We start from the raw sequence: 114333 nt of genomic DNA, 5'->3' as shown, positions 1-114333 counted from the left end.
GAAGATGGAGAAAGCCGTCTCGGTGGCGAAGGACGATCTCGGAACCATCCGGACCGGCCGGGCCAACCCCGGCATGTTCTCCCGTGTCGTCGTCGACTACTACGGTTCGCCGACCCCGATCACCCAGATGTCGAGCATCACCGTGCCCGAGCCGCGCATGGTCGTGATCAAACCCTACGAACAGGCGCAGCTCGGTCCGATCGAGACCGCGATCCGCAACTCCGACCTCGGCGTCAATCCGACCAACAACGGCGACATCATCAGAATCTCGGTGCCGCAGCTCACCGAGGAACGGCGCCGCGAACTCGCCAAGCAGGCCAAGGGCAAGGGCGAGGACGCGAAGGTCGCGATCCGCAATGTCCGCCGCAAGGCGATGGACGAACTGGGTCGGATCCAGAAGGATGGCGAGGCGGGTGAGGACGAGGTCGGGCGCGCGGAGAAGGAGCTCGACAAGACCACCGCCAAGTACGTCGGCCAGATCGACGAACTGGTCAAGCACAAGGAAACTGAACTGCTCGAGGTCTGAGGCGCGCCGAGTGTGCGCGGTGCGGCCTGGCGCGTCGGGGCGCCGTGCCCGCCGGATTTCGGTGCGAGCGAAGACCCGCCAGGGCGGGGGATGAACGGAACGACGAGTTGAGCGACGGGACAATCGTGGCCGAGAAAGCCGCCGCGACCGGTGCGGCCGATGAGCCGACGCCGGCCAACGGCACACCGGGAGCGCCGCCCGGAAATTCCGGCGACGCGGCGCGTGCCGGACACCCGACCGACGATCGCACGGGTCGAGAGACCGAATCCATCATCGCGTCCGCGCTATCCCAGACCTCGCCCGAGCCTGCGCCGCCGCCGGGAGCCGCCGCCTCGAGTTCACGTGCCGGACGCAACCTGCCCGCCGCCCTCGCGGTCGGCCTCGGCCTCGGCGTCTCGCTGATCCTGATCCTGCTCTTCGTCCCGAAGGTGTTCATCGCGGTCGCGGGCACGGCGGTCGGCGTCGCGACCTGGGAGGTCGCCAAACGTTTGCGCGAAGCCGATGTCCTGGTACCGAGGATCCCGCTGATCGCGGGCGGCCAGGCGGTCTTCTGGCTCGGCTGGCCGTACGGCGCCAGCGGTGTGGCGGGCGCTTTCGCCGCGACCGCACTGGTGTGCATGGTCTGGCGATTGTTCGACCACGGTCTGCGGACCGCGCCGCGCAATTTCCTGCGCGATACGGCCATAACGATCTTCACCCTGGCTTGGATTCCGCTGCTCGCCTCGTTCGCGACATTGTTGCTGCTCGAATCCGACGGCAATCTGCGCGTGCTGACGTTCATGATTCTGGTGGTCTGCTCGGACGTCGGCGGCTATGTCGCGGGCGTGCTGTTCGGCAAACATCCGATGGTGCCATCGATCAGTCCGAAGAAGTCGTGGGAGGGGTTCTGCGGTTCGCTGGTGTTCAGCGTGATCGGCGGCCTGCTCACGGTGACGCTGCTGCTGGACGCGAACTCGATGATCGGCGTAGTGCTCGGCGTCGGCCTGGTTCTGGTGGCGACGGTGGGCGATCTGATCGAATCGCAGATCAAGCGCGAATTGGGCATCAAGGACATGGGCACGTTGCTGCCCGGTCACGGCGGCATCATGGACAGGCTCGATTCCATGCTGCCCTCGGCGTTCGTCTCGTGGCTGGTGCTGTCCACCCTGCTGTGACGGGCGGTCAGTGCTTGGCGGCGCGACGCAACTGGATGATGCGCACGCCGCCCACCAGCGCCATGACCAGGGCGCCCGCGATCACCGACAGCAAGATAGCGACGCCGACCGGCAGGTTGAACTCCCAGAAGAACAGGCTCAACCGGATGTCCTGCAAATTCTGCAGGATGAAGATCAGCAGGACGACCAGGATGAGCGCGCCCGCCACGAGGCCGGTCCACGCGTAGCCGGTCCGCGAGGAGATCGACTTGCGTCGAGTGACCGGGGGCGGGGTCGACGGCGGAACCGACGGCGCGACGGGCGGTTCGACCGAATCGGCGCCACCCGGCAGATCTTCGGCATTCGTGGACATCACTGCATCATCTCCGACCCCTGTGACCTCGGCGAGCATTTGCGCGCCTACCCGACATCCATGTCGCGGTACCCGCTTCCGGCCGGAATACGCGCCGAGCCCGGCGAATGCGAGAATGGGGGAACTATGACCGTCTCCCTGCCTCTGGTTTTCGACGCTCCACGTCGCGGTATGCCGCCGCGGCACCTCGCCGACCTCGACGCGGAGGCACGCAAGGCGGTAGTCGCCGAACTCGGTCTGCCGAAGTTCCGCGCCGACCAGATCGCCCGGCAGTACTACGCCAGGCTGGAGGCCGATCCGCGCCGGATGACGGATCTGCCCGCCCCGGTGCGCGAGGCGGTGGGCGCAGCGCTGTTCCCGCCGCTGCTGTCGGTGGTCAAGCACGTGGCCTGCGATGACGGGCAGACCCGTAAGACGCTGTGGCGCGCGGGTGACGGCACCCTGCTGGAGAGCGTGCTCATGCGCTACTCCGATCGCAACACCCTGTGCATCTCCAGCCAGGCGGGCTGCGGAATGGCGTGCCCGTTCTGCGCCACCGGGCAGGGCGGTCTCAACCGCAACCTGTCGACCGCGGAGATCGTCGATCAGGTGCGCGCCGCTGCGGCCGCGTTGCGCGACGGTGAAGTCGCCGGTGGACCCGGGCGGTTGTCCAATATCGTCTTCATGGGGATGGGTGAGCCGCTGGCGAACTACAAGCGCGTGGTCGACGCGGTGCGCAGGATCACTTCACCCGCGCCGGACGGGCTCGGAATCTCCCAACGCAATGTGGTCGTCTCCACCGTCGGATTGGCTCCGGCGATTCGCAAACTCGCCGATGAGGGACTTGCCGTCACCTTGGCGGTGTCGTTGCACACCCCCGACGACGAACTGCGCGACACCCTGGTCCCGGTGAACAACCGCTGGCCGGTCTCGGAGGTACTCGACGCCGCCCGCTACTACGCCGACACCACCGGCCGCCGCATCTCGATCGAATACGCGCTGATCCGCGAAGTGAACGATCAGCCGTGGCGCGCGGACATGCTCGGCGAGAAATTGCACAAGGCATTGGGCTCGCGAGTGCACGTGAATCTCATCCCCCTGAATCCGACCCCGGGCAGCAAATGGGACGCCAGCCCCAAACCGGTCGAACGAGAATTCGTGCGCCGGGTGAACGCCCAAGGTGTGCCGTGCACGGTCCGCGACACCCGCGGCCAGGAGATCGCCGCAGCCTGCGGCCAGCTCGCCGCCGAGGGCTGATCGGGCGGTCTCAGGCTCGGTTCTTGGCGGGGCGGTTGGTGGCGGCGCGGCGTTCGGCTTCCTTGGTTTTGATGCGTTCGTTTTCCGCGCGTACCGCTACCAGGGATTCGCGTTCGCGCAGCAACCAGGCCGGGGGATCGGCGAGTAGGGCGTCGATCTGGTCGGTGGTGAGGGCGTCGGAGACGTCGGCGCGGGCCAGGCCGCTGTGCGAGATGCCGAGTTTGCGGGCTACCACGTCGCGCGGGAAGGGGCCGGTGCGGCGTAGTTCGGTGAGCCAGGCGGGTGGGTCGGTGCGCAGTTTTTCCAGGTCCTCGCGTGTTATGGCGGACTCGCGGAACTCTTCGGGCGCCGCAGGCAGGTAGATGCCGAGTTTGTTCGCCGCCGTGAGGGGCTTCATGGTCTGCGGTTTCCGGTCGGGGCTCACCGCGCAAGTTTATGCGAACGCCTGCGCGACCCGAGCCGCCGCCCACCGTTGTGCGGTACAGGTGCGGCTCGATCGCCGGTCGGATGGCCGCCATCGACGCTGCCGTCTGTCGGGAGTCGCGGATGACCAGGCTAACGTTGGTGCGATGAGCCGGTTCGACTCGATCGATCCCACCCGCCTGCGCTGGTTCAGCGTGGTCGCCGAGGAATTGCATTTCGCGCGTGCGGCGAAGGCGCTGAACATTTCTCGTCAGCGACTCAGTCGTACCGTGATCGAACTCGAAGAGGAATTGGGGACGAAACTCTTCGTTCCCGGCGCGCAACCTACGCAGCTCACCGACGACGGTCGGGTGTTGTTGGAACAGGCGCCCGATTTGATCGCGGCCGCCGAGGTCGTGGCGATCGAACCGGAATCGGTGACGGCCGCGTCGCTGCGCGTCGGATTCGTGCCCGGTGTCACCGTTTCCAAATGGACACGGATCTGGGCCGAGCGTTTTCCCGACGCGGCGTTGGAGACGGTGCCGGTCGCGGCGGCCGAGCAGCTCGACGCACTGTGTGGGGAACGCGTTGACATGTGTTTCGTCCGGCTCCCGATCGATCGGGATGGTCTCAGCGCCATACCGCTGTATCGCGAGGTGCCGGTGGTCGTGGTGCCGAAGGACCATCCGGTTTCGGTGTTCGCCGAGGTCGGCATGGCTGATCTGGCCGACGAGCGCGTGCAGGAGGACCACGCGGTCGACGATGCCGCGATCACCTTGGAAATGGTCGCCGCAGGCGTCGGTCTGGCGATAGTTCCGCATTCGATCGCTCGCCTGCATGCCCGCCGTGACCTCGTCTACCGCACGGTCACCGACGCGCCGGACACCGAAATCGCGCTGGCCTGGCTGACCGAGCGCACCCGCGAGACCTTCGAGGATTTCGTCGGCGTGGTTCGCGGCCGCTCCGAGCGTAGTTCGCGGTCACCGGCACGCGTGGAGACTGCCGGGCGCGGGGCGAAGAGCACAGGCGGACGCGGCGGCGTCCAGAAAGCAGTCCCGGCTCGACGGGCCGCGAAAAAGATACCGAAACGCCGCAGCCGCTGAAGCGAAGGTTGTTCCTGCTGTCGGACCGACGCTGTCGTTCACTTCTGCCGACTGGGCGCTGTCCGCCATTCCCCTGACTGCGCGGCGTTCGCACTGCCGCTGACCCGGCGGCGGTTGTGACGACCGCCGCCGGATACGCACGAGTTATTTCTCGACGGTACGGGCGAGAATGCCGAGCGTGGCGCGTAGGCCAGCCTCGGGGATGACCGGGAAGAGGCCCGATTCCCGGTAGACCTGCGCGATCTGGCTCCAGTCGTAGTACGAGGTGACCAGCGTGCCGACGTCGCTGGGTTCCAGTCGGTATCCGTACCGATGCTCGATCGGCGGGTCGATGGCCGCCGCGATCCCCCATTCGAGATGGGCGTCCTGATCGAACCCGGTGATGACGACCGTCACGTCGTATTTGCCCAACGGCATGTCGTTGAGCGATTCCCGATCCATGTGCACGACGAATTGGTCACCCACCGCCGTGACATCTTCGCCTTCCGCCGACTGCAGCATCCCCGAGCTGTCGATCGCCACATGCCCGTCCGGCGAACACAATACGCCGAAGATCTCCGCGGGCGCCGCCGCGATCTGCCGCTGAACTTCGAACCGTTCTTCAGTCATACCCTCCACCATTGCACAGCCGAACCCTCATGCGAGAGTGACATTCTCCGGCCCGATTCATAGGCAACAGGCATGAATTGGGTGCTGGAGCAGATCGTCGGGGAAGAGGCGGAACGCTTTGTGTTCGCTGCCTGGTTCGCCGCCGGGTATCACGTGATCGGGGTGTTGGCGAAGTCGTCGGCGAGGTAATCATCGACGCGTTCGGCGAGCGCGGGGTCACCGCCGGCGAATCGGCGCAGTCGTAGCGGCTCGGTTCTGCGGCGTAGACGCTGTGCGGCCGGATGTATCGCAGCGCGGACGAGTTCCGCCTCGCTGACGTCTTCGCGCGCGGCCGCATCCTTGATCACGGCCAGATCATCGGCATCGGCGTAAACCATCGTCCGCTTCAGAGGTATATGAGCACCGCGACATATATGCCATTGGCGTTCGAGAAAAGCTCACCGGCCCCGTGCGGCACGGGAGCGGCGAGGTGAGCCTGGTTCAGCGGGGTTTGCGGGAGTAGATCTTGTCGTAGATCACGATGCCGATCAGGGAGGCCGCGAAGCCGATGAGGAACAGGTCTTCGATCTTGCCCTTGTGGTTGCCGATGATCATCGCGAGCAGGATGACGGCGACGACGATGGCGGCGATCTTGAAGGTGCGGGGGGATTCGCCGCTCCAGCCCCATTCGGCCGAAGGAACCTCGGCGGTGTCCACGTGGGTGACGACGGCGCGCTCGGTGTTGGCGGGTTCGAGTTCCGTGGCGGCCACGATCGCTCCTTGATTCGAGGTTCGGGTTGGCCCGTATGCGGGGCGCTTCCCGGATATCGTGACATACGACCGTCCGTCGTAGCCAGTGGCCCTGCCACAATGGGGCCGTGTCCGACATCGTGAGAGTTCTGCTGCTCGGCAGCACCGGATCCATAGGCACCCAGGCGCTCGAGGTGATCGCCGCCAACCCCGACAAGTTCCAGGTGGTCGGGTTGGCGGCGCGGGGCGGGAACACCGAGCTACTCGCGGCGCAGATGACGGCGACGGGCACTCGCAATGTCGCGGTGGCCGATCCTGGTGCGGCGCGGGCGCTCGGACTCGAACTCGGCGGCCCGGCGGCGGTGACCGAGTTGGTGCGCCGCACCGAGGCCGATGTGGTGCTGAACGCGCTGGTGGGGTCGTTGGGGCTGGAACCGACTCTGGAGACGTTGCGTTCGGGCACGAGACTGGCGTTGGCCAACAAGGAGTCGCTGGTCGCGGGCGGTTCGCTGGTGACCCGTGCGGCCGCGCCGGGGCAGATCGTGCCGGTGGACTCGGAGCATTCGGCGCTGGCCCAGTGCCTGCGCGGCGGTCGGGCCGAGGAAGTCGATCGCCTGGTGCTCACGGCCTCGGGCGGACCGTTCCGCGGTTGGACCGCCGAAATGCTGGAGTCGGTGAACCCGGCCGAGGCGAAAACCCATCCGACCTGGTCGATGGGCCTGATGAACACGTTGAACTCGGCGTCGCTGGTCAACAAGGGACTCGAGTTGATCGAGACGCACCTGCTGTTCGGCATCCCCTACGACCGCATCGACGTGACCGTGCACCCGCAGTCGATCGTGCATTCCATGGTGACCTTCACCGATGGTTCCACACTCGCCCAGGCCAGTCCGCCGGATATGAAGCTGCCCATCGCGCTGGCGCTCGGCTGGCCGGACCGGGTGCCCGGCGCGGCCGCGGCCTGCGATTTCGGCACGGCCGCCACCTGGACCTTCGAGCCGGTGGACGCCGCGGTGTTCCCCGCGGTCGAGTTGGCGCGGCAGGCGGGGACGGCGGGCGGCAGCGTCACCGCCGTCTACAACGCGGCCAACGAGATCGCGGTGCAGGCGTTCCTGGACGGGAAGATCTCGTTCCCGACGATCGTGGGCACGGTGGCGCGCGCGGTGGAGGCGGCGGATCGGTGGCGAGCCGAACCGGAGAACCTCGCGGATGTACTTGCCGCCGACAGCTGGGCGCGCGACTACGCGCGCGCACTGGTCGAGGGCTGATCCGCCGCGGCGGGGTGATTCGACGCGCGCGTATGACCCCGCCTGGCAGACTGTCGGGTGAGGGCCGGTTGGCCTGCGGCTACTGTGGTCGGGTGCGCTCGATCGAGCAGGTCGCGAGCATCCGGATGTTCGCGGCCGATCCGGCGGCCGGTGTGAGAGGCGAGCCGCGTCACGCAGGAGGGCTGTTCATCAATGGTGTTCGCATTGGGTTTCGTGTTGTTCGCCCTCGGCATCACGATATCGGTCGCGTTGCACGAATGCGGCCACATGTGGACCGCGCAGGCCACCGGCATGAAGGTGCGGCGCTATTTCATCGGTTTCGGCCCGAAGGTGTTCTCCTTCCGGCGCGGTGAGACCGAATACGGGCTCAAGGCGCTGCCGCTCGGCGGATTCTGCGATATCGCGGGCATGACCGCGCTCGACGAATTGGAGCCGGAGGATCTGGATCGCGCCATGTACCGGCAGGAGACGTGGAAGCGGCTGCTGGTGATGTTCGGCGGCATCCTGATGAATTTCCTGCTCGGTTTCATCCTGGTCGTTGTCCTGGCCATCGGCTGGGGACTGCCGCGTTTCGATCAGCCGCCCGCCACCGCGCTGGGCACGATGGGCTGTGTGCCGCAGCAGATTCCGGACCGCAGTACGCAGCCCTGCACGGGTTCGGGTCCCGCGCAGCAGGCTGGTCTGCGGCGCGGCGACGTGGTGACGGCGGTCAACGGCGTCCCGGTCGACACGTGGCAGAAGTTCCAGTCCGAGACCCAGAAGCAGACCGGTCCGTTCACCTACACGGTGCGTCGCGACAACCAGACCCTCACGATTCCGGTCGACCCGGTGCGGGTCATGCGCTACCCGCAGGACGGCGGGCCCGGCCGCGAGGTCAGCGCGGTCGGCGTCGGCGCCGACTACTACGAACCCGAGCAGTACGGCGTCCTCGCCGCGATCCCGGCCTCGCTGGTCTTCACCGGCGACATGTTCGTGCGCACCCTCGAATCGCTGGCCCAGATGCCGCAGAAAGTGTCGTCGCTGTGGACGGCGGTGACCGGGGGCGAACGCGATCCCGAGACCCCGGTGAGCGTCTACGGCGCGAGCAAGATCGGCGGTGAGAGCGCCGAACGCGGACTGTGGAACGTCTTCATCGTCGTGCTCGCCAGCCTGAACTTCTTCCTCGGCGCCTTCAACCTGCTGCCGCTGCTGCCGCTGGACGGCGGCCATATCGCGGTGGTGCTCTACGAGAAGGTGCGCAACAGCCTGCGCATCCGGCGCGGTCTGCCGCCGGGCGCACCGGTGGACTACCTGAAACTGCTGCCGGTGACCTATGTCGCGGTGGTGCTCGGCGGCGCGTACATGGTGCTGACGCTTGCCGCCGACATCATGAACCCGATCAAGCTGTTCTAGGCGCGCGAATAACCCATCGCGAGCGCGCCGAGGCGGGTTTGCGATGGGCAACCGGGGACAGGTCGCTGTCAGCGCGTCTGTCATCGCACTCACACGGTGGTCCCCGCGTCGACGCGACTAAGCTTGGCGGGCGAACGGCACGCTCAGACCGCAGGAAAGAAGGCAGCCGACAGTGACCAGCACAATCGGATTGGGGATGCCGACCGCGCCGGCGGCCGTTCTCGCTCCCCGACGCAAGACCCGTCAGTTGATGGTGGGCAATGTCGGAGTCGGTAGCGATCACCCGATCTCCGTGCAGTCGATGACCACGACCAAGACCCACGACGTCAACGCCACGCTGCAGCAGATCGCCGAGCTCACGGCCTCGGGCTGCGACATCGTGCGCGTGGCGTGTCCGCGTCAGGAGGATGCCGACGCGCTGGCCACCATCGCCGCGAAGTCGCAGATCCCGGTGATCGCGGACATCCATTTCCAGCCGCGCTACATCTTCGCCGCGATCGACGCGGGCTGCGCCGCGGTGCGCGTCAACCCGGGCAACATCAAGGAGTTCGACGGCCGCGTCGGCGAGGTCGCCAAGGCCGCGGGCGCGGCGGGCATCCCGATCCGCATCGGTGTGAACGCCGGGTCGCTGGACAAGCGGATGCTGGAGAAATACGGCAAGGCCACCCCGGAGGCGCTGGTCGAGTCGGCGCTGTGGGAGGCGGGCCTGTTCGAGGAGCACGGCTTCGGCGATATCAAGATCTCGGTCAAGCACAACGACCCGGTGATCATGGTCGAGGCGTATCGGCAGCTCGCGGCGCGGTCGGACTATCCGCTGCACCTCGGCGTCACCGAGGCGGGCCCGGCCTTCCAGGGCACCATCAAGTCGGCGGTGGCCTTCGGCGCGCTGCTGAGCGAGGGCATCGGCGACACCATCCGGGTCTCGCTGTCCGCGCCGCCCGCCGAGGAGGTCAAGGTCGGTGGACAGATCCTGCAGTCGCTGAACCTGCGGCCGCGCAAGTTGGAGATCGTGTCCTGCCCGTCCTGCGGCCGCGCCCAGGTCGACGTGTACACCCTCGCCAACGAGGTATCGGCCGGGCTCGAGGGGATGGAGGTCCCGCTGCGGGTGGCCGTCATGGGCTGCGTGGTGAACGGTCCCGGTGAGGCCAGGGAGGCCGACCTCGGGGTCGCGTCCGGCAACGGCAAGGGGCAGATCTTCGTCAAGGGCGAGGTCATCAAGACGGTGCCGGAGGCCCAGATCGTCGAAACCCTCATCGAGGAGGCGATGCGCATCGCCGAGGAAATGGGCGAGGAGTCGGGTGAACCGGTCGTCACCGTGAGCTGACGCCGCGCCGAACCGGTCGGATCCGGCGGCGCGGAGTGATCTTTTCCGGATGCGCATACCGCGCCGCCGCTTTTCGTGGCAGTCTGTCGATGTGCGGAGTCTGCTGGAGCCCGCGCGCCGGGCGAGGATCGCGCCCGCGCGTCAGCTCGCGAACAAGGACCTGGCACAGGTCCTCCGTGTTTTGGACACCGATCCGGTGGCCTCGTGCATGGTCGCGGCCCGAGTACAGGAGTTCGGTCTCGACACACGCGCGGGCAGCGGCGAATTGTGGACCCGGGGTGGCCCGCAGGATTCGCTCTGCTTCTCCGGGGCCAACCTGGTGCCGTTGCGCGGCGATCACGACGCGTTGCGCGCCTTCGCCGACCGGGCGATCCGATGGCCTCGGATGTGTTCGTCGGTGGTCGGCCGCCAGGAGTTGGCGCTGCCGCTGTGGGAGTTGCTGAGCAGGCGCTGGGGCCCCGCCCGTGAGCTGCGCAGCGAACAGCCGCTGCTCGCGCTCGCCGAGTCGCCGGTTGCGGCGCCCGATCCGCTGGTGCGCCGCGCCAGGCCCGACGAACTCGACCGCTACCTGGTGGCGGCGATCTCGATGTTCATCGAGGAGGTCGGTGTCGATCCGCGCGCGGGCGACGGCGGGCGCGGGTATCGGCGGCGGATCCAGAGTCTGATCGAATCGGGTCGGGCCTGGGCGCGTTTCGTCGACGGCGAGGTGGTGTTCAAGGCCGAGGTCGGGTCGCTGTCCCGGCGCACCGGGCAGATCCAGGGCGTGTGGGTGCATCCCGAGCATCGCGGCCACGGACTCGGCACCGGCGGCACGGCGGCGATCGCGAAGGCGGTGGTTGCGTCGGGGCGTACCGCGAGTCTGTATGTCAACGACTACAACCAGGTGGCGCGGCGGGCGTACGCGCGGGTCGGTTTTCGGCGGGTCGCGACCTTCGCGACGATTCTGCTCGACTGAATCGCGCCGCGCGAGTGCGCAATCCGTGATTTGCCGACAGTTGGCCGATACCATCGGAGTCGATGTCGATTCGTCTGATCGTCGCACCCGTCGTGATCGCGCTCGCCGTGACGGCCGCAGGATGCTCCGCGAGCTCACAGGGGCCCGTACCCGCCGCCGACGCCTTCGTCACCGCGTTCGCCGCCCGTGATCTCGATCGCGCCGCCGGGCTAACCACCGTGCCGGACAAGGCCGTCGCCGCATTGGAATCCGCGTGGGATCACCTGCAGGCGGAGGGTTTGCGCGCCGAGACCGGTGCGGCGAGAGTGACCGGCGACACCGCGACCGTCGAGTACACCTACGAGTGGGCGCTGCCGAGGAACCGGACCTGGCGCTACACCGGACAGTTGCAGCTCGGCCGCAGCGACGGACGCTGGGTGGTGCGCTGGACCTCCTCCGATATCCACCCGAAACTGGGGGATACCCAGACCATGATGTTGCGCGCGAATCCGGCGCCGCGCGCACGGGTGAACGAGTCGTCGGGCAGCGATGTGCTGGTGCCGGGCAAGGTGACTCGGGTGGCGTTCACCCCCGCCGAGGCCGCGGACGCCGGCACGGCGGCGAAGGCGCTTGCCTCGGCGCTGATCCGATTCGACAAGCGGCTGACACCGGAATTCGTCCTGAACTCCGCGCGGGCCGCGGCAGGCGCGTATACCGTGGCCTTGCTGAGCGAGGTCGAATTCGACCAGGTCCGCGATGAGATCCTTGGGCTGCCCGGTGTGCGGCTGACCCAGGAATGGGATCTGATGCCGACCGACCGGGATTTCGCGCCCGACCTGATGACCCAGGTCAGGCAGACGGTGATCGCCGAGGTGGACGGCAAAGCGGGCTGGAGCGTGGTCACCGTCAATGCCAACGGAGTCGACACCGATGTGTTGAAAGAGGTTGCTTCGCAACCGGCTCCGTCGTTCGCGCTGAGTATCGACCGTTTCGTGCAGTCGGCGGCGCAGCGCGCGGTGGACGCGCCCGCCCAGCAGACCATGATGGTGGTTTTGCGTCCGTCGACCGGCGCGATACTCGCGGTGGCGCAGAATCGGGCCGCCGATCGGGACGGGCCGGTGGCGACCATCGGCCAGTATCCGCCGGGTTCGGTGTTCAAGACGGTGACCGCGGCGGCCGCCATCTCGGCGGGTATCGCGACGCCCGACACGGTGGTTCCCTGTCCGAGCCGAATCGTCATCGGCGAGCGGACGATCCCCAACTACAACCTTTTCGGTGTCGGCGATGTGCCGATGGCGACGGCCTACGAACGGTCGTGCAATACCTCCTTCGCCAAACTCGCCAGCGCGCTGCCCGGCCTGGCGCTGCACGAGGCGGCCGCGAAATTCGGTGTGGGGCAGGGGTATACGCTGGCCGGTCTGCCGACGATCTCCGGCTCGGTGCCGCCTGCGGAGGATCTGGTGCAGCGCACCGAGGACGGCATCGGGCAGGGCAAGGTCGTGGTGAGCCCGTTCGGGATGGCGGTGATGGCGGCCACCATCGCCGCGGGCACGGCGCCGGTGCCGTATCTGATCGCCGGTCGTCCCACGATCGTCGACGGTGCGCGTCCGCCCGTCGAACCGGCGGTCATCGATGGTCTGCGGTCCATGATGCGCATGGTGGTGACCGGCGGCACCGCCGAGCGGATCGTCGACCAGGGCGAGGTGTTCGGCAAGACCGGCGAGGCGGAGGTCGAGGGCGGATCACATTCCTGGTTCGTCGGGTTCCGCGGTGATCTCGCGTTCGCGACCTTGCTGGTCAAGGGCGGAAGTTCGGACAACGCGGTGGGCGTGACCCGCGACATGCTCGCCGCGCTGCCTGCCGGTTATTGAGAGATGTCGTTGCCGCGGTCAGCGGGATTCAGACGCGGTGCAGGGTGGCGGCCAGATGGTGGGTCAGTGGCTCGCCGACCGCGGCCATGCGCAGGGTGTAATCGATGGTGTCGCCGACGAGGCTGAAACTGCGGCTCAGCGCGGTGACGAGTTTCGCGGTGCCGCTGCGCCCGATATCGGTGGAGTCGAATTCCATACGCAGCTCGTCGTCGGTGACGGTGAGTTCGCCTTCGCAGATCTCGGTGATCCCGGTGGGGTGGGCGAGGATCAGTTCCAGGCGTCGTGGCCGAGGGCAGCGCAGATATCCGGTCTCGGCGTGCATGGGCCGTCCGCCGTCGGCGGCGCGGGTGCGCTGCTTGTAGGTGAGGAAGGGCCGCCCGAGATGACCGAAGCGGATTTCTTCGAGGTAGTCGAACGATTCGATGGTCGGGTATTCGCCGTGCCCGGCCCCGCGCCACGCGCCGAGCAGCGGTGCGAGCGGAGCGACATCGGGGTGCGGTGCCACGGGCTGTTGGGGTTCGACCACGCGCGACAGCATAGTGCCCTCGAAACTCACCGCCACCGACACACCGGCGACCGCCCGATTGCGTCGCCGTCCCGGAATCGTGAGCATCTGAGCCGAGCAACTCGTTGTTGCCGCCGAGGCGCACCGAGACGCAGCTACCGGGCGTGATCCGGTGGTCGGCGCGGGCGGTCGCGCGAGTCCGGCGGGCGCGGCCGGTGCTGGTGTGGCGCCCCCCACGCCTCGGCTTCGTCACCTCTCGGAGTAGCCGTCCGCCGCGGCGGGACCGGTCTTAGGCAGGTCCCGGCGCCGCGTGCTCACCCGGAGCCGCTGTCCGCCGTGTCGGCCCAGCGACGTGACCAGTCCCATACCGAGGTCAGGGCGGTGCCGAGTTCGGTTCCGGCGAGGGTGAGTTCGTAGATCTTGGCGGGGGTCTTGACGACCAGGTCGGCGGCTTGGAGTTGTTGCAGGCGTACCGAAAGCACGCTCGAGGAGCACTGCCCCATGCGCCTGCGCAGTTCGAGGAAGCCGAGGGGTGCGGGTTCGAGTTCCCAGAGCACGCGCAGGGTCCATGGCCTGCCGAGGAGTTCGATGGCTGCCAGCACCGGTTCGTTCGCCGGGTCTTCGTGACCTCTGGAGGGCTTCGCTCCGCTTGCACTTCTCATTTCGAACTACCATAGTGATTCGAAATCAGAAGCAAATCGCCGGGACCTCCGGTGAGTGAGGAGTGGAAGTGTCGGACACCACCGGACAACGCATCGTCCTCGTCACCGGCGCCGCGCGCGGCATCGGCGCCGAGACCGCCCGCGTCCTCGCCGCCGAGGGCGATCACGTCGTGGTCAACTACCGCGAGAAGCGCAAGCGCGCCCAAGGTGTGGTGGACGCGATCCGGGCGGCGGGCGGCAGCGCGTCGGTGGCGGGCGCCGATATCGCCGCACCGGAGGCCGCGCGGACACTGATCGACGGCGTGGTCGCGGAATTCGGCCGCCTCGACGTGCTCGTGCTCAACGCCTCCGGCGGCCTGGAACGGGGCGCCGACCCCGGATACGCCATGGCCATCAACCGCGACGCCCAGCGGCGACTGGTGGAAGCGGCGGCGCCGCATATGCGTTCGGGCGCCCGCATCGTCTTCGTGACCAGCCACCAGGCGCATTTCCACGGGCGCAAACCGGTCCCCGAGGACTACGCGCCCATCGCCGCGAGCAAGCGCGCCGGTGAGGACGCGCTGCGGGCGATGATTCCCGAACTCGAGGCGCGCGGTATCGAGCTGCGGGTGGTCTCCGGCGACATGATCGAGGGCACCATCATCGTCACCTTGTTGGAGCGGCGGAATCCGGACGCGGTGTCGGCGCGCAAGAGCCACGGGGAACTGCCCACCGTCGCCGAATTCGCGGGCGCGGTTGCCGCCGCGACACGGGCGACGGGCGTGTCCGGGGGCACCGTGTATGTCGGTGGGGCGGACTATCTGGTCGAGGTCGGGGCTGTAGGCGTGGGGGCGGACAAGGGGGACGACCTGGTTGTCCGCATTGGTTCGGGGTTGTCCGCGGCGTCGCTCGAGAGAGAATTCGGTGGCTGATGGGAGGCCGATGGACAGGCGGCGCGAGGCTATGACGAATGTGCGTGGCAAGACCGATGTGCGCGATCGGGCGGCGGTGCGCGAGGAATGGATGCTGCCGGCGAAGGAGCTGATCATCGCGGCCTGCCGGGGACTGCCGCACGACAACCATCCGATGCTGGACGCGGCGGGCGAGCTGGCGCGGCTGCACGAGATCCGGGAGCGCGCACCGCGATTCGATGTTTCGAAGCTGGATCGGCGGCGGACGCAGCTGGTTCGGGCGGTCGACCGGTGGATCACCCTGGTGACGCCGATTCCCTACGAGTCGGTCGGCGCCGAGGACGAGACCGTTGGCCGCGTCGTCGACCGGCTGGCCGAACTCGTCGCGCAGACCCACAGCCCGATTCCGGATCCGCCGGATGTGTCGAGCGCCGAGGCGTGGATGCGGGTGAGCGAGGTCGCCGACAGTTACCAGGGTCTGGTGGACGGCCTGCGCGCGGGCACCTGCTGACCGGCGAAGATCAGCGGCTTCCCCGGCCGAACAGCCGGAATCCGCGCCCGCGCTTACCGGGCAGGGTGGCGTAGACCATGGTCATGTCGGCGAAGACCTCGGCCTCCTGTTCGCGGTCGGCGCCGAATTCCGTGCGCCCGAACACTTGTCGGGAGCCGAGCGAGGGCAGCAGCGCCGCCAGTGACGGGGCGAGCGCCGTCTGCTCGGGTTCCTCGTCGAAGTGGTCGTGGCCGAGCAACATGTGCCCGATCTCGTGCAGGATGATGTGCTCGGCATTGCGGTCGGTGGCGTCGGCGTCGTAGACGATGATGTCGTCGTACGCGCGTGCGACCCACAGTCCCTTGCCGCGACAACCTTTCTCGGCGAGCAGTTCGGCGGACACCGGGCGCAGCGCGATCGAACGACCGCGGTGCGCGGCGACATCGGCGAGATAGGCGTTGAGGTTCCACGGTTTGGGGAGCGGCACCGTGCGGGCAGCGTCACCGAAGTGGGCTTCCATGCTGGTCATCGGGGCACACCTTACCGATCCCGTCGAGCGGCTTCATACCCGCATACCGGACTTCACGCCCGTGAAGTACCCCGATGTCCGTCGCTCAACCTTCCGATGCCGTGACCTCCTCGGTCTTCGGCGGTTCCCGGTGCAGCACCCGGATCAGCACGTGGTTGACGAGCCAGAGAACCATTCCGATGGCGAGCAGGATGCCCGCGATGACGTACTGCTGGGTATTGCGATCGGTCCACGGCGTCACCAGGAATCCGCAGGTCAGCGCGCCGACGACGGGCAGAGCGGTGGGGGTGCGGAAGTGGTCGTGCTCGACCGGGTCGCGTCGCAGCACCAGCACCGCGATATTCACCACGGTGAACACCGCGAGCAGCAGCAGCGCGGTGGTGCCGCCGAGTTCGGGCACTTCGCCGACGAACAGGATCAGGCCGAGGGCGAGCACGGTGGTGAAGGCGATGGCCACGTACGGCGTGCGGCGGCCCGCGTGCACCTTGCCGAGCGGGCGCGGGATCACGCCTTGGCGCGCCATGCCGTAGAGCAGCCTGCTGGCCATGAGCATGTTGATGAGCGCGGAGTTGGCGACCGCGAACATGGTGATGAACGCGAAGATATGCGTGGGGAATCCTGGCGCGCCGACTTCGACGACCTTCAGCAGCGGCGTGTCGCCCGAGCCGAGTTCGCCCGGGGGCACCAGCGCGATGGCGGTGATCGAGACGAGCACGTAGATGAGTCCGGTCACCATCAGTCCGGCGAGCAGGACTTTCGGGAAGATCCGGCTCGGCTCCTTGCATTCCTCGGCCATGTTCACCGAATCCTCGAATCCGACCATGGCGTAGAAGGCGAGGGTGGTCGCGACGATGACGCCGCCGAGCGCGCTGCGGTCACCGGTGTCGAATTCGACCACCCGGCCGAAGTCGCCGTTGCCGAAGCCGAGCGCCCACAGTCCGATCACGATGACGATCAACAGTCCGCTGAGCTCGACGCAGGTGAGCACCACATTGAGTTTCACGCCCTCGCTGACCCCGCGCAGGTTGATCGCGGCGACCACGAGCATGAACGCCAGCGCGACCAGGGTGACGCCGATGCCGGTGCTCAGGTCGAATTCGAAGGCTTCGGCGAAGTTGGCGGCGAAGGCGCGTGCGGCGGTGGCGGCCGAGGTGATACCGGAACACATCACCGTGAAAGCGACCATGAAGGTGAGGAAGTGCACACCGAACGCCTTGTGCGTGTAGAGCGCGGCGCCCGCGGCGTGCGGATACTTGGTGACCAGTTCCAGGTAGCTGAACCCGGTGACCAGCGCGACCGCGAACGCGACGAGGAACGGCACCCACACCGCCCCGCCGACCTCGTTGGCGACCTTGCCGGTGAGCGCGTAGATGCCGGTGCCGAGGATGTCGCCGATGATGAACAGCAGCAACAGGCCAGGACCCATCACACGTTTGAGCGTCGGTTCTGGTGTCTGCCCTGATTCGGCGGTCACATCTGCCATGACGTGTCTCTCCTGGGTTCGGAACGGAATAGGGGGATACCCCGTTCGGGTGCCGAGTAGTCGCCGTGCTTCCGTGCGGTGGCGCCGAATCCGATTCGGGGTGAACCGGTCCGGCCGCTGTCGCGTTTATACCCATAGCGGCCGTGCCCCGTCGCACCGCACCCCTCGCGCTGTACCGCGGGGCGGCTGTCGGGCACGGCCGCGCGGGATGGAGGTGCCGATGCTCGACGTGCTCGTCCCCGCCGCGCGCCAGTGGTGGGTCCTGGCCGCGCGTGCGATCAGGCCATCGCTGCGCAACGGCGAGGTGTTCACCGCGTTGCTCGCGCCCACCGTGTTCACCCTGGGCTTCTATGTGCCGCTGAACATGGTGATGAACGTGTACGGCCACGGGCTGAGCAGTTACGCCCAGTTCCTGATGCCGATGATCGTCATGCAGTCGATCTCGTTCTGCGCGACCTCGGCCGCCTTCCGCGCGGCGGTGGACGCCCGCGACGGGCTCAATCGGCGATTCGGCGCCATGCCGATGCCGACCGCGCTGCCGCTGGTCGCGCGGATCACCGCGGCGATGTATCGTGCCGCGGTCGCGCTGGCGGCGGCGCTGCTGTGCGGATTCGTGATCGGTGTGCGCTTCTACGGAAGTCTCGCCGACACAGTGGGTTTCGTGGCCTTCGCCGGGTTGATCGCGGTGACCCTGTGTGTCGGCGCGGATGCGCTCGGTACGTACACGCGCAGTCCGGAGGCGAGCACCCAGTCGCTGGTGCTGCCGCAGCTGATCCTCGGCATGGTCTCGACCGGGTTCGCGCCCGCCGCGCAGTTCCCGTCCTGGATCAGGGGTTTCGCGCGCGACCAGCCGGTGTCGCAATGGGTGTTCGCGTTGCGCGCGTTCGCGGGCGATCCGTCCGGGAACGCGGGCGAGGTGGGATTCGCTGTCCTCGGTCCGGCGACCGCGTGGGCGGCGGGGTTGCTCGCGGTGTTCGGGGCGGCGGCATGGGGGCTCGCGCGGCGGAGGTCGTGGTGATCGCGCCGCGGGTGGTCGGGCCGACCGAGACCTGGCGGCACGCGACGACCCAGACGGCGGTGCAGACCCGGCGGTTGCTGGTGCGCTGGTGGCGCGACCCGTTCACCGTCGTGCAGTCGCTGCTGTTCCCGGCGTTGCTGCTGGTCGTGTTGAATACCGTGCTCGGCAAACAGATCTCGGCGGCGGCCGGGTCGAACGCGCTCTACGGTTCGGTGCCGATGGTGGTGCTGGTCGGGGTGATGTCGGGTTCGCTGGCGGGCGCGGTGACCCTCGGGCGGGAACGCGACGCCGGGCTGCTCGCCCGGTTCTGGGTGTTGCCGGTGCACAGGGCGTCGGGACTTGCGGCCCGCGTGGTTGCCGAGGGAATCCGAATTCTGTTGTGCACCACGGTTCTGCTCGGCGTCGGCACGGTCCTGGGGTTCCGTTTCGAGCGGGGTGTGTCGGCGGCCGCGGCGCTGTGGGGCGTTCCGCTGATGTACGGACTCGGATTCGCCACCCTGGTCACCGCCGTCGCCACGCTCGGCGCGAAAGCGGCACTGGTCGAGGCGATTTCGCTGGCCTCGTCATTGCTGATGTTCTTCAGCACCGGATTCGCGCCCACGCACGCCTATCCCGGCTGGGCGCGGCCCATCGTCGAACATCAGCCGATGAGCCACGCCATCGACGCGATGCGCGGACTCGCGGCGGGCGGGCCGGTGCGGGAACCGCTCGGCGCCACCGCGATCTGGTCGCTGGGCGCGCTGCTGGTCTTCGCGATTCCCGCGGCCGTCGGCTACCGGCGCGCGAGCCGCCGCTGACCGGTCATCGGCGGCCAGGGGACGCCTCGGCGACGTCGCGGACCAGGGCGATGGAATCGCGCGGACTGAGCGCCATGGCGCGCAGCTGGTCGAATATCACGCCGAAGCGGCGGATCTCGGCATGGCCCTCGATCAATTCGTCGCCTGCGATCCCTTCCACGTAGACCAGTTCGGGATCGTTGGGTTCGGGGAAATCCAGCAGTGTGAACGAGCCGGGCATACCGGGATGCGCGCCCGCGTCGAAGGGCAGGATCTGCAGGATGATGTTCTTCTGTTTGCTCTGCTCCACCAATTTCCCGAGCTGTCCGTACATGACCTCGGGGCCGCCGACCACGCGGCGAATGGCCGCCTCGTCCAGGACTACCCATAATTCGAGCGGCTCCTCCTTGGTGAGGACGATGGCGCGATTCATGCGCGCCGCCACCCTGCTCTCGGTGACCGCCGCTTCGACCTTCGGCATCGAGGTGTCGATAACCGCGCTCGCGTACTGCGGGGTCTGGAGCAGGCCGGGAATATAGGAGGTCTGGTAGTGGCGCGCCGAGAGCGCCTCGGATTCGAAATTGATATACGCGGAATAGACTTCGGTGAGATTGGCCTCGTATGGCCGCGACATTCCGGGCTTCTGCGCGTCCGACAGCAGATCCAGCGCGTATTTGCGCCGATCGGGTTCGATGTCGTACAGGTCGAGCAAAGTCATGAGGGTGCGCCGCTGCGGCCTGGCCTGTGCCGCCTCGATGCGATACAGCGTGGTGACATTGATCCCGGTCTTGCCGCTGACCTCCTCCTTGCTCAGCTCGACGCCCTCGCGCATCTCGAACAACAAGGCGGCCAGACGGCGCAATCCGGCGGTGAGAACGGTGCGCTTGCCTGCCATGTGGCCAATCCTTCCATCCCGAGCGGTATTCGACTCTCATATCGCCGCGTCGTTATGGGTTTCGCGGTGCGGAATATCCGAATTCGGGCCTCGCTCAGGTCTGCGGCATCGGCAATGGGATGACGATGCCCATCGGCAGCGTGATGCTCGGCTGATGCGTGGGCGGTGCGACGGATTCGGGTTGTCGCTGCTGTTCTTCGAGCGGGAACGGTTCGGGGGCCGAGGGCCGACCGGGTTGCTCGGTGTCGGCGGGATCGGAATGCATAGGAGTGCAGAGCACTCCGCATTCGAGGGTGAGGCCGGGCATACTGACCAGCGGTGGTGTCACGCGTGGCGGCGCGCTGACCTCGACCATCGGCTGCAGGGTGAGTGGGCGGTCCTCGGCCCGAGACCCCACGGCGAGCAGTCCCGGATCGGACGAGGTGGCGCGTGGCGGCACGATTTCGGGCGAGAGAGCGACCCTGGTCGGCGCGCCGCCGCCGCGATAGGCCGATGACCAGCTGAGCACGTCGGCGGCGTAGGCCATCGAGTTGTTGTAGCGCAGCACCGCGCGCAGTTCCTGCGCCGGATCGCGGAGGTCGAGGCCGCCCGAGCACAAGTATTTTCCCGCGCCGAGCGCGGCGTCGAAGACGTTGTGCGGGTCGGTTGTTCCGTCGCCGTTGCCGTCGGCGGCGTACCGATTCCAGGTGTCGGGCAGGAACTGCATGGGGCCGAGCGCGCGCACGTAGCCGCCGTTCGCGGCCGGGATCACCTCGTTACCGGGCAGGGTGCCGTCGAGTACGGGACCGAGAATCGGTGTGGTCGTGGCGCCCGAGGCATCCGTGCGTCCGCCGAAGGCGTGGTCGGATTCGATGTGTCCGATGCCCGCCAGCAGGTTCCAGCTCAGCCCGCAGGACGGTTGCGCGGAGGCCATGGCCAACTCGGCATTGCGGTAGGCCGCCAGCACGATTTCCGGAATCCCCAGCGCACCGGTGGAATTCGGGAGGGAGATCTCGTGCACCGCGACGGCGGTCGCGGTCGTCGATGTCGCGTCGGCGGCCGGTGTGACAGCGTTCAGGGTCCGTGCGGCGGCGGGCAGCGCGGGCAGCAGTCCGACGGTCGTCTCGGCGGCGCCTGCGGGCACGGCGGTGATCGCGGGCAGACCCGCCGCGGCGGCGAGGACGCTCGCGGTGGCGGATTCCGGTTCGGGCAGTGGCGCTTTCGCGGCGGAACCCGTCATGACGACGCCCGCCGCCAACAATGCCGACACGGTGATCGGGGCAGATATACGCATGCGGCCACACACCCATCCCGATGGCGCGGGATCGGCGCGTCTCACCTGCGGTGAGGTGCCTTCCCCGAACGGCACCGTCCAGAAATTTGAAGAACAGTCATTAACATAGCGCACTGGATGGCCATGTGGCGAGACTTTTCGAATCGAACACTGTAGTCACATCCGGGCGCGAGGTCGGCAAGCGCCTCGATCCCGGATGTAACGGGGTGTGGTCGGCCTCCGAATGGGTAACTGAATATCTGCTGTCGGAGGTGCGGGAGTCGGGGCGGCAACGCTGTCGGCAACGGCGCGCCTGCGCGGCTCGTCGTCGAAATCTGTGTGAGACGTGCTATCAGACCGCCTAGTCGGTGCGAAATAGCCGTGGTTCGGCCGTGTCCATATTGCGATGGATCGAAATCAATCCGGGTGCGTTCGCGACTCGAATAGTGATTGCTGAATGTTGACTGAACAGAGAGGCTTGGTCACCGAGGTGGTGCTGGATCTGAAAGTGGCGATAGTCGGAGCGGGATTCGGCGGAATCGGCATGGGAGTGGCGCTCAAACAGGCGGGCTACCACGATTTCGTCATCCTGGAGAAAGGCGATCGGGTCGGTGGCGTCTGGCGCGAGAACACCTATCCCGGCTGCGACTGCGATGTGCCCTCGCACCTGTACTCCTTCTCCTTCGCCCCGTACCGCAGTGCGCGACAACGGTATCCGGGACAGGAGCGGATCCTGGACTACCTGATCGGGGTCGCCGACGAGTACGGGCTCACTCCGCACCTGCGCCTGAATTCGGCGCTGACCACCGCGACCTACCTCGATGATCTCGGGCGCTGGGAACTCACCACCGCCGACGGCGCGATCATTCGCGCCGACATCGCGATTTTCGCCCTCGGGCAATTGCACCGGCCCTACATTCCCGATATTCCCGGACGGAACGACTTCGCGGGCACGGCATTCCACACCGCGCGCTGGGATCACCACGTGGACGCGCGCGGTCGCGAGGTCGCGGTGATCGGCACCGGATCCAGCGCGGCGCAGCTGCTGCCGAAGATCGCCTCGATCGCCCGCCGGGTGCACCTCTATCAGCGCACGCCGCATTGGTTGCTGCCCAAGCCATCCCGCGAATTCGGACCGCTGTCGCGGCTGGCCATGCAGGTGCCTGGCGCCCATCAGGCGTATCGCACGGCGCTGCATCGTGGCGCGGACGCGGTACTCGCGCCGATCATGCACCGTGGCTGGTCGGCACTTCCCGCGCAGTGGTTCGCACGCGCGTACCTGCATCGTCGCGTGGCCGATCCGCGGCTGCGCGCGGCGGTGACGCCGGATTATCCGATCGGCGGCAAACGAATCATCTTCGACAGCACGTATTACCCGACCCTGGCGCGGCACAATGTCCGGCTGGTCACCGACCCCATCCAGCGCATCGTCGCCGACGGCGTCGAAACCGTGGACGGCGCGCACCGGCCCGCCGCTATCCTCGTCTACGCCACCGGATTCCGCGCCGCCGAATTCATGGCGCCGATCACCGTACGCGGGCGCGACGGACGGCTGCTGCACGAGCAGTGGCGCGACGGGGCCGAGGCATTCATGGGCCTGGCGGTGCCGGGATTCCCGAACGCCTTCCTCATCGCCGGGCCGAATTCCTTCACGCCCGCGGGCAGCAATCCGACGATGAAGGAATACCAGATCGACTACATCCTCGAATGCCTGCGCTGGCACGAACAACTCGGCGGTCCCGCGGTCGAGGTCGGGCCGGTCGCCATGGCGAATTATCAACGCTGGCTGCGGCGGGCCATCGCGAAAACGGTCTGGTCGGGTCCGGTGCACAGCTGGTACAAGCACGTCAACGGCCGGGTGGTGAATCCGTGGCCAGGCACGACGCGGGATTTCGCCCGCATGCTCGCCCACCATCCGGTCGAGGCGTTCACGGCCGTGGCCCGCGACCGGAATCCGGTGCCTGAGGCCGCGTCGCTGTTCTGATCGCCCACCGCTGAACGGCGAAATCGACCGCCCGAACCCCGGTTCGGGCGGTCGTCGCCTGCGCACTCATTTCCGCTTGTCGCGCACCCCGGATTCGATCCGGTCGCCGAGATCCTTGTCGACGGCGCGCCAGTATTCGAAGGCGCGCGCCAGCACCGGTTCGCTGACTCCGTCGAGCAGGTGGCCGACGATATTGTCGACCAGACGCGCGCGGGCCGCGTCGTCGAGCACGTCGCGCACCAGCGTGCCCGCCTGACCCCAATCGTCGTCGTCACGGCGCGCGGTGTACGCCTGGCGCACCATCTCGCCGTCGGTGTGCCAGCCGACCGGCGGACCCGACACCTGGGCGTCGGCGTGCGGACCGCCCTTGGAATTGGGCACGTACACCGGATCGCCCGGATTGCGGTGGCGCATCTGCCCGTCCTTGGAATAGGAGCGGACGGTGGTCGCGTGCGGCGAGTTGACCGGAAGTTCCTTGTAGTTCACCCCGATTCGGTAGCGATGCGCGTCGGGATAGGAGAACCAGCGTCCGAGCAGCATCTTGTCCGGACTCGGCCCGGTGCCCGGCACGGCGTTGCTCGGTTCGAAGGCGGCCTGTTCGATCTCGGTGTGATAGTCGGCCGGGTTGCGGTCCAGCCGCAGCCGCCCGACCTCGACGAGCGGATAGTCTTCGTGCGGCCACACTTTGGTGAGGTCGAACGGATTGAACCGGTAGGTCTTCGCGTCGTCGAACGGCATGATCTGCATGTGCAGGGTCCAACTCGGGTGTTCGCCGCGCTCGATGGACTCCCACAGGTCACGCACGTGGTAGTCGGCGTCCGCGGCGGCCAGGCGGTCGGCCTCGTCCTGGGTGAGGAATTCGATTCCCTGGTCGGTCTTGAAGTGGTATTTCACCCAGAACCGCTCGTTCTCGGCGTTGTACCACAGGTAGGTGTGGCTGGAGTAGCCGTTCATGTGCCGCCAGGTGCGCGGTATGCCGCGATCGCCCATCAGCCAGGTGACCTGGTGCGCGGACTCCGGTGACAGCGTCCAGAAATCCCACTGCATGTCGTGGTCGCGCAGGTTGTTGTCGGCGCGGCGTTTCTGTGAGCGGATGAAATCCTGGAACTTCATCGGATCGCGGACGAAGAACACCGGCGTGTTGTTGCCGACCATGTCGAAATTGCCCTGCTCGGTATAGAACTTGAGGGCGAATCCGCGCGGGTCGCGCCAGGTGTCGGGACTGCCGCGTTCGCCTGCGACGGTGGAGAAGCGCGCGAGCGCCTCGGTGCGTTTGCCGGGCTGGAACAGATCCGCCCTGGTGTAGGCGCTCACATCGTTGGTCACCTCGAAGGTGCCGAACGCGCCGCCGCCTTTGGCGTGCGGCTGCCGTTCCGGGACGCGCTCGCGGTTGAACGCCGCCATCTTCTCGATGAGGTAGGCGTCGTTCAGCAGGATCGGTCCGTCGGGGCCGACCGTGAGTGAATGTTCGTCACTCGGAACCGGTATGCCCGAGTCATCGGTCGTGAAATTCGACATCGTGCTCCCTTCTACTCGAGGTCGTCAGGAGGGTGGGCGCGGTCGGCGACGACCGGCGCCCCCGTGCGGAGAGTACGCCGCCACGCCGAGTTCAAACATGGAAAGCCAGGTCGGCGGGGTTGGGCCCGCGACCTTGCGATCCGCCTCGAGTGGATCGCAAGGATTCCGTAGGAAAACTCCTAGCGCCCTCGGATTCCATTCACAGGTGCCGACACGACAGTGGGGCGTGCACAACCGGCCCGAAGGTCGGATCGACAGGGAATGGAGAAGACAGTGCCGACGATGCTTTCGACTTCCGTCACCGCCGCGACCGAGGTCGCCGCCGTGGACTACGCCCGCTTCGGGTGGACGGTAGCCGCGACGGCCGACGGACTCCGCCTGATCACCGACGACCAGGTGGCCGGAATCGAACTGACCGGTGCGCTCGCCGCGGGCGTGCGCCGCTTCCTGCGGGCCAACAACCTGTCGGGTCCGGTCATCGAGGTCCCCGGCCCGCTGCGCCGCGAGATCCACCTGGTCACCGGGATCGGCCGGGCGGGCATGGCGGTGGCGGCGCTGCGCGCGGCGGGCGCGGTCGTGCACATGGACGGCGCGGGTATCCCGCTACCGCAGGATGCGCCGGGCGGCGGCGATCCGGCGTGGGGTATCGCGCCCGGCGAGGCGCGCTGGATGCCGCCGCTGGTCGCGGTCGGTGCGGCGGTGCGGGCGGCGGCGCGCCGGGCTCGGCTGCTCGGCGTGGCCTGTTGACCTCGTCGCTGGATCGCGCAACCGGGACGTCGACCGACGACCGCACACCGCGTGCCCGCGTGCCGACCACGACACGGGACACGCCAAGTGTGATGCCGACCGCCGCGGTGTTTCGGTGTGTGGGGCCCGGGTAGTTCGGTGCGTGAGCAATCGCTGGACACGAGAAAGGCGAGCACGATGAGCACTCCGATCACGAGCACTCTCGACCCGGAACAGCAGCGGATAGCGGGCGAGGCGTTGCAGGCCACGGTCGTCGACCTGATCGATCTGACCCTGATCGCCAAGCAGGCGCACTGGACCGTGGTCGGCCGCAATTTCCGTTCGGTGCATCTGGCCCTGGACGAATTGGTCTTGGCGGCAAGGGACTTCACCGATGACGCGGCGGAGCGGGCGACCGCGATCGGCGTCGCGCCGGATGGGCGGGCGCAGACGGTGTCCAAGGAGTCCGGCGCGTCGGGTCTCGCGGCGGGTTGGCAGCAGGACACCGATGTGATCGACGCGATCGTCGGGAACCTGGCTTCGGTGGTGCAGGGCCTGCGGTCGCGGATCGAGGCGACGGAGAAGGCCGATCCGGTGACCCAGGACCTGTTCATCGAGATCGCCGCGCGCCTCGAGCAGTTGCACTGGATGTGGCAGGCGCAGTTGGCCAGTGCCTGATTCGCGCGGCTGACCAGCACCGTCGGCACCCCGATCGGGCGTTGTCCCGAAGGGGTGTCGATGGTACTGTCCGGACACATGTCCGAAAATGTGTCTGCCGCGCATCGGGGGTACGGAGCGGGCGGCCGGAAAGGTGGTCGCGATGGCGATCGTTGAACCGTTGGCGGCCGCGGCCGGAGAGCGTCGACGCTGGGCGCTGACGAGTCCGGTGGACGGTTCCGCGCTCGGCGAGTGGGAGGTGGCCACCGCCACCGACGTGGACGAGGCGCTGGCGCGGGCGCGGCGCGCGCAACCGGAGTGGGCGGCGCGGCCGGTCACCGAGCGGGCGGCCATCATCCGCGGCGCGGTCGACGTGCTGCTCGCGCGCAAGGAAGAGATCGTCGAAGCGCTGCGCGCCGAGACCGGCAAGCCCCGCGCCGAAGCGCTGACCATCGAGATCCTGCCCTCCTGCGACTTCCTCAACCACTGGGGTGCGCGCGCGAAGCGTCAATTGCGCGACGAGCGCAAGCGCCTGCACGGCTACCTGCTGCCCGTGAAGAAACTGACGGTGAACTACCAGCCGCTGGGCGTGGTCGGGGTGATCACGCCGTGGAACGCGCCGTTCGTGCTCTCGCTGAACCCGGTCGTGCAGGCGCTGCTCGCCGGAAACACCGTGGTGCTCAAGCCTTCCGAGGTCACGCCGCGCTCGGGCGAGTGGGTGGTGCGTGTACTGCGCGAGGCCGGTGTGCCCGACGACGTGGTGCAGGTGCTGCACGGCGACGGCGAGACCGGCGCGGCCATGGTGGCGGGCGACATCGACAAGATCACCTTCACCGGCAGTGTCGCGACCGGGCGCAAGATCGCCGAAGTGTGTGGGCGGCGGCTGATTCCGTGCACACTCGAACTCGGCGGCAAGGACGCGATGATCGTGTGCGCCGACGCGGATCTGGAACGCGCCGCGGCGGGCGCGGTGTACCTGTCGATGTTCAACACCGGCCAGGTGTGCTTGAGCGTGGAGCGCATCTACGTGGTCGAGGCCGTCGCCGACGAGTTCATCCGCAAGGTGATCGAGAAGGCGCGCGCGATCACCTACGGCGCCGAGAACAAGGATATGGGGCCGCTGTTCAGCGACCGGCAGCTCGAGATCGTGCGCAGGCACGTCGAGCAGGCCAAGGACAAGGGCGCGGTCGCTGCGGTCGGCGGCGCGCCGGGGGCGGGCGACGGGCTGTTCTTCCAGCCGACGGTGCTCGTCGACGTCGACCACAGCATGGACCTGATGACGCAGGAGACCTTCGGCCCGGTCGCGGCGATCATGCGCGTGCGCGACGAGGACGAGGCCGTTCGCCTTGCCAACGACAGCGAATACGGGCTCAGCGCGAGCGTGTTCACCCGCGACCCGGCCACCGTCGAGCGAATCGGCAAGCGGTTGATCACCGGTTCGGTGGTGCACAACGACGCCGCGACGATCTACGGTGTGGCCGAGGCGCCCTTCGGCGGCCGCAAGTCCAGCGGTGTCGGCCAGGTCAACGGCGTCGACGCGTTGCGCAAATACACGCACGCGCAACCGATTCTGATCGCGAGGTGGGCCACCAAGTCCGAACACGTCTGGTACCCCTACAGCGACAAGACGCTCGAAACGCTGGAGAGCATCCTGCGTTACGCGTTCGGCAACCGCTTCGTGCGCCGTCTGATGTCCTGAGCGGTCCGCGGAACCGACGAGCGCCGGAACCCGAGAAGGATTCCGGCGCTCGGCTTTTCAGTGCGGCGATCAGCTCGCTTCGGCGCCGATCTTCGCCAGCTTGCCCGACAGCCGCTCCAGGTAGGCGCGCACCTCGTCCTCGCTCTTGTCGGGCAGGCCGTAGAGCACGTCGGTGACGCCCTCGGCGGCCCAGGTCGTCAGGCGCTCGGCATCGGGCTTGAAATCGAGCACGACCACGCGCGGGTTGCCCTCGCGGCCCGCGTCCGCCCAGATCTTCTTGAGCAGCGCGAGACGTTCGGAGATGTCGGTCTCGCCGGGCGTGGTGATCCAGCCGTCGCCGGATCGGGCGATCCATTGAAAGGTGCGCTCGGTGCCCGCGGCGCCGATCAGCACCGGCACATCGCGGCGCACCGGCTTCGGCCACGCCCAGCTCGGTCCGAACTGCACGAACTGGCCTTCATAGGATGCCTCGTCCTGCGACCACAGCGCGCGCATCGCCTCGACGTACTCGCGCAGCACCGTGCGGCGCTTGTTCGGCGGGACGCCGTGATCGGCGAGTTCGTCGGTGTTCCAGCCGAATCCGGCGCCGAGCACGACGCGGCCGCCGGACAGGTGGTCCAGCGACGCGATGGTCTTGGCCAGCGTGATCGGGTCGCTTTCGACCGGAAGCGCCACCGCGGTGGACAATTCGATGCGCTCGGTGACCGCGGCGGCCATCGCCAGCGACACCCACGGATCGAGGGTGCGCGTGTAGCGGTCGTCGGGCAGGCTGGCGTCACCGGTCTGTGGGTGCGCCGCCTCCCGCTTGACCGGGATGTGGGTGTGTTCGGGGACGTAGAAGGAGTGGAATCCGGCGTCCTCGGCCGCGCGGGCCGCGGCGGCGGGAGAGATCCCGCGGTCGCTGGTGAAGAGGACGATCCCGAATTTCATCGAGCCCAGTGTCATGGCTTGGCCTTTCAGTTCTTCGCCGCGGCGATACCGGCCCTGCGGCCGTAGAAGCTTCCGTCTCCGAGCGAGGCGCCGCTGACGTAGCCGCCCGCGCAGATGCCCGAGGTGCACCGGCCCGCGGCGAACAGTCCGGGAATCGGTTCACCCGAGACGTGCAGGACGCGCGAGTCGAGATCGGTGCGCAGTCCGCCGAGGGTGAATCCCGCGGTGAAGCCGCGCATGTCGAAACCGGCGACGGGTCCGCTGATCGGCGCGACCCATTCGGATTTCTTGCCGAACAGCGGGTCGACGCCGTCGCCCGCGTGGTGGTTGTACACCTCGACGGTGGACTGGAGCGAACGGGCGGGCAGGCCCATATCGGATTCCAGTTCGGCTACCGTCTCCGCGGCCCAGGTCGGCGGGACGCGGAAGAAGGGGGTCGCGGTCTCGGTCTGCTGCGACGCCTCGTAGGAGGCTTCGTCGATGACCAGGTACACCGTGTTCTCCTGGCGCAGCAGGCTCATCTGCCCGATGCGGCCCGGATAGGTGTCCTCGGGCACGAAGCGCTGTCCCTGGCCGTTGACCAGGATGCCGCGTGCGAGCATCTGCGGGTCGCCGAAGAAGGCGACCTCGGTGGCGTCCATATGCGCGAGTTCGGCGCCGAGACCCTGCGCCAGCCGGATGCCGATGCCGTCGTGTTCCTCGATCGCGGCGCCGGGGCGGCCGATCAGGCGCGGCGCGTAGCTCTCGATCATCGGGTCGTTGTAGGCGAAGCTGCCGGTGGCGAGCACGACGCCGCGCTCGGCGCGCACCGTGATCTCCTCGCCGTAGCGCTTGGCGACGACGCCGACCACGCGGCCATCGGCATCGACCACGAGGCGCTGGATCCTGGTGTCGTAGGCGACGGTGACGCCGAGCGCTTCCGCGGTGTTCGCCAGCGGCTGCATCAGCATGTAGCCGCCGCCCTTCTGGCCGGTGCGCTTGTTCTCCATCTGCGGCACGTGTCCGCGCGGCGCGGGCGTCGCGATCTCGTTGAACGGCGCGGCGTTCTCCCCGCCGGAATACATGAGGCCCTCGTCGTGCGGCGGCTCCCAGCCGGGTTCGCCCCAGAACGCCTCGCGGAACGGGACCCCGTTCGCGACCAGCCATTCGTAGTGCTCGACGCTGCCGCGGCAGTAGTCGCCGATCTTGGCCTCGTCGACGCCGGGGCCGAGCGCCGCGCGCAGGAACGCCTCCATGTTCTCCGGGGTGTCCTCGAAGCCGAGCGCCCGCTGCAGCGGGGTGCCGCCGCCGAGGTAGATGAACCCGCCCGCCTGCGCGGCCGCGCCGCCCCAGCCGCTGGTCCGTTCCAGGATCAGCACCCGAGCACCCGCGCGCGCCGCCTCGATGGCCGCGCAGACGCCCGCGATGCCGTAGCCCGCGACCACGACGTCGGCCTGTTCGTCCCAGTTCTGGATCGAGTCCGCGGGTACCGGACGCAGCGGCGAGCCGCTCCGGGGGTTGCTCTCGGCGCTCATCGGGTGGCCTCTTCTTCCTTCTTCTTCGCCGCCTTGCGGCGCTGCGCGACCACCGAGCCGACGACCCGGTCGAGTTGGGTGCCCGCGGGCCAGCCCGCGTAGTGGCACAGGAACAGGGCGATCTCGCGCAGCTGCTCCTCGTCGAACTCCTCGTTGCCGAGGGCGGCGCCGATCTGGATCTCCGCCACGTCGAACAGCCCTTGCGCGGTGAGCGCGCCGAGCAGCAGCAGGCGTCGTTCGCGCACGGTGAGCGCGGGGCGTGACCAGACGTCGGCGAAGAGGTGGTCGGCGGTCATCGCGAAGTGGTCGCCCGGACCGTCCTGGAATTCCCAGCCGTAGACCTCGGACATCTTCCGCAGTCCCCGTTGGCGTACCTCGCCGCCGGCTTCCGAGGGCGTGTCGGTCATGTGGTGTCCCCTTTCAAGGGCACGTCGTGGTCGGTGAGCCGTACGCCTCGACGGGGGTGCGGTCAGCGCACACGCAGCAAAGGAATGCTGTCTGGACAGGTGTTCGGAATATACGGTGACTTCGCCGTTCGGCGCAAGCGTCGGCACGGGCGTGACATGGCCGACACGAGCCGTCCCGCATTGTCTCGTATCAGTGTCGATGATAGTGTCTGGACACATGTCCGGGCGCATGTCTTCCAGCAAACGGTCGACGCCGCGCCGGGACGTCGAGAATCCCTGAAGGCCCGCTCGGAGACGGAATGCCATGGCCTACAACTTCGCCGACCTGTTCGAACACTCGGTCGACGCCATGCCCGACCGGATCGCACTCGTCGAGGACGGTCGTCGGGTCACCTTCGCCGAACTCGACCGGCGGGCCAACCAGCTCGCCCACCACCTGGCCACCCTCGGGGTCGGCAGCGGCACCCACGTCGGCTACCAGATGCACAACAGCATCGAAACCGTCGAGACCTTGATCGCGTGCTTCAAACTCGCGGCGGTCCCGATCAACGTGGACTGCCGCCGCGGCGTCGGCGAACTCGCCGACCTCTACGCCGACGCCGACCTCGAGGTGCTGATCTACCACGCGGGCTACGGTCCTCGGGTGCGCGCGGCGCTCGACCTGGTCGGTTCGGTGCGCCACACCCTGTGCGTGGACGACGGCTTCGCCACCGCGTGGCCGCCGGCGGGCACCGCCTGCTACCACCGGGTCGTGGCCGAGGCGCCGACCCGGCGGCCCTTCACCCACCGCGGCGGCGACGATCTGGTGCTGATCTACACCGCGGGCGCCGAACCCAAGGGCGTCATGTGGCGTCAGGAAGATCTGTGGCGCGCCTTCGGCGGCGGCATCGACTTCTGCACCGGCGAGCGGGTCACCGACGAATACCAGCAGTCCAGGATCGCGGCCCGCACCCAACCGAGCACCTGGTTCGTACTGCCGCCGCTCACCGACGCCGCAGCCATGATGCCGACCTTCGCGGCGCTGTGGACCGGCAACGCGGTCATGTTCACCCCGCGCTTCGATCCCGCCGCGATCTGGCGCACGGTCGTCCGCGACCGCCCGCAGGTGCTCGTGCTCACCGGCGACGCGATGGTCGGGCCGCTGGTCGACTCCTACCGCGCCTGCCCCGTCGACGCTAGTTCGCTCGTCGCCATCGCCGCGGGCACGGCTTTGCATTCGGAGGCGGGCAAGGCGGCGCTGCTCGCGCTGTTCCCGCACGCGGTGGTCGCCGAGGCGATCGGTTCGGCCGACACCGACTTCGGGCACGTGGGATTCGCGCAGACCGAGGCCGGTTCCGCGCCCGAAGCCAAGGTTAGGCCCGGCAGCGGTGCGATCGTGGTCGACGAGGACGGGCGCCGGGTGCCCGACGGCGTCGAGGGTTGGCTGGCCCAGACCGACGCCGTGCCGATGGGCTACTACAAGGGGGTCGTGCAGTCCGACACCCTGTTCCGCACCGTCGACGGTGTGCACGTGGTCATCACCCGGCATCGCGCGCGGGTCGCCGACGGCGGTGCGATCGTCGTGACCGGCGAGGCGGGTCGCCCGGATCGAATGCCGCCGCCGCGTGAGCCGAGCGCGGGTGTGTCCGTGGTCGACGCCGGGTACGCGCGGCCCGCGCACGAGGTCGCGGTGACGGTGCCCGCGCGCTTCGCCCCGTTCGAATCGGCCGCGTTGCGCGAGCATGTGCGCAGGTCGGCGGGGTACGAACCGCCCGCGAAGATCTGGGTCGCCGAGGTCATAGTGTCGGTACCTGGGCCGTACCGGTTCGCGAACGAGTACCGCACCCGGCGCATCGCCGACCGCTGAACTCCCGGCATCGCGGGGCGTTCAGAACTGGGACGTTACGCCGGGTAGTCCGCCGAACAGGATCTCGAAGACCCTGGGTTGGTTCAGATCCACCTTGGTCGGCGGTACGTACGGCGCTCCCACATTGGTGTCGGTGACGAGGTAGTCGGCGTGACTGCCGGGAACCCGGTCGATCACGCCGTCGCAGCGCGGTCCGCCGGTGGCGTTCACCTTGGGCAGGTCCTCGGGGTATTTGTACGATTCGCCCGCGAGCATGAAGTTGGTGTTGAACGCCAGCCAGGGGTCGGGGCCGCCGCCGAAGAGCAGTTCCGCCAACGGCATCAGCGAGCCGAGTCCGTTGATGACGCAGTTCAGCGTCGGCGCGTATTCGAGCAGCAGTTCCGAGGTCGGGCGCAGCAGGGCGAGGGCGTCGACGAGGTCGCGTTCGCTCGCGCCGAGCACCGCGCGGCCGGAGTTCGCCAGGCCGGTGACGCTGAGCAGCAGCGCGTCCAGATCGCCCTGCGAGGTCGCGATCGTGGTGCTGGTGGCCGCCGCGTTGTCCAGGGTGCGCAGCAGGTCGCCCGCGGTGGCCGAGTACAGGGCGGTGACCTGCGCGGCGGCCGTCACGTCGCGTTGCAGGGCGGGCAGACTCGGATTGAGTTCCCGCAGGTAGGCGTCGGCGCGGGTGAGCAGGTCGCCGAGTTTCGCGCCGCGCCCGTCCAGCGCGGTGCCCAACGCCTCGAGGGTGGCGTTGAGTTTCGCCGGATCGATCTGCGCGAGCACCGCGGCCAGCTGTTCGAAGACGGTGTTGATCTCGACGGTCACCGATTGCGCGTGCACGGTCGTGCCGGGGCGCATCGGCGTGAGCGAGGCGTCCGGCGGCGCCACGAAGTTGACGTACTTCGCGCCGAAGATCGTGGTGGAGCGGATGTCGACGGTGGCGTTCTCCGGCACGAGTTCGAGTTGTTCGGGGTCGATGGCCAATCTCAGCAGCGCCCGGTCGTCGGCGTAGGAGACCTCGCTGACGTGTCCGATCTCCACGCCGCGGATCCGCACCTTGGCGTCGGGGTCGAGGACAAGGCCGCTGCGCGGTGCGTCGACCCGCACCGTGACGGTCTCCTGGAAGCTGCCCGCGAACATGCCGAGCGCGAGGGCGACCACCGCGGCGATCACCAGGACCATGGCCAGGCCCGCCAGTTTGAGCCCGTACCGGTCGCGCAGGGGCGTCGCGCGGCGCGTGCGGTGGGTCGGTGTTTTCGCGTCCACCAGTGTTCACCTCTCGGGCGGTGTCGAGCCCGTCGTGCTCGTCGGCGCCGGGCGGACGCCGGACCACGCGGGTCCTCCGAACGAGCCGTGCCCGGGGCAGGGGTCGATCCTATGTCCGGACACTTTCCGAGAAATGGTTTCGACGGATTTGCCGCATCGGTACCGCTCGGCGGTGTTCGAGTGCGGCGGGTGGCGCGGTCGGAGGTCGCACCAAGTCGACCACGCGCGAAGCCGCGGTGTCGGGAGGTGTGCGGCGGTGTGTCGGAATCGAGACCGGAGCAGACGCCGCGCGATATCGCGGGGGTGGCGAAGCGGCTACGGGCGGTCGGTCGAACGCAGCAACAGGATCGCGGTCTTCTGGATCAGGTCAGCGGTTTCGGTGTAGCTGGCGTAACCCATGCCTGCGCGCAGCAACGCGCCCGAGTACAGCAGTTCCAGAGCCTCGACGGTGTCGGGATCGGAATCGGCGCCGAGCGCGTCGTCGATCCAGCGGCGGATCTCCAGACCGATGCGGAAACGCAGGTGCGCCACATCGGGATCGGTGCCGAGCAGCGCGCTGGTGACCGCCTTGGCCATTTCGGGCTGGTCGCCGAGCAGGAAGGTGATCCGGCGCAGCGCGGTGATCGCGCGCGCCGCGGTGTTCTGGTCCTCGGTGTAGCTCGGCGGCTCGGTCTGGCGCAGGTGGCGCCACATGACCTCGGCGACCAGGTGGTCCTTGGAGGAGAAGTAGGTGTAGGCGGTCGCGGTGCCGACTCCGGCGGCGGTCGCGACCATGCGCATGGTCAGATTATCGAAGCCTTCGCGGCGCAGGAGGTCCATGGCGGCGGCGGTGAGGCGGTCGACGGTTTCGGCCTGTTTGCGATTCAGGCGTCGTCGAGTCGACTCGACGGTCGCGGAATCGTGAACAGACACATGTCCAAGCTACGGCCTCGCGGGTTCTCCGGGCAAATCGGGCGAGTCGGAACTTCCCGGCAGGCATGGCCGCTCGCGTTTTCGACACTTGGCGGTCATATGTCTGGAATCATGTCTGGAATACGTTCCAGTTTTTGTGATAGACAGGACGTCGAAGTCCCGCCGGAGAAAAGAAGTCTCATGTCGAACTCCTTCGCCGACCTGTTCGAGCACGCGGTCGACGCCATGCCGGAACGGGTGGCGCTGATCCAGGGCCAACGCCGGATCACCTACCGCGAGCTCGACGAGCGCGCCAACCGTCTCGCCCACCACCTCGCCGCGCACGGCGCGGGTAGTGGCACCCATATCGGATTCCAGATGCACAACGGCATCGAGACGGTGGAGACGCTGATCGCCGCCTTCAAGCTGCGCGCCGTCCCGATCAATGTCAACTACCGCTACGGACCCGAAGAGCTGCGCTACCTCTACGACAACGCCGACCTCGAGATCCTGGTCCACCACCGTGCCTACGCGCCGCTGGTGGAGAAGGCCCGCGTCGGGGCGCCCCGCCTGCGTCACGTGCTCGTGGTCGACGACGAACTCGGCGGCCCCGAGATCGAGAGCGCCTCGACGCCCTACGAGGAGGCGACGGCCGGGCAGCCCGGCACCCGACCCGAGGTCGAACGCACCGCCGACGACCTGTTCGTCGTCTACACCGGCGGCACCACCGGCATGCCCAAAGGCGTGATGTGGCGTCAGGAGGACATGTGGCGGGTGCTCGGCGGCGGCATCGACTTCTACACCGGTGAACCGGTGACCGACGAATACCAGCAGTCGCGCGTCGGCGCCGAGAGCGAGCCCGCCAAGTGGCTGATCCTGCCGCCGCTGATCCACGCCTCGGCCCTGATGTCGTCCTTCATGGCCCTGTGGACCGGCAACACGCTGATCTACACGGCCAAGTTCGACGCCGATGCCATCTGGGACACCGTGGTCGCCGAGCGCCCCGGCGTGCTGGTCATCACCGGCGACGCCATGGCGAGGCCGCTGCTCGACGCCTACCGCGCGCGCCCGGTGGACGCGACGTCGCTGGCGGTCATCGCCTCCGGCGCGGCGCTGCTCTCGCAGCCGGTGAAGAACCAACTGCTTGAACTGTTCCCGAACGCCCTCGTCTCCGACTCCATCGGGTCCTCCGAAACCGGTTTCGGCGGTATGGGTTTCGCGGAGAAGAGCGACGACCCGGCGCGCGGTCCCCGCGTGCAGACCGGGCGCGGCGCTGTGGTCGTCGACGACGAGGGTCGTCCCGTCGCGGACGGCGCCGAAGGTTGGCTCGCCAAAACGGGTTCCGTGCCGATCGGCTACTACAAGGATCCGGCGAAGACCGAGAAGCTGTTCCGCACCGTCGATGGCGCCCGCATGGTCGTCACCGACGACCGCGCACGCGCCGAGGGCAACGGCACCATCACCCTCATCGGCCGCGGCAACATGGTCATCAACACCGGCGGCGAGAAGGTGTTCGCCGAGGAGGTCGAGGCCGTGGTGAAGGCGCACGACTCGATCTACGACGTGGTCGTGATCGGTCTACCCGACGATCGATGGGGCCATCAGGTCGCCGCGGTGGTCTCCTGTTCCGGCGCGGTCGATTTCGACGCGCTGGTCGATCACGTCCGCGCGCATCTGGCCGGATACAAACTGCCGCGCCGGTTCTGGGTCACCGAGACCGTCACCCGCACGCCGTCGGGCAAGCCCGACTACCGCTGGGCAAAGGCGCACGCCGAGAGCCGCGAAGCCGACCACGTCGTCGGGGCGGTGGCGCGATGATCATCGAGAATCTGGTCACCTCGGGCACTTTCAGTCTCGACGGCGGCGACTGGGCGGTGGACAACAACGTCTGGCTGATCGGTGACGGCGACGAGGTGATCGTCATCGACGCCGCCCACGACGCCGCCGCCATCGCCGAGGCCATCGGCGACCGCAGGGTGTCGGCGATCGTATGCACCCACGCCCACAACGACCACATCAACGCCGCCGCCGAACTGGCGCGCGGCACCGGAGCCCCCATCCTCCTGCACCCCGCCGACCAGCCGCTCTGGGATATGGTCTACGGCCCCGACGCGATCTACAAGCCGCTGGCCGACGGCCAGCGAATCACCGTGGCGGGCAGCGAACTCCACGTGATCCACACCCCCGGCCACGCCCCCGGCGCGGTCTGCCTGCACGCCCCGGAGTCCAAGGCCCTCTTCAGCGGCGACACCCTCTTCCAAGGCGGCCCCGGCGCCACCGGCCGCTCATTCTCCAGCTTCGACACCATCATCGACTCCCTACGCCACCGCATCCTGTCCCTCCCGGAGGACACCGTAGTCAACACCGGCCACGGCGAATCCACCACAATCGGCGCAGAAGCCCCCCACCTCGACGAATGGATCCGCAGAGGCCACTGACAACACAAACACCTGACAACACGAAACCGGGCGCACCCTGAGGTGCGCCCACTTTCATGCCCATATCAAAAAGAACCCCCACACCTCGCACCCCACCCCAACAGAAGCCACCACTACCGACCCGCTCACCACAGCCCCGGCCCCGCAGCGACGGTCTGCGACCGCGGGTAGAGACACAAAACAGGGGTACCGAGCTGACGGTACCCCTGAAGTGTCGGAGACAGCGGTATCAGACCTTCCGCCGGCGGTAACGGATCTTGCAGGGCTGCTGCAACTGCACGACCATCTTCGAGTGGTCGTTGCGGTAGGTTTCCGACGGCTGGACCAGTTCGAATTCCCAGTCCCGCAGCAGGATGCAGAAGATCGCCTTGAGCTGCATGAGTGCGAACGCGGCGCCGACGCAGCGGTGGCGGCCCGCGCCGAAGGGGATCCAGGTCCAGCGGTTGACCAGATCTTCCTGGTTGGGGTCGATGTAGCGGCCCGGATCGAACTGGTCCGGGTTCGGGAAGTCCTCGGCCAGGCGGTTGGAGACCGCGGGGGTGGTCGCGACCAGGTCGCCGTTCTCGATGCTGTGCCCGCACACCTCGAACTCGCCCTGGGCCACCCGCATGAGGATGATCAGCGGCGGGTGCAGGCGCAGGGTCTCCTTGAGGGTGGCCTCGAGCTGGGGGATCTGGCGCAGCGCGTGGTGGCTGACGGTGGCGCCGTCGGCGAAGAGCTCGTCGAGTTCACCGACGACCTGTGCCAGTACGTCGGGGTGGCGCAGCAGTTCGATGACGGTCCACGCGGCGGTGCCCGAGGTGGTGTGGTGGCCCGCGAACATCATCGAGATGAAGATGCCGGTGATCTCGCTGGCGCTGAAGCGCGGCTTCCCGTCGTCGCCGGGGATCGAGACGAGCACGTCGAGCATGTCGCGATCCTCCTTGCCCTTCGGCGGGTTCGCGATGCGGCCGTCCATGATCCCCTGGACCAGCTCGACCAGCTTGGCGCGCGACTCGTCGCGGATGCGGAAGCTCTCGATGTCGGCGTAGGGGTCGACGTAGCAGTAGGCGTCGGTGCCGCGCTCGAGCTCGTGGTAGAGGTGGGCGAAGCGTTCGTCGAGTTCGTTGCGGAACTTGACGCCGATGAGGCAGGCGGAGGAGGTGTAGATGGTGAGTTCGGCGAAGAACTCGAGCAGGTCGATCTCGCCCTCGTCGTCCCACCGCTCCAGCATCGCGTCGACTTCGCGGGCGATGGTCTCGGCGTGGCCGCGCATGTGCTCGCCGCGCAACGCCTGGTTGTGCAGCATTTCCTTGCGGCGTTCCGGGCTGGCGTCGAAGATCACGCCCTCGCCGAAGATCGGCTTCATGAACGGGTAGGCGGCGGCCTGGTCCAGATCCTCGTCGCTGGATCTGAAGAAGAATTCGTTGGCCTCGGCGCCCGTCAGCAGGATCACGTCCTTGTCGGCGAGGCGGAACGAGCCGACGTCGCCGCATTCCTCGCGGACGCGTTTCATGAGCGCGATCGGGTCGGTACGGAACTCCTCGAGGTGGCCGTGTTCGTGCTCGCCCCCGGAAACCTGTCGCGGTTTGACCAACGTCATTTCTGCAACCTTTCAGGCATGCATGTCCGAAACCAGATCTGGACAACTGTCTGGACAGTACTACGGTGTGCGAGGGGCGGGCAAGTCCCGAAGGGTCCTCAACTCGGCCCGCGCGGATGGGCGGCGGCGTAATGTGCACCACGGTGGTACATGAAATGCCGGTCGTCAGGTGACGGATCGGCCGGTTAATGCGGAGTGGACATGCGCGTGACGGCTGGACGGAAGAGTACTAGGACCTCCCGAGGGTTGCTATTGGGCCTCGCGGCGGGAGGACTCGCGATCGCGGCACTGGTCCGGCGCGGTTCCAGCGCCTTCCACTCCGACCTCCGCTACGCCGCGGCATTCCTGCCCGGTGCGGCTATCACCCCGTTGACCTTGCCGGTGATCCGCAAGCTCGGCTCCCGCGTGCCCACCCTGCCCGGCGTCGAAGTGGTCGACATCGACGCCAACGTCTCCGTCCGGGTGCATCGGCCGGCCGGACTCGACACCCCCGCGCCCGCGCTGCTGTGGATCCACGGCGGCGGCTACCTGATCGGCAGCGCCGCCCAGGACGACCAGCTGTGCCGCCGCTTCGCCGAGAAGCTGGGCGTCGTGGTTGCCTCGGTCGAATACCGATTGGCCCCCGAACACCCGTATCCGGCGCCGCTCGACGACTGCTACGCCGCGTGGTCGTGGCTCGCGCGACAGCCCGAGGTCGATCCGGATCGGCTGGTGGTGGGCGGCGCGAGCGCGGGCGGCGGACTCGCCGCGGCCACGGTCCTCGCGGCCCGCGATCGCGGCGCGGTGCTCCCGATCCTGCAGCTGCTGGTGTATCCGATGCTCGACGACCGGACCGCGGACCGCTTCGAACTCGAATCGCCGCTGCACCGGTTGTGGAACCGGTCGGCCAACCGCTACGGCTGGAACTCCTACCTGGGCGCAGCGGATCCCGACACGGCGGTGCCCGCGCGCAATCCCGACCTGAGCGGACTGCCGCCCGCGTGGATCGGGGTCGGATCGCTCGACCTGTTCCACGACGAGGATCTCGAATACGCGCGGCGGCTGCGCGCGGCCGGGGTGGCGTGCGAGGTGGTCGAGGTGCCTGGCGCGTTCCACGGCTTCGATCTGGTGCTGCCCGCCGCGCGGGTGTCACGCACCTTCTTCGACGACCAGTGCGAGGCGGTGCGGGCGGCCCTGGCGCCGCGTTAACCGCGTCTTCAGTCGACCGCAAGCGCGTCGGCCCAGACTCGGAGTCCTACACCGACTTCCACGACAAGGACTCCGACCATGGCCATCACCACCGCCCGCCCCTTCCGCGCCGCCGCGCTCGCACTCACCTCCGTCGCCGCCGCGTGCGCGCTCGCCATCGGAGGTGCGGGCGCCGCGCAGGCCGTCGGGTACCAGGGCGAGATCCGGTTCGCGCCCGGTGCGTCGAGCGCGGTCGTGGACGGCGCGATCGTGCGCGGCGACGCCGATCACTACTACCTCGAAGCGCGTCGCGGCCAGGTCATGACCGTGAGCACGTGGGCGCTGGAGGGCAATGTCAACTTCAGCGTGTCGGGACCGGACGGCCCCACCCTCGTCGTCGCGGACCACTCGACCGACATCACGCTGCCCCGCGACGGCTACTACCGCGTGACGGTCGCGCCGACCCGCGGCAACGCCACCTACACCTTGTACGTCGAAATCCGCTAGCGCGGAGAATTATTCGGGATCACTTGCGCACGAGCGTCGAATCCTCGAGCAGCTCGGCCTGTCCGGCGACCACCGTGGTGAGGATCGCGCGCGCCACCCGAAGCAACTCGGCCACCTGCGGTGAGGTGAGCGCGTAGGTGACCGACAGGCCCTCGCGCCGGGCGGTGACCAGTCCGGTGCGGCGCAGGATCGCCAGCTGCTGAGACAGATTCGCCGGTTCGATGCCCACTTCGGGCAGCATCTCCGACACCGCGTGATCGCGTTCGCTGAGCAGTTCCAGCACCCGGATCCGCACCGGGTGTCCGAGGGTCTTGAAGAAATCGGCCTTCATCCGGTACAGCGGTTGGCCCGCACCGCCCACGACGACCTCCAACCCCGAACTCCGACCCAGATGATGTGCGACTCTTCGTGATCGACCAGTCTAACGATTCGGCCTCCGGCGAGGGCGCGGATGCCGATGACCGAGCCGCCGCGCCGCCCTACCGGCGCGGCGGCTCGGTCGGTGGACTCAGACCTCGAGTTCTTCCTCGATCGCCTCGAGTCTGCGCCGGGCGAGCGCGAGATTGCCGCGTGCGCGGTCGAGGGCGACGTAGAGGAACAGGCCCTTGACCCGGCGTCCCCGGGTGGGGCGGATGAGGTGGTACTGGCTGCCGAGGGTGATGAGCACGTCATCGATGTCCTGGTCGAGCCCGAGCTGTTCGATGGTGCGCAGCTTGGCGCGCACCACCTCGGTATTGCCCGCCGAGGCCACCTCGATGTCGAAATTCTTGGAGCCGCCGAGGGTTCCGAGTGGCATCCCGCTGCCGTAGTCGACGACGGCGGCGGCCACCGCGCCATCGAGCATCATCATGTCCTTCAGGGCAACTTCCATGTCCGCCAAGGTGTTTCCTCTCTCGCTGCGGGCCGACCCGCCGTCGCCGGTCGGTGAGCGCAGACGCTACCGGCCCACGGCCGCGGTGCGCGCGGCGATCGATGAAGAATTCCGCCAGGTATGCAATTGCCAAATTGCGCAAGCAGATTCGATACCCACAGGTCGCCGCCGAATCGCCGTACCCGCGATCCGGCGAACGTGTGGCTTCCGCGTGTCAATACCCCTGAACACAACCCAACTTGTCGGTTCGCTGACGGTGTGCTCCGTATCAGGGCCGGGTCGGTTCGTCCTCGCGCGGCAGCAACCGGATTCCGGTGACGATGGTCGGCTCGATGGCGATCACCGTGTCCATGACCTGACCGACCCACGGACGCAGCAACTGCTCGAACCGCGCGACCAGGACCGGATCGGTGACCTGCCGGGCGACCCCGGTGACCACCACCGACCACCCGAGCCGCCGCACCGGATCGATCTCGTCGGCCTCGTAGGCCACCACGACCCCCGCGTTCGCGCGCACCGCCCCGCCGAACCGGGTGGCCAGCCGGGTGCGCACGATGATCCGACCGTCCGGCTCCACCAGGTGGTTCACCGGCCGGATCGCCGGTAAAGCGTTGCGGGTGAACACCACTCGTCCCAGCGGGGTGGCCGCGAGCAGGTCGAGCGCCTCGTCCTGAGTAAGTTCGCGCACCGTGCGATCGTCGGGGTACACCGCCAGATCCTCGATCACGACACACCCGCCTCGCGCGGAACCACCAAGCCGAGATCGCCGTCGTAGCGGCGGTAGAGCAGCCTGCCGCGCCGGTCGGTCGGGTCGGTGAAGAAGACGAACGGCAGTCCGTAGCGGCACAGCCGGTCGGCGGCTTCATCCTCGGTGAACAGCGGCGCCGGTCGCGGATTCATGGTCAGCGGCAGCGCGTGCAGCGCGGGCGGCGGATCGACCCGGTGCTGGCGGCCCATCCGCACGCCGCGCGGTCCCGCCCGGTACACCGCCGCGTCCTCGCCGGTCTCGGCGTCGACGTAGAGGTGCGCGTCGTAATCCATCGCGTCCATGGTCCGCACCGCGACCGAAGGACCGCCGCGAAGCAGGGCGCAGTGTTTGCGGCGCACGATCGGGCGCGGGTCGGTGACCACGGCGAGCGCGGGTCGGTAAGGATCGGGCCAGATCCGGTCGGTGTCGGCGCCCGTGACCCTGCGCAACTGCCCGGCCAGCCGGTCGGCGGTCAGTTCGGCGATGCGCCCGCATGGCCCGCCGACCTGCACCCGCACCGTCGCGTCGCCGACGCGGGCGTTGACCTCGGCCAATACCGGCCCGCCCGCGCACTCACCCGAGGTGAGCCGGACCCGCGCGCTCGCCTCGGCCCGGCAGTCCGCGAGCGCCCGTGCGATCGAGCGAACCGTGTGGTCGACCACCTGTTCCTCGATCGCGCCGCGCACGACCGGATCCTGCACCGCCGAGCTGTCGTCGGACACGCCCATCCGCGACCACCCCGTTCCCTCGTAACCTTCGGATCGGACCTCTCCATGGCAGCATCCGAGGCGGGGTGTCCGACAGGGGCCAAAGTCCTGAACCGACCGTACGTTCTGCCTTCAGGGGCCTCCGGTCGATGACCTACCGTGCGGTGCTCACGGTGTTCGGCCGTCGGTCGGCGGTACCCCGTCGTCCGCCTGCGGCAGGCCGCCGGGCGCTTCGGCGCCCGACCGCTCGGCGGCGGTGACACCGTGTACCTCCGCCGATTCCTGGCCCGCGGGCGGGAGGGTGAAGGTGAATCGGGCGCCTTCGGTGTACTCGGGATCCAATGCGATGGCGCCGCCGTGGAATTCGACGATCTTGCGGCAGATCGCGAGACCTATTCCGGTGCCGGGATATTCGTCGCGGCTGTGCAGTCGCTGGAAGATCACGAAGACCTTCTCGGCGAATTCCGGCGCGATGCCGATGCCGTTGTCGGCGACCGAGATCCGGTGTCCGCCGTCGGGCAGTTCGGTGTGCCGGATCTCGATGCGGACCGGCTGGTCGGGCCTGGCGAATTTCACGGCGTTGCCGACGAGGTTCTGCCACAGCATGGTGAGCAGGGTCGGGTTGCCGATCACGCGCGGCAGTGCGCTCGGGCGTTCGATGTCGGCGCCGGACTTCTCGATCGACCTCGCCAGATTGGTCAGCGCCTGATCGAGGGTGTCGTCGACATCGACCTCCACCTTGGTGTCGTCGACCCGTCCGACGCGCGAGAAGGTCAACAGGTCGTTGATGAGCACCTGCATGCGCTTGGCGCCGTCCACCGCGAAGTCGATGTACTGGAGTCCGCGTTCGTCGAGTTTGTCGCCGTAGCGCTTGGCGATCAACTGGCAGAACGAGGCCACTTTGCGCAGCGGTTCCTGAAGATCGTGCGACGCGACATAGGCGAACTGTTCGAGTTCGGCATTGGAGCGGCTCAACTCGGCGGCCTGCTGGCGCAGCTCCACGCTCTGCTGTTCCAGAAAGGTCTGCTGGGTGCGGCTGGCCTGCAACTCGGCGACGATCCGGCGGCGCATGGCCTCGACGGCGGTGGCGACGGCCGTGATGTCGGAGGGGCCGCGCACCCGGATGCGGTGGTCGAATTCGCCGCCCGCGACCCGCTGGGACGCGGCGGTGAGGGTGGCGAGCGGACGCGCCACCAGACGCCGCACCACCACGGTCAGGATCACGGCGACGGCGAGGAAGGTCGCCACCATGCCGATCAGCACGGCGTTGCGCACGGTGCGCGCGTGCGCGAGCGAGGCCCGGTTGGTCTGCACGGTTTCGGCGATACGGCCGTTCTGGTGGTCGAATTCACCGCGCAGCCGGTCGAAGATCTCCTTGCCCGACACCGCCGAGCCCGCCGCCACCGCACGCGCGGCCGCGGGTGTCGTGGTCGTGGTCACCGGTCCGGCGTACTTGTCGCGCCATTCGGCGGCCGTGCGCTCCACCTGCTCCAGATCGGCGAGCAGGTCGGGACGGTCGCCGATCAGTTCGCGCAGCCGGGTCGCGGCGCGCTGTTCGTCGCGGCGGCCGATCTCGTACGGGTCGAGGAACTGCGGGTCGGCGCCGAGCGCGTACCCGCGCACCCCGGTCTCCTGATTGAGCAGCGCGCCGTGCAACTGGTACACCAGCGCCGTCGCCGGATACAGCTCGTTCATGAGTCGGTTGGAGTTCTGCATGGTCTGCCCGATGACCTGGGCGCCCGCCACCGCGCCCGCGAGCACGAGGACCACCATCAGCCCGAGAACGATCTCGAACCAGGTCGCGACCGTCCACCGCGCGGTGATCCGGGCCGCTCGCCGTGTCCGGCGGTCCTGCACCACTGCCACCTCGAACTCCTCCTGCACCGCCGGACCGTCCGGACATCCGCAGAACTGTCCCACAGAACGATTCGGCGCGTCGCCTCGCGATCCGATCGGGAGCGGCAGGCTCAGCTGAGCCGGTGCGCGGCGAGAAGTTCGTCGTCATCGAGGATTTCGTCGATACCGCCGTCGGCGACGATCCGGCCGCCGTCCAGGATGACCGCGCGCTCGCAGATCCGGCGCGCGTAGGGCAGATCGTGGGTCACCATGACCAGGGTGGTCGGCAGCGCGAGCAGGATGTCGGCGAGTTCGCGGCGCGCGACCGGATCGAGATTGGCGGCGGGTTCGTCCAGGACGAGCACCTCGGGTCGGCAGGCGAGCACCGTGGCCAGCGCGGCGCGGCGGCGTTCGCCCAGCGAGAGGCGAGTGGGGGAGCGGTCGGCGCGATCGGACATGCCGACCGCCTCGAGCGCGAAGGCCACGCTCTCGGCGAGCGCGTCGCCGCGCATGCCGAAGTTCGTCGGTCCGAACGCCACGTCCTGGCGCACGGTCGGCATGAACAGTTGGTCGTCCGGGTCCTGGAAGACCACGCCGACGCGTTGCCTGATCGCGCGCACCGTGCCCCGACCCAGCGTGGTCGCGCCGACGCGCACCTCACCCGCGCCCGCGGTCAGCACACCGTTGAGGTGCAGCACGAGCGTCGATTTACCCGCACCGTTGGGCCCGAGCACCGCGACCCGCTCGCCCGCGGCGATCTCGAGGTCGAGCCCGTCGAGCGCCCGGGTGCCGTCCGGGTACGAGTAGCAGAGGCCGGTGACGGTGACAGCACACGCGCCCGTCGCGCTGGTTGTGCCGAGACTCGCCTCGGGATCCGCGCCGCTCACGGTAGGACCCGGGCGGTGAAGCAGATGGCGACCGCGACGGTGGCGACGGTGAGTCCGCTTGCCCACTGCCGCCGGGTGGCGGGCGTCGCCGTCGCGTCGGTGAACGCGCCGGTGTATCCGCGCGAGAGCATGGCGAGGTGCACCCGTTCGCCGCGTTCGTAGGAGCGCAGGAACAGGCTGCCGATGCCGCGCGCGGTGGCCGCGATCCGGCGGATCGTGCGCGGGTCGTCGCCCCGGGAGAGTCGTGCGATCCGCATGCGCGCGGCTTCGTCGGCGATCACGTCCAGATACCGCAGCATCAGGACCACGATGGTGACGATCAGGCCGGGCACCCGCAGCCGACCGAGCGCGGCGGGCAGTTCGCGCACATCCGTGGTGGCGGCGACCGTCAGCGAGACGCCGAGTCCGAGTGTGCCTTTCACGATGATTCCCCAGGCCGCCCACAGTCCCGCCGTGGACAGCGAGATCCCGAGCAGCGTGGTCCTCGGAGCGCCCGCCGAAAACGGCAGCAGCACCGCCAGCACGACGAATGGCGCTTCGATGAGCAGTCGCGGCGCGATCCAGCGCGGCGGAATCGCCGCGAACCGCCAGAGCGCGAGCAGGCCCGCGGCGTAGCAGGCGAAGGGCCACAACATTTCCCGCGGTGTCGCGACCACCGCGAAGACCGCGACGACGGCGCACACGATCTTCACCTCCGCCGGTGTCCGGTGCACCGGCGACGTGCCCGGCAGATGCAGCCGCGCGCCGAGGGCCGACACCTACGCGCTCTCCGTGCTCGACCCGGCGGCGCTCGCGCGGCTCGCCCATCCCGCTCGGATGGTGCGCACCACCGCGAACAGCACCGCGAAGACGGCGGTCGCACCGAGCACCCCGGCGATTCCGGTCAGCCGGTCGTCCCCGTCGACTGTGTAGTCGGCCAGCGGCGAATTCGACAGCGCGTGTTCCCGCGCGCTGCGGGCGATGCATTCGCCCTCGAGTTCCCCGGTGCCCTCGACCACCGTGCAGCCGCGCTGGGTGGTCGCGTCGAGGCCGTCGGGCTGCGAACTCGCCGCGTAGGACAGCAGACCCGCGATGAGCAGCGCGATCGCGGCGAATCCGAGCAGGAAGCGATTCGCGGAGAGCAGGGGTCGGCGCACGGCGCCGCGATCCGCCTCGCGCAGCAGATAGACCAGGTCCGGACGCGCGTTGACCACGGCGACCACGGTGATCGCGGTGACGAGACCTTCGCCGATGCCGATCAGCGAGTGCGTGCCGAGCATGTACCAGGTGACCGCGCCGACGGTGGAACCCGCCGCCCCGCCGATGGCGTACTCGGCGACGAACCCGAGGGCGGCGCACACGGTCCCGAGCAGCGCGGCCGCGAAGACGATGACGCCGATTCCGCCGCGCCGCGCCACCGGCAGCAGCACGCGCGCGATCAGGTAGCCCGCCGCGACGCCGATCAGGGCCATATTCGTGATGTTCGTGCCGAGCGCGGTGAGCCCGCCGTCGGCGAACAGCAGCGCCTGCACGACCAGCACGACGGCCACGCACAGTGCTCCGACGTAGGGCCCGACCAGCAGGGCGGCGAGCGTGCCGCCGAGCAGGTGCCCGCTCACGCCGGGCAGGATCGGGAAGTTCACCATCTGCGCCGCGAAGACGAACGCGGCAACCAGACCCGCCATGGGGGCTGCGCGTTCGTCCAGATCGGCGCGCGCTCGCCGAGCCGCGACCCCGATGCCCGCCACGGCGACGACCGCGAAAACCGCCGAGGTCGGCGCATCGACGATGCCGTCGCTCATATGCATGGCCGAGGTGGTGACGCTCACCTACCGGTACGATACTCGCAATATATGTACAAGTGAACAGATGTTGCCGCGGTGCGGAGCCCCGCGAGGAGAAATGGCAGAGTGGAACCGTGACCGTCGGTCCCGAACCCGAATCCGCACGCCCCGTCGTACCGGGGCTCGACGTCGCGGGCATCGAGCACTGGGCGCGCCGATTCGACCTGCTCTCCGACGCGAACCGGCTGCGACTGCTGGTCTGTCTGCACCACTCGCCTGGTCAGAGCGTCACCGAACTCGCCGCGGCGGTCGGCATGTCGGCCACCGCGGCGTCGCACGCGCTGCGCCTGCTCCGCTATCAGGGGTGGGTCACGGCCGCGAAATCCGGTCGTATCGTGCGTTATCGGCTCGCCGACGAGACGATTCACCAACTGCTGCACTGGATCGGCGCGACCCACGCCTGACGAACCGGGCTATTCCTCGGACCCTTCGCGCACCGAAGCGGTGATGGCCGTTGGGATCTTGGGCAGCGCGTGCGGATGGTGTTCACCGAGCCAGCACAGCAGTTCCTCGCGCACCGCGCACCGCAGCCGCCACACCGCGTCCGCGTCGGCGGCCGACATGCTCGCGCGCACGATGATATTGGTTGGCGTGCTGTCGGTGACGAGCAGATTCCAGGTGCGTTCGTCCCAGTCGGGATGGGTTCGCAGGTAGTCGTAGAGGTGGGTGCGCAGGCGCGGGATCGGCGTGCTGTGGTCCAGGTGCAGGAAGACCGTTCCGGTGATCTCGGGTCCGCCGCGCGACCAGTTCTCGTACGGTTTGCTGTTGAAGTAGGACACCGGCATGGTCAGCCTCCGGTCGTCCCAGACGCGCACGGTGAGGAAGGACAGGGTGATCTCCTCGACCGTGCCCCATTCGCCTTCCACCACGACGGTGTCGCCGATCTTCACCGAATCGCCGAACGCGATCTGCAGGCCCGCGATGAGATTGCTCAGCGTCGACTGTGCCGCGACACCGGCGATGATGCCGATCACGCCCGCCGAGGCGAGCAGCGAGGTGCCGAGCGCGCGCAGGTGCGGGAACAGCAGCAGGATCGCGACGGCGGCCGTGCTCACCACCAGTATCGAGGTGATGATGCGCCGCACCAGCGCCAACTGGGTGCGCAGTTGCCGGACGCGGGCGATGTCGCGGGTGCGGTCGGCGTAGGAGCGCAGCGTGTTGTCGGCCACGGCGTCGGCGGCCCTGATGATGGTCCACGCCGCCGACATGGTCGCCGCGGCCGCGAACACCGTGCGGATCAGCGTGTCCTGGCGCAGGTCGAGGTCGGCCAGCGGATAGGTGTGGTAGAGCGCCAGCGAGCCGAGCAGCGCCTGCAGCGGCAACTGGACACGGCGCAGCATCGCGAACAGATAGGTGTCGGGTCTGTGGGTGGACACATAACTCAGCAGTCGGTCGAACAGGAAGCCGATGGTTACGGTGACGGCGATCGTGGCCGCGAAGACGATGAGCGGCCGCAACAGTTCTTGCAACGAGATCGAACTCCTCGTGTGCCCGGCGCCTGACGTCGGACGCCCGTGCGGCGGGCAGGTCGGTCGGTTGGCTGTTTGACGTACCTGTCTGCCCGCGTACCCGTTTCGCGTCGTCTTATCGTGGCGGCGCCGTGGCGGATCTCACCCGACCTGCCACGGGCGTGACCACCCGATCCTCTACCGAGGTGATCACCCGATGGCCGGCGTGCGACGCGACCCGTGCACCTCGATGATCCCCGGACCGGGACGCGGTGCGTAGAGGGCTTCGATCAGTTCGGCGTACCGCTGCGCGATGATGGTGCGTCGCAATGTCATCTTGGGCGTCAGCTCCGCGGATCCCGGCTCCCACGTGTGGTCGAGGATGACGAAGCGTTTGATCTGCTCGGGCCGCGACACGGTCGCGTTGGCGCGGATCACCGCCTCGGTGACCAGTTCTCGGATCCGCGGGCGCGCGGCCAGGTCCGCGAGATCCGCTGCCACCACGCCCTTGGCGGCGGCGTCGGCGGCGATGGCGAGCGCGTCGAGGGTGACCAGCGCGGTCAAATAGGGGCGCGCGTCCCCGATCGCCATCACTTGGCCGACGAGGAAGGACACGGCTTTGACGGCATTCTCGATCACATTGGGCGCCACGTTCTTTCCGGCGTCGGTGATGATCATCTCCGACTTGCGGCCGATGATGTGCAGGTTGCCGTCGCTGTCGAGGGCGCCGAGATCGCCGGTGCGCAACCAGCCGCCGCCGAGGAACACGGATGCGGTGCGGTTCGGTTCGCCGCGGTAGCCGCGCATCACCATCGGCCCGCGCACCAGTATCTCGCCGTCGGTCGCCAAGCGAATATCGGTGCCGCGCAACGCCCTACCGACCGATCCGAGCGCCGGATCCGGGTTGGTGGTGGTCGTGGACACCCCCGCGGCCTCCGAAAGACCCCAGACCTCGGTGAGCGGGATGCCGAGTCCGTGGAAGAAACGCAGCGTGTCCACCGGGATCGGGGCCGCGCCGGATGCCGCGAAACGCACCATGTCCAGACCTGTTCCGGCGCGGATCGCGGACAGCGCGATCCGATCGGCGACGCGGTGCCGGAGGCGGAGGCCGAATGTGGCTCGTCCGCCCGCGATTTCGGCGGTGGCCCGTTGGTCGGCGACGCGCAGCGCCCACCGCGCGAGCCCCGCGGTGACGCCGGGCGCGTCGGCGACGGCGGTGGTGACTGCGGCCTGCGTCTTCTGCCATACGCGCGGCACGCCGAAGACCACGGTGGGATGAATCGTGGTGAGCGCCTCGGCCATTCGGTGCGGATCGGCCAGCGTGGCGACCTGGATGCCGCGGGTGAGCGCCGCGTAGTGCGCGGTGATCCGGTCGGCGATGTGGGCCGCGGGCAGGTAGGAGATGATGCGGTCGGTGTGGTCGGCGGGCAGGTGCTCGCCGAGTCCGACGAGTTGGGCGAGGATGTTGGAGTGGGTGAGCTCAACGCCTTTCGGGCGGCCCGTCGTGCCCGAGGTGTAGGTGATGGTCGCCAAGTCCTCGGGGTGCACGCGGGTCGACACGGTGTCGAGGTCGAAGTCGCGCGGTCGCAGTGTCATCAGGCGATCGAGGGTCAGCGTGCCTGGTTCTCGCGCGTCCACGCACACGATGTGGGCCAAGCGCAGGCCGCTGCGTCGGACGACGGGCAGGAACCGCTGTTCGGTGACGAGGACGCGGTTCGCCGCGTTGGCGCAGATGTAGCCGAGTTGTTCGGCAGGCAGGGTGTTGTAGAGGGAGAACGGGACCGCGCCGAGATGCAGCGCGGCGGTGTCGACGAAGTGGAATTCCGGGCGGTTGGTCAGCAGTAGTCCCACGGTGTCCCCGCGTGTCACCGAAAGCGCGGCCAAGCCCGCGGCGATGTGTTCCACGGTGGCGGCGTATTCGCGCCAGGTGTATTCGCGCCCGGTGTCGATGCTGCGCACCGCCGTCGCGTCGGGACGCTGCGCGGCGGTCGCCTGGAACGCCTCGGGCAGGGTTCGCGCCAGGATTCCCGAGCTGTGCCGGAACGAGACGAAGGGGTCGCGACGCTGCGGCATGGTGCGCTCCGATTTCGAGGGCTGGCGATCGCTACCACGATAGGAACTGATGGCATGTGCAGTCAATACGCTATGTTACTGATGAATCCTTCATATTTTGTGGTACTTACCTGGATCTAATGTGGTACATGTAAGGATCTATTCAGAGTTATACCGCGCGTTCGGGATACGAGGTCGGCATGGCAGAGTCGTACGTGGTAGCGGCCGTCGCGGTCCCCTCGCACGCCGATCCGACGGGCACGTCCACCGATGCGGGAATAGTTGTGCCCGAAGATCTTCAGCGCGTGGTCACGGTGTTCGGGGGAGTCTTCGGCGAGAGTGTGCGCGCCCGGTGGGGTGCGCGTGGCGGCACCGTCATCGCCCCCGCGGCGGACTTGCCCGCCGACCGTGTCGACCGCCTGTTCGCCGCGCTGTCCGCCGAGGCGGGCGTCGCGGTGACGGCGACGATCGTGCTCGGCTCGCCCGCGCGGATCGTCGAGAGCATCGACCGGGCGCGCGAACTGCTCGAAGTGGTGCACCGGCTCGGCCTACGCCCCGGACCGTACCGATTCGCCGACCTCGCGCTGGAGTATCAGCTCACCCGCCCCGGACCGGGCCGAGACCGCCTCGAGGAGATGCTCGCTCCGCTGGAGCGGCGTTTCGAGCTGTGGGAGACCCTGCGGTCCTATATCGCCAACGGTCATCTGCGCGGTCGCACGGCGCGGGAACTGAAGATACATCCCAACACCGTCGACAACCGCCTCAAGCGCGTCGCGCGGCTCACCGGCTGCGATCCCCTTCGCCCCGAAGGCATCTGGTGTCTGCGCTCGGCGCTGGTGGTGTACGCGTACCGGTACGGAGCGACCTCGGCGCCGCACCCCGCCGACCTCGCGCTCGCCCTGCCCTGAACCGGGCGCGGGGCTATGTCCTGCGGTGTTCCCGGAAGACGGGCGGCTCACCGGTCATGGTGGTCGGCGCGGCGGGACCCCGCCAACCGCACGGTGATTCGCACGCCGCGATCACCGCCGCCTCGGTGCTGCCGTCGCTGAAGGTGGTGACATAGGCCGAGGCGAGCGCGGGATAGCCGCACCGGGGGCACTTGCCGAAATAGTTGACGATCTCGTGCGCGCGCGTACCGATCGGCGCGCGTCGGGTTCCGTTGGTACTCAGGGGATTGCCGTTCCTCGGACTGCCGACCCGGTGCGAACCTCCGAGCGACCATCACCGCCGAATAACGGCGGTCGCGCTGGGCGACAGTTCTGTTGGTGTGAATCCAACTTAACGTACCGCACCAGAGCGCGGCACGGAACGATTCGCGCCGATAACCCTGGAAAGCGTTTGCGAACTGCGGTTTCAAGTGTCGGGCCCGCCGGTTCCGCGCCCGCTGGAACCGCGTCACAGTTATGCGAATTTCAACTAACTTGTGGCGGTTCCGGCGGGGATTCGGCATCCATCTACCGGCTCCGGCGCCGCAGGCCGAGCGTCCATTCGCAACTTATGTCCGTACGCGCGGCGCAGCCGTTACACCGCAGGAGTTCGCGCCGACCCGAGCCCTCGCATTCGCCTCGCGCTGCCCGCCGGTCGGGTCGGAGGAGGTGACCGCGGACGGAGCGTTCGGATCGTGCTGACGGAAATACTGGTCGAACCGGGTGCCGAATGGTTTCGTCGGTCCGTTCCGTCCGGTTCGCGCGAAAGGCCCGCCCATGCCTCTGGATGCCACAGCCTTCGACGACAAGGCCATCGATACACCGGCCGTCGGGAGCGCGGCGGGCGGCGAGACCACCCCGCGGGTCACCAGACTCGGCGCTCATATCGGCGCGCGGATCGACGGTGTCCGCCTCGGCGGCGACCTCGACGCTGCCACCGTCGCGGCGGTCCGCGCGGCGCTGCACGAGCACAAGGTGATCTTCTTCCGCGATCAACACCACCTGGGCGAGGACGGGCAGTACGAGTTCGCGCGACTGCTCGGCGATCCGACCACCCCGCATCCGACCGTCACCTCGGCCGGGCTGAAGAGTCTGGCCATCGACTCCCGTCACGGCCGTTCCAACAGCTGGCACACCGACGTGACCTTCGTCGACCGGGTGCCGAAGGCGTCGATCCTGCGTGCGGTCGCGCTGCCGAGCTACGGCGGTTCGACCACGTGGGCCTCCACCGTCGCCGCCTACGCGTCGCTGCCCGAATCGCTGAAGAGGCTGGCAGAAGGACTGCGCGCCCGGCACACCAACCTGTACGACTACGCCGCCACCGCCGCCGACGACCCGGACGAGAACGTCAAGGCGTACCGCCGCGAGTTCGAGTCCACCTATTTCGAGACCGAACACCCTGTGGTCGAGGTGCATCCCGAGACGGGGGAGCGCGCGCTGCTGCTCGGCAACTTCGTCCAGAACATCGTCGGGTTGACCGGCGCGGAATCGCAGGCGTTGTTCCGGCTGTTCCAGGACCGCGTCACCCGCCTCGAGCACACCACCCGCTGGGACTGGTCGCTCGGCGATGTCGCGATCTGGGACAACCGCGCCACCCAGCACTACGCGGTGGACGACTACGACGGCGCCGAGTACCGCAAGCTGACCCGCATCACCCTCGCGGGCGAGGTCCCGGTGGGTGTCGACGGCAGGCCGAGCACGGTGATCGCCGGCGACGCCGAACACTATTCGAGCGTCGAGGCGTTGACGCGCGCCGCCTGATCCGGGGCGCGCCCTCGCCCCGATCGGCCCGCATCGACTACCTTTGGCGGCCGACGGCGACCCACACAGTACCGACCATCGCGGATGACACGGGAGTCCCATGAATCTGTGGAACTACATCAGTGGACGGGGTGAGGTGCTGGCCTTCCTCACCTACCAGCACGCCTCCCTCGCATTCCAGACCGTCCTGGTCGGCACGCTGGTGGCGGTGGTCGTCGCCGTTGCGGTCTACCGACTGCCGCTGCTGTCCTCGCTGACGCTGACCTCGAGCCGGGTCGCGTTGACGATTCCGTCGCTCGCCCTGCTCGCGCTGCTGCTGGTGCCGTTCGGCCTCGGCGTGGTGCCTTCGTTCGTCATGCTGGCGTTCTTCGCGGCGCTGCCGGTGATCGGCAACGCGATCGTCGGCCTGCGCTCGGTCCCGGATTCGGTGGTCGAATCGGCACGCGGCATCGGCTTCTCGCGCTGGCGCATCCTGGTGACGGTGGAACTCCCGATCGCGTGGCCGGTGATCCTCACCGGCATCAGGGTTTCCACGCAGATGATCGTCGGTGTCGCCGCCATCGTCGCCTACGTGCTCGGTCCCGGTCTCGGCTCGCTGATCTTCAACGGCCTGTCCCGCCTCGGCGGCGCGAACGCCCTGGAGATGGCCCTGACCGGCACCATTCTCATCGTCGCCATCGCGTTGGTGTTCGACGCGCTGCTCGTACTGCTCGGCCGATTCACGATCGCGAAGGGACTGTCATGACCGACGAGGTGAGCGGCGCGCCCGCCGCACCGGCCCCGGATCGGACGGTGACCGGCGCGTCGATCCGGCTCGATTCGGTGGTCAAACGCTACAAGGGCCAGGACCGGCCCGCGGTCGCGCGCCTGGATCTGGAGATCGAAGCGGGCGAGATCGTCGCCTTCGTCGGTCCGTCGGGCTGCGGCAAGACCACGACGCTCAAGATGATCAATCGGTTGATCGAGCCGACCGAGGGCCGCATTTTCATCGGCGACCGCGATGTCACCCGCGAGGACCCCGACAAGCTGCGCCAGTCCATCGGCTATGTCATCCAGTCCGGCGGCCTGTTCCCGCACTGGACGGTCGCCAAGAACGTCGGCGCCATCCCCAGGGTGCTGGGCTGGGACAAGAAGCGGATCGCCGAGCGCACCGAATACCTGCTCGACCTGGTCGGTCTCGATCCCGCCACCTTCGCCGACCGACTCCCCAAGGACATGTCCGGCGGCCAGCAGCAGCGTGTCGGTGTGGCACGCGCACTCGCCGCCGACCCGCCGGTGCTGCTCATGGACGAGCCGTTCGGCGCGGTCGACCCGATCACGCGAGTCCGCTTGCAGGACAGCCTGATCGCGATCCAGCACGAACTCGGCAAGACCATCGTGATCGTCACCCACGATTTCGAGGAGGCCACCAAACTCGGCGACAAGGTGCTCATCCTGTCCGAGGGCGGCCACGTCGAGCAGTACGCGCGCCCCGAGGAGATCCTCACCGCCCCGGCGACGCCGTTCGTGGAGGAATTCGTGGGCTCCGGCGCGAAACTGGCGTATCTGACGGTGTCGCGGGTGCGCGATGTCGAGGTGGACGAGGTGATCACCGCGCGCGTCGGGGAGTCGTCGGCCGCGGTGATCCAGCGCGCGAAGGCGGCGAACCAGACCTGGGTCGTGGTCGTGGACGGCGAGGGCCGCCCGCGTTCGTGGCCGACGCTGGCGGAGCTGGCGAGCAAATCGGAGGTCTCCGACTTCCTCGATCGGCGCCTGCCCGTGGTCGCGCGTTCCTCGACCCTCAACGACGCCCTCGACGCCATGCTCGCCACCAGTCAGGGCGCCGCGCTGGTGACCGACGGGCGCGGCGCTGTGGTCGGATCGCTCGGGATCGGCTCGGTGACCGAGGTGATCCGCACCAAACTCGCCGAAGGCCAACCGGAAGCCGAGGACTCCTACACCAGCTACGTGGACGGCGCCGTTTCCGCGCCGACCCCGGTGGTGGCCGCGGACGAGGGGGCCGGATCGGCCGGGCCGTCATGAACCGGCTGCGCCGCGTCCCGCTCGACGTGTGGTTCGAGCCGATCATCATCCTGGTCATCGGCATCGGCTATCTGCTCTGGTACCGGTCGCAGACGTTCACACCCACCGAGCAGGCGTCCCTCGGCTGGGACAACCTGCGCACCACGATCTTCGAGCACGTCCGGTTGACGGTGGTGGCCACGCTGATCGTGGTCGCGGTCGCGATCCCGCTCGGCATCGCGTTGACCCGGCCCGCGTTGCGGCGACTCGAACCGTTCGCGGTCAATATCGCCAATATCGGTCAGGCCGCCCCCGCGGTCGGCCTGCTGGTGCTGTTCACCTTCTGGCTCGGCACCGGATTCCGCACGGCCGTGGTCGGTCTGGTGGTGTACGCGATCCTGCCCATCCTGCAGAACACGATCATCGGATTGCGGCAGGTCGACCAGCGCACCATCGAGGCGTCGCGCGGCATCGGCTATTCGGCGCGCCGCACGCTGGTGCAGGTCGAGTTGCCGCTCGCGGTGCCGGTGATCCTCAACGGCGTGCGCACCGCACTGGTCATCCTGGTCGGCACCGCCACGCTCAGCACCTTCATCGGCGCGACCAGCCTCGGCACGCTGATCACCACCGGCGTCACCCTGTTCCTGCCCAAACTGCTGGTGTCGGGCGCGATCCTGGTCGGATTGCTCGCGCTCACCATCGACTGGCTCGGCAGACTCGTCGAACTCGCCGCTACCCCGCGAGGTGTGTCATGAACCGACTCGCCCGTCTGCTCCCGCTGCTCGCCGTCGTGCTCGCGGGCTGCGGTCTGGTCAGTTCGTCGGGAACCTTCCACGACGCGACGCTGCCGGACGGCGCGCGCCCGCTCGACGGCGCGAAACTGGTGGTGACGTCGAAGAGTTTCACCGAGGGCGTGCTGCTCGGCAAGATCACCGCCACCTATCTGGCCGCCGCGGGCGCGAACATCACCGATCTGACCGGCGCGCCCGGTTCGGCGTCCTCGCGCCAGGCCCAGCTCAACGGCGACGCCGACGTGCTGTGGGAGTACACGGGCACCGGCTGGGTGAACTACCACAACGAGACCGAGACCATCTCCGACCCGCGCGAACTGTGGCAGCGTGTGCACGATGTCGAGAAGCGCGACCACGACCTGGAATGGCTCGCGCCCGCCAACTTCAACGACACCTACGCCTTCGGCGCGTCCACTCCGACCGCCGAACGCCTGAAGGTGAAATCGCTCTCGGAGGTCGCGGCGCTGCCCGTCGCCGACCGGACCTTCTGCGTCGACGACGAATTCTTCAGCCGCTCCGACGGTTTCATCCCGATGCTGCGCACCTACGGCATCCCCTACAACGATCCGAACGGTGTGCCCGCGGGGAATGTCACCCGCATGGACGCCGGCGTCGTCTACACCGCCACCGCCAAGGGATCGCCGTGTAACTTCGGCATGATCTACACCACCGACGGCCGGGTGAAGAACCTGAATCTGGTTGTGCTCGACGATGATCGGAAATTCTTCCTGCCCTACAGCGGCACCGCGGTGGTGCGCGGGGAGATCATCGAGCAGTATCCGCAACTGCGCGCGCTGATCGGGACCATCTCCGAGCGCTTGACCGACGATCTCATGCAGGAACTCAACGGCCGCGTCGACATCGACGGCGAGGATCCCGCCGACGTCGCCTACGACTGGCTGAAGAGCGAGAACCTGATCGCGTGAACCGAGTTCGCGTCCCCTGTGACGGAAAAGCGACGGTGCGCCGGGGAAGTGGCGCACCGTCGCGGTCTCCGGCCGTCACGGCCCGGCGCCTCAGGGCGTGACGATGGGGAAAGCGGGGTCCGGCGTTTCCAGCAGGCCCGTCAGGGTGGCGAGCAAGGTCGCGTCACCGTCGATGTCGATGCCGTCGAGGCCACCGCCCGACAGCAGTCGCAACAGTTCCGGCCTGGTGAGGGTGAGGGTCAGATCGGCCTTGTCCCGCAACGGGGTTCGCGGCGTCTCGGTGCGGTGGGTGAGCGCGCCGTTGGACAGCCGCAGCCGGGTGTACTGCTTGTCGTCGCTGAGGTGTAGGTCGATGGTGAATCCGAGACCGGCGGCCCTCGGGCCGTCGACGCGCACCGCGAGCGCGTCGATGAGCATCTCCACGCTCAGCGCCGACATCATCTCCGGATTCGAGGTGTCGAGGTCGGCGGGCGTGACGCCGCCGCGCAGTTCGCGCGCGCCGACCAGGTAGAAATTGCGCCAGGTACCGTTCTCGGACCCCTGCCCGAGCCGCTCGTAGATCTCCGCCAGCGATCGTTTCGCCCCGTCGTGTCCCGGCTCGGCGAAAACGGCGTGGTTGAGCAGGGTCGCGGCGAAACGCGGGTCGCCGCTCTCGGCGTACTCGCGCGCCTTCGCCACGAGCGCGTCGACACCGCCGTAGTCGGCGACATAGCGGCGCGCGGTCTCGACCGGCGGATGCTCCCACAGATGCGCCGGATTCCCGTCGAACCAGCCCATGTAGCGCTGGTAGACGGCCTTCACATTGTGGTTGAGCGAACCGTAGTAGCCGCGGTTGGCCCACAGGCGGTCCAGGCTCGGCGGCAGTTCGAGCTGTTCGGCGATCTCGGGGCCGGTGAGTCCGCGATTGAGCAACCGCAGGGTCTGATCGTGCAGGTAGGCGTACATGTCGCGCTGTCCGGCCAGCAGCGCCGTCCAGTTGTCGGCGCCCCAGGTCGGCCAGTGGTGGGAGGCGAAGGCGACATCGGCCTCGTCGGCGAACATGGCGATGGCCTCGTCCAGGTAGCGCGCCCAGATCCGGCTGTCGCGCACCAGCGCGCCGCGCAGGGTCAGCACATTGTGCATGTTGTGGGTGGCGTTCTCGGCCATGCACAGCGCTCGCCGGTCCGGGAACAGGAAGTTCATCTCGGCGGGCGCCTCGGTGCCCGGCGTGAGCTGGAACACGATGCGCACGCCGTCGATGTGCTCGACCTGCCCGGTGTGGGTGATGTCGACGGTCGGCGGGATGAGGCTGATCGTGCCGGTGGAGGTGGTCATGCCGAGTCCGCAGCCGATCTGGCCTTCGGGCGACTTCTCCAGTCCGGTGCCGTACATGAACATCGCGCGCCGCATCATCGCGTTCCCCGCGTACACGTTCTCGCTGACCGCGTGTTCGAGAAATCCCGAGGGCGCGACGATCGGCACCACCGGATGGCCCTCGGGCAGCACGCCGCGCACGCCGCCGAAGTGGTCGCCGTGCGAATGGGTGTAGATCACGCCGGTGACCGGGCGATCGCCGCGATGCGCGCGATACAGCGCCAGTCCCGCCGCGGCGGTCTCCACCGAGATCAGCGGGTCGATCACGATCACGCCGGTGTCGCCCTCGACGATGGTCATATTCGAGATGTCGAGATTGCGCACCTGGTAGATGCCGTCGGTGACCTCGAACAACCCCTGCTTGTTGCAGAGCTGCCCCTGCCGCCACAGACTCGGGTGCGCGCTGGGCGGGCAGTCGCCGTCGAGGAACGCGTACGCGCGAGCGTCCCACACCGCGCGCCCGTCCTCGGTGGTCACCACGGGCGGATCGAGTTCGGCCACGAATCCGCGTGCCGCGTCGTCGAAATCGGTGGTGTCCTCGAAATCCAGTCCCGTGCTCATCGTCCACCTCACACTCGGAGATCGGAATCGGTCCGCACTCGACCGCTCGCCCGAGCCGACCGGGGCGGTCGCCGCAACGCTAACCATTGCGACCCGTCGGCTTCTCATCCGTTTCGGGTGAGAAGCCGACGATCGGAGCTCACCCGGCGGGGGGTGATGACCGGTCGAGCCGCCGCCGCGCAGAGTCGGTGCGCGGCCGTCACCGACCCAGGAGGAAATATGCCGACTTCGCGCACCGCCAAGATCTCGACCGAGCAGGCGCACGACATCGGCGTCGAGGCGTAGGCCGCTACTACCTGCTCCCGATCTACGACATGTGGACCGACTCGGGGTCACCATGCGCATCTATGCCCCGCGCGCCGAGGTGCTGCACGGTCGCTGGGCGCCGCCGCTGATCCGCCGCGCGTGATCGGGAGGCTTGTCCGGCCCTGCGCTCGCGGCGGAGTCCGCCGCGATGGGCAAGAACCGAGGCGGTCCGAGTAATCGAACTGAACACCGATGTCCGGATCGCTTGCATTTTAGATAATTTCGCCGAGCGGCGAATCGAATGCGAAGTATGTGGTGCTGTCTCCGGAGGCGGGAGTCGTTTTTCTTGCCGGGTTGAGAGTTTCGGCATGAAAGTCGAATCGCCTTTGTCTCGCTCCGTGGTTCGCGCCGTATCGGACCGAATGGTCGATTCATCCCAGATGTTCGATTACGGGACCGGATTCTGTTGTGTCCGTGTCATATCCGAATGTAGCGTGGTCCGAACGGTCGGGTTTCCGGTCGTGCTAGAGCGTCCGAAGGTAGGCAGGGTGGATCCGGTTTCGCTGGGAATCGCGGCGGCGGCATTGTTGGCGTCGAAGTTCGGTGAGGAAATCGCGACAGCGGCGGCGGACAGTCGGCGCGCGATCGCCCGTCTGCGCGCACTCGTCGTCGAAAAACTCGGGAGGGTGGCCGAAACCGGGGCGGTGGAAGCGGTTTCCGGAGCTCCGGCGAAATGGGAGGATCGCGCGAACACCGCCGAACGGATCAGCGCGGCCGCCGAGGCGGATCCCGAGTTCGCCGATGAGGTGCGGCGGTTGGTGAGTTCCGCGTGCGCCGACGGCGAAGTCGAGGCATTCGTCGCCTACGCGTTCGACCACGCGAGACAGGTCAACCTCCGCGGCGACAACTTCGGCGTCATCAACCTCGGCTGACGGACCGCAGGCGAGATCAGGGGGTACGGCTACGCCTTGGAGCGTGGGGCACGCGTAGCTTCGGTCGGCGGTCGTGGTGGCCTGCGGTCTTGCCCGCGAGGCCGGTGCCGATCCGCCGGAAACGAGTAGGGCGCTACGCATGTCACGGAAGGTTTCCGCGAGGAGTATCGGTCCGACCTCCCGGTCGTGTCTTGCTGCCGGTTGTTCGGAACAACTGTCTCATTGGTTCATTTCCGCACGGGGAACCGTGTGGCTCGGTCTCGGGAGGACGTGATGGATCCGGCGGAGTCGATAGCGGCGGCCATCGCGGCGGGCGCTGCCGCGACAGCGACCGGTGTGGAACAGCACGGCTTTTCCACCGCGTATCACGCTGTGCGGACGTTGATATCCGAACGGTACGCCGGTGTGGATCTGACCGCTGTCGAAGCGGATCCCCGCTCGTGGACCTCCCGTGCCGCGCTGATCGAGAGCCTTCGCTCCACTGCGGCCGCAGCCGATGTGGAATTGACCGACGCCGCCGACCATCTGTCCGGAGTGCTGGCGCGACATTTCCCGGACATTGCCGGAGCGATTGGTGTTTCGCTGCACAAGGTGCGTGCGGGTGCGGTGCGGATCACCGATGTCGCAGCCGTGGGCCCAGGAGTGGTCGCGGTCGATACCAGCGTCGATGGATCCCTCGAGATCGGCGGGGTCCGCTCGGGTCGGGAGTCGCCTCCCCCTCCGATGGCGCGGCCGTAGACCGGGAGCGGTCCGCGCTGAAATCGTCCGGGGCTGGAATACGGATCGAAGGCAGCTCGATCGGCCGCGACCTGATCATCAACGGTAACCGTGCGCGGCCCGGCGGACGCGGGTCGTGGCGACGCGGACCGCGAGTCGTCAGCTGGAATGGTTTGCGTCCGAGCCGAGAGGCGTGGGGGCGTGCGGACGAGTTGCGGCGTCTCGATGCCGCGTTGCCCGCCAGGCGAACTCGGCGCAGGCCGATCGTGGCATTGATCGGAGGTCAAGGAACGGGCAAGACCCACCTCGCCCTCTCTTTCGCGCAAATGCGGCGGAACTATCGGTGCATCTGCGTATTGATCGGCGGCACTATCGGTTTCGACGTGCAACTGGGTCAACTCGCGCGTCTGCTCCGGGTGACCGTCGATGACGGACAGTCCCCGAGCGAGGCCGTTCGCGAGGCCTTGGCGGCTCGTGACGGTTGGCTGCTCGTTTTCGACAATGCGAACCGACCGCAAGATGTCCTCGACGTATTGCCCGCGAGCGAAACCGGACATGTGTTGGTGACCTCGACGAATATCGAATGGCGAACACATTCCACGGCATTCGTGGAGGTACAGGGATTCGACGGTCGCAAGTCCGCGGACTTCTTGTCCGCTTACGGTGGCCTCGCCGCCGCGCAAGCGGCGAACCTGACAGAGATCATCGGGCTTGTCGACCCGGCGACGGCCGAGATCTCCTGCCTGCCCATCGTGCTGCGTGAGGTCGCAAACGCGATTTCCAGCGGTCAGCTGACCGCCGACCAATACACCCGCCGTCTGGCGAGGACGAGTGCCCTGGTTCTCTCGGCGAAACCGACGACATACCGGGATCAGGTTCGCATCGTGTGGCGAGCTCACATCGCCGGACTGGCCGAAACCAGCCCGCGTGGACTGGCGCTGCTCCATTTCGCCTGTTTTCTCGCGCCGCAGCGGCTCTCCTACGATGATCTGCGCGTGGCGGATAGTACAACGGAGCCGTTGCGGACGTTGCTGACGGATGCGGACGAGCGCACTGATGTCGCCAGTGAGTTGAAGAAGTTCTCCTTCGATTTCACCGACGGTCACGCTATCGGACTTCATCAACTGCTGGCGGATGTGGCCCGCGAACAGATGAGCGACAGCCAACGTCGGGATTGGGCCGAGGTGAGCACGGCCGTTATCGCGGCAAGTCTGCCACCGTCCACTGACGACCGGAGCGCACGTGCGGTCTACGATCGACTTGCGCCACATGTGATCGCCACCGCCCAACGCTCCGGCATCCCGTACAACGATATCGCCGCCGAATCGTTGCGGAGATTGGGTGTGTACTTCATCGAAAACGCGGAGGGGCGTGCGGCGGTTGATGCGCTGGACCAAGCCATGCGTATCGTTCGGCCTCGCAACGAGCATTTGGCTGTCCGGATAGCGATCGAGAAGGCCGACGCACTTCGACTTTCGGGTCAGCTCGACGACACTGCGGTGAATTTCGCGACCGAGACCTGTGAACGAGCGGTCCGAATACTCGGAGACGACGACCAGGACCGGTGGCGGACGCAGGCGGATCTCGGCCATCTCTTGTGTGAACGCGGCGATGGCGAGCGCGGATACCCCCTCGTGCGACAGGCTGCCGAAGGTCAGCTGAGTCGATGGATTCCCCCGAACCGGCTGGGCTGGATGATGATCGCCGACCTGGCGACATTGCGGTTCGATCTGACCAACGATCCGAACGATTCCGTCGTTCTTTTCGGAGAGCCCATTCAGATCGAGGCCATATATCGGAAGGTGCTCGCGGAGAGGCTCGGTGAACTGGGAGGAGACCATCCCGATACACTTCTCGCCCGCGCCAATCTCGCCTGGCTTCTTGCTCTCCGAGGCGACTGGCGTGCGGCCGATGAATTGATTCGCGCGGGCATCGAGGCCGCTCCCGCGGACCACTCGCGACATCTCGACCTGCTGGCCGCGCGGGTGATGGTGTACCGTGCGCGCGTCAACGACGCTTCGTTATCCGGCCATTGGCGACGTCTGCGGCGAGCACTGGATATCATCCGATTGAATCATATTGCCGGACAGGTGATTCAGGCGCGCACCCGCCGAGGTATCCAGGCGCGCGCGGCGGTACTCGATCTCCGATTGGTGGTGCTGTCCACCTACGTCGAAGCCGGTTACGCGCGTCTGGCCGAGCGTGCCTCGCGGCGGCTCATGCAAGAAGCATCCGAACACTGGCTGGCCAAAGGGGAGAACAGAATCCTGCTCGCCTATCTGGCGGCCGAAATCGATTGGCAACGCGCTCGCCACGACGAGGCTATTCGTCGCATGCGTACGTCGGTGTGGGAAGTGACCCGAATCGAGCCGACAACGCTCATGGCTCGACAGAGCACCTGGAAGCTGTCCCACTGGTATCGAGAAGTGGGTCGATTCGATGAAGCGGCTGTCGTCGTGACCGATGGCTTTCGCTGGCTGCTCGACCTGCCTCCGGAGACGCTGCCACAGGCCACAGCCACGGCCAGGCAGGAAATTCAAGAATTTATAGAGAGCCTCCACAACGCGACATCATCGCAAGGGTGATACGACCGCTACGGACAATGTCGCGTTCCGGAGGTCTTTTGTGCTAGCTGTCGATCAAAGTGGTGATCGCCTTGCCGATCAATGCGCCGACGGCGGCACCGGCGGCAGCCGCCGCCACAATAGGCGCGGCAGCCACCGCCGCCGGGATGACGACGGGCGCCGCCGCCACGGCCACCGGCGCCGCGACCATACCGGCAGCCCCGGTTAACGCTCTACCGCCGAATTGAAGACTCATGACAACCACGTCCTTTCCGAATCCCCGGAAACCGTGCCCGGCCCCTTACCAGGAATAACGCCACCCGCCGCACCCGGCGTTCCCGTATTGCGTAGGTACGAAGAAAGATTCGTGCAGCCGTGGTGTGTCGCAGACATTCTCCGGTCGGCGCGACGGTGCGGCGTAAGATTGCCGTGGGCCCCCTCCGACCGTGACAGCCTCGCGAGTCCGGCCGACATCTTGGCTGCGATCGGTGCACGATGAGTTCGCGCGCGTCGGGCCGTCTGCACCGGCGAGCCCGTACCCCTTCGGAAGGAAGTGTCGTGAACTGGACTCTCGAGGTCGTCATCGTCCCCGTGTCGGATATCGATCGGGCGAAGGTTTTCTACAGTGAGCAATTGGGATTCGTCGTTGATCACGACACGCGGGCGGGCGAAGGTGTTCGTATCGTGCAGTTGACGCCGCCGGGCTCCGGCTGCTCCATCGTCATCGGTGCGGGTGCGGTTCCGAAGATGGAACCCGGTTCGGTGAAGGGGCTGCAACTGGTGGTGCCCGATATCAAGCGGGCGCACGAGGAGTTGGTGGCGCGTGGCGTGGCGGTCACCGAGGTCCAGGTGCTGGGGGAGAATCCCTCGCCGACACCGGATCCTCTCGACAACGTCGGGTTCGTCTTCTTCGAGGATCCGGACGGCAACAGTTGGGCAGTGCAGCAGATCTCTTCGCGGGCGTCGTCCGTCTAGCGGGCCGACCGGTCGCGGCGTTCGGCTCGGTGCGGGTGCCATCGGCCGCCCTGGTCGGCGGCAGCGAGGAATGAGTTCGCCTGCGCGCGGTCGTGTTCACATCGTCGCGCTCGCGGTCGGTTCGGCGCGGCGCGGCTCGGGCGAGTCGGTCGCCTACGCGGCTCGGCCGAACAGGGTGGTATGCCCGCCGGGGTCGGACGCGACGCGGTGATGTGGCGATGGGCGAGACAATCGCTACGCTGCGGATCGGCGTGTCCGGTCGGGCACATGCCGGAGAGGAGAGTTCAGATGGATTCCGCGCCGCGTTCGGCGAAGGGCCGCCGTACTCGCGCCCGTCTGCTCGAGGCGGGTAAGGAGGTCTTCGAACGAGACGGGTTCCTCCAGGCCAGGATCACCGATATCGCCGCGCGTGCCGAGGTGTCGCACGGGTCGTTCTACCACTACTTCGACTCCAAGGAATCGCTGTTCCGTGAGATCGCCGAAGAGGTCGAGGTTCGGCTGGTGTCGATGGACGATATCGGGCACGACAGCGAGCACAGGGGCAGCCCGGTGGACCGGATCCGTGCGGCCAATCGTTCGTATCTGCTCGCCTATCGGCGCGAAGCCAAGATCATGCGGGTGATCGAGGAGGTCAGCCGATACGACGACGACGTGCGCGCGGTGCGGACCAAGCGCGACGACTATCTCGGCGTCCGCCTGGAATCGGCGATCGCGCGGCTGCAGGCCGAAGGCTCAGCGGACCAGCGGATCGACAAGCGTTATGCGGCATTGGCATTGGGGGGAATGGTGGCGAGGTTCGCCGAGAACATGTTCATCGGCGGCGGCTCCTACGACCTCGAGGTGGCCGTGGAGCAATTGACCTTGCTGTGGGCGAATTCGCTCGGCCTCGACGGGGACGTCGTGCGGGCGAAGCGTCCGAGCGCGGGCTCATAATTTCATTATTGACGTCGACCAATAATTTCTGGCAGGCTGATGTCCGGTGCGAGGAGGTGCCCATGGCCGCAGGTTCTGTCCTGCTGATCGAACAGGACGACGACGGTGTCGGACTGGTCACGCTGAACCGTCCCGACGCGCTGAACGCGGCGAACGAAGAGCTGCACGGCGCCATCGCCGCCGTGTGGAGTGAACTGGCCACGCGTTCGGACCTGCGCGCGGTCGTGCTCACCGGAGCGGGCAAGGCGTTCTCCGCGGGCGGGGATCTGCCGCTGCTCGACCGGATGACCCGCGATCTCGACCTGCGCGCGCGGATCATGGCCGAGGCGGCCATGTTGGTGCGCGATATGACCGGACTCCCGGTGCCGATCGTCTCGGCCGTGAACGGCCCCGCCGTCGGACTCGGATGCAGTCTGGCCTCCCTGTCGGATCTGGTCGTGATGACCGAGGACGCGTACTTCGCCGATCCGCACGTTTCGCTCGGACTGGTCGCCGGTGACGGCGGCGCGCTCACCTGGCCGTTGAACATGGGTGTGCAGCGCGCCAAGGAATGGCTGTTGCTCGGCGGCAGGATCGCGGCGCACGAAGCGTTCTCGTTCGGTCTCGCGAATCGAGTGGTCGCCCCCGGCGAGGCCGTGGCTGAGGCGAAGAAGCTGGCGCGAAAACTGGCGAACCTGCCGCCGCAGGCGTTGCGGGAGACGCGCAGGGTGCTCAATCAGCCGTTGGTGGCGCGCATCGACGCGGCCCTCGACGATATCCTCGCCGCCGAGACGAATTCGTTCGACGAGCCGGCCTTCCAGCGCAACCTCACCGCGATGATCGGCCGCTCCCGTGCCTGAGTCCCGTGATCGGCTCGCGCTCACCATCGAGGACCGCCGAGCCGTCGACGATGTGCTCTCGGCCTACGCGCTGCGCCTGGATCTCGACGATGTCGACGGTGCGGCGGCCTTGTTCGCCGAAGACGCCGAGTTCGTGACCTACGGTCGGGTGTTCGCGGGCCGCGCGCGGATCCGCCGCATGTTCGCCTCGGCGCCCAAGGGCGTGCACCTGGCCGGACGTGCCACGGTGACGCCGCGCCCGGACGGCGTCGACGTCACCATGCAACTGGTGTTCTTCCCGGCCGACCGGGCCCCGCATCGACTCGCCTGCTACGACGTGCGGATGCTCAGGGGCGAGGACGAGAGCTGGACGATCACCCGGATGGAGACCCGGTTCATGAACGACGAGGGCGCCTGGGCCACCGAGCCCTGATCTCCCGGTGCCCCGCCGAGCTCCTGGTGCCCCGCCGAGCCTTTGGTGCCCCGCCGAGCCTTTGGTGCCCCGCCGAGCCTTTGGTGCCCCGCCGAGCCTTTGGTGCCCCGCCGAACCGCTGGTGCCCCGCCGAGCTCCCGGTGGCCGCTGAGCTCTCGGAGGCCGCACTCGGACTTCGATGACGACGGCGCCGCCCTGTCCGTCGCCCGCGCACATGGTGGCGACGCCGATACCGCCGCTGCGGCGGCGCAATTCGTGCGTGAGGGTGGTGAGCATCCTGGCGCCGCTGGCGGCGATCGGGTGGCCGAGGCTGCATCCGCTGCCGTATATGTTGACGATGCTCTCGTCGATTCCGAGCTCACGGCACGCGGCGACGGGACCGACGCGAATGCCTCGTTGATCTCCCAGAGGGTGACCTCGGACCGGGTGAGTCCGGCGGGGGTGAGTCCGGCGCGCTCGAGGGCGGGGCCGATGGCGGCCGGACCGCCGTCGCCGATGTATTTCGGGTCGACGCCGACCGAGGACCAGGCGCGGATCCGGCCGAGGGCGGTGAGATCGTGCTCCCGCACGTGGCGAGTTCCTCGGCGGGGGTGTCCTCGAGCGCCCCCTTGCGCGCGGTGCCGATGGGAGTGCGGACCGCGCTGACGATGACCGCGTCTCATTGTTCCTCGATTCGCCGACTGTGTCGCAGGCGCGTCGGTGCTACATGCCCGGTGCGAGCAAGGGGGTGTTCGCGAGTTCTTTCTCGTTGATGACGCTCCAGCGCATCGTGTCCGGCAGCAGCCGGAACCCGTCGGTGCGCATGATCGAATCCCATTCGCGCGCCACGATTTCCGGGGTGAGGTCGATGCCGGGATGGGTGTATCCGATCGTCTCGCCGATGAACATGCGCGCGACGCGCCGCAGACCGCTGACGAACACCTCCCCGTTCACCGGGCAGGTTTCGTGACAGAGCAGGGCGACGAGCGGCGCCACCAGATCGGGGCCGCGGTCGGCGATGTCGTCGGGCGCCTCGATCCCGGCGTCGACCATTCCGGCGATCATCATGCGGGTGAAGGCCATCGGCGCGACCATGTTCACCTTGATGCCCGATTTCCGACCCACCTGCGCGAGACTGCGCCCGAGTCCGAGCACCGCCGCCTTCGCGACGCCGTAGGCGACGGTGTTGTCGGCGCCGAGCGCGCTGGTCGAGGTCGTGAGCACGACCCGGCCGTAGCCCGCTTCCGTCAAGTGCGGCCATGCGGCGCGGGTCACCTGGAACGAGCCTTCGATGTGGACCGCGAACTGCCTGCGCAACAGTTCGTCGTCCATCTCAGGGAACGCGTCGTTGGTGAAGATGCCCGCGTTGTTGACCACGATGTCGAGCCCGCCGAAGGTGTCCATCGCGGTCGCGACCAGCGCCCGAGCGCCTTCGGCGGTGGTCACGTCGGAGGTGTTCGGCACCGCGGTGCCGCCTCCGACCACGATGGCCTCGGCGCAGGCCATGGCGGGGGATTCGGCGTCGGAGTGCCCGTCCATCGCCACGCCGAGATCGTTCACGACGACCTTCGCGCCGCGCTCGGCCAGCAGTTCGGCGTATGCCCGCCCGATCCCGCGTCCCGCACCGGTCACGATGGCGACCCGCCCGGTGTAGTCCAGTGTCGTCTCGCTCATTCGGCGGTCTCCCGTTCCGGCGCGCTCGCGCGGTAGTGGCGGTTCAGTGCGTCGATGAAGTCGCGGGCGTGGACGAGGGCGAGTCTGCTGCCCGGCACTATGTTGTAGCCGTGCGGTCCGCCGGGGTGCACATGCAACTCGGTGGGAACGCCTTGTTCCAGTAGCCGTTTCGCGTACTCGATGTCCTCGGAGGCGAACAGGTCGAGCGCACCGACGCAGAGGAACGCGGGCGGCAGGCCGGTGACGTCGTCGACCCTGGCGGGTGCGGCGTAGGCGGGCACGCCGTCGATTCCCGGCTCGTGGCCGAGATAGGACGTCCAACCGTAGAGATTGTCGGAAGGCGTCCAGACCGCGGCGCCGATCTGCGGGTGCGGTGCGGCGCCGCGGGCGGTGCGGTCGTCGAGCATCGGATAGATCAGCAGCTGGAAGGAGACGGGAAGATCGCCCTCGTCGCGGGCGCGGATGGCGAGCGCGGCGGCGATTCCGCCGCCCGCGCTGGTCCCGCCCACCGCGATGCGCGTCGGGTCGAGGCCGAACTCGGCGGCGTTGTCGTGCAACCACTTCAGGACGGCGTAGCTGTCGTTCAGCGGTCCTGGCGCCGGGCTTTCCGGCGCCAGCCGGTAGTCGACCGATACGACCACCGCGCCCGTCTCGAGCGCGATTCGACGGCAGGTGAGGTCGTCGTCATCGGCGCTCCCCATCACATAGCCGCCGCCGTGGTGCCAGACCAGGGCGGGTGCGGGCCCGGTCCGTTCCCTCGGTGCGTAGTACAGGACGCGGACCTGGGGTTCGTCCTCGAGGCCCGGCGCTTTGCGCTCGGTGCGATCGACGGCCGGAAACAGCTGTGCGCCATCGGGCGCCGCCGCCATCCGGGAGCGCAGCCGTTCGCGCACCGCGTCGATGGTGCTCGGGCCGAGTTCGAACGCCGGGAACGCGCCGATCGCGGCGGCGATCTCGGGGTCGAGCAGATCACGGCTCGGCCGGGAGTCGGAATTCATCGTCGCTCTCTCTGTCTCTTCTGCGTCGCCTTCGGCGCCGCGGGTTCGCGGCCCTTGATGTCTCGCGTCCCAGCGGTCGATGCTTGCTCCTTCGTCGCTTTGTCTCGACCGCTGGGACGCGAGACGGCCGCGAACCATGCCTTGGATACCGGAATCCGGCTGTGGGCTCACGGATGTGGTTTCTCTGGTCCGGGCCAACGGGGTGAGACGGTCTTGCGGTCACGGGTGCGGCCTGGTGAAACGGATTACATCGAAGAGACCTATCGTGTAGTTGACATTAACATCGAGTCACAATTCTGAACAAGGGTTCATTTCGGGTGCGTCTCGGGTGGCTCTCGGCCGGGCCGGGCCTCAGGGGGATGTCGGTGACGATTCGGCCGCTACCGTTGTTCGCTGCGGGGGTGCCGATATGGCGATTCGCGCCGAAGTATGCTGTGTTCATCATGTCTAACGATGGTTCAGACCAGTTCGCGGTGATTCGCTCATTCGAGCGACTGGGTGTCTCATTGGTAGGGAGCGGGCGAGAGCGGTAATGGCGAAGTCGAGAGCAGGTACGAACGGACGCGCGAAGGCCGATGCGGACAACGGCATCGCCGAACCCGCCGCTGTCGCCGCGCGAGACGGCGACGCCGAATCGGCGTCATCGGTGCTGAGTCCCCGCGAGCTGCGCAGGCAGCAGCGCATCGAGATGTCCCGCGAACAGATTCTCGACACCGCCGAGGAAATCTTCGCGGAGCGCGGCTATCACAACACCGGGTTGAAGGAAGTCGCCTCCAAATGCGAATTCTCGGTGGGCTCGATCTACGCGTTCTTCGACAGCAAGGACGATCTGTACGAGCAGGTATTGATGCGCCGCAGTATCGCGATCGAATCGATTCAGGGCCTTATTCCCGATGATGTGCCCGCCGACGAGCGGCTCGTCGGGCTCGCCGAAATCCAGATCGAGCACGCCCTCGCTCATCCGGCGTGGGGGACGCTGTCCGCGGAGATCTCGCGGATGGCCCGATCCCGCGGCGCGGTGCTTCCCGAAGCGTGGATCCATTACAACCAGCGAGTTCTCACATTCCTCGCCGAGGTCATCGAGCGTGGACAAGCCGACGGCACTTTGCGTCCGGGTTCTCCGGTCGCGTTGGCGCGCTTGTACTTCGCCGTGGTGACGTCGTTCATCCTGGTGACCACCGTGGCCAAGACCACCGACGAGGACGGTTGGCCGACCGACACCGAGGAGTTCCTCGAATTCGTCTTCGACACCTTCAGCGCCCGCCCCCGGCACGTGATCGGGGGCTGACCGCGGGCCGTCCGGCGAGCCCGAACCGGCCGTTGTCCACTCTCGCCCACCTGGCCGAAGCGGGGTCGTGGAAACCCGCTGACCAGTATGATCGACGTCTATGTCAGCAGGAAATCCGTCCTCGAATTCTGGCGTCGGCCAGTCGGGGACGAACCCTCAACCAGCAAGATCGCATGCGAAGAAGAACGCCTTGGTTCGGGCGGCGGTAGCGCTGTGGCGCAAGAACGGATACGCCGCCACCACGGTCGCCGATATCAGCAGCGAAGCGGGGGTGTCCGAGGCGCTGTTCTATTTCTACTACCCGAGCAAAGAGGATCTGCTGTTCGAGCTGGGGGCGCAGTCGACCAGAGACGTGCAGATCGAAATCGAGCAGCGGCTCCGGGAACCCTATGAATTGGCGGACGTGATCGTCGCCGCGCTCACCGTCCTGGAGAAAGAGCTGCGTCTCAACCCGCCGGAGTTGATCATCGAAGCCGTGCTCGAGGCGACCCGGCAGGAACATCGAACTCAAGCGTCGCTCAAACCGTACAAGCGGATGTCGCCGTTGTTCGGCAAGCTCTTCGAGCGGGCGCGGGCGGACGGGAAGCTCTCCCAGCGCGTCGACGTCCGGCACCTGGCGACCTTGACGCAGGCCGTGGTCAGCGACGGCACCCGCCGCTGGGTAGCGGGCGCCTACGGCGACCGGTCCTACGCCCTCGCCATCAGCGATGACGTGAATGCCCTGGTCATAGGGTTCAACCAGTTGGCCGAGGCCGCGGGGCCCGACGACGCGAACGCCTAGCCTCGCCGCGACGATCCGCTGACCTGCGGAGTCGCAGCCACTGGAAGTTCATCTTTTCAAGTGCGATGCCATCTGCTTGAATGGCTGTTCAGAATATTGACGGCTATGGCGAAGCGGAGGCGACCATCGCGGTGTCATCGAGGCTCTGACGACACCGATGCGGCGCCGTCGCCGGAATGGAGAACGATGTCGGACTCGATGACCCCGCGGCGGGTGGCTCTGGTATCCGGTGCGGCCAGGGGGCAGGGGCTGGCCATAGTGCGGCGGCTGCGCGCCGACGGGCTCGCGGTCGCGGCCTGCGATATCCAGGCGGACCTGCTGCGGGAGGCGGTCGCCGCGTCGGCGGACGAGGAGATTCTCGCGCTGGCGCTGGACGTGACGTCGGAATCGCAGTGGGCCGAGGCCGTCGCCGCCACCGTGGAGCGCTTCGGCGGGCTGAACGCCTTGGTCAACAATGCCGGGATTCTGCATCGCAGCCCGCTCGAGGACGAGACATCCGATGGCTTCGAACGGCTGTGGCGCGTCAACTGTCTCGGCGCGTTCCACGGCATGCGTGCCGCGCTGCCGCAACTGCGGGCCGCCACCGATCCGGTCATCGTCAACACGTGTAGTACGGGTGCGCTGCGGCCCTTCCCGAATCACACTGCCTACGGTTCGTCGAAATGGGCGCTGCGCGGTCTGACCCAGATCGCCGCGGCCGAACTCGCGCCGCACCGGATCCGCGTCAACGCGGTGCTGCCCGGCGCGGTCTCGACACCGATGCTCGCCGACGACGTGCAGAGCAGACTGGCGGCGTCCATGCCCGCGCGGCGATTGGCCGATCCCGCCGAAATCGCCGACGCGGTCGCCTTTCTGGTGTCCGGCCGGGCGACGTTCATCACCGGCGCCGAGATCACCGTCGACGGCGGCCAGTCCTTGTTCGGCTGAACGATCTACGCGCGCTCGGGGTCGCGCAGCCGCGGCGTCAGCAGCGTCGGCCTTCCGGCCGCGCGGGCCGCGACCTCCTTGCGCTGGATCTTGCCGCTCTCGGTGCGGGGGAACGGCTCGTCCCACAGCACGACCTGCTCGGGCAACTTCCATTTCGCCAGTCCGGACTGCCGCAGTCGGCCGGTGATCTCGGCGAGTTCGGGTGCGGTCGGCGCACTGCATCGGAGGGCGAGCACGAGCCGCTCGCCGGTTTCCGGATCGGGCACCCCGTAGGCCACGCATTCGCCGATGTCGCGCAGCACGGCTGTCGCCGCGTCGATCTCACCCAACGAGATCTTCATGCCCTTGCGGGCGACGATCTCCTTCAGCCGTCCCGTGATGGCCAGCCGTCCCGCGGTGATGCGGGCCTGATCGCCCGTTCGCACCCACTCGCCGTCGAAGGTGTCGGTGTTGTGGTCGGGGTCGAGATAGCCGAGGAACCGGTGCGGTCCACGCACCAGCAACTCGTGGTCGACGTCGTCGCGGATCGCGATGTCGACGCCGCGCAGCGGCATCCCTTCGTCGGACTCGGTCGCGGCGGCGTCCCGGTGCACCGGACTGCACGTCGAGAACGGAACCTCCGTCGAACCGTAGACCCGGATCGGTTCGATGCCGTATCGCCGGACCGCCGTGTCGATCAGGTGGTGTGGAATCGCGGTGCCGCCGACGGCGATCGAGCGCAACGGCAGGCCGCGCAGTCCTTGCCGCTCGTATTCGGCGAACAACTGCTCGAGGATGACCGGCGCGCCGCCGATGACCGTGGCGCCGTGCTCGCGAACGCGCGCCGCCGAGGAGACCGGGTCGAAAGCGTCCTCCAGGATCAGCGTGGCGTGCGCGCTGAGTGTCATGTGGAGTTGGACGACGCCGGTGATGCTCGCGAGCGGAGTCGACAGGAAAGGGATGTCGTCGGCGCCGAAACGCAGTGCCTCGGCCATATTCGCCGATCCGCAGCGCAGGGTGTTGCGGCTGTGCACGACGCCCTTTGGCGTTCCGGTCGTCCCCGAGGTGAACATGACCACGGCCGCGGCGTCGAAATCGAGGAGGGTCGGATCGTCGATCTCGGCGCCCGCCGACACGGTCGAGATCTCCTCGAGGGTCAGCACGGGACCGTATTCCCGCAGTCGCAGCGATTCGGCATCGTGCGCGCGGGCCAGCGTCAGGCGCGGCCGGGTCGCGGCGTGTGCGTGCCGGAGATCGGACGCGCCGCAGCGTCGATCGAGCAGTACCGCCACGCAGCCGTGGTTGGTCGCGGCCAGGTATGCCGCGACAGCGGCGTTGCTCAGCGGCGCCACGATCAGGACCGCGTCGCCGGGACCGATGCCGGCCGCCGACATCCGGGCGCAGGTCGAGGCGACCACGTCGGCGAGGTGTCGGTAGGACCATCCGCCCCGGTTGTCGACGAGTGCGGTGCGGTCCGCGCCGGATCGGAGTTCGCGGTGCTCGGCCGAGCGCGGTCGCGGCGCCGACCAGTATCCCAACCGTCGATACTGTGCGGCGGTGGCCTCGGTCGGCGGTCGTGTCGCCGTGACGGCTACGGATCGGTCGCCTGCGGGGTCCGGGGCTGAATCCGAAGTCATTGCTCTGCTTGTCCTTTCGCCTTCGGCGCGATGAACCCGATGGTGGGTGATCCCTACCCGGCCGCGGTGCGCCCGCGCGCGACATGTCGGCTGCGAAGTGGTCGTGGTGTTCGTCGGGCAGTCGCGACGTACTAGCGGGGAAAAATATTGAGCGGGCGTTCACTCTTGTGGCATTGCGATCTACGATATTGCATTGCCGAGTTGGCGGCAATGGTTGATCTCGGTCGCGATCGTGGATCTTGATGGTACAGTCAAAAAATTGAACCACTGCTCATATGACTGATATGCGAAGTCAAGGCTTCGTGTCCGGTGCCGGTATGTCATCCGGGGGCGGATGGGTGCGTTGGTCGAGCGAAGGTGGAGAGATGGACGCGACTGTCGAGTCTTTCATCGAGACGGTCGATGGGATCCCGATGGGGGGACTCGTCGCGCGGGTCGAGAATCCGCGCGCCGTGATCGTCGCCATGCACGGCGGCGCGGTGTCGCCGCACTACTTCGACGCGCCGGGGCATCCGCGCCACTCGCTGTTGCGCGCGGGCGCCGCGGCCGGTTACACGGTGATCGCACCGTTCCGGCCCGGCTACGGTCCGTCGTTCGAGGCACTGGGCGACGGAGTGTCGCCTGCCCGACAGGTGGATCTCGCCTTCGAGGTCATCGACCGCATGACGGCCGCGCACGGCAGGGGGAGCGGCGTCTTCACGGTCGGACATTCGATCGGCTGCGTGCTGACGATGCGAATGGCCGCTGACGTCCGAGGGGCCGAGTGGCTCGGCATCGAACTGTCGGGCACCGGGATCCTGCATCCGTCCGATGTCGTCGCCAGGCTGCCGGAGGAGCAGGTCGGCACACCCCGTCCGCTTCCCCGCGAACTCGCGCGCGAGTTGTTCTGGGAGCCGACCGAGTTGTACCTGGACATTCCGACGGTCTTCAGCAAACTGCCGCGACACGAGACCGAGGACGGCGCGCGCTGGCCCGCGCTGTTTCCCGCACTGGCGCCCCACGTCGCCGTGCCCGTGCGCATCAGCCTGGCCGAGCACGAGAAATGGTGGGAAGCGCCGCCGCGCGGACTCGCCTCGATGGCGGAACTGTTCACCGCGTCGCCCCGTGTGCTGACCGCCGAAGAGCGCGGCGCGGGACACAACATCAGTGTCGGCGTCACCGCGTGCGACTACCACGCGAGGGTGTTGGCCTTCGTCGACGAATGCGTGCCCGCCCGCGAGGGTGCGGGCCGAAACGAGAAAGTGGTGTGAACCCGATGGCCGAATACAAGGTTGGAGAACGGTTGCGCAGCCGAGGATCCAGCGCGCAGGTCATGGTCATCCGGACGCAGGGCGATATCGAGATCGCCTGTGCCGGAGAGCCGATGGCGCGCGAAGGGGACACCGTAACGGCGTCGGAATCCGCCGCGGCGGGTGCGGCGCTCGAGATGGGCAAGCGCTACGAGGACGGGGCCGGACTGGTCGAGGTGCTCTGTGTCGCGCCGGGCGCCGGTCCGCTCGCGGTCGACGGCGTCGCGCTGGTCCTGAAGACGCCCAAGCCGCTACCCGCGTCGGACTGACGGCCGCGCGCCCGACCACGGAGGTCGTCGAAATGGGCGAGACGAGTGCCGATACGGGCGAGCACCTGACGAGTGGCGCGGCGACGGCGGCAGCCGAAGGCGACGGCGCCGCGCCGAGCCCGCGTGAGCTGCGCAGGCAGCGGCGTATCGATATGTCGCGCGAGCAGATCCTCGATACCGCCGAGAGACTTTTCGCCGAGCGCGGCTACCACGACACCAGCCTGAAGGACGTCGCATCCGAATGCGAGTTCTCGGTGGGATCGATATACACGTTCTTCGAGAGCAAAGATCTGCTCTACGAACAGGTTCTGATGCGTCACAGCATCGGGATCGAGTCGATCCAGAACCTCGTTCCCGATGATGTGCCCGCCGACGAACGCTTGGCCAGACTCGCCGAGATCCAGATCGAGCACGCGTTGGCCCATCCCGCGTGGGGAGTGCTGTCCGCGGAGATATCGAGGATGGCCAGGTCGAGGGGCGCGGTGATTCCCGAGGCGTGGTTCCACTACAACGAGCGGGTGCTCGCCTATCTGACCGAGGTGATCGGTCGCGGCCAGGAAGCCGGAACGGTGCGGCCCGGTTCGCCTGTCGCGTTGGCGCGCCTGTATTTCGCGGTGGTCACCTCGTTCATCCTGGTGACCACGGTGGCCGAGAGTTCGGGCGCGGACGGGTGGCCGACCGATGCCGACGAATTCATCGAGTTCGTATCCGACACGTTCAGTACCCGCCCGCGCAAGAACGCGGACTGAGAGTTCACGGCCATGGCCGCCGCGCGAGTTCGCCTCACTCGTTTTCGATCAACGTCTTCCACCCGGTCATCAATGCTTCCAACTCCAGTTGGAACAGTTGCTCAGCCGATTTCAGGGTGGCCTTCAGAATTTTTCTGAGGTTGGTCTGATTTCGGCCGTGCACCTCGAGGCGTTCTTGCGCGGGCAGATTGCGCGGATTCATCATCGCCGAGGCGAAGGCCATCAGCTCCATGCTGTCCAGGATCGGATAGCACAGATGTTCCGGCACTCCGGCTTCGAGCATCAGGGTGACGATGTATTCGCGGGGGAGGTTGTTGAGCGCCTGCTGCCCGTGCGGCTGCATGAGCGGGGCGGCGTTGGGATGGGCCAGCAGGGCTTTGCGATAACGCTGGACCGATTGCAGGACGTATTCCTCCCACGTGGCGCCGACCATCCGCGGAATCACCTCGCGGGTGATCACCAGCTCGGCGACGCCGCGCAGGATCTCCTCCTTGTCGGCGAAATGGTGGTAGAGCGCGGCGCCGGTCACGCCGAGTTCGGTACCGAGCCTGCGCAGGCTGAGCGCCGCGAGCCCTTCGCTGTCGATGATGCCCAGTGCGGTGGTGATCACTTCGGTGCGTTCGACCAAGGGGATCTTCGGGCGACCCATCCGGTGCAGGCCTCCAGTCGTCGTGGCTCGCGGCCGCGTGGAGGGCGGCGGATTTCGAATCGCCCTCAGGTTATAACGTGCTCGTCGCCGTGTGCACGGCGGCCCGCGGCGTCCGCTCGCGGGCGATCTCGTCGGTGCGATGGCATCGATGAGTTGCCAGGGCCGAAGGTTCGACGCCGAGCAGTTCGTCATGTGACGAAAATGTGCGTGGGTAAATATGGGCTACCGACGCGGTCGGTCAGGAACCCTGCGGGAGGATCTCGATCCTTCGGCTGATGAAGAGCACCTTGCCGTCGGAGTCGGACGGCCGGATCTCGTCGTGGTAGAACCCCGACGGGGAACGGCCTTCGGATCGGGAGACGAAAAGCCAGCCGGTGGAGGCGATTATCCGATCCGCTTCCACCCGCAGCTCCGGAATGCTCGTGATGTGCGTCCCCGCCGGTGTGCCCTCGGCGAACGAGGCCAGTGCGGCGCGCCCGACGATCGGCGAATCGTTCCCGATCTGCAAGGAACCTTCGGGGACGAACAGTTCGCTCCATTCCTCCGCGCGGCGTAGATCGATCAAGCGTCCGTATCGGGACATGAGGTTGTGCACTGCGGCTGTGTCCATGTCGAATGCTTCCTTCGTCTCACTCATTTCGCGGCAATCGACTTCTTCATGCCGTCCAGGCCCGTCAGTACCGGGTATCCCGATTCCGAGATCGCATGGCCGTGCCCCACCGAATGGATGTCGAAAACGGCTTGGACGGCCGTCGTGAATCCCTGGATGTCGAGAGTCTGATTCACCGCGCGCTTGGCCATTCGCAGGGCGAACGGATGCTTGCTCGCGATCTCGAGCGCGAGTTGCCGCGTTTCCGTTCGCAATTCGTCGAGCGGGACGACGCGGTTGACCATGCCCGCCCGCAACGCCTCTTCGGCGCCGACCGAGCGGCCGGTGAAAAGAATCTCCTTGGCCAGGCGCGCCCCGAGCTCCCAGGTGTGTCCGTGGTACTCGACGCCGCCGATGCCCATGGCCACGACCGGATCCGAGAATTTGGCGTTGTCCGCGGCCACGATCAGATCGCACGGCAATGCCAGCAGCAGCCCGCCCGCGATGCAGACGCCCTGCACGGCCGCGATGGACGGTTTCGGGACATTCCGCCACTTCAGGGAGTATCCGACATACTGGCGAGCTTCGTAGGCGTAGACATCGGCGAGCGTCCACTTCTCCGAGCGTTCGCCGCGGGTGCCGCCGATATCGTGGCCCGCGGAGAAGTGTTTGCCATTGGCCTGAAGCACGATCACCCGCACTTCGGGGTCTTCGGCCGCCGCTGTCCACAGGCTGTCGAGGCGCGTGAGCAACTCGGCGTTCTGGGCGTTCGCGACCTCGGGGCGGTTCAGCGTGATGACGGCGATCGCCTCGGACACCTCGTAGGTGACCAGTTCGTCGGACATTGTTCTCCATTCGTCGGTGCGCGGGGGACGAATTCCGGGCCATCCCATCCGCGCCTGCCGCTGTTCGGTCGCGATGCCATGGCGCGCCCTGGCCGTGGAGTAGTGGATACGCACCGGATCGCCCGTACGGGCCTAACGAACATATCCGAACCATCGTTCAGTTGTCTACGAGGTGGTTCATGTAGGCGTGTGTCAAGCGGGCTCGCGTAGTCCATCTCGGAGAGTGGTTCATTCGGAAAAGTGGCTCATCCTCCTGTTCATCATACAGTTCATCTGCTTGAATAATGATTCATTATTTCGATACCTGGTTGAAAGGGTGGTGGCGATGGCGGACGGCCTCGCGCACACACTTCGTCGCAACGACTACGCACTGGACGCCGATCAGCGGGCGGTCAGCGAAGCCTTCGCCGACTTCTTCGAGGCCGTGTCGCCGAGTGCGGTCGTGCGCGCGGCCGAGAGCGGGTTCGACCGTTCGCTGTGGCACAAGGCATCGGAGATGGGCGCGCTCACCATGGCGGTGCCGGGATCGCGCGGCGGTGACGACGCCACCGTGATCGACCTGGTCCTGGTCGCGGAACAGCACGGCGCGCGCCTGGCGCCGATACCCCTCGTGGAATCGGTCGTCGCCGCCCGGCTCGTCGCCGAGACGGTGCAGGCCGGGCCGGACGATCCGCTGCCGTCGATCATCGACGGCGCGCGCATCGCGACGATCGCGCTGCGACCGGCGCACCGGGCCGCACGCCAGATCGTGCCCGCGGGCGCGGTCGCGGACCTCGTCCTGGCGCTCGACGGCGACGAGTTGATCCTGGTTCCCGCGCCCGGCGAGGTACACCGGGAGCCGAATATCGGTGGATTTCCGCTCGCGTGGTTGGACCTGCGTGAATCGCCGGACCGGCGGGTGCTGGCTCGCGGCGCCGAGGTGGTCACGGCGTACCACCGGGCGGTCCGGCTGTGGAAACTGCTCAGCGGGGCGGCCCTGGTCGGGTCCGGTCGAGAGGCCGTCCGACTCGCGGTGGAGTTCGCGAATTCGCGCAAGGCGTTCGGGCAGTTCATCGGCACCTTCCAGGCGATCTCGCATGCGCTCGTCGACGCGGCGACCCTGGTCGAGTCGAGCCGGAATCTGAATCGCAAGGCCGCGTGGTTCGCGGAGTACGAGCCCGATGCCGCGCCGGAGCTGTTTCCCGCCGCGTACGTGTCCTGCGTGCGCGCGGCGGTCGAGGCGACCAAGGTCGGCATCCACGTCCAGGGCGGATTCGGCTTCACCACCGAATCCGATATGACCCTGCATTTCCGGCATGCCAAAGGCAGGCCGCTGGTCGCTGGGCCGCTGGCCGACGACGTGCGCGCCGCGGGCGCCGTCCTGCCCGTCGCGCGGGCGTTGTAAGGGAACTTCGGGAACACGGGAGGAAGCACGATGGATTTCAGCAGCATCGATCTCACGGGTGAGCAGCGCGAATTCTGGGACTCGGTGGACGAGTTCTTCGAGGTCAACGCGACCGAGGAAGTCTATGAACAGGAGCGGCGAACCGGCTCGGGGTACAACGAGGCGCTGCACAAGGCGCTCGGGCAGCGCGGGTGGATCACGCCGACGTGGAGCCGGGAACGCGGTGGTGCGGGACTCGACGCCGTCTCGAATCGGATTCTGCAACTGGAGATGGACCGCTGGGACGTCCCCGGAATCACTTACGGCACTACCCATCTCGTACTCGGTGTCGTCGAGGCGGTGGGTAGCGAAACGCTGAAGGGTGTGGTTCTGCCCGGCGTCGCCTCCGGTGCGGTCCGCATGTGTCTTGGATACACCGAACCCGACGGCGGCTCCGACCTGGCCGGTGTCCGCACCCGCGCGGTCCGCACCGGTTCCGACTGGACCATCGACGGCGCCAAGATGTTCACGACCGGAGCGCACAATTGCCAGTACACGATGCTGGTCGCGCGGACCGATCCCGAGGCGCCGAAACATCGCGGCATCACCATCTTCCTGGTGCCGCTGGATCGGCCCGGCGTCGAGATCCGGCCGATTCACACCGTCGGCGGCGAACGGACGAACGCGGTTTTCTACGACGGCGTGTTCATCGATGACGAGTATCGCCTCGGCCCGGAGAACCAGGGGTGGCAGGTTCTCGCCTCGGCGCTGCAGGCGGAGCACGGTAATCAGGAGGCCGACGGGCTGGACGAGTTGAACAACGGGATGGTGTACGCAAAGACGTTGCGGACGCTGCTCTGGCACGCGACGAAGTGGGCGCGGACCCCTGCGACGGACGGCGTTGAACCGATCGACGACCCGATTGTGGCGACCCTGTTGTCGGAGATCGTGATCGATCTCGAACTGATGCGGAGCGCGCCTGGGTCCATGGGGCGAATCCTCGCCTCGGAGCGACTCATCCAGCGCAGCGCCGAGTTGCTCGACATGATCGGGCCGCGCGCCGTGCTTTCCCGCGGCGCGCGTGGCTGTGTCGAGGACGGAATCTTCGAGTGGGGCCACCGCTACGCGCAGGGCACCGCGATCTACGGCGGGACCACCGACATCGCCCGCAATGTCGTCGCCCAGCACACGCTCGGGTTGCCGCGGCCGCCGAAAGCGGGCTGAGTGCGCGCACCTTCTTATGAATCTATGTTCAAATTCATGTAGATCTATCAGATCTCGATATTTGACTGTTCATTCGCATGTATCGTGCGTGTCGAAGCCGGTGGTGTGACGTGAGAAGCCGCGTCCGAGGCGATCGAAGACGTGTAGGCGACCCGGCGGTGGCGTGACCCGCCGCGACCTGGCCGCATCCTGAAATGAATAGCCGTTCATTTTGCAGGTTGACTTGTGTAGGCGAATGAATGAAGATACCGTACAGTGATTCAGGTCTCAGTGTCGGACCAAATCCGCATGCTTTTGGCAGCAGAGACCCAACGACTATCTCGCCCAACGACATTCCCGTCGGCACGCAGACAGATCAGGAAAACCAATGACAGCACCGAATCACCTCTTGTTCATCGACGGGAAGTTCACGGCCGCGACGGGCAACCGGGTCTTCGAGAACATCAATCCCGCGAACGAAGAGGTCATCGGCACCGTGCCGGACGCGGGCGCCGAACAGATGGAACAAGCCATCCTGGCCGCGCGCCGCGCCTTCGACACGACCTCGTGGTCGACCGACCCGGATTTCCGGCGCCGCTGCCTCATCCAATTCCAGGACGGGCTGCGCAAGTCCGCGGAATCGCTGCGGCCGATGATCGTGGCCGAGGTCGGCGCACCGGTCATGACCACCTACGGCATCCAGCTCAACGACTGTATCGAGTTCATCAGCCACTACATCGACCTGATCGACGGCTACGAGTGGGAACGCGAGGTGCCGCTGTTCGCGGGCGAGGACCCGCCGTCGCAACGCATCGTGCGTCGCGAGGCCGCGGGTGTCGTCGGCGTCATCACCCCGTGGAACGTGCCGCTGTACCTCAACATCTGCAAGGTCGCCGCGGCGCTGGCCGCGGGCTGCACGGTGGTGCTCAAGCCCGCGCCGGACACTCCGTACAGCGCTTTGGTCCTCGGCGAGATCGTCGCGAACGAGACCGACATCCCGGCGGGCGTCTTCAATGTCGTGTCGACCTCCGACAACGAGGTCGCCGGACTGCTCACCTCGCATCCCGCCGTGGACGCGATCACCCTGACCGGGTCGACCGGAACCGGGCAGAAGGTGATGGCGGCGGCGTCATCGACGGTCAAGCGCGTCACCCTCGAGCTGGGCGGCAAGTCGCCCGCGATCGTCCTGGACGACGCGGATTTCGGCGCGCTCGCACAGGGTTTCGCGATGATGATCGGCTTCCACGCGGGCCAGGGCTGCACCACCTACACGCGGCTGCTCGTCTCCGAGCGGCGCCATGCCGAACTGGTCGAGGTCATGACCGAGGCGATGAAGATGATCCCGTGGGGCGACCCGACCGACCCGGCCAACATCATGGGCCCGCTGGTCAACAAGCGCCAGCACGAATCGGTGCTGCGGTACTACGACATCGCGAAGCAGACCGGGCGCGTGGTGCTCGGCGGCAACGCGGGCGACCGATACGAGAAGGGTTTCTGGGTCGAGCCGACGCTGCTCACCGACGTGGATCCGATGTCGCCGGTGCCGCAGCAGGAAGTGTTCGGCCCGCTGCTGACGATCCTGTCCTACCGCGACGAGGACGACGCCGTCCGCATCGCCGATTCCACCATCTACGGTCTCGCCGCCGGTGTGTTCAGCCCGGATCACGAGCGTGCGATGCGGATCGCGCGACGCCTGCGCAGCGGCACCGTGGATGTCAACGGCGGCCGGTCCTTCCACGTGTCCGCGCCGTTCGGCGGATACAAGCAGAGCGGGCTCGGACGCGAGTGGGGGACCGAAGGCCTCGAGGAATTCCTCGAACTCAAGACAATCGCCTATCCGCATATCGCGGGCTGACGGAAACGATCGGAGAGCAGAGAACAATGGGTGGAAGAGTCGAAGGCAAAGTCGCCTTCATCACCGGCGCGGCCCGAGGACAGGGACGCAGCCATGCGGTTCGGCTCGCCGAAGAGGGCGCCGACATCATCGCGGTCGACCTGTGCCGTGACATCGAGACCAACACCTACGCGCTGTCGCGGCCGGAGGATCTGGACGAGACGGCGCGCCTGGTCGAGAAGACCGGACGGCGGATCGTGACGCACCAGGCCGACGTGCGTCAGCGTGCGCAGTTGGAGGACGCGCTGAAAGCGGGCGTCGCCGAATTCGGCGGCCTCGACATCGTCGTCGCGCAGGCCGGTATCGCGCCGATGCTGTCCCCAGAACACGTGCAGGCGTGGATCGATGTGCTCGATGTCAATCTGATCGGCGTGCTCAACGCCGTGCACGCCGCGCTGCCCTATCTGAAGGCGGGCGGGTCGGTCATCGCGACCGGGTCGGCGGCGGCGTTCCTGCCCAACGACCAGGTCGCCGAGCCGGGCGCGGATCCGGGCGGTCAGGGCTACATGGTCGCCAAGACGGGTCTGGCCGCCTATATGCACGAACTCGCGCGCGCGTTGTCGCCGAAGATGATCCGGGCCAATGTCGTGCACCCGACGAACGTCAACACCGCGATGCTGCAATCGGATGCCATGTACCGGGTGTTCCGGCCGGATCTCGAGAACCCGACCAAGGACGACGCGGTCGTCGCGTTCCCGGCGCAGCAGGCCATGCCGATTCCGTGGGTGGAGACCGTCGACATCAGCAACGCGATCGTGTACCTGGCCTCGGACGAGTCGCGCTATGTGACCGGCCTGCAATTGCGGGTCGACGGGGGTTCCTACCTCAAGTCCTACGCCTACCACCCGTAGTCGCCGCTCCGCAGCCGAAGTAGAAGGACACCGATATGAAGGTTCGAGTGGATCCCGGCCTGTGCCAGGGACACACGCTGTGCTGGATGGCCGCGCCCGACGCATTCGTCCTCGACGAGATCGACGGCCACGCCACCGCGATCGACGCCGAAGTTCCCGCGGATCAGGTCGACCGAGTCCGTGACGCCATCCAGTCGTGCCCCGAGCGCGCCATATCCGAACTGTGATCGACCGAGGAATCACTATGGCTACAGAAAGCGCTCCCGGCACTGCGACAGACGGCGCCGTCGGCACTGCAACAGACGGCGCCCCCGGCACTGCGACCGACGGTGCCTTCGGCACCAAGGGCTGCCCCATCCAGTTCGAGCGGCACACGGTCGATTTTCGTGACTCGTTCGTCGAGCGCGCCGCCGAATTGCACAGCAAGTGCCCGATGGCGTGGTCGGACTCCTACGGCGGCTACTGGGTCGCCAGCGATATGCCGAAGGTCTTCGCGGTCGCCCGCGACGCCGAGTTGCTGTCCAGCGACTACGACGGCAACGGCGAACGGAAGGGCTACAAGGGAATTCTCATCCCCGGCTACGACGACAACCGCGTTCGCAGCGGTTTCATCGAGATGGACCCGCCGGAACAGCAGGATTTCCGCAAGCAGCTGAATCCGTACCTCTCACCCGCCGCCGTCGCGCGCTGGGTGCCGGTGATCGACGAACTCACGCGCGCGTGCATCGACGAGGTCATCGAGACCGGCCGTATCGATTTCATCGATGATCTGGCCAATATCGTGCCCGCCGTGCTGACGATGGGCCTGCTCGGAATGCCGTTGGCGGACTGGGAAATCTTCTGCGAGCCGGTGCACGCCCAGGTGTACACCGATCCGACCTCGCCGGCGATCATGGACGTCATGCAGAAGATGATGGCCGCGGACGCCCATCTCGGCGAATGGATCGCGAAGATCCGCACCCAGCCGCGGCCTGGCCTCATCAACGCGCTGAACACGCTCTCCCGAAACGGCGAGCTGGTTTCCGAGGCCGATGTCCTCGGGTCGTGCCAACTGCTCATCGGCGGCGGATTCGACACGACGACGGCGCTTTCCGCGCACGCGCTGGAATGGCTGTCACAGCATCCGGAACAGCGCGAGCAGCTCAGCGAGAATCTGGAGACGATGCTCGACTCGGCCACCGAGGAGTTCCTGCGCTTCTACACGCCGGCGCAGGGCAACGGGCGCACGGTCGCGCGGAATGCCGTGGTGGACGGCGTCGAGTTGCGGGAAGGCGATCGGCTCTGGCTGTCCTGGGCGATGGCGAATCGGGATGCCGAGATCTTCCCCGATCCGAACGAGGTCGACCTGCACCGGACCGGCAACCGGCACACGAGTTTCGGACTCGGGGTGCACCGGTGCATCGGCTCGAACGTGGCGCGAAACCTGTTCAAGCGGATGCTGACCCAGGTGCTCGAGCGGATGCCGGACTACGTGTGCGACGCGGCGGGCGCGATGCATTATCCGTCGGTGGGCATCATCAACGGCATGCAGAAATTGCCCGCGACCTTCACGCCGGGCGCGCGGGTCGGCGACGGCTTGCAGGACACGATCGCGCGGATGCAGCGCGTCGTGGACGAGCAGCGGTTGGCCGAGCCGATCACCAAACAGAAAGCCGCGGCACAGATCTGAGGCCGCCTTCGCGCGGACTCGGGAATCGGCGGGACAGCGGTCGGCCTCGGCGACCGCTGTCCCGCCGATCCCGTGATCGGCCGCGCGGACTCCCAAAGGCGAATCGGCGGTGATGGGGGGGGCGGGGGGGGGCCGGGGGCCCCGGCGGCCCCGCCGATCCCGTGATCGGCCGCGCGTACTCCCATCGTCGAATCGGAAGCGAGCAAGAAGGAAATGGGACGACTGGACGACAAGGTCGCGTTCATCACGGGCGTGGCACGGGGACAGGGCAGGGCGCACGCCGTCCGGCTGGCGCGCGAAGGCGCGCGGATCATCGGCATCGACCTCGCGGGCCCGCTGCCGGGCGCGGTCCCCTACGACTCGGCCACCCCGGCCGATCTCGAGGAGACACGTCACCTCGTCAAGGCCGAAGGCGGCGAGGCGCACCTGGTGCAGGGCGACGTGCGCGATCTCGATGCCATGAAAGCGGTGGTGCAAGAGGGTGTCGCACAGTTCGGCGGCCTCGATGTGATCGTGGCAAACGCGGGCATCTGCATTCCCGAGACGTGGAACGAGATCACGCCGACGAGCTTCGCCGACGTCCTCGACATCAACGTGACCGGTGTGTGGAACACGGTCATGGCGGGCGCCGATCATCTGATCGCGCGCGGCGGCGGGTCGATCATCCTGATCAGTTCGGCCGCCGGGGTGAAGATGCAGCCCTTCATGGTGCACTACACCACGAGCAAGCACGCACTCGTCGGCATGGCGCGCGCGTTCGCGGCCGAGCTGGGCAACCACGACATCCGGGTCAATACCGTGCACCCCGGCGGGGTGGCCACGCCCATGGGGTCGGGCAGTATGCAGCAACGCCTGGAGGAGACCGCGGCGTCGAATCCCCGACTGGCGCAGATGGGGATGACCTTCCTCAACCAGTTCGCGGCCGAGCCCGAGGAGATCTCGCACATGGTGGCGTTCCTGGCCTCGGACGAATCCAAGTTCATCACCGCCTCGCGGTTCTCGGTCGACGGGGGAACGACGGTCTTCTGATACGCACGACCCCCGGCCCGACCAGTTCGTCGGGTGCCGGTTCATCGGCCGAGCCCGCGATCGCGTCGGGCTCGGCCGATTCGTTCGCGGCTGTTTCGTCGTCGGCCGATTTGTTCGCGGCCGCGGCGAAACCGGCCGTGCGGGGAATGCGCGCCGCGACCGCCATGGCCGCCAGCGCCGTCAGCGCGCCGAGCGCGAAAACGAGTTCGAAGGCGCCCAGCGTCGGGACGTACCTGCCCCCGACCCGCATGGTGACGGTGGTGAGCAGCGCCGAGATGATCGCGCTCGAGATCGAGGTGCCCACCGAGCGCAGCAGCGTGTTCAGGCCGTTGGCCGAGGCGGTCTCGGTGACGGGCACCGATCCCATGATCAGCATCGGCATCGTGGCGTAGGCGATCGCGGTCCCGACCGTGACGAACATCGCCCCGAGCACGATCAGCGGTATCGATCCGGTCAGGAAGACCCTGGTCACGTAGGCGACGACGAGCACCCCCGTACCGATCAACAATGTGTGTTTCGCGCCGACGCGCTCGATCATCCGTGCCGATACCGGCGCGAAGACGACCATCATCAGACCGGCGGGCACCATGCACAGCCCCGCGGCGAGCACGGAGAGCCCGAATCCGTAGCCGGTGTCCCTGCCCGCCGCCAACTGCTGGGTGGTCGTCAGCATGTTCACATACATCGAGATGCCGCACAGCAACCCGGAGATGTTGGTGAGCAGCACCGGCCGTCGCGCCGATGTGCGCAGATCGACCATCGGCTGCTTGACCCGCAGCTCGTAGGGGAACCACACGCCGAAGGCGAGCAGCGCGATGATCGCCGCGCCGAGGGTGTGGTCGCTGGTCCACCCCCATGCTCCGCCCTTCGAGATGCCGAGCAGCAGCGCCGAGAGCGCGATCGAGAGCAGTACCGCTCCGCCGATGTCGAAGCGTCCCGGCGTCCGAACCGGCGATTCGGGCACCACCGCCAGGATGGCGACGAACAGGACGGCGGCGGCCAGCGCCGAGGACCAGAAGATCGCCTGCCAGCCCAGGTGCGCGTACAGTACTCCGGGCAGTGGAAGTCCGAGCGCGGAGCCGATTCCCAGCGTCGCGCTCATCATCGCGGTCGCGCCCGGCACCCGCTCCTCGGGCAGTTCGTCGCGCAGGATGGCGATGCCGATCGGCACCAGCGCCGATCCGAGTCCTTGCAACGCACGCCCCACGAGCACGGCCGGGAACGTCCCCCCGACCGCGGCGACGACCGAACCGGCCGCGATCGTCGCCAACGACACCAGCATCATGCGGCGCTTGCCGAACATGTCCGCGAGGCGGGACAGGATCGGCGTGGCGGCCGAGGCCGTCAACAAGGTCACGGTCACCAGCCAGCTCGCACTGGCGAAGTCGACGCCGAGCAGTGCGGGGAACTCGCCGAGCAGCGGAACCACGAGGGTGTGTTGCAGCGCCACGATCACGCCCGACATGCACAGCACGACGGTCAGCAGTCGATTCGGTGGCTCCGCCGACAGTTTCACACGACTCACCACGAAGACTCGATTCACAGATGACGACACGATGCTATCTGTAGACAGTAACCTGAAGCGCGGCGACTGAACTACTGTTCATAATTCTGCGCACATGCTAGATCGTGATGCCTTGTCGGGGCCGGCCGGGGCGCGTCGCCGTGCGCCCTCCGGCCATCCGAGCTCTCGATTACGCAGTGCCACAACCTCTTCGGATTCGTCGCTCAGGAAACTAGACAACGTTTAATTATGTCCCTATCGTGAGATTCGAACCACCATCCCCACCGAATCCTCCGGAGGTACGTTCATGTCCAGGAAGTTGGACTTCCCGGTCTTCGACGCCGACAACCACATGTACGAGACGACCGACGCATTCACCAAGTACCTTCCGGACAGTCATGCCGGACTGGTGAAGTACGTCCAGGTCGCGGGACGCACGAAGATCGCGTTGCGCAACACGATCAGCGAGTACATCCCCAACCCCACCTTCAACAAGGTCGCTCCGCCCGGAGCGCAGGAGGTCGAGTTCAAACTCAAGAACCCGTCCTCGCGCACCAAGGCGCCCAAGGAGGGCGACAAGGTCCTCACCGACCCGCCCCGCTACATCGACGCGCTGCCCGCCTTCTTCAACCCCGCCGACCGGCTGGAGTTGATGAACGAACTGAGCATCGACCGCGCCGTCATGTGGCCGACGCTGGCCAGCCTGCTCGAGGAACGCCTCGCCGACGATCCGGAGGCGACCCACGTCGTGGTGCACGCGCTCAACGAGTGGATGTACGAGCACTGGTCGTTCAACGTCGAGGATCGGATCTTCCCGACCCCGGTGATCACGCTGCCGATCGTGGACGAGGCGATCCGCGAACTCGATCGCGTCGTGGAGCGCGGCGCGCGGGTGATCCTCATCCGTCCCGCTCCGGTGCCCGATCTCAAGGGTGGGCGCCGGTCGTTCGCGCTCCCCGAATACGACAGGTTCTGGCAGCGGGTGGAAGAAGCGGGCGTGCTCGTCGGCATGCACGCCTCCGACGACGGCTTCCAGCGCTACCTCAACGAGTGGGAAGGCAACAAGGGCGAATACCTGCCCTTCGCGCACCACAACTCGGGCTTCCACGAGCTGCTGCACGCGGAATCGCGCACCATCAAGGACGTCGTCGCCTCCATCATCGGCCACGGCCTCGCCACTCGATTCCCGAAACTGCGCTTCATGCCGGTGGAGAACGGCAGCTCGTGGGTGCGCCCGCTGGTCGAGACCTTCCAGAAGGTCTACGACCGCGTGCCGCAGGCCTTCGACGAGGATCCGATGGTGGCGTTCAAGCGCTCGGTCTACATCCACCCGTTCCACGAGGAGGATCCGATCGGCCTCGTGGACATCGTCGGCGCCGACAATGTCGTCTTCGGATCGGACTACCCGCACCCCGAGGGCCTGTTCGACCCGGTGACCTGGGTCGACGAACTCGAGGACCTCGATCTCGCTGACCGCAAGAAGATCATGGGCGGCACCCTGTCCAAGCTGTTCGGTCTCGATCCCGAACTCGGTGCGCTGCCCGCGACGAGCGGCGCCGCCCGCGGATGATGCACGGGGATCCTCCCGTCGCCCGCTGAAACGACGCGCGCCCCACCTGATTTCCGGGTGGGGCGCGCGTCGGCGTTTCGAGACGGTCGAGATTCCGTGTCGGCCGCAGGGTATTCGGGATGGCGCATCCGATCGGACCGGGACTTCGCCCCGGTCCCCGGACGAACTCCACGAGGGCGGGCCGCGTGGTGTCTACACGCGCGAAATCCCCCTGCCACGGCAATCGTCACTGTGACAGTGGGATTCGTCGATCGAGCTACTTGATCTGGCTACCGCAGATCGGTGAAGCCTGCGGCAGCGGAACGAATGTCTTGCCCGAGAGATCGGTCATGTACAGGCATTCGGTCTGCACCGTCAGCTCGGTGAAGCTGACCTTGTTCGCGTACTGGCCGCCCGCGTCCCAGGTCTTGTCCGCGCGCAGCGCCGCCATGAACTCCGACTGCGACGCGTCGCAGCCAGCGACCTCGAGTCCGTGGATCAACAGGTCACCGGCCCACCAGCCATAGGACTGCGAGAAACTCGGGAGACCCGAAGGAGAGCCCGCGTACTGCTTCAGCGCGTTCGCGAACTTCTGGGTGGCCGGGGTGTTCAGTTCGGTCGGCTGCGCGAGGCTGACGAAGGTCATCCCCTGAGCGGCTTGCACGGCGGGATCGGAGGCGAGCAGATCGGCGCCGTAACCGGTCGCCGAGACGATGCTCTTCAGGTTGACCCCGGCCTGCCGCAGCCCGCCGACGATGGCCAGCGAGGTGTCCGGGTTGATGGGCAGATACAGGGCGTCGGCGCCGGAGTTCTTGATCCCGAGCACGATCGCGCCGACATCGGTCGAGCCGAGCGGCAGGGTGTCGTTGATGTAGGCGCGGGAGATGCCGACCTTGTCGCTGGATCGCAGCACCTGCTCCATGGCCGAGCTCGACGCCTGGTTGTCGTAGGCGACCGACGCGATCTTCGTGATGCCGAGCCCACGCCAGAATTCCCCGTAGGTGGTGTAGGTCTTGCTGAAGTCCGGGATGTTGGGCACCGAACCGAACAGGTTGTTGCCGGGTTCGAGCCACTGCGGCGCGGAGTCGAACGCCCCGCCGACGGTCGGGGTGTCCTTGCCCGAGGTCGTCACGTACTTCGCCGCTCCGAAGAAGTACGGAGTGACTTCGGCGACCGCGAAGACCTTGTCCTGCTGGATCAGCTTCTGCGCGCCCGCCAGCGCGCCCTGCGGGGAGGACTGGTCGTCGGCGACCACGATCTCGAACTTGCGGTCCGAGCACTTCCCGCCCTCGGCCTGATATGCCTTCAAGCGGGCATCGAGTCCGGGCTCGGCGCCGACGAATCCCGCGCTCGCCGAACCGCTGCGGGTGGTCAGCAGCCCGATCTTGACCGTGTCGCCGGGGCCCGCCCCGCCGCCGGAGTCGCCGTCGTTACCGCATGCGACGGCCGCCAACGCGGCGACGCAGAGCACACCCGCCATCCGGATCGCCTTCTTACGCAATCCCCTCACCTACCTACTTCTCTCTGTGTGGCGCGTGCCACATGGGGCTTACCGGGTGACAGACTGCCTCAAAAATTCGAAATTGTCATCAGTATCAAAAAAGTTCTCTCGGAAAAACCTACTTTGTGGTCGTTTTCTGCCTATGTATGCCGTTAAGAGGCTCTAGACACTTGACAAGAGCGGTGGTCCGGTTCGCATAATCGACGTCGATGTCATATTTACTTCCCGCTCGGGTGCATCGTTCGGTCGGCCGCTGTGGTGCCGGCCTGCTATCCGAAGGCAGTTGCGAGCGGGTCCGAGATATCCCTCGGAGGTTGGAGGTTCGGTGCTCTCGTACGTCTTGGCCGGGTTGGCGCTCGGCGCCATCTACGCGATCGCGGCCAGCTCGCTGGTCATCACGTTCGTCGCGTCCGGAATCTTCAACCTGGCGTTCGCGGCGATGGCGTTCTCGGTCGCGCGGTGCTACTACTTCCTGAACACCGAACAGGGCTGGCCGATACTGCCCGCCGCCCTGGCTTCCCTCGGGGTCTTCGCGCCCGCGCTCGGGGTCACGCTGTACGCGCTGCTGTTCCGGCATCTGAGGCTGCGGTCCACACTGATCAAGCTGGTCGCCACGATCGGCCTCTCGGTCGCGTTGCCGCCGCTGATCAACCTGATCTTCGGCCAACTCGTCAGCGTCACCGCGCCGGGCCTCGCGCCGCGTCCGCTGTCGGTGTTCCACGTCTTCGGCACCGTGATCAACGGCGACCAACTCGTCATCTACCTCGGTCTGGTCGCGGTGCTCGTCGTCGGCGTCGGGGTGCTGCGATTCACCGACACCGGCTTGAAAGTGCGGGCGCTGGTCGATTCCGAGGCCATGACCGCGCTCAGCGGCATCAGCCCCGGACGGGTGTCGGTCGGGGTGTGGGCGGTCAGCGGCGTGCTTGCCGGCCTGGCAGGCATCCTGATCGCGCCGACCGCCGGACTGTCCGCCGAGGCGATGACCGGACTCATGGCCACCGCCTTCGCCCCCGTTGTCGCCGCGCGACTGCGCAGTCTGCCGGTGGCCGTCGGCGCCGCCCTCGTCATGGGAGTGGCCACCGGCGTCATCCAGAAATTCATCGACCCCGCCAGTGACTTCGCCGCGAAAGTCGTGCCGTGCGTGCCGTTCGCGGTGATGCTGATCTTCCTGCTCTATCACGCGGTGCGCGGGCAGGCGGGCGACCTCGTCGCGGGCGGCGGACTCGACCGGGCGATCAGCACACCGAGCAAGGAGCTGTCGAACGCGAGCACCGGCGCGATCTGGCGACGGCCTGGCACCATCGCGGGCGCGGTCACACTCGTCGTCGTCGCCGTCCTACCCGCGATCATGACCGACTATTGGACTGGACTGGTGACCGCGGGTATCTGCTGCGGGATCGCGCTGCTGTCCTACACACTCGTGGTCGGCGAAGGCGGGATGGTGTGGCTGTCCCAGATCACCTTCGCGGGCATGGGGGCGGTCCTCACCGCCGAACTCGCCACGAACCACGGCATATCCCCGCTGCTCGCGGTCGTGCTCGGCGCGGCGGCCGTCGTCCCGGTCGGCATCCTGATCGGGGTGCTCACCATCCGCCTCGGCGACCTGTACGTCGCGCTGGTGACGCTCAGTTTCGGACTGCTGGTCACGACACTGCTGTTCACCCGCGACGACATCTACAACTACGGCATCGGCGTCGCGGTGGAGCGACCCGAATTCGCGGTCGACACCGTGCCTTTCGCGTATCTGACGCTGGCGGCCTTCCTGATCTTCGGGCTGCTGGTCGCCAATCTGCGCCGCTCGACGGCCGGACTTGCGGTCGGAGCCGTGCGATGGAGCGAGAACGGCGCGCGCACAATTGGACTCAGCGTGGTGCAGACCAAGGTCACATTGAGCGCGATCGCGACATTCGTGGCCGCGGTCGGCGGCGGATTCCTCGCGCTGAACTCCCAGTCCACCCTGCCCGACACCTACAACCCGTTCCTAGGCCTGGTCTGGCTGGCCGTGCTGGTCAGCATCGGCTCCCGCTCGATCGTCGCCGCGCTGGCGGCGGGCCTGCTGTTCTACCTGATGCCGGGGGTGTTCGCGAGCTACCTGCCCGCCGACCTGGCACAGGTCCCGACCATCCTGTTCGGGCTCGGCGCGATCGCGGTGGCCCGGAATCCGGAGGGCGCGATCGCGCAGATCGGCAACGACATCGGCCGCGGCATATCGCGGCTGCGCGGTCGCGCCGCACCGAATCCCATCGCGGCGGTGCCGCCGGATCGCACTGCGGCGGTGCCGCCGGATCGCACTGCGGCGGTGCCGCAGGATCGCACCGACGCCAGGCCGGTCGCACTCGACCTCGGAGGACACCCATGACCACAGTCGACGCGCAAGTCACCGACCGGGTGCACACCGCCCCGCGCATCGAAGCACGCGACATCACCGTGCGTTTCGGCGGCCTGGTCGCACTCAGCGGTGTGTCGCTGCGTGTGCCGCCGCGTTCGATCGTCGGCCTGGTCGGTCCGAACGGTGCGGGTAAGAGCACACTTTTCGGCGTGCTGTCCGGTCTGCTCACCCCGAACGCGGGCGCCGTGCTCATGAACGGCGTCGACGTGACGAAGAAGTCCGCCCAGGCGCGGGCGGCGATCGGGATGGCCAGAACCTTCCAGCACCCCGAACTGTTCCTGTCGCTCTCGGTGCGCGAACACATCGTGCTCGCCGACCGCATACGACATTCGAGGCGGCGGATCTGGAGTGATCTGGTCACCGGCCGCGGCTTCGGCCGTCCGGCGTCCGCCGAGGTCGAACGGGTCGACGCGTTGGTGGACGCGCTCGCTCTCGGCGCCATCCAACACCGGCAGGTCGGGGATCTCTCCCTCGGCTCGAGCAGGCTGGTCGAGGTCGCGCGCGCGCTCGCGGTCGAGCCTGACATCGTGCTGCTCGACGAGCCGTCGTCGGGTCTGGACATCCGCGAAACCGAAGAACTCGCGGCGGTGCTGCAGCGCGTGGTCGCCGACAAGGGCGTGTCGTTGCTGTTCGTGGAGCACGATGTCGACCTCGTGCTGCGGATCTGCGACGCGGTGCACGTACTCGACTTCGGCGTGAAGATCGCCGAGGGAACCCCCGCCGAGATCCGCTGCGACCCCGCGGTCCGCGCGGCGTATCTGGGCGAGGAGATCGTGGATTCCGACGCGCTGTCACGAGCGGAGTCGGCGTCGGAGCAGGAGGCATTCGAATGAGCACACACGCCACATTGCTGCGGGTCCGCGACCTGACCGTGCGATACGGCTCGGCACAAGCCCTTTTCGGGCTGTCGTTCGACCTGCCGCCCAACTCCGCGCTCGCGGTCCTCGGCCCGAACGGCGCGGGCAAGAGCACCCTCGCGCGCTCGCTGTCCGGCCTGATTCCGATCACCTCGGGGTCGGTCGAACTCGACGGCGCCGACCTCACCGGCCGCTCGGCCACCCGCATCCGACGAGCCGGAATGATCCACCTGCCGGAAGGGCGAGGCGTGTTCCCCCGCCTGACCGTGCGGGAGAACCTGAAGCTGGCGCTCACCGTCGACAAACAGGAGCGCGCCGCGGCGATCGACCGCGCGTACACCTTCTTCCCGGTCCTCGAGAAGCGTCACAACCAACTCGCGGGCACCCTGTCGGGCGGCGAACAGCAGATGCTGTCCCTGGCAAGGGCGCTGATGGTGAATCCGAAAGTGGTGATCGCGGACGAGATGTCACTCGGGCTCGCACCAAAACTCGTCGACACCGTCTTCGAAGGTCTGGCGGCGGCCCGCCGATCCGGCGTCACCGTCATCATGATCGAGCAGTTCGCCGGTCGGGCGATAGCCTTCGCCGACCGATGCCTCATCCTGCAACGCGGCGCCGCCGCCTGGTCGGGCCCCGCCGACCAGGCGGGCGCGGAACTCTTGCACCACTACCTCGGATCCGCGACCGCGACCTGAGCTCCGGCAGCGCGGTGGGGTGAATCCCGCTCCCGACCGTCGAGGAGGGTTGCTGTTGCAGAACTGTGACCGTGGGGTTTTCGGGTCGCTGAAGGGTTGCGGAAGCGCTGTCTGTGACGGTTGTCGATCGTCTGACCTGCATATGAAAAATGCTTCGGGACAGGGTGTCTCGCTGTTGGCTACCTCCGCGGACCGTGGATTGTGTTCGGCAGCCTGCCAATAGCGTGGATGAGTCGCAGCTAGTAGGACGCAATCTTGCGTTCTTGCATCTGTGCGTGCAAAATCCAGCTAGCCTAGTTGAGTAACTACCGATCCGATGACCGGGATATAACCGAATCGAGAGCCAATCATGTTGGTATACAGAGCGTTGGTGGCGGGCGAATTCAGGGTGTGCCGATGAGCGCGCCTACCGTGGGGGTCTTGCCCACCGCTCCGCAGATATTGTGTGCATTCCAAGGACGGCGTTTTCAAGATCGTGAACTGTTGCGGTCCGCGCATGCGCTGTCGGAACTGCACGCACGTCGCCTCGAAGTGCGCGACGCGTTCCTGCTCGCCGAAATGGATTGCAGGCGCGGGGAGCTGATCGACGATATCAACGAATGGATCGCGCAGGAGATCCCGCAGGATCGATTCGGGGCCGCGCTGCACACCGAGAGCCTCGGCGCTGTGGTGGACCGAATGGCCAGGAGCTGGGTGGATGCCAATCAGGCGATCGATGTCGACGGGCCGCGCAGCGACAACACCCATAAACACTGGTATCACTTGGCGGAACTGGTCGACGGTTACACTGATCTGGTGACCGATGTGGCCGGAGGCCGCCGTCGACTGCCGGAACAATAGCGGGCGAGGCGGAACGGCCGGGTCGGCACTGCCCGACAAGATCGTCACCGAAATGTGACGCACGGGTGTGATTTCGTGGTCGTACGAAATCACCCCGGAGGCCGAATTCGCCGGGCACCCGTGGACGGCGGGCGCAATGGCGCGCCTCGCCCGGCGTGCCGCGTGGTCGACTGGCGCGGCACGCCCGCGTTTCCTTTCCGGAACGAACAATTCGATGAATTCGATATTTCCGATTCGCGGTGCGTAGTTCGAAAAGAGTCAGCCCGGAACGGCGGCTGTCGCCCGGCGTTCGCGGCGCTCCCTGAGACGACGGCGGAACCGCCGGATTCGCCCGGCGAGCAACCAGACCAGCAGCACCCCGAAGAACAGCAGGATCGCGGCGACGATCGATGCGGCCACCGGATGGAAGACGGCCAGCGTGATCACGCCCGCGACACTCAGATCCTCCGCCGTGCTGGCCACGATATTGCTCGCGGGTTCCGGCGAGGTGTTGATCGCCGCACGCAACCCGGCCTTCACCAGATGACTCACCAGCGCGGTGGCGCCGCCGACGGCCGCGGCCGCCAACTCGGGCAGCGAACCGTCGGAACCGGCGATGAGCGCCGCGACCACCGCCGCCGAGGCGGGGCGAACCACGGTGTGCAGCGCGTCCCAGAACGAATCCAGATACGGAACCTTGTCGGCGACGGCTTCGACGAGGAACAGCACGGCCGCGGCGATCAGCACATCGGTGCGCTGCAATCCGGCGGGCACGTCGTCGGACAGGCCGGTGACGCCCGCGAGTCCGAGAAGCAGCACCACCGCGTAAGCGTTGATCCCGCTGGCCCAGCCCGCGGTGAAGATCATGGGGAGCAGGGACACGGCTCGATCCTAATGACGTCGCCGCGGTAGGGCCGGTCACGATCCGGCGACGTGGTGCGCACGAATTACCGTTGCGACCAGTCGATATCGGGAACGGGCAGCTCAGCGCCGTGCCGCAGATCCTCGAGGGAGATCGGCGTCACCTCGCCCGGGCTCTGAAGGGCTTGCCTGCCCCTCGGTTCCTCCGGTTCAAAGGCCGAGGAGATCGGCGGTTTCCGCGCCGATGACGGGGCCGAGCGTCAGGCCGCGTTCACCCGCGCCGGTGATCACCCAGACATGATCGGCGGCACGGGCTCTGGTGACCACGGCGGCGGGATCCACACTGCCGCTGTAGACCCCGGCCCAGCGCTTCACCACCGCGGGTAGGCGGCGTCCGAGCAGCTCCTCGGCGACCTCGGTCAGGTGCTCGTAGGGCGCGTCGTCCACGGCGAAGTCGAACGGTTCGAGGTACTCGTGCGTGCCGCCGACGGTCAGCCCGCCGTGCACCCGCTGCACGCACAGCAACTGCATGGCGTGCTCGGCGGCGATCGCGGCCTGTGACTGTTCGGCCGCGAGCCGGTCCGCCTCGGGGCCCGCGAATCCGGGGGAGTGGCGGAAGGTGTCGCCGTCGGCCACGGCGGTGGTGAGCGGTTCGCCGAGCGGGGCGGTCTGCATCAGCTGGAGCCGGACCCTGCGCACTGGGAGTTCGCCCGCGAGTTCACGGGTGAGTCCGTTGTGCGCGGCGCCCGGGCAGTGCAGGACCAGGTCCGCGGCGAACACTCGCCCGTGATCGTCGCGCACGGTGGCGCCGGAGCCGGTGTCGGCGACGTTCCTGGCCTCGGTGGCCGCGTGGAAGGTGTAGCGGCCGGTGGCGGTCAGGTAGGCGCGAAGGGCGGGCAGCGCCTGGCGCGATTCCACCGCGGCGTCGGCGGCGCAGTGCAGTCCGGCGGTGAACTTCCCGCCCAGCGCCGGATGGACGGTGCGCACCCGCTCGGGGTCGAGCAGCTCGAATCCGTACGCCTCGGCGTCCGCGCGGGCGGCGGCGGCCTCGGCGACCGCCAGTTCGGCCTCGGTGCGCACCAGGGTGATCGAACCGCAGGGCCGGAAGCCGACCGTCGGCACCCGCCCGCCGATCTCCTCCCACAGCAGGCGGGACCGCAGCGTGCGGTCCAGTTCGGCGTCGGTGCACCCGGACACCCGAATCAGCCCGAGATCGCGCGCACTCGCGCCGCGCGCTTGCGACTCGCGCTCCAGTTGCACCACCTCGTGGCCGCGGGTGACGGCCGCGAAGGCATGCGCGGTGCCGAGTATCCCACCGCCGATGATGACCAATCGCATGCGCACATGGTGGCAAACGGTCGGAACCGTCAGGTGTGCACCGCACGAACTCTCGGTTGTCCGCGAGGTGCTCCGTCGTGTCGGATCGCCGAGTGGTCAGCCGTCGTGACCCGTCGCGTCGGGGTTGCCGAATGGCCGGCGGCGGTGGTGGCCGGTCGTATCGAGTGGCGGGGAGGCCGGTCGTGGTGGTGGCGTGGTCTGCGGTGGTGGTGGCCAGTCGTGGCAGGTTTGCCGGTGGCGATGGCGATCTGTCGCGCCGTGCGGTCGGCTGCGGTGGTGACCCGTCGTGCCGGTGACCGGGCGGTCAGCTGTGGCGACCTGTCGCGCCGGGTGGCTGGGAGGTCGGTGACGGTGATCCGTCGTGCCGAGTGGCCATGCGGTCCGCTGTGGTGATCCGTCGTGCCGAGTGGCCATGCGGTCCGCTGTGGTGATCCGTCGTGCCGAGTGGCCATGCGGTCCGCTGTGGTGACCTGTCGTGCCGAGTGGCCATGCGGTCCGCTGTGGTGATCCGTCGTGCCGAGTGGCCATGCGGTCCGCTGTGGTGACCTGTCGTGCCGGGTGGCCATGCGGTCCGCTGTGGTGATCCGTCGTGCCGAGTGGCCATGCGGTCCGCTGTGGTGACCTGTCGTGCCGGGTGGCCATGCGGTCCGCTGTGGTGATCCGTCGCGCAGGGTGGCCCGGCAGGCCGCGGTGGTGACCCCGCCGCGGCCGCGCGGTCAGCGGGTGCGGCCCGCGTCGGGGGTGAGGCGGCCCTCGTCGCGTAGGTGGACGAAGGCCGCTGTCTTGGTGGCGCATTCGCCGACGAGGCATTCCCGGTGGCGCTGCATGGCCAGGTGCGCGTTGGCGGTGCAGTCGCGCGCCCAGCGCGGATCGTGGCAGTCGAGCGGTTCGAGCAGTGCGACGAGATCGTGGACGGGCCGGTCGAGCAAGTCGTGGCCGGGCCTCGGGCGGTCGATGTCCATCGCGGTGCTCCTGTCGTCGACGTCGATGTCGTGCTATCGATAGTGACAGGATGACCGAACCCGATGGGCGACAAAAGCCTTGCCGCCGGGACAATTCGGAACATCGCGAAGTAAACCGGTGATTCGTTGTGGCCGGTCACAGCCGGTAGGCGGCGTCACGAGGGCCTGCGATGCGGCGCGCGTCACAGTGTCGTAGATCACGCCACCCCCCTTGGCTCGCGCTAGCGGTCCGAATCGCCCTGCATGGCCTGCCCGCCCGCGCGGATACCGCTGATCCTGACCGAACCGGCCGCGGTGATGTCGGTGCCGACGACACCGCTCCCGCCCGCCGCGGTCACATCGCTGATCTCGATGTCCCCGCCCGCGTCGACCCTGCTCAACCGTACCCCGACCGCACGCACGGCCTCCGGTTCCGCCTCGGAGACCAGCCGCAGCAACTCCTCGGCGGCCGCGCGCAGTCCGGCGTCACGCCCCGCGCCTGCTTTGTCGAGTTGGCGTGCCAACAACTGCCGACGCAGCGGTTCCTCCGGATCGTTCTCCACGCCGACGAGTTCGGCCTCGACACTCCCGTACCGGTCGATGACCAGACCCTTGACGGCCCGATACCCGTCCACCACCGCCTCTTTCGCGGTATCGGTCAACCCCGCCGCCGCACCCGCGGCCAGCGCCGTCGCCACCACTGTCACCGGATCCACTCGCCGAACCTCCCACTCGGACGCCGAGGCCGCCACTCGACCCCGATCACCTTGCCGCACAACCACCGTGCCGTACACCCCACCGCCGTGCGGTGCGTCGCGACCGCCGTGCCGTGCACCGCAAACACCGTGCCGTACACCCGACCGCCGTGTCGTGCGTCGCGACCGCCGTGCCGTACACCCGACCGCCGTGTCGTGCGTCGCGACCGCCGTGCCGTACACCCGACCGGCATGCGGTGTGTCGCGACCGCTGTGTCGTGCGCCGCAAACACCGTGCGGTGCACCGCAACCGGCGCGCACGCGTGCGGCACTACTCGTTCTCCGCTCCGTTCTCGGCCCCGTCCTCGTTATCGGTCTCGTCCGCAGGCGTTCCTTCTCCCCAGATCAGCCGGGCCAACTCTTCACGGTCGGCGACGTCGAGTTTCTGGCAGGCCCGGTAGATGTGGCCTTCCACGGTGCGTATCGAGACGTTGAGGTGTTCGGCGATCTCGCGGTTGGATCGTCCGCGTGCGATGTGCGCGGTGATCTCGCGTTCGCGTGCGGTGATCGGCAGCGGTTTGGAGGCGGCCACGATCGCGAGGGTGGTCGCGCCGTCGCAGCTCTTGGCCAGGCCGCGGGCGCGGGTGGCGGCCAGCGCGGCCGGTTTGCGCTGGCCCGCGCGTTCGTGCAGCGGCACCGCCTGGGCGGCGGCGTCGGCGGCCGCGAGCAACAGGCCCGCGTCCTCGAACTGGACGCTGACCAGCGCGAGCGCGTCCGCGTCGGAGTTGGCGAACGCGGCGGCGTGGCGCGCGTAGATCTGTGCGACCGGTCCCTGGATGCGACCGCTGAGGCTCGACAGCCGGGAACCGGCGGTGCGGTCGCCGAAGCGGGTGGCGAAGTGCAGCGCCTCGGCCTCCAGCGCGTACTGTCCGGTGCTGCGCGCGGCGTCGGCGGCCTTGCGCGCCATGGTGATCGCGGGATGCTTGGCCTGCTGGGCCGCCGCGAGCCAGGCGCGCGCGATCATGCGCTGTGGTTCGTGCAGGGCCAGGTGCGCGCCGAGGTGTTCATCGGCCTCGTTGAGCACGCGTTCGGCCTCTTCGACGTCGCCGAGGGTGGCGTAGGCGCGGACCAGCAGCAGTCGCGCGGGCAACTGCCACGGCAGCGAGGTCTCGGCGTTCAGGGCGGCGAGTGCCTGCTCGAAGGCGGTGATCGCCTCGCGGAACCGGCCACGGTATGTGGCGACGACGCCGACCGCGATGCGGGCGATGGCCCAGCCGAGAAACTGTCCGGCCGAGGAGAATTCGCTGTATTCGGCGGCGTGCTGCTGGGCGAGTTCGATATCGCCGATCATGGTCGCGGCCAGCACGTCGCCGTAGCGGACCATGACCCGGATCATGCCGTCGGTGGTCTTCTGCTGCTGCCTGCTGCGCTCGGCGATTGGGCCGAAGTCGGCGCCGCGCCCGGCCACCGGCATCGCGAGTCCGGCCGCGAAGGCCGCGAAATCGATGGCCTGCCTGGGAGACTGGGGATCTTCGAGCACCCGTTCGGCGGCTTCGATGCCCTCGGTGACCCGTGCCTCGTGCACCGCCATCGCCGCGCGCGCGGCATCAACGATCAGCCGCAGCACCGGCAGCTCGACACGGCTGTCGACCAGGGCGAGCAGTTCGTGCCCGCGCTCGACCTCGCCGAGCGACCAGAACAACAACCCGGCGCGCGGCACACCCCACTGCACGAGCTGGAGTTGGTCGAGTTGGTCGGGATCGAACGCGGCCAGGATCTCCTCGGCCTCCTGCGGGCGGCCTTGCCACAGCAGCGCGCGCGAAAGCAACTCGGCGGCGGGCAGCCCGCCGCCGCGTGCCATCGCGGCGCGCGCCAACCGCTCACCGAGCGGCAGATTCGACAGTGCGACAGCGTCTTTGGACGCGGTGATGAGCAGGTCGTTGTCGATGGGCTGATCGCTGTCCACGCACAGCCGCGCCATCCTGATGCGGTTGGCGGCGGTGCTCAGGTCCTGATCGCGCAGCGCCGCCACGATGCGGGAGCGCCTGCTGCTCGCGTTCACGGTGCCGATCCGCTGGCGCACCACCTCGCCGAGCAGCGGATGGCTGAACCGGGCGCGGAACGGGGAATCGTCCTTGTCGATGGTGATGAGTCCGGCGATCTCGGCGGCGTCGACGGCGTCCTCGCCGACGAGTTCGGTGAGCACGCCGATCTCCAGAGGTTCGTACAGGGCAAGCATTTTCAGCGCGTCGAGCACCTGCTCGCCCGCGCGCGCGAGGCGCTCGTCCAGCAACGCGACCAGGCCCGATGGCACCGCGGTCGGGCCGCGCAGCTGCCACACGCCGTTGATCTCGGTGAGCGCGCCCGCCTCGACCGCGCCTTCGACCATATTGCGCAGGTACAGCGGATTGCCGCCGGTGGATTCCCACATGACATCGGCGCTGAGCCCTTCGAGCGTGCCGCCGAGTACCGTCTCCACCAGCGTCACGCACTGCGTCTTGGACAGCGGTTGCAGCTCGATCCGCTCGAGGTAGCCGTCCTTCCACAGCGACGTGACCGCGTCCGGGACGGCTTCACCGTTGCGGACCGTGGCGACGATGCGCGCGCCCCTGTCCACCGCGATCTGGTGCAGCATCGTCGCCGAGAGCTTGTCGAGCAGATGCGCGTCGTCCACGCCGATCACGGTGTCCGGTTGTGCGACAAGGTTTTCCCGCGCCGAGGACAGCAACGCGATCGGGTCGCGCGAGGCCGATGGCGCGACCCACGGCGCGAACGCCCCCAACGGGATCGCCTGAGACGATTCGGTACAGGCCGCCCACCGCACCGGGACGGTGAGTCTCTCGGTGACGAAGCGAGCGAGGGTCGTCTTGCCGACGCCCGCGGCGCCGACGAGTACGACACCGCCTGCGCCGGTACGCGTCAACGCGCCATGTACCGCCGTGGATTCGACGGGGCGATCGAGCAGTTGCCAGCGGCGGTCACCCATGAGCTGGAAGTGTAGATCTTGTCCGAGACGGTCGCGACGGGTAGGGCGGGTAATGTCGGATCGACCGGAACCGCCGCCCGTGGCGGCGGTCCCGGATGAGCGCTCGCCGCCCGCGTCAGCGGGGGAGCTCGGCGGGGTCGCTCGGTTCGATGCGCGGTGCGTTGTTGACATCGTGTCGGAAGTTGCTGGACGCTTCGTACACCCGTTTCTTGAGTCGGTTGATCGATCCGAGCGGCCGGTGCGCCGCGATGCCGCGCCAGGAGTTGAACGAGAGCACGTCGTCGCCGTAGGCGCGCCGCTCCGGTGTGTAAGGGTCCTGGACGTCGAAGCGGATGGTCGCGACGGTGCGGTGTGGTGAATCCTGTTCCGGCCAAGCCACGGTGGCGTCTTCGATCGGCATCTTCTCCGCGTCGGTGCACAGTTGCACGCGCAGCTCGTATTCGGCGGCGTGGTTGGCGAAGAAGTCGACGATCAGGTCCTGGTGGGCGTTGATGCCCGCGTCCGCGCGCACCGGTATCCCTTGCAGCGCCGCCGCTTCCGGCGAGACCGGCACGTAGGACAGCTTGGCGACGTAGTCGCCGTAGCGCAGCGGCGCCGAGGAGTAGAACGTCTCGCCGAGGATGTGGGTGTTGGGTCGGATGAAGACCCCGAGATTGGGTGGCACGGCCATGCCGAGGGGGCGCAGCACCCGGTGATCGAGTTCGGACAGCAGCGCGCTGCCGCCCTGCAGCACCGGGTCGGGCAGCCGCGCGAGCACCCATGCGGTTGGCATGCCCTGGGTGAGGTAGGCGTGCGCGTCGGCGAACAGGAATTCGCGGTGGGTCACCATGATGAAGTCCTGGGTGCTCGCCGTGTCGTCGGGCAGCACCCGTTGACCTTTCACGCCGAGCACCTTGATGCCGAGTCCGCGCACCCCGCGCAGCTGGTCGCTGCGGATCACCCCCGATGTGCTGGACAGGCGGGCGATCACCGGATAGGTGGCGGGGGTGGCGAACATGCCTTGGGCGAGTTCGGGGGGCAGGCCATCGCGCACGGTCAACTCGCCGCGCAGGATGCCGTGGCTCTTGGCGTGCGCGTCGCGGACGCCGTGTTTGTACTTGCGATAGGCGCGTTCGTTGTTGTCGCGCAGTACCGCGATGATTCGGTCGATGTCCTTTTCCTCGTCCGCGCGCGGATGCTCGACATCCTCGCGGTAGCGCAGGTAGCTCTTCGTGCGCGGCGCGGCCACGTTGGTCACGGTCGATTCCTTTCCCGGCCGGGGTCGATGTTCCGCCACGGCGCGAAGGGGTTGGCGACGCCCTCGAGGGCGGGCGCCAGGGTGGGGAAGTGACGCAGCAGGACGCTGCGCATGGAGTTGTCGCGGACCCATGCCATGCCCGCCTCGGTGTAGACCTCGGGTCGGAAGTCGGTGGTGAAGAACCGATCCGCGGACAGCCTGCGTGAGGCCATCAGGACGAAGACCCGGAAAGCGGTGTCGCTGAAGCCGAATCCCGGCGGCTTCGGCTCGGCGTAGAGCCCGACCATGAGGTCGACACTGTCCACGTCGCCGTAGACGCGTTCGAGTTCGCGGGCCCATTGCGGGTCGTCGGTCAACTCGTCGAAACCGCGCACCGGCGCCAGCCGCAGCTGACGGCGGAACTCGTTGTAGCGCGGCACACCTCGCTCGCGCACCCGCAGGATGTCCACGGTCGCCAGGTCGAGCAGCGGGTGTCCGGGACGCTTGAGCGCCTGGAGGTGTCTCGGATAGTTGTGCAGGGTCAACGCGCCGGGATGCGCGCGGCCGAAGGAGTAGAACAGATCGGCCATCGGGGTCTCGGCGAGCCGGTCGCGCACATGCTCGACCATCAGCGCCGGGAACTCGTGTTCGGCGAGCACCCGGTCGTCGTCGAGCGCGCGCACCGTGAAATCGTCCGGAATCAGCGGGTGCATCCGGTACACCGACACGAACTCCTCGGTCAGCGAATACGGGACGCCGTGATCCTGCACCTGCGAACCCGGTATGCCGCACAGCACTTCGTTGTCGCTGACACGGCCGAACCGGCGGGCGAACTTCTCGCCGAGCAGACCGAACCAGTTGGCGCGCATGGCCGCGACCGTGGTGGGGTGCCCGATGATCGCCGGGGTCCAGTCGATGGTGTGGATCTTGGCGATCAGCGCCGAATTCACCAGGCGCGCGGTGTCGTAGAGCCGCTGGTCGTTCATGTCCGGGTAGCGACGCGCGAGACGTTCGCAGATCGCGTTGTGCTCGCGCATGAACAGCGAATGCAGCAGCGCGAGTCCGAGCCAGAAGTTCGCCGCCGACTCGTCGAGCTCGAGCAGGGTCTGCACGTCGATGGGCGGCAGGCCGAGATCGTCGATGTGCAGTTGTCCCTTGACCCCGGTCCGCAGCGAGGTCGCGAATTTCTCGCTGCTGCCGTAGATCTGGGAGGCGTCCCACCAATGGGACTCCTCGGTGGTGTAGGTCGGCGGCGCGGTCGGGTCCGAGCTCGGGACCGAGGCCGTGCGCGCGATGGTCATGACCTTCTCGGGCCACTGGTCACCCTCGGCGAGGGTGATACGGAACGGCGCGGTGTCGGCGTCCTCGTGGCGCAGCCAGTCGTGGACCTCGAACTGGATCCACGCCCCCGCCAACAGATTCAAGGTGGTCGCGGGCTGGAACCGCTCGCGGGCAAGCAGTTCCACGCTGATCCGACGCGGGTCGGGGTCGTACAGGCGCTCGTCGGCCTCGGGAAAGGTGTTCTCCAGCGGGAAATTACGGCCGAACCGGCAACCGACCGATCCGGTGCGCGGCCGGGCGAGGCTGTTGTAGGCGCCGTCGATGCTGCGCGTCGCCAGGTACCTTTCCTCCGCGGCCGGGTCGGGAGGCAGCGGGCCGCCGGGATGCGCGCCGGTATCGAAGAGATTGTCGGTCCGCAGCCGGGCGCGCAACCCGACGAGCACGCCCAACCCCACCGGGGTCGGCAGACGGAACCAGCCGACGCTTTCGTCCAGCTTCTCGGCGAGCCGGATCAACAGGCGAGTGGCCCGTGACTCGCGGCGGGTAGGCGGATGGGGCGGTGGTGTCGTCGACTGTGCCATGACCATGAAGGGACCTCACGTGGCAGGTGCGAGCGCGTGGCTCGCCCGAGATCGGATGTGGATGCTCAGTCTTGCGGGCCGAAGATCACCCGTCATGAGTAGTGGACTACCTTATCGCCGCTCGGCGCACCCGACCCGGCGATACGCGTAGTCGTAGCCGCGCCGAGATCTCCGCATACGTCCCGCGCAGGGCCGCGCTCGTCATCGTGCCGAACCCGGCGACCGCGGCGTCGTGACGGCCGTCCGGTGTCGCGGCGGGGCAATCGGGTAGCCCGGTACGCGCGCCGCGCGCCGTCGAGTGGACGACTCTGTTCTGGATGGAACTGCTCGGGCGGCGGGGGAGGCCCCCGTGGCGGGCATCAGGAAAGGGCATGCGGGTGATCCCTCCGATCGAAATCAAGGTCAACGTGGACGGGGATGTCGACCGCGCGCTGACCGAGCTCGGCGTTCGCGCGGGCACGTCGACCGATCGGCGCGTCTGGTTCGCCGAGCCGCGCGCGGGCGGCGGTGCGCCCGCACTGCTGTCGCATCGCATCGTGATCCGGCTGCGCAGTGGCGAGCAGGACGACCTGACCGTGAAACTGCGCCCCTGCGACCGTGAACAGCTGGTCGGACGGTGGGCCGAGCCGTTCGTCGACGGCTCGCTGGAATACCGCATCGAGAGCGATTGGTGTGGTCAGCGCCGGGTGCTCTCGGCCTCCGCGGTCGGCATCCGACCGCCCGGTTCCCTGCTGTCCGCCGCGCTGCCCGGCTCCGATGTCACCGCCGCGCTCGAATCGGGTCAGCGCCAGTTCCTGGTCAGCTGCACACCGCCGGGCGTCGCGGTCGACCGCCTGCTCGCCCTCGGCCCGATCGCCTCGGCGAAATGGACCGACCTGTCCTTCGGCGATCTCCGCGTCGATGTCGAACGCTGGCGCATCGCCCACCTCGACCTGCTCGAACTGTCGACGCGCATCACCCCGGAACCCGACGAAACCCTCGTGCACGTGCAGCGTCGGGCCGAAGCGCGACAACGTGAGCTCGAAGCCGCGGTCCGTGCCCGCGGAATGCGGATGGCGACCGGCGGGACCAAGACCGAACGGGTCCTGACCGCCCTCACCGCGCGCGCCGTCCGGTACTGAACCCCGCCGACCACCCGCACCCGTCGACGGGGCTCGTACACCGAGCACCCCGCCCCCGCACCTCCCGGACCCCTACCGCGGTCTTCCCGAACACCACACCGCCCCGAACCCCGCCCGCACCCTCCCGAACCCTGTCCCTCCGCGCGGCACCTCCCGCGTGGAACCGATCCGCCCCGATGAGAACGCCTCCGGCCCCATCGAACCCACCGACGCGACAGCCGAGAACACCTCTCGGCCGAGTATCCGCCTCCGGAACTCCCGTCCACGCTGACAGGAAACATCAACCTCGTTGCCGCACAACAACTATCTCCCGGCTCCGCGGACGTCGTCCCGCGTATTCCACTACTCGCGTTCGGGAATCCGCACCGTCGCCCGGTGCGCCGGACCGGAAGGTCCCCGCGACGCAGGACCGGAACCAGGGTCGGCCGTGCGCGCGCACGTATTCGGTACGCTCGTCGGCTCGTCTGCGGTGCCGGCCGGTGGGGACGGTGATGGGCGGATAGTCTTGTCGCATGGCTGTTCGGACCCGTAAACCGCTCGTCCCCGGCGCGTTGTCGCCGACGCGTGAGGTTCCGCGCTCGATCGAGCGTCCGGAATACGCGTGGAAGAAGACCGTGAACGAGGGGCGCGAGCCCTGGGTGCAGACGGCGGAGACGATCGAGAAGATGCGGGTCGCGGGGCGAATCGCGGCGCGGGCGCTCGAGGAGGCGGGCAAGGCGGTGGCGCCCGGGGTGACCACCGACGAACTCGACCGGATCGCGCACGAGTACATGTGCGACCACGGCGCCTATCCGTCCACGCTGGGGTACAAGGGGTTCCCGAAATCGTGCTGCACCTCGCTGAACGAGGTGATCTGCCACGGCATTCCGGATTCCACGGTGGTCGAGGACGGTGACATCGTCAATATCGACGTCACCGCCTACATCGACGGGGTGCACGGCGACACCAACAGGACCTTCCTCGCGGGCGAGGTGGACGAGCAGGTGCGGCTGCTGGTCGAGCGCACCGAGGAGGCGACCCTGCGCGCCATCAAGGCGGTGCGGCCGGGGCGCGCGCTGAACGTGATCGGCCGCGTCATCGAGTCCTACGCGAACCGGTTCGGCTACGGCGTCGTCCGCGATTTCACCGGTCACGGCGTTGGGCCGACCTTCCACAGCGGTCTGGTGATCCTGCACTACGACCAGCCCGCGATCGAGTCGATCATCGAGCCGGGGATGACGTTCACCATCGAGCCGATGATCAATCTCGGCGGCATCGACTACGAGATCTGGGACGACGGCTGGACCGTGGTCACCAAGGATCGCAAGTGGACGGCCCAGTTCGAGCACACCCTGGTCGTCACCGACTCCGGCGCCGAGATCCTCACCCTGCCGTGACGCGGCGGTAGCGGTGAAGGGTGCGTTACTGGTCGCCGGGACCACCTCCGACGCCGGGAAGAGCGTGGTGGTGGCCGGGCTGTGCCGCGCGCTGGCCCGGCGCGGGGTGAAGGTGGCGCCGTTCAAGGCGCAGAACATGTCGAACAACTCGGTGGTCACCCTGGACGGCGGGGAGATCGGCCGCGCGCAGGCGTTGCAGGCCGCGGCCTGCGGACTCGAACCGAGCGTGCGCTTCAATCCGGTGTTGCTCAAACCGGGCAGCGATCGCCGATCACAGCTGGTGGTGCGCGGCAAGGCGGTGGGCACGGTCGGCGCGCGCGACTACTTCCGGCACCGGCAGCGCCTGCGCGAGATCGTGGCCGCGGAACTGGAATCGCTGCGGTCGGAATTCGACGTGGTGATCTGCGAGGGCGCCGGGTCGCCCGCCGAGATCAACCTACGCGACACCGACCTGGCGAACATGGGGTTGGCGCAGGCGTCGGAGCTGCCCGTGCTCGTGGTCGGCGACATCGACCGAGGCGGTGTGCTCGCCCACCTGTTCGGCACCCTCGCCGTGCTCGAGCCCGAGGATCAGCGGCTGATCTCCGGGTTCGTGATCAACAAGTTCCGCGGCGACGTGGAACTGCTGCGTCCCGGACTGGATCAGCTGACCGAGCTCACCGGCCGCCCGACGCTCGGCGTGCTCCCCTTCAGCGCCGACCTGTGGATCGACGCGGAGGACTCGCTCGGCGCCGTCGCGGACGCGGCCGTCGGGCGCTCGGCGCCGCCGGTCGGCGCCGAATGGCTCACCGTCGCCGCGGTCCGGCTGCCCCGGGTGTCCAATTCCACCGATATCGAGGCGCTGGCCTGCGAACCCGGCGTCTCGGTGCGCTGGGTCGCCGAACCGTCGCGGCTCGCGGACGCGGACCTGGTGGTGCTGCCGGGCAGCAAGGCCACCGTGTCGGACCTGGAATGGTTGCGCCGCAGCGGAATCGCGAAGGTGCTGCGCGAGCGGGCCGCCATCGGGCGGCCGATCCTCGGCATCTGCGGCGGCTACCAGATGCTCGGCAAGCACATCACCGACCGGGTCGAGTCCGACGCGGGGGTGGTGAACGGGCTCGGCCTGCTGGATCTGGAGGTCGAGTTCGACGCCGCGAAGGTGCTGCGGCAGGTCACCGGGGTCGGAGTCGGGCGCGCGGCGACCGAGGGGATACCGGTGTCCGGATACGAGATCCATCACGGCCGTGTCACCCACAGCGGCGATCCGGCCTGGCTCGAGGTCGATGGCGCCGAGGAGGGCAGCGTGCGGCGCGCGGTGTGGGGCACCCACCTGCACGGGCTGCTCGAATCCGACGACTTCCGGCGGGCCTGGCTGCGGACCGTCGCCGACCGCGCGGGCCGCTTCGACTACCTCGTCGCCGAACACGTGTCGGTGGCCGACGTGCGATCCGCGCAATTGGATCTGCTCGCCGACCTCGTCGACGACCATCTGGACATGGCTCGTGTCGAGGAATTGATCACATCCGGCGCGCCCGCCGATCTTCCGGTGCTCGGCGCGCGACTGCGCACACCCGTTCCGGGCGGCACGCCGACGTGATCGCCGACCGCGCCGCCCGCCCCGGTGACGGTCACCACGGACTACCGGCGAGCGAGTGTCCGGCCACAACGAGGCGGTGACACGCGGTTCGGTTCAGGTCGGCGGTGTACCGTCCTTCGGCATGAAAGCTCGTCGGATCACGGTCGGTGACCGGACCTGGACGGTGCGGGTCGACGGCCCGGACACCCGCCACAGCGTGCTGCTGCTACCGGACGCCTCGGACCCGGTCGACGTGTTCGACCAGGTGTGCGCGCGCCTGCACAATTCGGATCTGCGCACCATCGTGGTCGAGGCGCCGGAGGGCTTCGACAAGGCCGCGGCGCACGCGATCCTCGACGAACTCGGCGTGCCGTACGCCAACGTCGCCGGACGCGGCACCGGCGCCGCGTTGGCCTGGCAGGTCTGCGCGGGCACCTACGGGCGGTTCAGCAGCCTCGTGGTCGCCGATCGGGGGCATCCGGCCGCGCCCGGCGCCGACGGCACGGTCGCCGATGCCGCGTGCCGTCCGATGGAGCTGCCGGTCACGGTGCTGGTGACCAAGCACCTGCCGCGCTCGGTTGCCGACGGTTCCGGCCGCTTCGTCTACGGCGAGTTCCGGGTGGTCGACGTTGACGTCGACAATGTCGCGACCGAGGCCGACCACGAATTCGCCACCGAGATCGTGCTACGCACCAGCCTGTGGTGATTCGAGCGCGCGCCGGTACGTGGCCAGCCAGTCCAGCCAGTTGTCGAGTTCGGTGAACGCGCGCTCGCGCGGCTGCGCCGAGGACAGGAACACGTCGTGGCGCGCGCCGTCGATCGGCACGATGTTGGTGCGGTCGCCGAGGCAGCCCGACCAGCGCTGGATCTGGCGCACGTCGAGCACCACGTCGGCGACGTCGGCGTTGGGCCCGTACTTGCGCGTGAACTTGGTGATCCGCGACCGCAGGATCAGCGAGGGCACGCCGATGTCGAGTCCGCGGTGCAGCCTGGCGTGTCCGTTGCGGATGGCGCGCAGCCAGCCGAAACGGATCGGGAAGCCCGCGCGCGGCTTCCAGTCCAGGTTGTAGTCCCATTCGCCCGCGACGGAGCGGTGCAGGCTGTCGCCGTAGGTGCTGATCTCCGCGCCGGGCAGCGTGAACATCGAGCGGAACCGGCCGAGGGTCTCGATCAGCGGCGTGCCGACGGTGCGGTAGTAGGACGGGCCCTGAAGGTCGAACCAGGGACTGTTGAGAACCACACCGACGACGCCGGAGGCGGCTGTTCCGTCGGCGGCGTTGAGTCGGTCCAGCCAGAGCGGGACGATGAGCCCACCGGTCGAATGGGCGACGAGCAGCACGTCCTGCCCGGTCTCGGCGCGCACGACGCGCAGCGCCTCGGACAGCTCCTGGTCGTAGTGCGCGAGATCGGTCACATAGTGGGGGGTCTGCCCCTCGCGTAGGGAGCGGCCGCATTTGCGCAGGTCGATGGCGTAGAAGTGGTGTCCGCGCGCGGCGAAGTGCTCGGCCACGTGCCGGTGGAAGAAGTAGTCGGTGTAGCCGTGCACGTACAGCACCGCGGTCGTGGTCGGCGCGGAATCGGGGCGGTGGCGCACCAGGGTGGCCACCACCTCGCTCTCGCCGTCCGGGTCGGCGCCGAGGTCGATGGTGCGCTGTTCGTAGCCCGTCCCCAGCACATCGGGACGCCACCCGTTCCGGTCCGTGATATCCGACACGCTGCCGGAGGTCTGCTCGGTCACGTGACTCAATCTAGGCGACGAATACCCCCGAACGCAGTACCGGCAGAGGAGGAAGGTTGGTCACATTCACGGGGTTCGCCGCCGGACCACGCACGTGTGAGGTGCAGAATTGGGGGTAGGTGAACGGCGGGTAACCTCTTGTCCGCCAACTGGTCGAGCCGAGGCGCATGCGTCAGGCTCGTCACGAACCCGATAGCGCCCGTGCCCAGGCTGTCCCACCTCCCGCCGGTGGGTCCGCGCAGAAGTGACAAGGAAGTCGATCTACCCGTGCCGAACGCTGCCATGACAGAAAAGACCGATGTCGTCCTCATCGGCGCAGGCATTATGAGTGCCACCCTGGGCGCACTGCTTCGCCAGGTGCAGCCGGAGTGGTCGATCTCGCTGTTCGAACGACTCGAGGCCGCCGCGGGCGAGAGCAGCGATCCGTGGAACAACGCGGGCACGGGGCATTCGGCGCTGTGCGAACTCAACTACAGCCCGCAGACCGCCGACGGATCGGTCGATGTGAGCAAGGCCATCGACATCAACGAGCGCTTCCAGGTGTCGCGGCAGTTCTGGGCGTACGCCACCGAGAACGGCGTGATCGGCGATCCGTCCCGGTTCATCAACCCCATCCCGCACGTCAGCTTCGTACACGGCGAATCCGACGTCGAATACCTGCGCAAGCGCTACGAGGCGCTGGTCCGGCATCCGCTGTTCGCGGGCATGGAGTACATCGACAGCCCCGACGAGTTCGCCCGCAGACTGCCGCTGATGGCGCGCGGGCGCGACTTCTCCGAACCCGTCGCGCTGAACTGGACCGACGCGGGCACCGATATCGACTTCGGCTCGCTCACCAAGGAGCTGCTCGCCTACCTCGGCGCGTCCGGCGCGGACCTGGCCTTCGGGCACGAGGTGCGCAACCTCAGCAAGCAGTCCGACGGCAGCTGGGTGGTGAAGGTACGCAATGTGCGCACCGGCCGGGTCCGCACCGTGCAGGCCAAATTCGTATTCGTCGGCGCGGGCGGCGGCGCGCTGCCGCTGCTGCAGAAGTCCGGGATCAAAGAGATCAAGGGCTTCGCGGGTTTCCCGGTGAGCGGGCAGTTCCTGCGCTGCACGAACCCGACGCTCATCGGCAAACACGAGGCCAAGGTCTACGGCAAGGCCGCCGTCGGCGCGCCGCCCATGTCGGTGCCGCACCTGGACACCCGCGTCATCAACGGCCGCGCCGGGCTGCTGTTCGGCCCGTACGCGGGCTGGACGCCGAAGTTCCTCAAGGACGGCGGCAACGGCGACCTGTTCAAGTCCATCCGGCCGGGCAACCTCACCCCGATGCTCGGCGTCGGCCTCACCGAGATGTCGCTGGTCAAATACCTGGTCAGCGAACTGCTGAAATCGCAGGCGGGCAAGGTGTACACGATGGAGGAGTTCATCCCGCGCGCCGAGGGCCGCGACTGGGAACTCATCACCGCCGGTCAGCGCGTGCAGATCATCCGGCGCAAGGGCGCGGGCGGCGTGCTCGAACTCGGCACCGCGGTCATCGCGGCCGGTGACGGCACCATCGCGGGTCTGCTCGGCGCGTCGCCGGGCGCATCGACCTGCGTCACCGCCATGCTCGACGTGCTGCAGCGCTGCTTCCCCACCGAGTACGAGAGCTGGGCGCCCAAACTCAAGGAGATGATCCCGTCGCTCGGGATCAAGCTGTCGGAGAATCAGGCGCTGTTCCAGGAAGTCTGGGACTGGACCTCCAAGACGCTGAATCTGGTCGATGTGGCGCCGACCACGGCGCAGCGCGTTACGGCCGCGTCGACCGTGTAGGTGTGATAGCAAGAATCGATGATGTCAACGGTTGCTCTCAAACGGTCATGGGCCCAGGATCTCGATACCGCGACGCTGTACCAGCTGTTGAAACTTCGCGTCGAAGTCTTTGTGGTGGAACAGAAGTGCGCGTACCCGGAGCTGGACGGGCTCGACCTGCTGCCGGAGACGCGGCACCTCTGGCTCGATGACGACGGCTCGGTGATCTCCACCCTGCGATTGCTCGAGGAGCACGAGGACGGGGTGAAGAGCTTCCGCATCGGCAGGCTGTGCACCGCAGCGCCGCTGCGCGGCCACGGCTACACCACCCGACTGGTCAAGGCGGCCCTGGCCGAGGTCGGGTCGTGTCCGTGTCGCATCAACGCCCAGACCTACCTGGTCGAGATGTACACGAAGTTCGGATTCCAGCCCGACGGCGCGGAATTCGACGACGACGGCGTACCGCACCTACCCATGCGGCGTGGTTGATCCCGTCCCGTCTCGCGCCCACCTCGACCGTCGAGGTGGGCGCACTGGTGTCCGGGATCGGGCGGGGTGCCGGTGGTGCGTCGGCGCGGCGCGCATAGTCTGAGGGCGTGTCCGTGTCCCATGCCGAACAAACCGCATCGCCGTCCCGGTCCGTCGCGTCGCGCGCCGACGTCGAGGCGGGATTTCCGTTCTCGGCGGTGGTCGGTCAGGAGCGGTTGCAGCTCGCGCTGATCCTGTGCGCGGTGCACCCCGGAATCGGCGGCGTGCTGGTGCGCGGCGAGAAGGGCACCGCCAAGTCGACCGTGGTGCGCGCGCTGGCCCAGCTGTTGCCGCCGGTGGTCGACGAGACCGGCGCGCGGCCCGCGCGACTGGTGGAACTGCCGGTCGGCGCCACCGAGGACCGCGTGGTCGGCTCGCTCGACCTGGAACGGGTGCTGCGCGACGGCGAGCAGGCGTTCCGTCCCGGCCTGCTGGCCGCGGCCCATCACGGCGTGCTCTACGTGGACGAGGTCAACCTGCTGCACGACCACCTGGTCGACGTACTGCTCGACGCCGCCGCCATGGGCCGGGTGCACATCGAGCG

The 114333-nt window shown here is 67.8% G+C and carries 108 protein-coding genes and 3 pseudogenes (2 of these 111 cut by a window edge); 63 read left to right on the top strand and 48 right to left on the bottom strand.

Annotated elements, in window-relative coordinates; genetic code table 11:
• Together frr and IT779_RS03545 are read left to right on the top strand one after the other, a co-directional pair.
• Positions 1-526 carry the 3' portion of a ribosome recycling factor gene (gene frr / locus IT779_RS03550; RefSeq protein ID WP_196147627.1) on the top strand. The gene continues 32 nt to the left of window position 1, outside the view, so only the last 526 of its 558 coding nucleotides appear in the window; the start codon falls outside the window, past its left edge; the stop codon is at positions 524-526.
• A 107-nt stretch (positions 527-633) separates the two neighbouring features.
• A complete protein-coding gene (locus tag IT779_RS03545) occupies positions 634-1680 on the top strand; it encodes a phosphatidate cytidylyltransferase (protein WP_198428060.1) in 1047 nt (348 codons plus the stop codon).
• Positions 1681-1687: 7 nt separating this feature from the next.
• Here IT779_RS03545 and IT779_RS03540 read toward each other — a convergent pair whose 3' ends face one another.
• Positions 1688-2032 (bottom strand): LapA family protein, encoded by a 345-nt coding sequence (locus tag IT779_RS03540; protein ID WP_196147626.1) that lies wholly within the window; start codon positions 2030-2032, stop codon positions 1688-1690.
• A gap of 126 nt (positions 2033-2158) precedes the next feature.
• Between IT779_RS03540 and rlmN the strand changes: the two genes are divergently transcribed.
• Positions 2159-3268, top strand: a complete 1110-nt coding sequence (rlmN, locus tag IT779_RS03535) for a 23S rRNA (adenine(2503)-C(2))-methyltransferase RlmN (protein ID WP_196147625.1) — start codon at positions 2159-2161, stop codon at positions 3266-3268.
• 10 nt (positions 3269-3278) lie between these two features.
• On the opposite strand, the gene IT779_RS03530 is transcribed toward rlmN, so the two are convergent.
• A complete protein-coding gene (locus tag IT779_RS03530) occupies positions 3279-3692 on the bottom strand; it encodes a DUF5997 family protein (protein WP_196147624.1) in 414 nt (137 codons plus the stop codon).
• On the opposite strand from IT779_RS03530, the gene IT779_RS03525 reads away from it, so the two are divergent.
• Complete coding sequence (locus IT779_RS03525; protein WP_232541361.1) at positions 3631-4773, top strand: LysR family transcriptional regulator; 1143 nt, start codon at positions 3631-3633, stop codon at positions 4771-4773. The genes IT779_RS03530 and IT779_RS03525 overlap by 62 nt on opposite strands.
• A 144-nt stretch (positions 4774-4917) precedes the next feature.
• Here the strand turns inward: IT779_RS03525 and IT779_RS03520 are convergent, their stop codons facing one another.
• The 3 genes from IT779_RS03520 to IT779_RS03510 all read right to left on the bottom strand — a co-directional run bounded on the left by IT779_RS03520 (position 4918) and on the right by IT779_RS03510 (position 6132).
• Positions 4918-5382 carry an SRPBCC family protein gene (locus IT779_RS03520; protein WP_196147623.1) on the bottom strand — a complete coding sequence of 155 codons (465 nt, stop codon included), beginning with the start codon at positions 5380-5382 and terminating at the stop codon, positions 4918-4920.
• A gap of 149 nt (positions 5383-5531) precedes the next feature.
• Positions 5532-5759 (bottom strand): CopG family transcriptional regulator, encoded by a 228-nt coding sequence (locus IT779_RS03515; protein ID WP_198428058.1) that lies wholly within the window; start codon positions 5757-5759, stop codon positions 5532-5534.
• 103 nt (positions 5760-5862) lie between these two features.
• Positions 5863-6132, bottom strand: coding sequence for a DUF2631 domain-containing protein (locus IT779_RS03510; RefSeq protein WP_196147622.1), 270 nt, complete (start codon positions 6130-6132; stop codon positions 5863-5865).
• 107 nt (positions 6133-6239) lie between these two features.
• On the opposite strand from IT779_RS03510, the gene dxr reads away from it, so the two are divergent.
• From dxr to IT779_RS03485, 5 genes are all read left to right on the top strand, one after another.
• Complete coding sequence (dxr, locus tag IT779_RS03505; protein WP_196147621.1) at positions 6240-7379, top strand: 1-deoxy-D-xylulose-5-phosphate reductoisomerase; 1140 nt, start codon at positions 6240-6242, stop codon at positions 7377-7379.
• A 192-nt stretch (positions 7380-7571) separates the two neighbouring features.
• Positions 7572-8771: a M50 family metallopeptidase gene (locus tag IT779_RS03500; RefSeq protein ID WP_196147620.1), complete on the top strand. Its 1200-nt coding sequence runs from the start codon at positions 7572-7574 to the stop codon at positions 8769-8771.
• A 172-nt stretch (positions 8772-8943) separates the two neighbouring features.
• Positions 8944-10095, top strand: a complete 1152-nt coding sequence (ispG, locus tag IT779_RS03495) for a flavodoxin-dependent (E)-4-hydroxy-3-methylbut-2-enyl-diphosphate synthase (protein ID WP_196147619.1) — start codon at positions 8944-8946, stop codon at positions 10093-10095.
• A gap of 100 nt (positions 10096-10195) precedes the next feature.
• Positions 10196-11050, top strand: a complete 855-nt coding sequence (locus IT779_RS03490) for a GNAT family N-acetyltransferase (protein WP_408637722.1) — start codon at positions 10196-10198, stop codon at positions 11048-11050.
• A 62-nt stretch (positions 11051-11112) separates the two neighbouring features.
• On the top strand, positions 11113-12900 hold the full coding sequence (locus IT779_RS03485; protein WP_196147617.1) for a penicillin-binding transpeptidase domain-containing protein: 1788 nt from the start codon (positions 11113-11115) through the stop codon (positions 12898-12900).
• 28 nt (positions 12901-12928) lie between these two features.
• On the opposite strand, the gene IT779_RS03480 is transcribed toward IT779_RS03485, so the two are convergent.
• Positions 12929-13438: a peroxynitrite isomerase gene (locus tag IT779_RS03480; RefSeq protein WP_196147616.1), complete on the bottom strand. Its 510-nt coding sequence runs from the start codon at positions 13436-13438 to the stop codon at positions 12929-12931.
• A 281-nt stretch (positions 13439-13719) separates the two neighbouring features.
• Positions 13720-14067 (bottom strand): winged helix-turn-helix transcriptional regulator, encoded by a 348-nt coding sequence (locus tag IT779_RS03475; RefSeq protein WP_196147615.1) that lies wholly within the window; start codon positions 14065-14067, stop codon positions 13720-13722.
• Positions 14068-14135: 68 nt separating this feature from the next.
• Between IT779_RS03475 and IT779_RS03470 the strand changes: the two genes are divergently transcribed.
• Both IT779_RS03470 and IT779_RS03465 read left to right on the top strand, forming a co-directional pair.
• Entirely contained in the window at positions 14136-14978 is an 843-nt protein-coding gene (locus IT779_RS03470) for an SDR family oxidoreductase (protein WP_332838629.1), read from the top strand.
• A 31-nt stretch (positions 14979-15009) separates the two neighbouring features.
• On the top strand, positions 15010-15468 hold the full coding sequence (locus tag IT779_RS03465; protein ID WP_232541360.1) for a hypothetical protein: 459 nt from the start codon (positions 15010-15012) through the stop codon (positions 15466-15468).
• A 10-nt stretch (positions 15469-15478) separates the two neighbouring features.
• Here IT779_RS03465 and IT779_RS03460 read toward each other — a convergent pair whose 3' ends face one another.
• Positions 15479-15976 (bottom strand): hypothetical protein, encoded by a 498-nt coding sequence (locus IT779_RS03460; protein ID WP_196147614.1) that lies wholly within the window; start codon positions 15974-15976, stop codon positions 15479-15481.
• 85 nt (positions 15977-16061) lie between these two features.
• Positions 16062-17459: an APC family permease gene (locus IT779_RS03455; protein WP_196147613.1), complete on the bottom strand. Its 1398-nt coding sequence runs from the start codon at positions 17457-17459 to the stop codon at positions 16062-16064.
• A 220-nt stretch (positions 17460-17679) separates the two neighbouring features.
• Here IT779_RS03455 and IT779_RS03450 point away from each other — a divergent pair, with 220 nt between their 5' ends.
• A complete protein-coding gene (locus tag IT779_RS03450) occupies positions 17680-18477 on the top strand; it encodes an ABC-2 transporter permease (protein WP_232541359.1) in 798 nt (265 codons plus the stop codon).
• The gene (locus tag IT779_RS03445; RefSeq protein WP_196147611.1) at positions 18447-19274 is read left to right on the top strand and encodes an ABC transporter permease; all 828 of its coding nucleotides are present in this window, start codon (positions 18447-18449) and stop codon (positions 19272-19274) included. Before IT779_RS03450 ends, IT779_RS03445 begins: the two co-directional genes overlap by 31 nt.
• Positions 19275-19278: 4 nt before the next feature.
• Here IT779_RS03445 and IT779_RS03440 read toward each other — a convergent pair whose 3' ends face one another.
• Complete coding sequence (locus IT779_RS03440; RefSeq protein ID WP_196147610.1) at positions 19279-20148, bottom strand: helix-turn-helix domain-containing protein; 870 nt, start codon at positions 20146-20148, stop codon at positions 19279-19281.
• Positions 20149-20242: 94 nt separating this feature from the next.
• Positions 20243-21421 carry a lytic transglycosylase domain-containing protein gene (locus tag IT779_RS03435; protein WP_196147609.1) on the bottom strand — a complete coding sequence of 393 codons (1179 nt, stop codon included), beginning with the start codon at positions 21419-21421 and terminating at the stop codon, positions 20243-20245.
• Positions 21422-21857: 436 nt separating this feature from the next.
• Here IT779_RS03435 and IT779_RS03430 point away from each other — a divergent pair, with 436 nt between their 5' ends.
• Entirely contained in the window at positions 21858-23384 is a 1527-nt protein-coding gene (locus tag IT779_RS03430) for a flavin-containing monooxygenase (RefSeq protein WP_196147608.1), read from the top strand.
• A 66-nt stretch (positions 23385-23450) separates the two neighbouring features.
• Here the strand turns inward: IT779_RS03430 and IT779_RS03425 are convergent, their stop codons facing one another.
• Complete coding sequence (locus tag IT779_RS03425) at positions 23451-24902, bottom strand: catalase (RefSeq protein ID WP_196147607.1); 1452 nt, start codon at positions 24900-24902, stop codon at positions 23451-23453.
• A 282-nt stretch (positions 24903-25184) separates the two neighbouring features.
• Here IT779_RS03425 and IT779_RS03420 point away from each other — a divergent pair, with 282 nt between their 5' ends.
• The 3 genes from IT779_RS03420 to IT779_RS03410 all read left to right on the top strand — a co-directional run bounded on the left by IT779_RS03420 (position 25185) and on the right by IT779_RS03410 (position 27984).
• Positions 25185-25649 carry a hypothetical protein gene (locus IT779_RS03420; protein WP_232541358.1) on the top strand — a complete coding sequence of 155 codons (465 nt, stop codon included), beginning with the start codon at positions 25185-25187 and terminating at the stop codon, positions 25647-25649.
• Between the two features lie 177 nt (positions 25650-25826).
• A complete protein-coding gene (locus tag IT779_RS03415) occupies positions 25827-26306 on the top strand; it encodes a Dps family protein (RefSeq protein ID WP_196147605.1) in 480 nt (159 codons plus the stop codon).
• A gap of 142 nt (positions 26307-26448) precedes the next feature.
• Positions 26449-27984, top strand: coding sequence for an aldehyde dehydrogenase family protein (locus IT779_RS03410; protein WP_196147604.1), 1536 nt, complete (start codon positions 26449-26451; stop codon positions 27982-27984).
• A 69-nt stretch (positions 27985-28053) separates the two neighbouring features.
• Here IT779_RS03410 and IT779_RS03405 read toward each other — a convergent pair whose 3' ends face one another.
• From IT779_RS03405 to IT779_RS03395, 3 genes are read right to left on the bottom strand one after another with little or no spacing between them, the layout of a single operon-like run.
• Entirely contained in the window at positions 28054-28914 is an 861-nt protein-coding gene (locus IT779_RS03405) for an LLM class F420-dependent oxidoreductase (protein ID WP_196147603.1), read from the bottom strand.
• Positions 28915-28940: 26 nt separating this feature from the next.
• A complete protein-coding gene (locus IT779_RS03400) occupies positions 28941-30428 on the bottom strand; it encodes an FAD-dependent oxidoreductase (protein WP_196147602.1) in 1488 nt (495 codons plus the stop codon).
• Complete coding sequence (locus IT779_RS03395; protein WP_196147601.1) at positions 30425-30835, bottom strand: carboxymuconolactone decarboxylase family protein; 411 nt, start codon at positions 30833-30835, stop codon at positions 30425-30427. The genes IT779_RS03400 and IT779_RS03395 overlap by 4 nt, the downstream gene beginning before the upstream one ends.
• 304 nt (positions 30836-31139) lie before the next feature.
• On the opposite strand from IT779_RS03395, the gene IT779_RS03390 reads away from it, so the two are divergent.
• Entirely contained in the window at positions 31140-32681 is a 1542-nt protein-coding gene (locus tag IT779_RS03390; RefSeq protein ID WP_196147600.1) for an AMP-binding protein, read from the top strand.
• A gap of 21 nt (positions 32682-32702) precedes the next feature.
• Here IT779_RS03390 and IT779_RS03385 read toward each other — a convergent pair whose 3' ends face one another.
• Together IT779_RS03385 and IT779_RS03380 are read right to left on the bottom strand one after the other, a co-directional pair.
• Positions 32703-33842, bottom strand: coding sequence for an MCE family protein (locus IT779_RS03385; protein WP_196147807.1), 1140 nt, complete (start codon positions 33840-33842; stop codon positions 32703-32705).
• A 399-nt stretch (positions 33843-34241) separates the two neighbouring features.
• Positions 34242-34838 carry a TetR/AcrR family transcriptional regulator gene (locus tag IT779_RS03380; protein ID WP_332838628.1) on the bottom strand — a complete coding sequence of 199 codons (597 nt, stop codon included), beginning with the start codon at positions 34836-34838 and terminating at the stop codon, positions 34242-34244.
• A gap of 180 nt (positions 34839-35018) precedes the next feature.
• Here IT779_RS03380 and IT779_RS03375 point away from each other — a divergent pair, with 180 nt between their 5' ends.
• Together IT779_RS03375 and IT779_RS03370 are read left to right on the top strand one after the other, a co-directional pair.
• Positions 35019-36635 (top strand): acyl-CoA synthetase, encoded by a 1617-nt coding sequence (locus IT779_RS03375; RefSeq protein WP_196147599.1) that lies wholly within the window; start codon positions 35019-35021, stop codon positions 36633-36635.
• Positions 36632-37255, top strand: a complete 624-nt coding sequence (locus IT779_RS03370) for an MBL fold metallo-hydrolase (protein WP_196147598.1) — start codon at positions 36632-36634, stop codon at positions 37253-37255. The genes IT779_RS03375 and IT779_RS03370 overlap by 4 nt, the downstream gene beginning before the upstream one ends.
• A gap of 229 nt (positions 37256-37484) precedes the next feature.
• On the opposite strand, the gene IT779_RS03365 is transcribed toward IT779_RS03370, so the two are convergent.
• A complete protein-coding gene (locus IT779_RS03365; protein WP_196147597.1) occupies positions 37485-38837 on the bottom strand; it encodes a cytochrome P450 in 1353 nt (450 codons plus the stop codon).
• A gap of 252 nt (positions 38838-39089) precedes the next feature.
• Between IT779_RS03365 and IT779_RS03360 the strand changes: the two genes are divergently transcribed.
• Both IT779_RS03360 and IT779_RS03355 read left to right on the top strand, forming a co-directional pair.
• Positions 39090-40025 (top strand): alpha/beta hydrolase, encoded by a 936-nt coding sequence (locus IT779_RS03360; protein ID WP_232541436.1) that lies wholly within the window; start codon positions 39090-39092, stop codon positions 40023-40025.
• Between the two features lie 78 nt (positions 40026-40103).
• A complete protein-coding gene (locus tag IT779_RS03355) occupies positions 40104-40511 on the top strand; it encodes a hypothetical protein (RefSeq protein ID WP_196147595.1) in 408 nt (135 codons plus the stop codon).
• Between the two features lie 19 nt (positions 40512-40530).
• Here the strand turns inward: IT779_RS03355 and IT779_RS03350 are convergent, their stop codons facing one another.
• The 9 genes and pseudogenes from IT779_RS03350 to IT779_RS37415 form a co-directional block, all read right to left on the bottom strand.
• Positions 40531-40842 (bottom strand): ArsR/SmtB family transcription factor, encoded by a 312-nt coding sequence (locus IT779_RS03350; RefSeq protein ID WP_196147805.1) that lies wholly within the window; start codon positions 40840-40842, stop codon positions 40531-40533.
• Positions 40843-41019: 177 nt separating this feature from the next.
• Positions 41020-41382, bottom strand: a complete 363-nt coding sequence (locus IT779_RS03345) for a hypothetical protein (RefSeq protein WP_408637710.1) — start codon at positions 41380-41382, stop codon at positions 41020-41022.
• A 268-nt stretch (positions 41383-41650) separates the two neighbouring features.
• Complete coding sequence (locus tag IT779_RS03340; protein ID WP_196147593.1) at positions 41651-42109, bottom strand: pyridoxamine 5'-phosphate oxidase family protein; 459 nt, start codon at positions 42107-42109, stop codon at positions 41651-41653.
• Complete coding sequence (locus IT779_RS03335) at positions 42106-42858, bottom strand: sigma 54 modulation/S30EA ribosomal C-terminal domain-containing protein (protein ID WP_196147592.1); 753 nt, start codon at positions 42856-42858, stop codon at positions 42106-42108. The genes IT779_RS03340 and IT779_RS03335 overlap by 4 nt, the downstream gene beginning before the upstream one ends.
• A gap of 147 nt (positions 42859-43005) precedes the next feature.
• Positions 43006-44610: a sensor histidine kinase gene (locus IT779_RS03330; protein ID WP_196147804.1), complete on the bottom strand. Its 1605-nt coding sequence runs from the start codon at positions 44608-44610 to the stop codon at positions 43006-43008.
• 194 nt (positions 44611-44804) lie between these two features.
• The gene (locus IT779_RS03325) at positions 44805-45560 is read right to left on the bottom strand and encodes an energy-coupling factor ABC transporter ATP-binding protein (RefSeq protein ID WP_196147591.1); all 756 of its coding nucleotides are present in this window, start codon (positions 45558-45560) and stop codon (positions 44805-44807) included.
• Positions 45557-46318 (bottom strand): cobalt ECF transporter T component CbiQ, encoded by a 762-nt coding sequence (gene cbiQ / locus IT779_RS03320; protein ID WP_332838626.1) that lies wholly within the window; start codon positions 46316-46318, stop codon positions 45557-45559. The genes IT779_RS03325 and cbiQ overlap by 4 nt, the downstream gene beginning before the upstream one ends.
• Positions 46319-46696, bottom strand: coding sequence for a PDGLE domain-containing protein (locus tag IT779_RS37420; RefSeq protein ID WP_332838646.1), 378 nt, complete (start codon positions 46694-46696; stop codon positions 46319-46321). It lies immediately after the preceding gene.
• Positions 46697-46702: 6 nt separating this feature from the next.
• A pseudogene (locus tag IT779_RS37415) lies at positions 46703-47347 on the bottom strand (energy-coupling factor ABC transporter permease); the annotation flags it as partial.
• Positions 47348-47520: 173 nt separating this feature from the next.
• Here IT779_RS37415 and IT779_RS03310 point away from each other — a divergent pair.
• Positions 47521-47787 (top strand): ArsR/SmtB family transcription factor, encoded by a 267-nt coding sequence (locus IT779_RS03310; protein ID WP_332838645.1) that lies wholly within the window; start codon positions 47521-47523, stop codon positions 47785-47787.
• Positions 47788-47796: 9 nt separating this feature from the next.
• Here the strand turns inward: IT779_RS03310 and IT779_RS03305 are convergent, their stop codons facing one another.
• Positions 47797-48852, bottom strand: a complete 1056-nt coding sequence (locus tag IT779_RS03305) for a mechanosensitive ion channel family protein (RefSeq protein ID WP_196147588.1) — start codon at positions 48850-48852, stop codon at positions 47797-47799.
• Positions 48853-49041: 189 nt separating this feature from the next.
• Entirely contained in the window at positions 49042-50904 is a 1863-nt protein-coding gene (locus IT779_RS03300; RefSeq protein WP_196147587.1) for an AMP-dependent synthetase/ligase, read from the bottom strand.
• Positions 50905-51083: 179 nt separating this feature from the next.
• On the opposite strand from IT779_RS03300, the gene IT779_RS03295 reads away from it, so the two are divergent.
• The 6 genes from IT779_RS03295 to IT779_RS03270 all read left to right on the top strand — a co-directional run bounded on the left by IT779_RS03295 (position 51084) and on the right by IT779_RS03270 (position 57288).
• Positions 51084-51791, top strand: coding sequence for a PucR family transcriptional regulator (locus IT779_RS03295; RefSeq protein WP_196147586.1), 708 nt, complete (start codon positions 51084-51086; stop codon positions 51789-51791).
• 795 nt (positions 51792-52586) lie between these two features.
• Complete coding sequence (locus IT779_RS03290) at positions 52587-53570, top strand: TauD/TfdA dioxygenase family protein (RefSeq protein WP_196147585.1); 984 nt, start codon at positions 52587-52589, stop codon at positions 53568-53570.
• Between the two features lie 100 nt (positions 53571-53670).
• Complete coding sequence (locus IT779_RS03285) at positions 53671-54315, top strand: ABC transporter permease (RefSeq protein ID WP_196147584.1); 645 nt, start codon at positions 53671-53673, stop codon at positions 54313-54315.
• On the top strand, positions 54312-55592 hold the full coding sequence (locus IT779_RS03280; protein ID WP_196147583.1) for an ATP-binding cassette domain-containing protein: 1281 nt from the start codon (positions 54312-54314) through the stop codon (positions 55590-55592). Before IT779_RS03285 ends, IT779_RS03280 begins: the two co-directional genes overlap by 4 nt.
• Entirely contained in the window at positions 55589-56326 is a 738-nt protein-coding gene (locus IT779_RS03275; protein ID WP_196147582.1) for an ABC transporter permease, read from the top strand. The genes IT779_RS03280 and IT779_RS03275 overlap by 4 nt, the downstream gene beginning before the upstream one ends.
• Positions 56323-57288 carry a glycine betaine ABC transporter substrate-binding protein gene (locus IT779_RS03270; protein WP_196147581.1) on the top strand — a complete coding sequence of 322 codons (966 nt, stop codon included), beginning with the start codon at positions 56323-56325 and terminating at the stop codon, positions 57286-57288. Before IT779_RS03275 ends, IT779_RS03270 begins: the two co-directional genes overlap by 4 nt.
• Positions 57289-57378: 90 nt before the next feature.
• Here IT779_RS03270 and IT779_RS03265 read toward each other — a convergent pair whose 3' ends face one another.
• A complete protein-coding gene (locus tag IT779_RS03265) occupies positions 57379-59202 on the bottom strand; it encodes an alkyl/aryl-sulfatase (RefSeq protein ID WP_196147580.1) in 1824 nt (607 codons plus the stop codon).
• A 156-nt stretch (positions 59203-59358) separates the two neighbouring features.
• Between IT779_RS03265 and IT779_RS38420 the strand changes: the two genes are divergently transcribed.
• The 4 genes from IT779_RS38420 (at position 59359) to IT779_RS03250 (ending at position 63682) form a co-directional block, all read left to right on the top strand.
• Complete coding sequence (locus tag IT779_RS38420; RefSeq protein WP_269781519.1) at positions 59359-59487, top strand: hypothetical protein; 129 nt, start codon at positions 59359-59361, stop codon at positions 59485-59487.
• A 509-nt stretch (positions 59488-59996) separates the two neighbouring features.
• Complete coding sequence (locus IT779_RS03260; protein WP_196147579.1) at positions 59997-60380, top strand: hypothetical protein; 384 nt, start codon at positions 59997-59999, stop codon at positions 60378-60380.
• A 273-nt stretch (positions 60381-60653) separates the two neighbouring features.
• The gene (locus tag IT779_RS03255) at positions 60654-61118 is read left to right on the top strand and encodes a hypothetical protein (RefSeq protein WP_196147578.1); all 465 of its coding nucleotides are present in this window, start codon (positions 60654-60656) and stop codon (positions 61116-61118) included.
• Positions 61119-61363: 245 nt separating this feature from the next.
• Entirely contained in the window at positions 61364-63682 is a 2319-nt protein-coding gene (locus IT779_RS03250) for a hypothetical protein (protein WP_196147577.1), read from the top strand.
• 43 nt (positions 63683-63725) lie between these two features.
• Here the strand turns inward: IT779_RS03250 and IT779_RS03245 are convergent, their stop codons facing one another.
• Entirely contained in the window at positions 63726-63917 is a 192-nt protein-coding gene (locus tag IT779_RS03245; protein ID WP_196147576.1) for a hypothetical protein, read from the bottom strand.
• 302 nt (positions 63918-64219) lie between these two features.
• Between IT779_RS03245 and IT779_RS03240 the strand changes: the two genes are divergently transcribed.
• The 5 genes and pseudogenes from IT779_RS03240 (at position 64220) to IT779_RS03225 (ending at position 66820) form a co-directional block, all read left to right on the top strand.
• Positions 64220-64636 (top strand): VOC family protein, encoded by a 417-nt coding sequence (locus tag IT779_RS03240; protein WP_196147575.1) that lies wholly within the window; start codon positions 64220-64222, stop codon positions 64634-64636.
• A 20-nt stretch (positions 64637-64656) separates the two neighbouring features.
• Positions 64657-64828, top strand: a pseudogene (locus IT779_RS37410) (acyl-CoA dehydrogenase family protein); the annotation flags it as partial.
• A gap of 96 nt (positions 64829-64924) precedes the next feature.
• Positions 64925-65569 (top strand): TetR/AcrR family transcriptional regulator, encoded by a 645-nt coding sequence (locus tag IT779_RS03235; RefSeq protein ID WP_196147574.1) that lies wholly within the window; start codon positions 64925-64927, stop codon positions 65567-65569.
• 62 nt (positions 65570-65631) lie between these two features.
• Positions 65632-66408: an enoyl-CoA hydratase/isomerase family protein gene (locus IT779_RS03230; protein WP_196147573.1), complete on the top strand. Its 777-nt coding sequence runs from the start codon at positions 65632-65634 to the stop codon at positions 66406-66408.
• On the top strand, positions 66401-66820 hold the full coding sequence (locus tag IT779_RS03225) for a nuclear transport factor 2 family protein (protein ID WP_196147572.1): 420 nt from the start codon (positions 66401-66403) through the stop codon (positions 66818-66820). Before IT779_RS03230 ends, IT779_RS03225 begins: the two co-directional genes overlap by 8 nt.
• A gap of 171 nt (positions 66821-66991) precedes the next feature.
• Here the strand turns inward: IT779_RS03225 and IT779_RS03220 are convergent.
• The 3 genes and pseudogenes from IT779_RS03220 to IT779_RS03210 all read right to left on the bottom strand — a co-directional run.
• Positions 66992-67374, bottom strand: a pseudogene (locus IT779_RS03220) (acetyl-CoA C-acyltransferase); the annotation flags it as partial.
• Between the two features lie 148 nt (positions 67375-67522).
• On the bottom strand, positions 67523-68473 hold the full coding sequence (locus tag IT779_RS03215; RefSeq protein ID WP_196147571.1) for an SDR family NAD(P)-dependent oxidoreductase: 951 nt from the start codon (positions 68471-68473) through the stop codon (positions 67523-67525).
• Positions 68470-69471 (bottom strand): alpha/beta hydrolase, encoded by a 1002-nt coding sequence (locus IT779_RS03210; RefSeq protein WP_196147570.1) that lies wholly within the window; start codon positions 69469-69471, stop codon positions 68470-68472. Before IT779_RS03210 ends, IT779_RS03215 begins: the two co-directional genes overlap by 4 nt.
• A gap of 532 nt (positions 69472-70003) precedes the next feature.
• On the opposite strand from IT779_RS03210, the gene IT779_RS03205 reads away from it, so the two are divergent.
• The 3 genes from IT779_RS03205 to IT779_RS03195 all read left to right on the top strand — a co-directional run bounded on the left by IT779_RS03205 (position 70004) and on the right by IT779_RS03195 (position 72467).
• Entirely contained in the window at positions 70004-70759 is a 756-nt protein-coding gene (locus IT779_RS03205) for a TetR/AcrR family transcriptional regulator (RefSeq protein ID WP_196147569.1), read from the top strand.
• A 190-nt stretch (positions 70760-70949) separates the two neighbouring features.
• Positions 70950-71540: a TetR/AcrR family transcriptional regulator gene (locus IT779_RS03200; RefSeq protein ID WP_232541357.1), complete on the top strand. Its 591-nt coding sequence runs from the start codon at positions 70950-70952 to the stop codon at positions 71538-71540.
• A gap of 186 nt (positions 71541-71726) precedes the next feature.
• A complete protein-coding gene (locus IT779_RS03195) occupies positions 71727-72467 on the top strand; it encodes an SDR family NAD(P)-dependent oxidoreductase (protein ID WP_232541356.1) in 741 nt (246 codons plus the stop codon).
• A gap of 5 nt (positions 72468-72472) precedes the next feature.
• On the opposite strand, the gene IT779_RS03190 is transcribed toward IT779_RS03195, so the two are convergent.
• Entirely contained in the window at positions 72473-74083 is a 1611-nt protein-coding gene (locus IT779_RS03190) for a class I adenylate-forming enzyme family protein (protein ID WP_196147567.1), read from the bottom strand.
• A 365-nt stretch (positions 74084-74448) separates the two neighbouring features.
• Here IT779_RS03190 and IT779_RS03185 point away from each other — a divergent pair, with 365 nt between their 5' ends.
• The 3 genes from IT779_RS03185 to IT779_RS03175 are packed head-to-tail and all read left to right on the top strand — an operon-like array spanning position 74449 to position 76390.
• On the top strand, positions 74449-75333 hold the full coding sequence (locus IT779_RS03185; protein WP_196147566.1) for an alpha/beta hydrolase: 885 nt from the start codon (positions 74449-74451) through the stop codon (positions 75331-75333).
• A 5-nt stretch (positions 75334-75338) separates the two neighbouring features.
• Complete coding sequence (locus IT779_RS03180) at positions 75339-75641, top strand: hypothetical protein (RefSeq protein ID WP_196147565.1); 303 nt, start codon at positions 75339-75341, stop codon at positions 75639-75641.
• A gap of 32 nt (positions 75642-75673) precedes the next feature.
• On the top strand, positions 75674-76390 hold the full coding sequence (locus IT779_RS03175; RefSeq protein WP_196147564.1) for a TetR/AcrR family transcriptional regulator: 717 nt from the start codon (positions 75674-75676) through the stop codon (positions 76388-76390).
• A gap of 34 nt (positions 76391-76424) precedes the next feature.
• Here IT779_RS03175 and IT779_RS03170 read toward each other — a convergent pair whose 3' ends face one another.
• The 3 genes from IT779_RS03170 to IT779_RS03160 form a co-directional block, all read right to left on the bottom strand.
• Positions 76425-77039: a TetR/AcrR family transcriptional regulator gene (locus tag IT779_RS03170; RefSeq protein WP_196147563.1), complete on the bottom strand. Its 615-nt coding sequence runs from the start codon at positions 77037-77039 to the stop codon at positions 76425-76427.
• 238 nt (positions 77040-77277) lie between these two features.
• The gene (locus tag IT779_RS03165) at positions 77278-77649 is read right to left on the bottom strand and encodes a nuclear transport factor 2 family protein (protein WP_196147562.1); all 372 of its coding nucleotides are present in this window, start codon (positions 77647-77649) and stop codon (positions 77278-77280) included.
• Between the two features lie 23 nt (positions 77650-77672).
• Positions 77673-78473, bottom strand: coding sequence for an enoyl-CoA hydratase (locus IT779_RS03160; RefSeq protein WP_196147561.1), 801 nt, complete (start codon positions 78471-78473; stop codon positions 77673-77675).
• Between the two features lie 325 nt (positions 78474-78798).
• Between IT779_RS03160 and IT779_RS03155 the strand changes: the two genes are divergently transcribed.
• The 7 genes from IT779_RS03155 to IT779_RS03125 all read left to right on the top strand — a co-directional run bounded on the left by IT779_RS03155 (position 78799) and on the right by IT779_RS03125 (position 86482).
• The gene (locus tag IT779_RS03155) at positions 78799-79857 is read left to right on the top strand and encodes an acyl-CoA dehydrogenase family protein (protein WP_196147560.1); all 1059 of its coding nucleotides are present in this window, start codon (positions 78799-78801) and stop codon (positions 79855-79857) included.
• A gap of 30 nt (positions 79858-79887) precedes the next feature.
• The gene (locus IT779_RS03150; protein ID WP_196147559.1) at positions 79888-81060 is read left to right on the top strand and encodes an acyl-CoA dehydrogenase family protein; all 1173 of its coding nucleotides are present in this window, start codon (positions 79888-79890) and stop codon (positions 81058-81060) included.
• A 367-nt stretch (positions 81061-81427) separates the two neighbouring features.
• Positions 81428-82894, top strand: a complete 1467-nt coding sequence (locus IT779_RS03145; RefSeq protein ID WP_196147558.1) for an aldehyde dehydrogenase family protein — start codon at positions 81428-81430, stop codon at positions 82892-82894.
• Positions 82895-82920: 26 nt separating this feature from the next.
• A complete protein-coding gene (locus tag IT779_RS03140; protein WP_196147557.1) occupies positions 82921-83784 on the top strand; it encodes a mycofactocin-coupled SDR family oxidoreductase in 864 nt (287 codons plus the stop codon).
• 35 nt (positions 83785-83819) lie between these two features.
• Positions 83820-84011, top strand: a complete 192-nt coding sequence (locus tag IT779_RS03135; RefSeq protein ID WP_196147556.1) for a ferredoxin — start codon at positions 83820-83822, stop codon at positions 84009-84011.
• A 17-nt stretch (positions 84012-84028) separates the two neighbouring features.
• A complete protein-coding gene (locus IT779_RS03130; RefSeq protein WP_196147555.1) occupies positions 84029-85453 on the top strand; it encodes a cytochrome P450 in 1425 nt (474 codons plus the stop codon).
• A 213-nt stretch (positions 85454-85666) separates the two neighbouring features.
• On the top strand, positions 85667-86482 hold the full coding sequence (locus IT779_RS03125) for a mycofactocin-coupled SDR family oxidoreductase (protein ID WP_196147554.1): 816 nt from the start codon (positions 85667-85669) through the stop codon (positions 86480-86482).
• On the opposite strand, the gene IT779_RS03120 is transcribed toward IT779_RS03125, so the two are convergent.
• On the bottom strand, positions 86436-88007 hold the full coding sequence (locus IT779_RS03120; protein WP_332838624.1) for an MFS transporter: 1572 nt from the start codon (positions 88005-88007) through the stop codon (positions 86436-86438). The genes IT779_RS03125 and IT779_RS03120 overlap by 47 nt on opposite strands.
• 286 nt (positions 88008-88293) lie before the next feature.
• Here IT779_RS03120 and IT779_RS03115 point away from each other — a divergent pair, with 286 nt between their 5' ends.
• Positions 88294-89556, top strand: a complete 1263-nt coding sequence (locus IT779_RS03115; RefSeq protein ID WP_196147553.1) for an amidohydrolase family protein — start codon at positions 88294-88296, stop codon at positions 89554-89556.
• A 256-nt stretch (positions 89557-89812) separates the two neighbouring features.
• Here IT779_RS03115 and IT779_RS03110 read toward each other — a convergent pair whose 3' ends face one another.
• Positions 89813-91045 (bottom strand): ABC transporter substrate-binding protein, encoded by a 1233-nt coding sequence (locus IT779_RS03110; protein WP_332838623.1) that lies wholly within the window; start codon positions 91043-91045, stop codon positions 89813-89815.
• A gap of 316 nt (positions 91046-91361) precedes the next feature.
• On the opposite strand from IT779_RS03110, the gene IT779_RS03105 reads away from it, so the two are divergent.
• The 4 genes from IT779_RS03105 to IT779_RS03090 all read left to right on the top strand — a co-directional run bounded on the left by IT779_RS03105 (position 91362) and on the right by IT779_RS03090 (position 95817).
• A complete protein-coding gene (locus tag IT779_RS03105) occupies positions 91362-93395 on the top strand; it encodes an ABC transporter permease (protein WP_196147552.1) in 2034 nt (677 codons plus the stop codon).
• Positions 93392-94258: an ABC transporter ATP-binding protein gene (locus IT779_RS03100; RefSeq protein WP_196147551.1), complete on the top strand. Its 867-nt coding sequence runs from the start codon at positions 93392-93394 to the stop codon at positions 94256-94258. Before IT779_RS03105 ends, IT779_RS03100 begins: the two co-directional genes overlap by 4 nt.
• Entirely contained in the window at positions 94255-94977 is a 723-nt protein-coding gene (locus tag IT779_RS03095) for an ABC transporter ATP-binding protein (RefSeq protein WP_196147550.1), read from the top strand. Before IT779_RS03100 ends, IT779_RS03095 begins: the two co-directional genes overlap by 4 nt.
• 396 nt (positions 94978-95373) lie before the next feature.
• Positions 95374-95817: a DUF4254 domain-containing protein gene (locus IT779_RS03090; protein ID WP_232541355.1), complete on the top strand. Its 444-nt coding sequence runs from the start codon at positions 95374-95376 to the stop codon at positions 95815-95817.
• Positions 95818-96075: 258 nt separating this feature from the next.
• Here the strand turns inward: IT779_RS03090 and IT779_RS03085 are convergent, their stop codons facing one another.
• The 7 genes from IT779_RS03085 to IT779_RS03055 all read right to left on the bottom strand — a co-directional run bounded on the left by IT779_RS03085 (position 96076) and on the right by IT779_RS03055 (position 105695).
• Positions 96076-96678 carry a DUF4126 domain-containing protein gene (locus tag IT779_RS03085; RefSeq protein WP_196147549.1) on the bottom strand — a complete coding sequence of 201 codons (603 nt, stop codon included), beginning with the start codon at positions 96676-96678 and terminating at the stop codon, positions 96076-96078.
• 189 nt (positions 96679-96867) lie between these two features.
• Positions 96868-97995 carry a TIGR03364 family FAD-dependent oxidoreductase gene (locus IT779_RS03080; protein ID WP_196147548.1) on the bottom strand — a complete coding sequence of 376 codons (1128 nt, stop codon included), beginning with the start codon at positions 97993-97995 and terminating at the stop codon, positions 96868-96870.
• Positions 97996-98711: 716 nt separating this feature from the next.
• Positions 98712-98957 carry a hypothetical protein gene (locus tag IT779_RS03075; RefSeq protein WP_196147547.1) on the bottom strand — a complete coding sequence of 82 codons (246 nt, stop codon included), beginning with the start codon at positions 98955-98957 and terminating at the stop codon, positions 98712-98714.
• Between the two features lie 221 nt (positions 98958-99178).
• The gene (locus IT779_RS03070) at positions 99179-99652 is read right to left on the bottom strand and encodes a hypothetical protein (RefSeq protein ID WP_196147546.1); all 474 of its coding nucleotides are present in this window, start codon (positions 99650-99652) and stop codon (positions 99179-99181) included.
• A gap of 310 nt (positions 99653-99962) precedes the next feature.
• Positions 99963-102617 carry a LuxR C-terminal-related transcriptional regulator gene (locus IT779_RS03065; protein WP_196147545.1) on the bottom strand — a complete coding sequence of 885 codons (2655 nt, stop codon included), beginning with the start codon at positions 102615-102617 and terminating at the stop codon, positions 99963-99965.
• Positions 102618-102732: 115 nt separating this feature from the next.
• Positions 102733-103854 (bottom strand): catalase family protein, encoded by a 1122-nt coding sequence (locus IT779_RS03060; RefSeq protein WP_196147544.1) that lies wholly within the window; start codon positions 103852-103854, stop codon positions 102733-102735.
• Positions 103851-105695, bottom strand: coding sequence for a peroxidase family protein (locus IT779_RS03055; RefSeq protein WP_196147543.1), 1845 nt, complete (start codon positions 105693-105695; stop codon positions 103851-103853). Before IT779_RS03055 ends, IT779_RS03060 begins: the two co-directional genes overlap by 4 nt.
• 371 nt (positions 105696-106066) lie before the next feature.
• On the opposite strand from IT779_RS03055, the gene IT779_RS03050 reads away from it, so the two are divergent.
• The 4 genes from IT779_RS03050 (at position 106067) to IT779_RS03035 (ending at position 110453) form a co-directional block, all read left to right on the top strand.
• The gene (locus IT779_RS03050) at positions 106067-106816 is read left to right on the top strand and encodes a hypothetical protein (RefSeq protein WP_196147542.1); all 750 of its coding nucleotides are present in this window, start codon (positions 106067-106069) and stop codon (positions 106814-106816) included.
• Between the two features lie 512 nt (positions 106817-107328).
• Entirely contained in the window at positions 107329-108192 is an 864-nt protein-coding gene (map, locus tag IT779_RS03045) for a type I methionyl aminopeptidase (RefSeq protein ID WP_196147541.1), read from the top strand.
• A gap of 13 nt (positions 108193-108205) precedes the next feature.
• Positions 108206-109768 (top strand): cobyric acid synthase, encoded by a 1563-nt coding sequence (locus IT779_RS03040; RefSeq protein ID WP_196147540.1) that lies wholly within the window; start codon positions 108206-108208, stop codon positions 109766-109768.
• Positions 109769-109889: 121 nt separating this feature from the next.
• A complete protein-coding gene (locus IT779_RS03035) occupies positions 109890-110453 on the top strand; it encodes an alpha/beta hydrolase (RefSeq protein ID WP_196147539.1) in 564 nt (187 codons plus the stop codon).
• Here IT779_RS03035 and IT779_RS03030 read toward each other — a convergent pair.
• A complete protein-coding gene (locus IT779_RS03030) occupies positions 110433-111485 on the bottom strand; it encodes an alpha/beta hydrolase (protein ID WP_332838622.1) in 1053 nt (350 codons plus the stop codon). The genes IT779_RS03035 and IT779_RS03030 overlap by 21 nt on opposite strands.
• 282 nt (positions 111486-111767) lie before the next feature.
• Between IT779_RS03030 and mqo the strand changes: the two genes are divergently transcribed.
• The 3 genes from mqo to IT779_RS03015 form a co-directional block, all read left to right on the top strand.
• Complete coding sequence (gene mqo / locus IT779_RS03025; protein ID WP_196147538.1) at positions 111768-113282, top strand: malate dehydrogenase (quinone); 1515 nt, start codon at positions 111768-111770, stop codon at positions 113280-113282.
• 18 nt (positions 113283-113300) lie between these two features.
• Entirely contained in the window at positions 113301-113750 is a 450-nt protein-coding gene (locus tag IT779_RS03020) for a GNAT family N-acetyltransferase (protein ID WP_196147537.1), read from the top strand.
• Positions 113751-113863: 113 nt separating this feature from the next.
• A protein-coding gene (locus IT779_RS03015; protein WP_196147797.1) for a VWA domain-containing protein crosses the window boundary here: on the top strand, positions 113864-114333 show its 5' end (the start). Its footprint extends 1747 nt past the window's final position; the window shows 470 of its 2217 coding nt (coding positions 1-470); the start codon lies at positions 113864-113866; its stop codon lies beyond the right edge, outside the window.

This window comes from Nocardia bovistercoris, assembly GCF_015674855.1.
GTDB classification, from domain to species: domain Bacteria; phylum Actinomycetota; class Actinomycetes; order Mycobacteriales; family Mycobacteriaceae; genus Nocardia; species Nocardia bovistercoris.
Note: the sequence above shows the minus strand (reverse complement) of the source record. Positions and strands in the feature narration are given on the sequence as shown.

Coding starts and splice junctions, on each gene's coding strand:
- IT779_RS03540 (WP_196147626.1), bottom strand. CDS start 2,032: ATGTCCACGAATGCCGAAGATCTGCCGGGTGGCGCCGATTCGGTCGAA.
- rlmN (WP_196147625.1), top strand. CDS start 2,159: ATGACCGTCTCCCTGCCTCTGGTTTTCGACGCTCCACGTCGCGGTATG.
- IT779_RS03525 (WP_232541361.1), top strand. CDS start 3,631: ATGCCGAGTTTGTTCGCCGCCGTGAGGGGCTTCATGGTCTGCGGTTTC.
- IT779_RS03520 (WP_196147623.1), bottom strand. CDS start 5,382: ATGACTGAAGAACGGTTCGAAGTTCAGCGGCAGATCGCGGCGGCGCCC.
- IT779_RS03515 (WP_198428058.1), bottom strand. CDS start 5,759: ATGGTTTACGCCGATGCCGATGATCTGGCCGTGATCAAGGATGCGGCC.
- IT779_RS03500 (WP_196147620.1), top strand. CDS start 7,572: ATGGTGTTCGCATTGGGTTTCGTGTTGTTCGCCCTCGGCATCACGATA.
- IT779_RS03485 (WP_196147617.1), top strand. CDS start 11,113: ATGTCGATTCGTCTGATCGTCGCACCCGTCGTGATCGCGCTCGCCGTG.
- IT779_RS03480 (WP_196147616.1), bottom strand. CDS start 13,438: ATGCTGTCGCGCGTGGTCGAACCCCAACAGCCCGTGGCACCGCACCCC.
- IT779_RS03475 (WP_196147615.1), bottom strand. CDS start 14,067: ATGAGAAGTGCAAGCGGAGCGAAGCCCTCCAGAGGTCACGAAGACCCG.
- IT779_RS03465 (WP_232541360.1), top strand. CDS start 15,010: ATGACGAATGTGCGTGGCAAGACCGATGTGCGCGATCGGGCGGCGGTG.
- IT779_RS03460 (WP_196147614.1), bottom strand. CDS start 15,976: ATGACCAGCATGGAAGCCCACTTCGGTGACGCTGCCCGCACGGTGCCG.
- IT779_RS03455 (WP_196147613.1), bottom strand. CDS start 17,459: ATGGCAGATGTGACCGCCGAATCAGGGCAGACACCAGAACCGACGCTC.
- IT779_RS03450 (WP_232541359.1), top strand. CDS start 17,680: ATGCTCGACGTGCTCGTCCCCGCCGCGCGCCAGTGGTGGGTCCTGGCC.
- IT779_RS03445 (WP_196147611.1), top strand. CDS start 18,447: ATGGGGGCTCGCGCGGCGGAGGTCGTGGTGATCGCGCCGCGGGTGGTC.
- IT779_RS03440 (WP_196147610.1), bottom strand. CDS start 20,148: ATGGCAGGCAAGCGCACCGTTCTCACCGCCGGATTGCGCCGTCTGGCC.
- IT779_RS03435 (WP_196147609.1), bottom strand. CDS start 21,421: ATGCGTATATCTGCCCCGATCACCGTGTCGGCATTGTTGGCGGCGGGC.
- IT779_RS03430 (WP_196147608.1), top strand. CDS start 21,858: ATGTTGACTGAACAGAGAGGCTTGGTCACCGAGGTGGTGCTGGATCTG.
- IT779_RS03425 (WP_196147607.1), bottom strand. CDS start 24,902: ATGTCGAATTTCACGACCGATGACTCGGGCATACCGGTTCCGAGTGAC.
- IT779_RS03420 (WP_232541358.1), top strand. CDS start 25,185: ATGCTTTCGACTTCCGTCACCGCCGCGACCGAGGTCGCCGCCGTGGAC.
- IT779_RS03415 (WP_196147605.1), top strand. CDS start 25,827: ATGAGCACTCCGATCACGAGCACTCTCGACCCGGAACAGCAGCGGATA.
- IT779_RS03410 (WP_196147604.1), top strand. CDS start 26,449: ATGGCGATCGTTGAACCGTTGGCGGCCGCGGCCGGAGAGCGTCGACGC.
- IT779_RS03405 (WP_196147603.1), bottom strand. CDS start 28,914: ATGAAATTCGGGATCGTCCTCTTCACCAGCGACCGCGGGATCTCTCCC.
- IT779_RS03400 (WP_196147602.1), bottom strand. CDS start 30,428: ATGAGCGCCGAGAGCAACCCCCGGAGCGGCTCGCCGCTGCGTCCGGTA.
- IT779_RS03395 (WP_196147601.1), bottom strand. CDS start 30,835: ATGACCGACACGCCCTCGGAAGCCGGCGGCGAGGTACGCCAACGGGGA.
- IT779_RS03390 (WP_196147600.1), top strand. CDS start 31,140: ATGGCCTACAACTTCGCCGACCTGTTCGAACACTCGGTCGACGCCATG.
- IT779_RS03385 (WP_196147807.1), bottom strand. CDS start 33,842: ATGGTCCTGGTGATCGCCGCGGTGGTCGCCCTCGCGCTCGGCATGTTC.
- IT779_RS03375 (WP_196147599.1), top strand. CDS start 35,019: ATGTCGAACTCCTTCGCCGACCTGTTCGAGCACGCGGTCGACGCCATG.
- IT779_RS03370 (WP_196147598.1), top strand. CDS start 36,632: ATGATCATCGAGAATCTGGTCACCTCGGGCACTTTCAGTCTCGACGGC.
- IT779_RS03365 (WP_196147597.1), bottom strand. CDS start 38,837: ATGACGTTGGTCAAACCGCGACAGGTTTCCGGGGGCGAGCACGAACAC.
- IT779_RS03355 (WP_196147595.1), top strand. CDS start 40,104: ATGGCCATCACCACCGCCCGCCCCTTCCGCGCCGCCGCGCTCGCACTC.
- IT779_RS03350 (WP_196147805.1), bottom strand. CDS start 40,842: ATGAAGGCCGATTTCTTCAAGACCCTCGGACACCCGGTGCGGATCCGG.
- IT779_RS03345 (WP_408637710.1), bottom strand. CDS start 41,382: ATGGAAGTTGCCCTGAAGGACATGATGATGCTCGATGGCGCGGTGGCC.
- IT779_RS03335 (WP_196147592.1), bottom strand. CDS start 42,858: ATGGGCGTGTCCGACGACAGCTCGGCGGTGCAGGATCCGGTCGTGCGC.
- IT779_RS03330 (WP_196147804.1), bottom strand. CDS start 44,610: ATGGTGGTCCTCGTGCTCGCGGGCGCGGTGGCGGGCGCCCAGGTCATC.
- IT779_RS03300 (WP_196147587.1), bottom strand. CDS start 50,904: ATGCCGCAGCGTCGCGACCCCTTCGTCTCGTTCCGGCACAGCTCGGGA.
- IT779_RS03295 (WP_196147586.1), top strand. CDS start 51,084: ATGGCAGAGTCGTACGTGGTAGCGGCCGTCGCGGTCCCCTCGCACGCC.
- IT779_RS03290 (WP_196147585.1), top strand. CDS start 52,587: ATGCCTCTGGATGCCACAGCCTTCGACGACAAGGCCATCGATACACCG.
- IT779_RS03285 (WP_196147584.1), top strand. CDS start 53,671: ATGAATCTGTGGAACTACATCAGTGGACGGGGTGAGGTGCTGGCCTTC.
- IT779_RS03280 (WP_196147583.1), top strand. CDS start 54,312: ATGACCGACGAGGTGAGCGGCGCGCCCGCCGCACCGGCCCCGGATCGG.
- IT779_RS03275 (WP_196147582.1), top strand. CDS start 55,589: ATGAACCGGCTGCGCCGCGTCCCGCTCGACGTGTGGTTCGAGCCGATC.
- IT779_RS03270 (WP_196147581.1), top strand. CDS start 56,323: ATGAACCGACTCGCCCGTCTGCTCCCGCTGCTCGCCGTCGTGCTCGCG.
- IT779_RS03265 (WP_196147580.1), bottom strand. CDS start 59,202: ATGAGCACGGGACTGGATTTCGAGGACACCACCGATTTCGACGACGCG.
- IT779_RS38420 (WP_269781519.1), top strand. CDS start 59,359: ATGACCGGTCGAGCCGCCGCCGCGCAGAGTCGGTGCGCGGCCGTCACC.
- IT779_RS03255 (WP_196147578.1), top strand. CDS start 60,654: ATGGATCCGGCGGAGTCGATAGCGGCGGCCATCGCGGCGGGCGCTGCC.
- IT779_RS03245 (WP_196147576.1), bottom strand. CDS start 63,917: ATGAGTCTTCAATTCGGCGGTAGAGCGTTAACCGGGGCTGCCGGTATG.
- IT779_RS03235 (WP_196147574.1), top strand. CDS start 64,925: ATGGATTCCGCGCCGCGTTCGGCGAAGGGCCGCCGTACTCGCGCCCGT.
- IT779_RS03230 (WP_196147573.1), top strand. CDS start 65,632: ATGGCCGCAGGTTCTGTCCTGCTGATCGAACAGGACGACGACGGTGTC.
- IT779_RS03215 (WP_196147571.1), bottom strand. CDS start 68,473: ATGAGCGAGACGACACTGGACTACACCGGGCGGGTCGCCATCGTGACC.
- IT779_RS03210 (WP_196147570.1), bottom strand. CDS start 69,471: ATGAATTCCGACTCCCGGCCGAGCCGTGATCTGCTCGACCCCGAGATC.
- IT779_RS03205 (WP_196147569.1), top strand. CDS start 70,004: ATGGCGAAGTCGAGAGCAGGTACGAACGGACGCGCGAAGGCCGATGCG.
- IT779_RS03195 (WP_232541356.1), top strand. CDS start 71,727: ATGTCGGACTCGATGACCCCGCGGCGGGTGGCTCTGGTATCCGGTGCG.
- IT779_RS03190 (WP_196147567.1), bottom strand. CDS start 74,083: ATGACTTCGGATTCAGCCCCGGACCCCGCAGGCGACCGATCCGTAGCC.
- IT779_RS03185 (WP_196147566.1), top strand. CDS start 74,449: ATGGACGCGACTGTCGAGTCTTTCATCGAGACGGTCGATGGGATCCCG.
- IT779_RS03180 (WP_196147565.1), top strand. CDS start 75,339: ATGGCCGAATACAAGGTTGGAGAACGGTTGCGCAGCCGAGGATCCAGC.
- IT779_RS03175 (WP_196147564.1), top strand. CDS start 75,674: ATGGGCGAGACGAGTGCCGATACGGGCGAGCACCTGACGAGTGGCGCG.
- IT779_RS03170 (WP_196147563.1), bottom strand. CDS start 77,039: ATGGGTCGCCCGAAGATCCCCTTGGTCGAACGCACCGAAGTGATCACC.
- IT779_RS03165 (WP_196147562.1), bottom strand. CDS start 77,649: ATGGACACAGCCGCAGTGCACAACCTCATGTCCCGATACGGACGCTTG.
- IT779_RS03160 (WP_196147561.1), bottom strand. CDS start 78,473: ATGTCCGACGAACTGGTCACCTACGAGGTGTCCGAGGCGATCGCCGTC.
- IT779_RS03155 (WP_196147560.1), top strand. CDS start 78,799: ATGGCGGACGGCCTCGCGCACACACTTCGTCGCAACGACTACGCACTG.
- IT779_RS03150 (WP_196147559.1), top strand. CDS start 79,888: ATGGATTTCAGCAGCATCGATCTCACGGGTGAGCAGCGCGAATTCTGG.
- IT779_RS03145 (WP_196147558.1), top strand. CDS start 81,428: ATGACAGCACCGAATCACCTCTTGTTCATCGACGGGAAGTTCACGGCC.
- IT779_RS03140 (WP_196147557.1), top strand. CDS start 82,921: ATGGGTGGAAGAGTCGAAGGCAAAGTCGCCTTCATCACCGGCGCGGCC.
- IT779_RS03135 (WP_196147556.1), top strand. CDS start 83,820: ATGAAGGTTCGAGTGGATCCCGGCCTGTGCCAGGGACACACGCTGTGC.
- IT779_RS03130 (WP_196147555.1), top strand. CDS start 84,029: ATGGCTACAGAAAGCGCTCCCGGCACTGCGACAGACGGCGCCGTCGGC.
- IT779_RS03125 (WP_196147554.1), top strand. CDS start 85,667: ATGGGACGACTGGACGACAAGGTCGCGTTCATCACGGGCGTGGCACGG.
- IT779_RS03115 (WP_196147553.1), top strand. CDS start 88,294: ATGTCCAGGAAGTTGGACTTCCCGGTCTTCGACGCCGACAACCACATG.
- IT779_RS03100 (WP_196147551.1), top strand. CDS start 93,392: ATGACCACAGTCGACGCGCAAGTCACCGACCGGGTGCACACCGCCCCG.
- IT779_RS03095 (WP_196147550.1), top strand. CDS start 94,255: ATGAGCACACACGCCACATTGCTGCGGGTCCGCGACCTGACCGTGCGA.
- IT779_RS03090 (WP_232541355.1), top strand. CDS start 95,374: ATGAGCGCGCCTACCGTGGGGGTCTTGCCCACCGCTCCGCAGATATTG.
- IT779_RS03080 (WP_196147548.1), bottom strand. CDS start 97,995: ATGCGATTGGTCATCATCGGCGGTGGGATACTCGGCACCGCGCATGCC.
- IT779_RS03075 (WP_196147547.1), bottom strand. CDS start 98,957: ATGGACATCGACCGCCCGAGGCCCGGCCACGACTTGCTCGACCGGCCC.
- IT779_RS03065 (WP_196147545.1), bottom strand. CDS start 102,617: ATGGGTGACCGCCGCTGGCAACTGCTCGATCGCCCCGTCGAATCCACG.
- IT779_RS03055 (WP_196147543.1), bottom strand. CDS start 105,695: ATGGCACAGTCGACGACACCACCGCCCCATCCGCCTACCCGCCGCGAG.
- IT779_RS03050 (WP_196147542.1), top strand. CDS start 106,067: ATGCGGGTGATCCCTCCGATCGAAATCAAGGTCAACGTGGACGGGGAT.
- map (WP_196147541.1), top strand. CDS start 107,329: ATGGCTGTTCGGACCCGTAAACCGCTCGTCCCCGGCGCGTTGTCGCCG.
- IT779_RS03035 (WP_196147539.1), top strand. CDS start 109,890: ATGAAAGCTCGTCGGATCACGGTCGGTGACCGGACCTGGACGGTGCGG.
- mqo (WP_196147538.1), top strand. CDS start 111,768: ATGACAGAAAAGACCGATGTCGTCCTCATCGGCGCAGGCATTATGAGT.
- IT779_RS03020 (WP_196147537.1), top strand. CDS start 113,301: ATGATGTCAACGGTTGCTCTCAAACGGTCATGGGCCCAGGATCTCGAT.